The sequence below is a fragment of the Reyranella sp. genome, from assembly GCF_004297265.1.
Classification (GTDB): domain Bacteria; phylum Pseudomonadota; class Alphaproteobacteria; order Reyranellales; family Reyranellaceae; genus Reyranella.
Map to the genome: position 1 here is coordinate 1 of NZ_SCUT01000051.1, position 103,834 is coordinate 103,834.

Annotated in this window: 79 protein-coding genes and 1 pseudogene; 19 read left to right on the forward strand and 61 right to left on the reverse strand. The window is 66.2% G+C overall.

The window, feature by feature from the left end:
- Positions 1-325: 325 nt before the first annotated feature.
- Positions 326-1,309 (reverse strand): TerC family protein, encoded by a 984-nt coding sequence (locus EPO41_RS23200; protein ID WP_296330445.1) that lies wholly within the window; start codon positions 1,307-1,309, stop codon positions 326-328.
- Between the two features lie 134 nt (positions 1,310-1,443).
- On the opposite strand from EPO41_RS23200, the gene EPO41_RS23205 reads away from it, so the two are divergent.
- The gene (locus EPO41_RS23205; protein ID WP_296330448.1) at positions 1,444-2,358 is read left to right on the forward strand and encodes a hydrogen peroxide-inducible genes activator; all 915 of its coding nucleotides are present in this window, start codon (positions 1,444-1,446) and stop codon (positions 2,356-2,358) included.
- A 12-nt stretch (positions 2,359-2,370) separates the two neighbouring features.
- On the opposite strand, the gene EPO41_RS23210 is transcribed toward EPO41_RS23205, so the two are convergent.
- Both EPO41_RS23210 and EPO41_RS23215 read right to left on the reverse strand, forming a co-directional pair.
- Positions 2,371-3,144 (reverse strand): ion channel, encoded by a 774-nt coding sequence (locus EPO41_RS23210; RefSeq protein WP_296330449.1) that lies wholly within the window; start codon positions 3,142-3,144, stop codon positions 2,371-2,373.
- Positions 3,145-3,201: 57 nt separating this feature from the next.
- On the reverse strand, positions 3,202-3,531 hold the full coding sequence (locus EPO41_RS23215) for a hypothetical protein (RefSeq protein WP_296330451.1): 330 nt from the start codon (positions 3,529-3,531) through the stop codon (positions 3,202-3,204).
- Between the two features lie 218 nt (positions 3,532-3,749).
- On the opposite strand from EPO41_RS23215, the gene EPO41_RS23220 reads away from it, so the two are divergent.
- Positions 3,750-5,306 (forward strand): phospholipase D-like domain-containing protein, encoded by a 1,557-nt coding sequence (locus tag EPO41_RS23220; RefSeq protein ID WP_296330453.1) that lies wholly within the window; start codon positions 3,750-3,752, stop codon positions 5,304-5,306.
- Positions 5,307-5,308: 2 nt separating this feature from the next.
- Here EPO41_RS23220 and EPO41_RS23225 read toward each other — a convergent pair whose 3' ends face one another.
- The 7 genes from EPO41_RS23225 to EPO41_RS23255 all read right to left on the reverse strand — a co-directional run bounded on the left by EPO41_RS23225 (position 5,309) and on the right by EPO41_RS23255 (position 15,113).
- On the reverse strand, positions 5,309-5,482 hold the full coding sequence (locus EPO41_RS23225; protein ID WP_296330456.1) for a hypothetical protein: 174 nt from the start codon (positions 5,480-5,482) through the stop codon (positions 5,309-5,311).
- A complete protein-coding gene (locus EPO41_RS23230; RefSeq protein ID WP_296330459.1) occupies positions 5,479-6,645 on the reverse strand; it encodes a PepSY-associated TM helix domain-containing protein in 1,167 nt (388 codons plus the stop codon). Before EPO41_RS23230 ends, EPO41_RS23225 begins: the two co-directional genes overlap by 4 nt.
- 9 nt (positions 6,646-6,654) lie before the next feature.
- Entirely contained in the window at positions 6,655-9,072 is a 2,418-nt protein-coding gene (locus tag EPO41_RS23235; RefSeq protein ID WP_296330462.1) for a TonB-dependent receptor, read from the reverse strand.
- A 116-nt stretch (positions 9,073-9,188) separates the two neighbouring features.
- A complete protein-coding gene (locus EPO41_RS23240; RefSeq protein WP_296330467.1) occupies positions 9,189-10,175 on the reverse strand; it encodes a FecR domain-containing protein in 987 nt (328 codons plus the stop codon).
- Between the two features lie 87 nt (positions 10,176-10,262).
- Positions 10,263-10,784 carry an RNA polymerase sigma factor gene (locus EPO41_RS23245; RefSeq protein WP_296330470.1) on the reverse strand — a complete coding sequence of 174 codons (522 nt, stop codon included), beginning with the start codon at positions 10,782-10,784 and terminating at the stop codon, positions 10,263-10,265.
- Positions 10,785-10,843: 59 nt separating this feature from the next.
- Positions 10,844-14,002 (reverse strand): efflux RND transporter permease subunit, encoded by a 3,159-nt coding sequence (locus EPO41_RS23250; protein WP_296330472.1) that lies wholly within the window; start codon positions 14,000-14,002, stop codon positions 10,844-10,846.
- 4 nt (positions 14,003-14,006) lie between these two features.
- Positions 14,007-15,113, reverse strand: coding sequence for an efflux RND transporter periplasmic adaptor subunit (locus EPO41_RS23255; protein ID WP_296330474.1), 1,107 nt, complete (start codon positions 15,111-15,113; stop codon positions 14,007-14,009).
- A 273-nt stretch (positions 15,114-15,386) separates the two neighbouring features.
- Between EPO41_RS23255 and EPO41_RS23260 the strand changes: the two genes are divergently transcribed.
- The 4 genes from EPO41_RS23260 (at position 15,387) to EPO41_RS23275 (ending at position 19,582) form a co-directional block, all read left to right on the forward strand.
- Positions 15,387-16,619, forward strand: coding sequence for a cation:proton antiporter (locus EPO41_RS23260; protein WP_296330478.1), 1,233 nt, complete (start codon positions 15,387-15,389; stop codon positions 16,617-16,619).
- Positions 16,620-16,691: 72 nt separating this feature from the next.
- The gene (locus tag EPO41_RS23265; protein ID WP_296330480.1) at positions 16,692-17,204 is read left to right on the forward strand and encodes a hypothetical protein; all 513 of its coding nucleotides are present in this window, start codon (positions 16,692-16,694) and stop codon (positions 17,202-17,204) included.
- A 72-nt stretch (positions 17,205-17,276) separates the two neighbouring features.
- On the forward strand, positions 17,277-18,221 hold the full coding sequence (locus EPO41_RS23270; protein WP_296330482.1) for a hypothetical protein: 945 nt from the start codon (positions 17,277-17,279) through the stop codon (positions 18,219-18,221).
- A gap of 89 nt (positions 18,222-18,310) precedes the next feature.
- Complete coding sequence (locus EPO41_RS23275) at positions 18,311-19,582, forward strand: MFS transporter (RefSeq protein WP_296330484.1); 1,272 nt, start codon at positions 18,311-18,313, stop codon at positions 19,580-19,582.
- A gap of 109 nt (positions 19,583-19,691) precedes the next feature.
- Here EPO41_RS23275 and EPO41_RS23280 read toward each other — a convergent pair whose 3' ends face one another.
- Positions 19,692-20,495: an SDR family NAD(P)-dependent oxidoreductase gene (locus tag EPO41_RS23280; protein WP_296330489.1), complete on the reverse strand. Its 804-nt coding sequence runs from the start codon at positions 20,493-20,495 to the stop codon at positions 19,692-19,694.
- Positions 20,492-21,634 (reverse strand): SRPBCC family protein, encoded by a 1,143-nt coding sequence (locus tag EPO41_RS23285; protein WP_296330491.1) that lies wholly within the window; start codon positions 21,632-21,634, stop codon positions 20,492-20,494. Before EPO41_RS23285 ends, EPO41_RS23280 begins: the two co-directional genes overlap by 4 nt.
- Positions 21,635-21,773: 139 nt before the next feature.
- Between EPO41_RS23285 and EPO41_RS23290 the strand changes: the two genes are divergently transcribed.
- Both EPO41_RS23290 and EPO41_RS23295 read left to right on the forward strand, forming a co-directional pair.
- A complete protein-coding gene (locus EPO41_RS23290) occupies positions 21,774-22,541 on the forward strand; it encodes a hypothetical protein (protein ID WP_296330494.1) in 768 nt (255 codons plus the stop codon).
- A gap of 441 nt (positions 22,542-22,982) precedes the next feature.
- Positions 22,983-23,231, forward strand: coding sequence for a DUF6496 domain-containing protein (locus EPO41_RS23295; protein WP_296330497.1), 249 nt, complete (start codon positions 22,983-22,985; stop codon positions 23,229-23,231).
- Between the two features lie 170 nt (positions 23,232-23,401).
- Here the strand turns inward: EPO41_RS23295 and EPO41_RS23300 are convergent, their stop codons facing one another.
- Genes EPO41_RS23300 through EPO41_RS23310 form a run of 3 tightly spaced genes read right to left on the reverse strand, consistent with a single transcriptional unit; the run spans position 23,402 to position 26,548 of the window.
- Positions 23,402-23,635, reverse strand: coding sequence for a hypothetical protein (locus EPO41_RS23300; protein WP_296330500.1), 234 nt, complete (start codon positions 23,633-23,635; stop codon positions 23,402-23,404).
- Position 23,636: 1 nt separating this feature from the next.
- Complete coding sequence (locus EPO41_RS23305; protein ID WP_296330502.1) at positions 23,637-24,326, reverse strand: endonuclease/exonuclease/phosphatase family protein; 690 nt, start codon at positions 24,324-24,326, stop codon at positions 23,637-23,639.
- Positions 24,323-26,548: a VTT domain-containing protein gene (locus EPO41_RS23310; RefSeq protein WP_296330503.1), complete on the reverse strand. Its 2,226-nt coding sequence runs from the start codon at positions 26,546-26,548 to the stop codon at positions 24,323-24,325. The genes EPO41_RS23305 and EPO41_RS23310 overlap by 4 nt, the downstream gene beginning before the upstream one ends.
- Before the next feature lie 228 nt (positions 26,549-26,776).
- Here EPO41_RS23310 and EPO41_RS23315 point away from each other — a divergent pair, with 228 nt between their 5' ends.
- The 3 genes from EPO41_RS23315 to EPO41_RS23325 all read left to right on the forward strand — a co-directional run bounded on the left by EPO41_RS23315 (position 26,777) and on the right by EPO41_RS23325 (position 30,356).
- A complete protein-coding gene (locus tag EPO41_RS23315) occupies positions 26,777-27,565 on the forward strand; it encodes a YggS family pyridoxal phosphate-dependent enzyme (RefSeq protein WP_296330505.1) in 789 nt (262 codons plus the stop codon).
- A 101-nt stretch (positions 27,566-27,666) separates the two neighbouring features.
- The gene (locus tag EPO41_RS23320) at positions 27,667-29,031 is read left to right on the forward strand and encodes an LLM class flavin-dependent oxidoreductase (RefSeq protein WP_296330507.1); all 1,365 of its coding nucleotides are present in this window, start codon (positions 27,667-27,669) and stop codon (positions 29,029-29,031) included.
- Positions 29,028-30,356, forward strand: coding sequence for an LLM class flavin-dependent oxidoreductase (locus tag EPO41_RS23325; RefSeq protein ID WP_296330510.1), 1,329 nt, complete (start codon positions 29,028-29,030; stop codon positions 30,354-30,356). Before EPO41_RS23320 ends, EPO41_RS23325 begins: the two co-directional genes overlap by 4 nt.
- Before the next feature lie 7 nt (positions 30,357-30,363).
- Here EPO41_RS23325 and EPO41_RS23330 read toward each other — a convergent pair whose 3' ends face one another.
- A complete protein-coding gene (locus tag EPO41_RS23330; RefSeq protein ID WP_296330513.1) occupies positions 30,364-31,968 on the reverse strand; it encodes an ABC transporter substrate-binding protein in 1,605 nt (534 codons plus the stop codon).
- Between the two features lie 158 nt (positions 31,969-32,126).
- On the opposite strand from EPO41_RS23330, the gene EPO41_RS23335 reads away from it, so the two are divergent.
- The gene (locus tag EPO41_RS23335; protein ID WP_296330516.1) at positions 32,127-34,997 is read left to right on the forward strand and encodes a winged helix-turn-helix domain-containing protein; all 2,871 of its coding nucleotides are present in this window, start codon (positions 32,127-32,129) and stop codon (positions 34,995-34,997) included.
- On the opposite strand, the gene EPO41_RS23340 is transcribed toward EPO41_RS23335, so the two are convergent.
- The 6 genes from EPO41_RS23340 to EPO41_RS23365 form a co-directional block, all read right to left on the reverse strand.
- Positions 34,984-36,039 carry an NAD(P)-dependent alcohol dehydrogenase gene (locus EPO41_RS23340; protein ID WP_296330519.1) on the reverse strand — a complete coding sequence of 352 codons (1,056 nt, stop codon included), beginning with the start codon at positions 36,037-36,039 and terminating at the stop codon, positions 34,984-34,986. The two genes, EPO41_RS23335 and EPO41_RS23340, sit on opposite strands and share 14 nt — an antisense overlap.
- Positions 36,040-36,089: 50 nt before the next feature.
- Positions 36,090-37,463 (reverse strand): NAD-dependent succinate-semialdehyde dehydrogenase, encoded by a 1,374-nt coding sequence (locus EPO41_RS23345; RefSeq protein ID WP_296330522.1) that lies wholly within the window; start codon positions 37,461-37,463, stop codon positions 36,090-36,092.
- Positions 37,464-37,529: 66 nt separating this feature from the next.
- Entirely contained in the window at positions 37,530-37,943 is a 414-nt protein-coding gene (locus EPO41_RS23350; protein WP_296330525.1) for a GFA family protein, read from the reverse strand.
- Positions 37,940-38,629 carry a type 1 glutamine amidotransferase domain-containing protein gene (locus EPO41_RS23355; RefSeq protein WP_296330528.1) on the reverse strand — a complete coding sequence of 230 codons (690 nt, stop codon included), beginning with the start codon at positions 38,627-38,629 and terminating at the stop codon, positions 37,940-37,942. The genes EPO41_RS23350 and EPO41_RS23355 overlap by 4 nt, the downstream gene beginning before the upstream one ends.
- Before the next feature lie 91 nt (positions 38,630-38,720).
- Positions 38,721-39,143 (reverse strand): heme-binding protein, encoded by a 423-nt coding sequence (locus EPO41_RS23360; RefSeq protein WP_296330531.1) that lies wholly within the window; start codon positions 39,141-39,143, stop codon positions 38,721-38,723.
- Positions 39,144-39,241: 98 nt separating this feature from the next.
- Positions 39,242-40,051 carry a glycoside hydrolase family 25 protein gene (locus tag EPO41_RS23365; protein WP_296330533.1) on the reverse strand — a complete coding sequence of 270 codons (810 nt, stop codon included), beginning with the start codon at positions 40,049-40,051 and terminating at the stop codon, positions 39,242-39,244.
- A gap of 125 nt (positions 40,052-40,176) precedes the next feature.
- Between EPO41_RS23365 and EPO41_RS23370 the strand changes: the two genes are divergently transcribed.
- On the forward strand, positions 40,177-41,169 hold the full coding sequence (locus EPO41_RS23370) for a Gfo/Idh/MocA family oxidoreductase (RefSeq protein WP_296330536.1): 993 nt from the start codon (positions 40,177-40,179) through the stop codon (positions 41,167-41,169).
- Here EPO41_RS23370 and EPO41_RS23375 read toward each other — a convergent pair.
- Positions 41,157-41,579, reverse strand: coding sequence for an SET domain-containing protein (locus EPO41_RS23375; RefSeq protein WP_296330539.1), 423 nt, complete (start codon positions 41,577-41,579; stop codon positions 41,157-41,159). The two genes, EPO41_RS23370 and EPO41_RS23375, sit on opposite strands and share 13 nt — an antisense overlap.
- A 221-nt stretch (positions 41,580-41,800) precedes the next feature.
- On the opposite strand from EPO41_RS23375, the gene EPO41_RS23380 reads away from it, so the two are divergent.
- Together EPO41_RS23380 and EPO41_RS23385 are read left to right on the forward strand one after the other, a co-directional pair.
- Positions 41,801-43,714, forward strand: coding sequence for a diguanylate cyclase (locus tag EPO41_RS23380; RefSeq protein ID WP_296330542.1), 1,914 nt, complete (start codon positions 41,801-41,803; stop codon positions 43,712-43,714).
- 18 nt (positions 43,715-43,732) lie between these two features.
- Positions 43,733-44,878 carry a GGDEF domain-containing protein gene (locus EPO41_RS23385; protein WP_296330544.1) on the forward strand — a complete coding sequence of 382 codons (1,146 nt, stop codon included), beginning with the start codon at positions 43,733-43,735 and terminating at the stop codon, positions 44,876-44,878.
- Between the two features lie 30 nt (positions 44,879-44,908).
- Here the strand turns inward: EPO41_RS23385 and EPO41_RS23390 are convergent, their stop codons facing one another.
- The 9 genes from EPO41_RS23390 to EPO41_RS23430 form a co-directional block, all read right to left on the reverse strand.
- On the reverse strand, positions 44,909-46,099 hold the full coding sequence (locus EPO41_RS23390; RefSeq protein WP_296330547.1) for an EAL domain-containing protein: 1,191 nt from the start codon (positions 46,097-46,099) through the stop codon (positions 44,909-44,911).
- A 132-nt stretch (positions 46,100-46,231) separates the two neighbouring features.
- Entirely contained in the window at positions 46,232-47,293 is a 1,062-nt protein-coding gene (locus tag EPO41_RS23395; RefSeq protein ID WP_296330550.1) for a glycosyl hydrolase family 8, read from the reverse strand.
- A gap of 2 nt (positions 47,294-47,295) precedes the next feature.
- Complete coding sequence (locus tag EPO41_RS23400) at positions 47,296-47,694, reverse strand: hypothetical protein (RefSeq protein ID WP_296330553.1); 399 nt, start codon at positions 47,692-47,694, stop codon at positions 47,296-47,298.
- A 112-nt stretch (positions 47,695-47,806) separates the two neighbouring features.
- The gene (locus tag EPO41_RS23405) at positions 47,807-51,889 is read right to left on the reverse strand and encodes a cellulose biosynthesis protein BcsC (protein WP_296330556.1); all 4,083 of its coding nucleotides are present in this window, start codon (positions 51,887-51,889) and stop codon (positions 47,807-47,809) included.
- A 16-nt stretch (positions 51,890-51,905) separates the two neighbouring features.
- Positions 51,906-54,152, reverse strand: coding sequence for a cellulose biosynthesis cyclic di-GMP-binding regulatory protein BcsB (locus EPO41_RS23410; protein ID WP_296330559.1), 2,247 nt, complete (start codon positions 54,150-54,152; stop codon positions 51,906-51,908).
- 506 nt (positions 54,153-54,658) lie between these two features.
- Complete coding sequence (gene bcsA / locus EPO41_RS23415; RefSeq protein ID WP_296330561.1) at positions 54,659-56,824, reverse strand: UDP-forming cellulose synthase catalytic subunit; 2,166 nt, start codon at positions 56,822-56,824, stop codon at positions 54,659-54,661.
- Positions 56,821-57,597, reverse strand: coding sequence for a cellulose synthase operon protein YhjQ/BcsQ (locus EPO41_RS23420; RefSeq protein WP_296330565.1), 777 nt, complete (start codon positions 57,595-57,597; stop codon positions 56,821-56,823). Before EPO41_RS23420 ends, bcsA begins: the two co-directional genes overlap by 4 nt.
- A complete protein-coding gene (locus tag EPO41_RS23425; RefSeq protein WP_296330567.1) occupies positions 57,597-58,037 on the reverse strand; it encodes a hypothetical protein in 441 nt (146 codons plus the stop codon). Before EPO41_RS23425 ends, EPO41_RS23420 begins: the two co-directional genes overlap by 1 nt.
- 282 nt (positions 58,038-58,319) lie before the next feature.
- Positions 58,320-59,642 carry an aspartate aminotransferase family protein gene (locus tag EPO41_RS23430; RefSeq protein WP_296330570.1) on the reverse strand — a complete coding sequence of 441 codons (1,323 nt, stop codon included), beginning with the start codon at positions 59,640-59,642 and terminating at the stop codon, positions 58,320-58,322.
- Positions 59,643-59,783: 141 nt separating this feature from the next.
- Between EPO41_RS23430 and EPO41_RS23435 the strand changes: the two genes are divergently transcribed.
- A complete protein-coding gene (locus tag EPO41_RS23435) occupies positions 59,784-60,332 on the forward strand; it encodes a cupin domain-containing protein (RefSeq protein ID WP_296330573.1) in 549 nt (182 codons plus the stop codon).
- Between the two features lie 239 nt (positions 60,333-60,571).
- Here the strand turns inward: EPO41_RS23435 and treY are convergent, their stop codons facing one another.
- The 13 genes from treY to EPO41_RS23500 form a co-directional block, all read right to left on the reverse strand.
- Positions 60,572-63,073, reverse strand: a complete 2,502-nt coding sequence (gene treY / locus EPO41_RS23440; protein ID WP_296330576.1) for a malto-oligosyltrehalose synthase — start codon at positions 63,071-63,073, stop codon at positions 60,572-60,574.
- On the reverse strand, positions 63,070-65,124 hold the full coding sequence (gene malQ / locus EPO41_RS23445; protein ID WP_296330579.1) for a 4-alpha-glucanotransferase: 2,055 nt from the start codon (positions 65,122-65,124) through the stop codon (positions 63,070-63,072). Before malQ ends, treY begins: the two co-directional genes overlap by 4 nt.
- The gene (gene treZ / locus EPO41_RS23450; protein WP_296330582.1) at positions 65,121-66,893 is read right to left on the reverse strand and encodes a malto-oligosyltrehalose trehalohydrolase; all 1,773 of its coding nucleotides are present in this window, start codon (positions 66,891-66,893) and stop codon (positions 65,121-65,123) included. The genes malQ and treZ overlap by 4 nt, the downstream gene beginning before the upstream one ends.
- Complete coding sequence (gene glgX, locus EPO41_RS23455; RefSeq protein ID WP_296330586.1) at positions 66,890-68,998, reverse strand: glycogen debranching protein GlgX; 2,109 nt, start codon at positions 68,996-68,998, stop codon at positions 66,890-66,892. The genes treZ and glgX overlap by 4 nt, the downstream gene beginning before the upstream one ends.
- A 1-nt stretch (position 68,999) precedes the next feature.
- The gene (gene glgB, locus EPO41_RS23460; protein ID WP_296330589.1) at positions 69,000-71,207 is read right to left on the reverse strand and encodes a 1,4-alpha-glucan branching protein GlgB; all 2,208 of its coding nucleotides are present in this window, start codon (positions 71,205-71,207) and stop codon (positions 69,000-69,002) included.
- Positions 71,204-74,509, reverse strand: a complete 3,306-nt coding sequence (treS, locus tag EPO41_RS23465) for a maltose alpha-D-glucosyltransferase (protein WP_296330592.1) — start codon at positions 74,507-74,509, stop codon at positions 71,204-71,206. Before treS ends, glgB begins: the two co-directional genes overlap by 4 nt.
- Positions 74,506-77,361 carry an alpha-1,4-glucan--maltose-1-phosphate maltosyltransferase gene (locus EPO41_RS23470; protein WP_296330595.1) on the reverse strand — a complete coding sequence of 952 codons (2,856 nt, stop codon included), beginning with the start codon at positions 77,359-77,361 and terminating at the stop codon, positions 74,506-74,508. The genes treS and EPO41_RS23470 overlap by 4 nt, the downstream gene beginning before the upstream one ends.
- A gap of 384 nt (positions 77,362-77,745) precedes the next feature.
- Complete coding sequence (locus tag EPO41_RS23475) at positions 77,746-79,164, reverse strand: amidase family protein (protein WP_296330597.1); 1,419 nt, start codon at positions 79,162-79,164, stop codon at positions 77,746-77,748.
- A 24-nt stretch (positions 79,165-79,188) separates the two neighbouring features.
- Positions 79,189-80,256, reverse strand: a complete 1,068-nt coding sequence (ugpC, locus tag EPO41_RS23480; protein ID WP_296330599.1) for a sn-glycerol-3-phosphate ABC transporter ATP-binding protein UgpC — start codon at positions 80,254-80,256, stop codon at positions 79,189-79,191.
- A gap of 11 nt (positions 80,257-80,267) precedes the next feature.
- Positions 80,268-81,191: an ABC transporter permease subunit gene (locus EPO41_RS23485; protein WP_296330602.1), complete on the reverse strand. Its 924-nt coding sequence runs from the start codon at positions 81,189-81,191 to the stop codon at positions 80,268-80,270.
- Entirely contained in the window at positions 81,188-82,081 is an 894-nt protein-coding gene (gene ugpA, locus EPO41_RS23490) for a sn-glycerol-3-phosphate ABC transporter permease UgpA (RefSeq protein WP_296330605.1), read from the reverse strand. Before ugpA ends, EPO41_RS23485 begins: the two co-directional genes overlap by 4 nt.
- Before the next feature lie 27 nt (positions 82,082-82,108).
- Positions 82,109-83,416, reverse strand: coding sequence for a sn-glycerol-3-phosphate ABC transporter substrate-binding protein UgpB (gene ugpB / locus EPO41_RS23495; RefSeq protein WP_296330608.1), 1,308 nt, complete (start codon positions 83,414-83,416; stop codon positions 82,109-82,111).
- A gap of 19 nt (positions 83,417-83,435) precedes the next feature.
- Complete coding sequence (locus EPO41_RS23500) at positions 83,436-84,971, reverse strand: alkaline phosphatase family protein (RefSeq protein WP_296330611.1); 1,536 nt, start codon at positions 84,969-84,971, stop codon at positions 83,436-83,438.
- Between the two features lie 96 nt (positions 84,972-85,067).
- Between EPO41_RS23500 and EPO41_RS23505 the strand changes: the two genes are divergently transcribed.
- On the forward strand, positions 85,068-85,964 hold the full coding sequence (locus EPO41_RS23505) for a LysR substrate-binding domain-containing protein (protein ID WP_296330613.1): 897 nt from the start codon (positions 85,068-85,070) through the stop codon (positions 85,962-85,964).
- Between the two features lie 4 nt (positions 85,965-85,968).
- On the opposite strand, the gene EPO41_RS23510 is transcribed toward EPO41_RS23505, so the two are convergent.
- The 11 genes from EPO41_RS23510 to EPO41_RS23560 all read right to left on the reverse strand — a co-directional run bounded on the left by EPO41_RS23510 (position 85,969) and on the right by EPO41_RS23560 (position 94,013).
- The gene (locus tag EPO41_RS23510) at positions 85,969-86,370 is read right to left on the reverse strand and encodes a Fur family transcriptional regulator (protein ID WP_296330616.1); all 402 of its coding nucleotides are present in this window, start codon (positions 86,368-86,370) and stop codon (positions 85,969-85,971) included.
- 4 nt (positions 86,371-86,374) lie between these two features.
- Positions 86,375-87,118: a TonB family protein gene (locus EPO41_RS23515; protein ID WP_296330619.1), complete on the reverse strand. Its 744-nt coding sequence runs from the start codon at positions 87,116-87,118 to the stop codon at positions 86,375-86,377.
- Positions 87,115-87,528, reverse strand: coding sequence for a TonB system transport protein ExbD (gene exbD, locus EPO41_RS23520; protein ID WP_296330622.1), 414 nt, complete (start codon positions 87,526-87,528; stop codon positions 87,115-87,117). The genes EPO41_RS23515 and exbD overlap by 4 nt, the downstream gene beginning before the upstream one ends.
- Before the next feature lie 4 nt (positions 87,529-87,532).
- The gene (gene exbB / locus EPO41_RS23525) at positions 87,533-88,381 is read right to left on the reverse strand and encodes a tonB-system energizer ExbB (RefSeq protein WP_296330625.1); all 849 of its coding nucleotides are present in this window, start codon (positions 88,379-88,381) and stop codon (positions 87,533-87,535) included.
- Positions 88,381-88,701 (reverse strand): DUF3325 domain-containing protein, encoded by a 321-nt coding sequence (locus tag EPO41_RS23530; protein ID WP_296330629.1) that lies wholly within the window; start codon positions 88,699-88,701, stop codon positions 88,381-88,383. The genes exbB and EPO41_RS23530 overlap by 1 nt, the downstream gene beginning before the upstream one ends.
- 2 nt (positions 88,702-88,703) lie before the next feature.
- Entirely contained in the window at positions 88,704-88,994 is a 291-nt protein-coding gene (locus tag EPO41_RS23535; RefSeq protein WP_296330630.1) for a hypothetical protein, read from the reverse strand.
- Positions 88,995-89,172: 178 nt separating this feature from the next.
- Positions 89,173-90,342 (reverse strand): Rieske 2Fe-2S domain-containing protein, encoded by a 1,170-nt coding sequence (locus EPO41_RS23540; RefSeq protein WP_296330632.1) that lies wholly within the window; start codon positions 90,340-90,342, stop codon positions 89,173-89,175.
- Between the two features lie 145 nt (positions 90,343-90,487).
- Complete coding sequence (locus tag EPO41_RS23545) at positions 90,488-90,760, reverse strand: hypothetical protein (protein ID WP_296330634.1); 273 nt, start codon at positions 90,758-90,760, stop codon at positions 90,488-90,490.
- A 74-nt stretch (positions 90,761-90,834) separates the two neighbouring features.
- Positions 90,835-91,284, reverse strand: a complete 450-nt coding sequence (locus EPO41_RS23550) for a hypothetical protein (protein ID WP_296330639.1) — start codon at positions 91,282-91,284, stop codon at positions 90,835-90,837.
- A 1,326-nt stretch (positions 91,285-92,610) separates the two neighbouring features.
- Entirely contained in the window at positions 92,611-92,988 is a 378-nt protein-coding gene (locus EPO41_RS23555) for a hypothetical protein (protein ID WP_296330640.1), read from the reverse strand.
- A gap of 2 nt (positions 92,989-92,990) precedes the next feature.
- Positions 92,991-94,013 (reverse strand): S1/P1 nuclease, encoded by a 1,023-nt coding sequence (locus tag EPO41_RS23560; protein ID WP_296330642.1) that lies wholly within the window; start codon positions 94,011-94,013, stop codon positions 92,991-92,993.
- A 305-nt stretch (positions 94,014-94,318) separates the two neighbouring features.
- On the opposite strand from EPO41_RS23560, the gene EPO41_RS23565 reads away from it, so the two are divergent.
- A complete protein-coding gene (locus EPO41_RS23565) occupies positions 94,319-94,645 on the forward strand; it encodes a hypothetical protein (RefSeq protein WP_296330644.1) in 327 nt (108 codons plus the stop codon).
- Between the two features lie 131 nt (positions 94,646-94,776).
- Positions 94,777-95,643 (forward strand): hypothetical protein, encoded by an 867-nt coding sequence (locus tag EPO41_RS23570; protein ID WP_296330647.1) that lies wholly within the window; start codon positions 94,777-94,779, stop codon positions 95,641-95,643.
- 68 nt (positions 95,644-95,711) lie between these two features.
- Here the strand turns inward: EPO41_RS23570 and EPO41_RS23575 are convergent, their stop codons facing one another.
- The 5 genes and pseudogenes from EPO41_RS23575 to EPO41_RS23595 form a co-directional block, all read right to left on the reverse strand.
- Complete coding sequence (locus EPO41_RS23575; protein WP_296330650.1) at positions 95,712-96,101, reverse strand: Rap1a/Tai family immunity protein; 390 nt, start codon at positions 96,099-96,101, stop codon at positions 95,712-95,714.
- 31 nt (positions 96,102-96,132) lie between these two features.
- Positions 96,133-98,631 carry a hypothetical protein gene (locus EPO41_RS23580; protein ID WP_296330652.1) on the reverse strand — a complete coding sequence of 833 codons (2,499 nt, stop codon included), beginning with the start codon at positions 98,629-98,631 and terminating at the stop codon, positions 96,133-96,135.
- The gene (locus EPO41_RS23585; protein ID WP_296330654.1) at positions 98,631-100,493 is read right to left on the reverse strand and encodes a hypothetical protein; all 1,863 of its coding nucleotides are present in this window, start codon (positions 100,491-100,493) and stop codon (positions 98,631-98,633) included. The genes EPO41_RS23580 and EPO41_RS23585 overlap by 1 nt, the downstream gene beginning before the upstream one ends.
- 1 nt (position 100,494) lies before the next feature.
- Positions 100,495-103,530: a phage tail tip lysozyme gene (locus EPO41_RS23590; RefSeq protein WP_296330656.1), complete on the reverse strand. Its 3,036-nt coding sequence runs from the start codon at positions 103,528-103,530 to the stop codon at positions 100,495-100,497.
- A 3-nt stretch (positions 103,531-103,533) separates the two neighbouring features.
- Positions 103,534-103,834: pseudogene (locus tag EPO41_RS23595) on the reverse strand (hypothetical protein); the annotation flags it as partial.

Genomic DNA, 103,834 nt, shown 5'->3' on the forward strand with positions numbered 1-103,834 from the left:
ACCCAACCCTACCCGGGATCACCGCGCTGGCCGCTGACCGGCCCGCCATCGCCTGACTCGTGGCGGTCGCTCAGGCGGGCCGATCATCGGCCTCCTACACCACCACCGGGGACACGACCGACCCGAAGCGCACGATGCTGATTCACCCCCCTCCACCCTGCTCAAATGATCCCATCATCCAGAACGTGCAGCACTAGCCCGCAATGCTTGCAATGAACGGCGTCGTGAAGGCGAAGCGCGCACGCGGTGCATTCGGACGGTCGGCGATGCGGCGGGTGCGGCTGACGTGGATGGTTAGCCGGACCAACACTTTGAGGTCCACCCCTCACCTGTGCATCGCCCCCTCCCGCGTCTTCCACAGGGACCAGGCGATGCCGGTGGCGATCAGGCCGAAGGTGACGGCGAGGCTGGCGACGGGCGGGAACTTCGCGTCGCCCAGGAGGAAGTCCGAGACGAAGATCTTGGAGCCGATGAAGACCAACACCGCGGCGAGCGCGTGCTTCAGGTAGTGGAAGCGGTCGATCATGGCCGAGAGGGCGAAGTAGAGGGCGCGCAAGCCCAGCACCGCCATGATGTTCGAGGTGTAGACCACGAACGTGTCGGTGGTGATGGCGAAGATCGCCGGCACCGAGTCGACCGCGAACACCAGGTCCGCGAGGTTGATCACCACCAGGGCGAGGAACAGCGGCGTCGCGGCCAGCGCCCTGCGGCCGGTGCGCTCGTCGGCGCGGAAGACGAAGAAGCGGTCGCCGTGCAGCTCCTTGGTCACCCGCATGCGCTTCGAGATCCAGCGGATGGCGGCGTTGTTCGCGAGGTCCGGCTCCTGGTCGTTGGTGAAGAACATCTTCACGCCGGTCACGATCAGGAAGGCGGCGAACAGGTAGAGCACCCAGTGGGCCTCGCTCACCAGCGCCGCACCGGCCGCGATCATCAGGCCGCGCAGCACGATGACGCCGATGATGCCCCACAGCAGCGCGCGGTACTGGTACTTCGCCGGGATGGCGAAGAAGGTGAAGATCAGGCTGATGACGAAGATGTTGTCGATCGACAGCGCCTTCTCGATGAAGAAGCCGGTGAAGTACTGCATGCCGAGTTCGGCGCCCTTCTCGACCCAGACCCAGGCGCCGAAGGCCAGCGCGATCGAGATGTAGAAGGCCGAGAGCTTCAGCGATTCGGCAATGCCCATCACCCGGTCCTCCTTGTGCAGGAGGCCGAGGTCGAAGGCGGTCAGCGCCACCACCAGCGTGATGAAGGTGAGCCAGAACCACACCGGCGTGCCGAGGAACGGCTGGACCAGGAGCTCGGTCATTCGGGGGCCTGGCTTGTGTGGCGGCGCATGCTCGTTCGTCCTCTGTGGTCGAGAGGGCGAAGATGGGTTGCCGCAGGCGATTGCCGAAATAGAAAGAGTGGGCCACAGTTGATAGTCATTGACTATCACCCCGCATGACCACGCTGCGCCAGCTCTCCTATCTCGTAGCCCTCGCCGACAGCCGCAGTTTCCGGCGGGCCGCGGATGCCGTGCACATCGCCCAGCCGACCCTGAGCCAACAGCTCAGGGCGCTGGAGGCGCGGTTGGGCGTCACCCTGGTCGAGCGCAACGAGAGCCCGGTCCAACTCACGCCGATCGGCCGGGACCTGGTGACACGCGCCCGCCGCATCCTGCTCGACGTGAAGGATGCAGAGGAGATGGTGCGGCGCTCGCGGGCCGGCATCGCCGGCACGATCCGCTTCGGCGTCACGCCGACCCTCGGCCCCTACCTGATGCCGCGCATCGTGGCCTCGCTGCACCGCCGCTTCCCCGACCTGCGGCTCTACATCCGCGAGGGCATCCCCGACGAGCAGGCGCGCGAGCTGGCGCGCGGCGAGCTCGACATGGTGCTGTCGCCCCTGCCCGTCTCCGGCAGCGACCTGCATATCGAGCCTCTGTTCAGGGAGCCGCTGCACATCGTCTGCCCGCCCGAGCATCCGCTGGGCCGGGCTGCGAAGGTGCGCCGCGGCGACCTGGCGGGGATCGGGTTCCTCAGCCTCGACCGCCGCCACCATGCCCACCGCCAGGCCCGCAAGATCTGCGAGGACCTCAAGGCGACGCTGCTCGAGGATTACGAGGGCACCAGTCTCGACAGCCTGCGCCAGATGTGCGGCTCGGGCCTGGGCTTCGCGATCCTGCCGGAACTCTATCTGCGGTCGGAGGTCGGCGGCACCGACATGGTCACCCGCCTCCCGATGGCCGGCTGGACCGCCAGCCGCTCCCTCGCCGCGGTCTGGCGCGACGGCTCGGCCTATTCAGACAGCTACGCCACCATCGCCGAGACGATCGCGGCGGAGGCGCGGAGCATCCTCGCGGGGCCGGCGCTCTAGCAAGCCGTCGCGCTAAATTCCCTCGTTCGGGATCTGCAGGACGATGCCGCAATGCTTGCAGTGGACCGCGTCGATGTCGTGCACCAGCAGCGCGCAGGACGGGCATTCGAAGCGCACCTTGTTGGGCCGGAAGATGGCCTGCAGCAGGCGCAGGAAGAGGCTGACGCCCACGATCATGATGATCACGGCGAGCAGCCGGCCGCCGGGGCCGCTCAGGGTGATGTCGCCGAAGCCCGTGGTCGTGAGGGTCGTGATGGTGAAGTAGAGCGCGTCGATGTAGGTCGCGATATGAGGGTTGATGTTGTGCTGGGTGACGTAGACCACCGACGTCACGATAAAGATGAAGACGCCGAGATTGACCGTGCGCTGGATGATGTCCTCGTTGCGCCGGAACCACTCGGAATCGCGCCGCAGGTCGCGCAGCAGGTGGTAGGAGCGCAGCAGGCGCAGCGCCCGGGCGATGCGCAGGAACGCCAGGTTGTCGATGAAGACCGGCAGCAGCAGCGACAGGATCACGACCAGGTCCGCCGCCGAGGACAGGCTGAAGAGATGCCGCAGCGGCCGGCGTTGCACCCAGAGTCGCACCGCGAACTCGGCCGACAGCAGGATGCCGAGCGCGAGGTCGAGGGCGATCATCCAGGTCTGGTGCCCGCCGAACGGCGCGACGAAGAAGAGCCCGATGGTGGCCAGGTCGAAGCCGACCAGCCCGTAGCGGAACCGCCGGGCCCGCCGGTCGTCGCCGAAATAGAGCCCCTGGAACTTTTCCCGCAATTCGGCCGCTGTCATGCTTCCAGATACCACGGCTGAAGCTCTGGGACATTGAGAGCAGTCTTCAGCATTGCCTCAGAGCTGGTAGTACAGCCCGCCGCACAGGCCGATGACCGCGAGGCCCAGGCCGAAGAGCTTGAAGAAGCGCGCCGACTGGTTCGCGAGCGATTGCTCGTGGCGTGCGGCGAGGCGCTGCTCCTCCGGGAGATCCCGCCCGCCCTGCAGTCGTGTCGCGAGGAAGCTCGTGTCCTCGTCGAGCTCGAACCGGGTGCTGACATAGCAGATGGCGAGGCCGATCACGGCGATGCCGAAGAAGGTCGTATAGGAAACGATGAGGAAGACCACGGCCGAGGCGAGCAGCCAGGCCGAAAGCCCGATCGTGACGAGGATGGTTCTCGCGGACACGCGACACCTCCCGGTGGAGCGGCAAGCGCTGAAATGTATCGGCCACATCCCCGCCCCGCAATCGGCTCCTGCGCTGAGCAGGCGATGCGCAGGCAGGTCATGTTCTCGATGAAGACGGGCAGCAGGGACGTCCGGGAACTTTTCGCACAATCCCGTCGTTGCCATGCCTCCAGATACCACGGCCCCGGCGTCGGGGCCCCCGGGAGAGCCCCGTCAACATGTCCCCGCCGGCACCGCAGGCCCGTCGTCATCCCAACGACCGCCAGATGCGCTACCGTGGCTCCATGCCGGACACCGAAAGCACCAACACCGCGCTGTTCTGGCGGCGCGAGAAAGCGACCCGGGCGGGCCTGATCGTCGATGCGAAGGCCTATTTCGAGGTCGGCCGCAGGGCGATGCTGAAGGCCCGCAAGCGCATCATGCTGATCGGCTGGGACTTCGATGCCCGCATCGAGCTTTCCGAGGAGCGGCTGCCGGGCGAGCCGCGCACCCTGGGCGAATTCGTACTGTGGCTGGTGAAGCGCAATCCCGAGCTCGAGGTGTTCCTGCTGCGCTGGAACATCGGCGCGGTGCGCACCCTATTCCGTGGGACCACGATCTTCACCCTGATGCGCTGGATGGCGCACCGGCGCATCCACACGCGTCTCGACAGTGCGGCGACGCTGGGCGCCTCGCATCATCACAAGATCGTCGTGATCGACGACTGCGTGGCCTTCTGCGGCGGTATCGACATGACCAGCAACCGCTGGGACACGCCGGAGCATCGCGACCACGACCCGCGCCGCATTGGCCCGGACGGCAGCCCCTACGCGCCCTGGCACGACGCGACCACCATCCTCGAAGGCCCGGTGGCGGCGGCGCTGGGCGAACTCGCGCGGCAGCGCTGGCAGGCGGCCGGCGGCGCGGTGCTGGCCCCCGTCGAAGGCGCCTGCGACTGCTGGCCCGATGGGCTCGACGCGCAGTTCCGCGACATCGCGGTGGCGATCTGCAGGTCGCGACCGGAGGGCGACGGCGCGGCGCCGGTGCGCGAGATCGAAGCGACGTATCTCGCGCTGATCGCACGGGCCCGCCGCTACATCTACGCCGAGAGCCAGTACTTCGCATCGCGCCGCATCGCCGAGGCGATCGCGCACCGGCTGGAGGAGCCGGACGGGCCGGAGATCGTCCTGGTCAATCCCTTCAAGTCGCAGGGCTGGCTGGAGCCGGTCGCGATGGACACGGCGCGCGCCCGCCTTTACGAGGCGCTGCACCATCTCGACAGCCACGGGCGCCTGCGGATCTATCATCCGTTCACCGCGCAGGGCGAGCCGATCTACGTGCACGCCAAGATGACGATCGTCGACGACGAGGTGCTGCATGTCGGCTCGTCCAACATGAACAACCGCTCGATGCGCCTCGATACCGAGTGCGACGTCACCATCGATGCGGCGCATCCCGGCAACGAAGGCGCCGCGGACGAGATCCGCGCCCTGCGCGACAGCCTGCTCGCCGAGCATCTGGGCGTCCCCGCCGACAAGGTCGCCGCGGCGATCGAGGCGAAGGGCTCGCTGATCGAAGCCGTCGAGGCGCTGCGCGGCGAGGGACGATCGCTACGTCCCTATGAAGTGCCCGACCTCGAGGAGGTCGAGAAGTGGCTGGCCGACAACCAAGTACTCGACCCCGAAGGGCCCGACGACGTGTTCGAGGCGATGTCGAACGGCGGCCTGCTGCGCGGCCTGCGCCGCCGCCTGCGCGAGCGCACCGGCCGGATCAGGGGCCGTCTGTTGCCGGGCTGAGCTCAGCCCGGACGTCTGAACAAGGACCGGACGACGGCCAGCGCGATGACCAGAAGCGGCACCGAAAGCGCCAGCCACGAGACGAACCAGAACGGGCCTCCTTCTCCCAGCAAGGCCGAGACGAGGCCGATGAAGGTCAGCACCGCCAGCACGAGCGGCCAGTGCCAGCGCGTCAACGCGCGGCCTCCTGTGTCGCCGCCTCTTCCCTGAGACGCAGCTCGATGGGTGAACGGCGCCGGGAAAGCCAGAGATAGAGGCCGCTGCCGAGAACGACGATGGTCACGAGGTCGAGCAGCGCCCAGATGATCTTGAGGGGCAGGCCGCCATAGTCGCCGAAATGCAGCGGCCGCGAGACCTGCAGGGTGCGCAGGTACCACGGCATCTCGACGACGGCCGTGAGCTTGCCGCTCACCACGTCGACCAGCACGGGCGTGAACAGGCGTGCCGTGAGCGCGGCATTGCCCCTGGTCCAGATCAGGTAGTGATGCGGACTGCCGATCCGGCCATTGGGGAACACCACGCTGGTCGGATGGCGATCCGGCAGGGTCCTGGCCGCGAGGTCGAATGCCGCCTGCACGGACGAGAAGGACGCGGCCTCGGGCATCGACTGTCCGCGATAGGGCTTCAGCATTTCCTGCACGTCGGTGCGCTGCCAGACGGCGAAGAGCGGCTGCGACAGCTCGTTCATCACACCGGTCGCGCCAACCACCAATGCCCAGGCGATGGTCACCACGCCCAGCATATTGTGCAGGTCGAGCCACCACAGGCGGCGTGAGACCCCGCGCAGCGCGCCGAACCCTTGTCGTCGGGCGAAGGGCGCGTAGAGCACGCCGCCGGAGACGACGGCCACCACGAATACCAGCCCCATGAAACCCAGGAACAGTTCGCCCGGTAGCCCGGCGAACAGATCGCGATGCAGGCGCAACATCAGGTCGACGAAGGTCAGCGGCCGCACGTCATAAGGTTCGATCTCGTTCAGCAGCTCGCCCGTGCGGGCGTCGAACCGCAGGCGACGCGCCGTCCTGGGATCCGCCGTCGGCGACGGCAGCATGCCGACCAGGACCTTGGGCTCGTCATCGTCGACGAAAGCGAACCAGACGACGTGGTCGGGCCGCTTCTGCTTCGCCGTCGCGACGATGCGATCGAGGTTGGCGAGCGGCGTGTCCGCCGGCAGGTCGGCGAAAGCCGGCTCGTCGCTCAGCAGCTCGCGCAACTCGTCGCCGAAGATCAGCGGCAGGCCGGTGAGGCAGAACAGCAGCAGGAACGCCGTGCAGACGAGGCTGGTCCATTTGTGGACCAGCGCCCAGCGCCGCAGCCTCGTGACGTCGTCGCGCGCCATGCTCTGCCGTCAGAAGTCGGTCGTCAGCGACAGCAGGAAGGTGCGCGGCGCACCCATCGACAGCCCGAAGGTGCTGGTCGCCGAGGCCCAGTAGTTGGCGTCGAACAGGTTCTCGACGTTGAGGCGCAGCGCCACCGGCTTGCCGCCCGGCCGCTCGAAGGCGTAGCGCACGCCCGCGTCGAAGCGCGTCCAGCCGGGAATGCTCTGGTAGTTGGTCGGGTCGAGATACTGTGCGCTGGTGTAGATGGCGCGCCCCGAGAAGGTCAGCCCCTTGAGGAAGGTCGCATCCCACTCCGCTCCGAGATTGAGCTGGACGTTGGGAACGCCCGGCGCGGTCTTGCCCTGCGTGAGGGGCGTAGCGGTGCTGAGAAGCTTGCCGTTCATCAAGGTGATGCCGCCCAGCGGCCGGAAGCCTTCCCACGGCTCGCCGAAGACCATCAGCTCGATACCCTGGTTCCGCTGTATGCCGTCGACCCCGAATACGGCCGTCGACGGATTGGTGAAACCCGAGGGCTGTTCGATCTGGAACAGGCTGAGCGTCGTCGCGAACTTGCCGAAATCGACCTTGGCGCCGACCTCGTACTGCTTGGTCTTCATCGGTGCGAACATCTGGCCGGCGTTGACCGTGCCGGCGGGCGCCGTCGGCCCCTGCTGCAGACCCTCGATCCAGTTGCCATAGATCGACACGTTGTCCCACGGCTTCACGATGAAGCCGAGCGCCGGCGAGAAGGCGCTCTGATCGTAGGATGCCGTGATCGCACCGGTCACGTTGCTGAAGTTGGTGACCTGGACGCGCTGCAGGCGGCCGCCGAAGACGAACTGGATTCGCTCGTCGAACACCGACGCCACGTCGGCCACGGCAAGGCTCGTGAGCTGCGTGCCGGCGATCTTCGGCGGATTGAGGAACGGCACGACGGGTTTCGCGACGAAGGTGGGATTGTAGAGATTCGACGGGATGGAAATGAGGACCGGCGAGAGCGAGCCGTTCTCGAGGTACACCCTCGTGCCGGTGACGGACAGGGCGTGGCTCACCGGACCGGTGTTCGCTCGCCCGCGCACACCCGCCGTCTGGGTATCCGCGTTCGACCAACCCGGGAAATTGAACGGCGCGTCGGTCAGGTTACCGTTGGCATTGGTGATCGTGGCGAAACCCGACAGGCTGGAATATTTCTGACGGCGGCCGCCGACGGCCGCGAAGGCCGTCCAGTCGGGCGTGATGTCGAACTCGCCCTGGACCGCCCCGAACAGATCGTCCGTCTGCATGTAGGTCCAGGGCTGGAACCAGTTGGCCCGACCGCCCGGCGCCGCCGGCACCGCGACTCCCGCGGCGACGTAGGTGGGACGCAGCGGGGAGTTCACGGTCTGCGTCTGGTAACCCAGATCGAACGAGAGGCGGGCCCGGTCGCCCTTGAAGTCCATGCCGAAGACCGTGGCGCCCAGCTCCTGTGTCTGGCGGTCGACCGCCGTCGGGCCGTTGCGGTAGGTGCCATTGAAGCGCACGCCGTATTCCTTGTCATCGCCGAAGCGGCGGCCGAAATCGACGGCGCCCCCGACCTGTGCCCCCGTGGCATAGGTCGCGGTGACGCGGTTGAGTGGGTCGTTGCCGGCGCGCTTCGGGACCAGATTGATGCTGCCGCTGACGCTGCCGAAGGGCGGCATGCCATTCAGCATGGCATTCGGCCCCTTCAGGATTTCGACGCGCTCGAGATAGTCGGGCAGGACCTGGACCGGCGGCGCGACGCCGTAGAGACCGTTGAAGGCCCAGTCGTTGTTGTTGAAGTTGAAGCCGCGGATCATCAAAGGCGTCGTGTAACTCGACGCCGACCAGGAATTGCGAACCGACGGATCGTTGGCGACGACGTCGGCGAGGGTGCGCGCATTCTGGTTGCGCATGAGTTCGGACGTATAGCTCGTCTGGTTGAAGGGCGTGTTCATGAAGGTGCGTTCGCCGAGGATGCCGACCTGTCCCCCGGTCGCCACCTGCCCGCCCGCGTAAGGAGGCGGCAGGTTGTCGATCATCGCCTGGGGCGGGACCAGGTTGCCCTGCACCTGAACCGGATCGAGCTGCATCGCACCGGTTGCGGCGGGCGGATCGAGCGACACGGTGTTCGCACCGGTGAACCGGAACGTGACGCCCGTGCCGGACAGAAGCTGGGTCAGGGCCTGCTGCGGCGTGAAGGTGCCGGCGATCGCATTGCTCCGCAGGCCGCGCACGCGTTGCACGTCGAAGAAGATCTGCAGGCCCGCGCGGCTGGCGAAAGTGAGCAGCGCGGTGTTCAGGTCCTGGGCCGGAATATCGTAGGCCGCGACGGCTTGGGCGAGTTCGGGCGCAGTGCCCTGCGCGTGCACGGAGGACGCCGTGGTCGCAAGCGTTGCAACACATGTCGCCGCAATAAGGGCCTTCCGCACCGTTGCCCGCTTCGCCATAACCGCACTCCCCCTTACGCTTTGCAGTGCCTGGCGTTCGGCTCGGCTCTCCCTGATTGAGACGAAGTGAAGACAAGAGTCGGTAAAGAGTTGGCGGATTTTTTCCGCCGCTCGCGTCAGTAGAGCACGGTCACCAGCGGCGCCGATGCCGTGCGCACGCCGAGTTCGCGGGCAATGGTGGCGAGGACGGTATCGGGGTCGGCGGCGTCGAACACGCCCGACACGCGGCGGTTCGCGAGGCTGGCGTTGCCGATCAAGATGCGGCCGCGGCGGTAGCGGTTGAGCTCGTCGACGACCTGGCCGAGCGTCACGCGGTCGAAGACGAGACGATCGCGGCGCCAGGCCAGCGCCTGGTCGAGATCGACCGGGTGCAGGCGTCCAAGTCCCGCCTCCGCATAGCGCACCGACTGACCGGGCGAGAGCACGATCTCCGCCGCACGCCCGCCGGCAGTGTCGACCGAGACCGCGACCTCGTGCTCGACGACGACGACCTCGACGGAGTCCGGCAGGCGATTGACCGAGAACTGCGTGCCCAGCGCGCGCGCGTTCCCCGCCGCGGCCTGCACGACGAAGGGCCGCTGCTCTCCATCCTTGCGTGGCGCGGCCGTGAAATAGGCGAGCCCCCTCAGCAGTTCGACCCGCCGCTCGACCGCATCGAAGTGAAGGGCGATCGCGCTGGCCGGTCCCAGCTCGATCGTGCTGCCGTCGGACAGATGCACCGTGCGCCGCTCGCCGGGTACCGTGCGATGGTCGGCCGCGACCATCACCATCGGATCGCCGTTCCACAGGATCGCGCCGGCCACCAGCACCAGCAGACTCGCGGCCAGGGCTGCAAAGCTGCGCCAACGCCCGGCAGCGCGGCGCGGCTGTGGCGCGTCTCCGCTCTGTACGTCGTGCAACAATGCGCCCGGCGCCTTCGCCACCGCTCCCATGAGGCTCCAGGCTTCCTGCGCCTCACGGAACGCAACCGAATGGCGTGAATCCTCGGCCAGCCAGTGCTCGAGCGCGCGATGCTCGGCCGGCGCCAGCGGTCCGCCACCCAGCTTCGCCAGCCACAGCGACGCCTGCTCGTCGATTTCGTCCTGCTCGCTGGGCTCAGTCACTTCGGGCTGTACCTTTTCGTCCAAACAGGGGGATCACCACGCCAGTAAGACGAGTCCCGCCGCCAATCCGGTAAGTCCTCACGAAGTTTATTCGAGCGAGCCGGCCTGACGCCCGCGCAGCCGCTGCATGACGTGCTTCACCGCCCTGGCGAGATGTTTCTGCACCGAACTGTCGGAGATCTGCAGCCGTCGCGCCACATCGCCATATGTCAGGCCATCGATGCGGGTCAGGACAAAGACCTGGCGGGTACGTTCGGGCAGTTCCAGCAGCGCGTCGCGCGCCGCCGCCACATCGCTCAGCCCGCCGGCCACGCGCTCGGGCGACGGCCGTTCGTCGGCGACTCCCTCCATGTCGTCGACCGGGACCGGGTCGGTTCGTTCCCGGCGCTGGCGGCGGACATGATCGACAGCGAGATTATGCGCCGTCCGATAGAGATAGGATCGCGGATGGACGACCGCCGCCGCGCCGGGACCCTGCTGGGCGTAGCGCAGGAATGCTTCCTGCGTCAGCTCCGCGGCCGTCTCGCCGTCGCGCACCTTGCGCGTGAGATAGGCCTGCAATTCCCGCCGATGGGCCAGGAACAGGGCCCGGATGTCCTTGTCCGCCACCCTGTCCCTCTAAAGCCAATGCGAATCATTTTCAATCCGCTGCCTGCAGGAGGAAGGTGTCAGCCTTGCCCCTTCTCCGGACGCTTCAGACCGCGAAAGGGCTTGCGCAGCAGCTCCGGCACCGCCCGGCGCATCTTCTCGAAGGCGACATAGAGGCCCGGGATCACGAAGATGCCGATGCAGGCGGCCGCCAGCATGCCGCCGAACACGGCGGTGCCGACCGCGCGCTGGGTCGCGGCGCCCGCGCCCGAGGCGATCACCAGCGGCACGAGGCCGAGGATGAAGGCAAAGGAGGTCATCATCACGGCGCGGAAGCGCTGGCCGGCGGCCGAGGTGGCCGCCGTCGCCGGGTCGCTGCCGCCCGCCCGCTCGTGCATGGCCACCTCGATCACCAGGATGGCGTTCTTGGCCGCCAGCGCGATCAGCACGACGATGCCGATCTGGGCGTAGATGTTGTTGGCGAGACCGGTCAGCCACAGCGCGGCCAGCGCGCCGAACAGGCCGACGATCACCGACAAGAGCGCCGCCACCGGCAGCGCCAGGCTCTCGTAGAGGCCGACCAGGAACAGGTAGGCGAACAGCACCGCGAGGGCCAGCACGAAGCCGGTCTGGCTGCCCGCCTCCTTCTCCTGCTTCGCCATGCCGGCCCACTGGAAACCGTAGCCCGGTGGCAGGCTTGCACGCGCCACCCGCTCCATCGCCGCGATCGCCTCACCCGAGGAATAACCCGCGGCCGGTGCGCCGTTCAGCGTGACCGAGCGCAGGTTGTTGTAGCGGTTGATGGTGGCGGGCGCCGTGGTGAGCTCCAGCGTCGCCATTGCCTGCAGCGGCACCAGCGTGCCGCTCGCCGAGCGCACGCGCACGCGGTTCACGTCCTCGACGGTGCGGCGGTCGGCGGCGTCGGCCTGCACGCGCACCGTCCAGGTGCGGCCGAACATGTTGAAGTTGTTGACGTTGCGGCTGCCCATCGCGGTCTGCAGCGCGGCGAAGATGTCGGGGATGGCGACGCCCAGGGTCTCGGCGCGGTCGCGGTCTAGCTCGAGCCGGATCTGCGGCGTCGAGGCGCTGAAGGTGGTGAAGACGCCGGCCAGTTCGGGCGCGCTCTGCGCCGCGTTGATGACGCCGCGCGCCACCGCCACGATCTCCTCCGGCGGTGCGCCGGTGAGGCTCTGCACCTCGAACTCGAAGCCGGACGAGTTGCCCAGCCCCGCGATCGGCGGCGGGTTGAAGGCATATATGTTGGCCGCGGCCACGCGCTGGAACGCCTTGTTGAGCCGCTCCAGCACCGCGAAGGCCGACATCTCGTGGCCGGGTCGCTCGGCATAGGGCTTCAGCGACACGATCATCATGGCGCGGTTGGGCAGGTTCAGTCCGTCGAGCAGGCTGTTGCCGCTGACGGTGAAGAAGTTCTGCAGCCAAGGCTGGCCCTGCAGCATCTCCTCGACCTGCGTCACCGCCTCCAGCGTGCGGCTGGTCGAGGCGGCGTCGGGCAGCTGGATCTCGGCCATGAAGGAAGACTGGTCCTCCTCGGGCAGGAAGCCGGTGGGCACGATACGCAGCAGCCCGCCGGTCGCCAGCGAGAACAGGGCGACCAGCCCGACCGCAAGCACGCTTCGGCGGATCAGCGGCGCCGCAAGCCTGAGATAGCCGTTGCGGGTGGCGTCGAGGCCGCGCTGGAGGCGGGCCATCAGGCCGCGCGGCGCGCCGCGTCGGGTGAGCAGCAGCGCGCACAGGGCGGGCGACAGCGACAGGGCGTTGATCGCCGAGATCACCATGGCAACCGAGATGGTGAGCGCAAACTGCTGGTAGAGCTTGCCGGCGATGCCCGGCATGAAGGCCGTCGGGATGAAGACCGAGAGCAGCACCAGGGTGATGGCGATGATCGGTCCCGTGACCTCGGCCATCGCCTTCTCGGTGGCCTCGGCGGGCGTGAGGTGCGGCTCCTTCTCCAACGTGTGTTCGACCGCCTCGACCACGACAATGGCGTCGTCGACCACGATGCCGATGGCCAGCACCAGGGCCAGCAGCGATACGGTGTTGAGCGAGAAGCCCATCATCTGCATCACCGCGAAGGTGCCGATCAGGGCCACCGGCACGGCGATGATCGGGATCAGGGTCGCCCGGACGCTGCCCAGGAACAGGAAGACCACGACGGCCACCAGCACGAAGGCCTCGATGAGCGTCTTCACCACGCTGTGGATCGTCGCCTCGACGAACACGGTCGTGTCGTACATGACCTCGAAGGCGACGTCCTCGGGCAGCCGGTCCTCGAGGTCCTTCAGCACCTGGCGAACGCCCTCGGCGGTGGCCAGCGCGTTGGCGCCGGCCAGCTGGTAGACGTTGATGCCGGCCGCCGGCTTGCCGTTGTAGCGCGTGGTGACGTCGGCATTGGCCGAACCCAGCTCGACCCTGCCGATGTCGCGGATGCGCAGCAGCGCGCCGTCCGGATTGGCGCGCACGGTGATGTTGCCGAATTCCTCCGCCGAGGTCAGGCGGCCCTTGGCCGTGATGTTGAGCTGGAAGTCGACGCCGTCGAGCAGCGGCGCGGCGCCGACCCGGCCGACGGCGGCCTGCATGTTCTTGGCCTCGATCGCCTTCACCACGTCCTGCGAGGTGACACCGAGGCTCGACATGCGGTCGAGGTCGAGCCACACGCGCATGGCATAGTCGAGCCCACCGAACAGGCCGGCCGAGCCGACGCCGGGCACGCGCTGCATGGCGTCGAGCACGTTGATGGTGGCGAAGTTTGACAGGAACAGCGCATCGCGCGTGCCCTTGGGCGAATAGACGGCGACCACCTGCAGCAGCGCCGAGGACTGCTTCTTCACCAGCACGCCGTTGCGCTGCACCTCGTCGGGCAGCTGCGGCATGGCGCGGTTGATGCGGTTGTTGACGTTGACCGTATGGTCCTGCGGGTTCGAACCGACCTTGAAGGAGACGCTCAGGCTGTAGCTGCCGTCGCTGCCCGAGGTCGACTTCATCGAGATCGAGTTCTCGACGCCGTTGACGTTGCGCTCAATGATCTGCGCCACGCTCTCCTCGACCACCTGGGCCGAGGCGCCGGGATAGCTGGTCGTGACGGTGACTTCCGGCGGCACGATGTTGGGAAACTGCGCGATCGGCAGGCTGCCCAGCGCCAGCAGGCCCGCAATGACCATGATCGCGGAGACGACGAAGGCGAGCCGCGGGCGGCGGATGAAAACGGAGGCGATGCCCATGGGATCAGCGCTTCGGCTGGCCGGCGGCGGCCGGCGCGGCCTGCGCCTCAACCACCATGCCGGCGCGCACCCGCTGCTGACCCTGCACGATGACCCGGTCGCCCTCCTTGAGCCCCGCCGTCACGGCGATCATGCCGTCGCGCACGAAGTCGACGGTGATGCGACGCTGCTCGACGACGCCTTTGCCGTCGACCACGTAGACGTAGCGACCGGTCTGGTCGATCGCCATGGCGGCCTGCGGCACCACCATCACCTTGGCCGGTTCGTTGCCCTCGACGATCACCCTCACCGTCTGCCCGTCGGTCAGCAGCTCGTCGGCATTCTCGAACACCGCGCGCGCCATCTGGCCGTCGGTGGTGGGATCGACCGCCACGTCGATGAAGTCGACCTTGCCCTTCTCGGGGTAGAGTTTGCCGTCGGCCAGGCGCAGCCGCACGGCCAGCGCCTCGCCCGTGCGCAGGTCGCGGCGCACGTTCAGCAGGTCCGCCTGGGGGACCGAGAACAGGGCGCGGATCTGGCGCTCGTTCACGATGGTGGCGAGCACGCCCGACTCAGGCCCGACGAGGTTGCCGGGGGCCACACTGGCGCGGCCGATCAGGCCGGCGATCGGCGCCGTGATCTGCGTGTAGGAAAGCTGCAGTTCGGCATCGTCGAGTTGCGCCTGGGCATCGTCGAGCGTGGCCTTGGCCTGCAGCTGCTCGGCCAGCCGCTGGTCATAGGAGACCTGCGAGACGTTGTTGGTGCGCAGCAGCTCGGCCGCCCGCTTGAGCTGGGCGTCGGCATTGATCAGCGCCGCCTGCGCCCCGTCGCGCAGCGCCCGCTTCTGGTTCACGGCGATGCGGTAGGGCGTGGGATCGATGGTGAACAGGAGCTGGCCCTCCGTCACCTTGGTGCCGTCGGCGAATTCCCGCTTGCCCAGCACGCCCTTTACCCGGGCGCGCAGTTCGACCTTGTCGAACACGGCGAGCCGGCCGACATATTCCGACTGCGGCGCCAGCGTGCGTACCTCGACGGGCCGCACCAGCACGACAGGCGGCGCATTCTCGGCGGATTTGGTCTGGGCGCCGGCCGGCAGGACGAAGGAGAGGCCGAGAAGAAGACCGGGAAGCAATCCGACAAGCCGTCGACCGAGAGCAAGGGAAAGCTGCCCAAAACCGCGCGCCCCGTATCTCATCTCTCAACTCCAAGTCCTTGCCGAAGCCTACGATGAACGGGCCTCTGAGCGTCACGAAGCATACTTCCACGCCAGACAGGCTGCATGACCTATTCAATAATTTATTGCAACGAAGGAGACGGGATTGGACGTAGTCAGAGGCGCTCGACGAGGAACGGTGCGCGCGCACGAGCGTTGACGCCCGCCGGATACCGGCCCCAGGCGAGGATCATGGACCCCTATATCGTGATGCTCGCCGGCTTCGGCGCCATCGTGCTCCTGACGGCGTGGCTTCCCATGCTGCTGAAGGAGCTGCCGCTTTCGCTGCCGATTTTCTGCGTCGCCGCTGGCGCCCTGCTGGCCGGGGCCTTCGATTATGCCCAGGCTCCCGCGCCACAGGCCAATCTCAAGCTGACGGAGCGGCTGACCGAAGCCGTGGTCATCGTGGCGCTGATGGGCGCCGGGCTGAAGCTGGACCGGCCGCTTGCCTGGGCGACCGCCGGCCTCACCTGGCGGCTGCTGGGCCTCGCCATGCCCTTGACCATCCTCGCCATCGCCCTGCTGGCCCACGGACTCCTGGGCGTCGGGCTGGCGGCGGCGCTGCTGATTGGCGCGGCGCTCTCTCCCACCGATCCCGTGCTCGCCAGCGATGTCCAGGTCGGCCCGCCGGGGCAAGGCGGTGAAGACGAGGTTCGCTTCACCCTGACCGCCGAGGCCGGCCTGAACGACGGGCTTGCCTTCCCCTTTGTCCATCTCGCGATCCTCCTCGCGGTGGCGAGCACGACTGGCGAGGGATGGTGGCTGAATTGGCTGACGATGGACCTCGGCTGGCGGCTGGCGGCGGGGATCGCCGTCGGGGTCGCCGTCGGCCGCGGCCTTGGCTGGCTGACGTTCCGCCTGCCCAATCGCTCCAAGCTTTCGAGGACAGGCGACGGGTTCGTCGCATTGGGAATCACCGCGATCGCCTACAGCCTCGCCGAGATGGCGCACGGCTACGGGTTCCTGGCGGTCTTCGTCTCCGCGGTCGCTTTCCGGAGCTTCGAGCGACGGCATCGCTACCATGAGACGCTGCACGATTTCGCCGAACAGATCGAACGTCTGCTCATGATGATGCTTCTCGTGCTGTTTGGCGGCGCGCTGGCGGAGGGCGGCCTGCTAAGGGACACGAGCTGGGCCGTTATCGGCTTCGCGGTACTCACGCTTCTGGTCGTCCGGCCGCTCGTTGCGTGGATCAGCCTGATCGGCCGCAAGGAGCCCACACCCGAGAGGGCGATCATCGCCTTCTTCGGCATTCGCGGCATCGGTTCGGTCTATTATATCGCCTTCGCCCTCGGCCGCGCGCCCTTCGAAGAGCCAGACCTCCTCTGGAACGCGGTCTCCCTCGTGATCGTCATCTCGATCGCGCTTCATGGAACGACCGTGACCCCGATCATGCGATTCATCGACAAGCGCCGGGGACGGTGACTCCCCGGCCTTCAACGCGACGGAACGCGACCGACGGCGCGGCGTTACAGGCTCGACCGTGGAGAGAATGACATGAATTACAGGATTTTGGCGGTTTGCGCCGCGTCCCTCTCGCTGTCTGCGGTTACGCCGGTCCTTGCCCAGGGCTCGTTTGGCGCGCTCTCCATCGAAAGCTGCCCGGATTACGTGGCAAAGACGACAAGCCAGGTGCAGATGGCGACCGGCTGCAGCTTTGCGGGTGGGCGCTGGAGCATGGACCCGGCCGAACACATGGCGTGGTGCAAAGGCGCGTCGCCACGCGAGCGTGGACGTGAGGACGACGAACGTCGCAAGGCCCTGACCACGTGCCGGGGGGATTTCGGGGCGGTTCCGATCAAGAACTGCAAGGAGTACGCGGCCAGGTCGCGATCGCAGGTCGAGCTTGCCCAGTCGCTGGAGCCGGATTGCGTCTTCGAAGGGATGCGGTGGAGTTCGAATCTGGTTCAGCACGTGCACTGGTGCAATCGGACGCCCGCAAACCGGCACGAACTGGAAGACGCCGCGCGCCGGAGGGAACTGGCGGCGTGCAAGCCGAAGCCCAGGTAGCGGCCCCGGCGGCACGGGCTCATCGTCCGCTTTGCATCGGACTGCGCGAACCATTACGTGTTCGTCGGCCACATGACAGAGATTGCCGCCCCGACTTTCGACGACCTGCCAACAACGCTGCCGCTGGGGTCCACCTTCTTCGAACCGGCGATCGAGCAGGTCCGGAAGTTCGCCTATGCCGTCGAAGACGAGACAGGCTGGCTGGTGGGTGATCCCGCCGACGCGCTCGTGCATCCGCTGTTCCTGTCGACCTACATGTGGTTTCCCTCGGGGTTCTACCTGCGCGCGCCCGGGGAGATCGGACATTTCGGCCTGTTCCGGCAACACCATGGCCATCTGGTCGGCACGCCGTTCCTGCACGGCAAGTCGTCGGCGCGCTTCCTGCGCCCGTTCCGCCTCGGCCGCCCGATCCGGGCCGACGTGGCGGTGACAGATAAATATCGCCGGCGCGGGCGCGACTACATCGTCATGCGCGCGTCGTTCTTCGACGCCGACGGCGCAGCGCTCGCCGTCTACGACCATGGCTGCGCGATCCGCAGCGACGAGATGCAGCGCCCGGCGACTCCCTCTGCCGCACCTGATGCGGCATCCCCAAGCGAGCTTCCGCCCCGCCGCATCGAGATGTCGCTGGAGAAGTCGCGCCTGTTCAGCCTGCCGGCCGAGAATTACCACACCCATGACCGGCTGGCGCAGGCGATCGGCGCCCGCGTCGCGATTCCGGCGGCGATGATGTCCTTCGCCTACCTGTCGCGCTTCGCGGAGGACGTCTTCGGCGCAGACTGGATCTCGCGCGGCCGTCTCGACGCGACCTTCACCCGCATGCTCCAGCGCGACGACGTGCTGAGCGTCGAAGGCCGCCGGGTGGAGGGCGTCGCCGATGCTCTGACTCTCAGCATACATAATGTGCGCCGAGAGCCTGTTGCCGTGGCGGCGGCGCGATTGTCCAGCCCGATCGACCATCCGGCGGGCGGAACTCTTCAACGCGCACCGATTGCAGCGCCCTCTCGCTGTCGATAGCACTTACATCAACGAACTAACGCGCCGCCGGCTTTGCCGGTCGAGAAAGCGGAAATGGACAGAGGAAGCGCTTCGTGACTTCGCCCGGCATGAGCAGGAGCATCCGGCGGCAGGCCGTCATCATCGTGGCGACGCTGGCGACCGCCTATGTCGCCAGCCATTTCTTCCGTGCCGCCAACGTCACGATCGGGCTCGACCTCATGCGCGACCTCGGCATCGGGGCGGAGGCGCTGGGCGCGCTGACGGGCGCGTTCTTCTTCGGCTTCTCGGCCATGCAGATTCCCTGTGGGTTCCTGTTCGATCGCTACGGGCCGCGGCGCACCGTGACCGGCATGCTGGTCGTCGCCGTGATCGGCGCCGCCCTGTTCACGCTCGCGGCGGGGTGGCCGCAGCTGCTGGCGGGCCGGGCGCTGATGGGTGCCGGCTTCGGCGTCATGCTGATCGGGAGCATGGTGGTGATCTCACGCTGGTTCCCGCCCGACCGGTTCGCGACGCTCGCGGGAATCGTCCTGTCCGTGGGCCTGCTCGGCAACCTGCTCGCCACCACGCCGCTCGCCTGGGGAACCGAGCTGCTCGGCTGGCGTGGCGTGTTCGCGATCATGGTGGCCTTCACCGCCCTGGCGGCCCTGGGTGTCTGGGTGATCGTGCGCGACGCGCCGCCCGGCCACCCCTTCCTCGAGCGCAAGCCCGAGACCGCAGCCGAGATGATGCAGGGGTTGGGCGAGGTCCTGAAGAACCCGCAGCTCAAGTTCATCATCGCGCTCAATTTCTGCAACTACGCCTGCACCTTCACCGTACAGGGCCTGTGGGGCGGTCCGTTCCTGCGCGAGGTCCACGGGCTGACGCCCGTCGAGTCCGGCAACGTGCTGCTGGCTGCGGTGGTCGCCTACCAGATCGGCATGCTGACCATCAGCCCGCTCGACCGCGTGTTCGACACGCGCAAGCGCATCGCCATGGCCGGCACCCTGTCGGTCGCCGTCATCCTGGCCGTGCTCGCTCTGTGGGCCCGGGCGCCGCTGTGGGCCGCCGTCGCGGCGATCGTCGGGATCGGGTTCCTCAGCCCCTGCAGCACCATGGTCATGACGCACGGCCGCGGTATCTTCCCCGACCGGCTGATCGGCCGCGGCATCGCCACCATGAACACCAGCGTGATGCTGGGCGTCGCCTGCATGCAGACCCTGTCGGGCATCATCATCGGCGCCTTCCCTCCGCTGCCCGACGGCGCCCGCTCCGAGGAAGCCTATCGCACGCTGTTCGGCTTCATGGTCGCCGTGCTGCTGGTGGCGATGGCCACTTACAGCCGGTCGAAGGACATCCGCCCCAGCGACGAGCTGCGCGCCCGACAGGCGGCGCTGAAATAGGTGATGTCGCAAGGGAGCGCGCAACTCCAGTTGCGCTCATGCCCTGCCGATCAACATAGTTTGAGCGCAACTGGAGTTGCGCGCTCCAAAGAGCTGCGCGGTGCTCGCTCTACGCCAGGCCCAGCCCCATGCCGCCGTCGACGCGCAGGATCTCGCCGGTGATGAACTGGGCCTCGTCGGAGGCCAGGAACAGCGCGGCATAGGCGGTGTCGTGGCCGGTGCCCATCTTGCCCCGCAGCGGCACCATGGCATTGCGCTCGGCGCGGACCTCTTCCGTCGGGCGCCCGGTCGCCTGGGCGATGCCGGTGATGGCCATCGGCGTGTCCATGAAGCCCATCATGATGGCGTTGGCGCGGACGCCGTAGCGCGCGTTGGATTGCGCCACATGGGTCGTCAGGCGATTCACCGCCGCCTTCGATACTTCATAGGCCATCTGCGTCGCGCCGCTGGTGGCGGCGAGCGAGGAGATGTTGACGATCGAGCCGGACTTCTGCGCCCGCATCACCGGGATGGCCGCCTTGATCGTGTGCCACATGCCCTTGAGATTGACGTCCATGATGCGGTCCAGCACCCGCTCCTCGATCCGGTGGGCGGGCGCATCGCCTCCGCCGCCGATGCCGACATTGTTGATCAGGATGTCGACGCGGCCGTAGCGCGTCATCGCCAGCTTGATGATGCGATCGCAATCGTCGGCGACCGTGATATCGGCCTCCATCGACGAAACCACTGCCCCGGTGGACGAGATTTCCTTCGCCGTCTTCTCCGCGCGTTCACCGCTGCGGTCGACGCACAGCACCGTCGCACCCTCGCGCGCGAGCAGCTGGGCGATGGCCACGCCATTGCCGATCGTCTCGCCCGGGGTCTGGCCGGCGCCGACGACGATGGCGATCTTTCCCTCAACGCGCTTTGTCATGACTTCTTCCTCTGCGACAGCATCTCGACATGTTCCGTCAGGTGCCGGTGAAAGTGCCCGATCGCCTGCTCGTAGTGGCCGAAGGTGAAGTGGGTGTTGGCGCCCGACGCCAGCCCCGCCTGGATCTCGCGGGCAGCGTGACGGTCTTCGAGGATGCCGCTCTCCTGCACGAAGTTGGCGTCCTTACGTGCCTGTTCGATGTCGAGCGGTTTGCCGTTCTTGAGGCGCGGAGCCAGCTGGTAGACGACCCAGTGTGTCTCCGACGGCGAGACCGGCTCGAGGATGATCAGGATCGCGTGGCTCGACAGCACGCTGACATGGGTGTTGGGGAAGAGCTGGTGCACGTCGGTGATGCGCCCTTGCGTGCTCCACTCCTCGCGCGGCAGCGTGCGCAGCTTCTCGATGCGGCGGAACGGGAAGACGATGCGCGAATTGCGGCCGTGCAGCTCGACCACGTTCAGATTGTCGTAGCCGTAGGGATAGAAGGACTGATTGTGCAGCGCCTTGATGTGGTAGCCCTCCATCGAGGTCTCGCCCAGCACCTTCCAGTTCGCCCTGTCGTCGAACTCGATCTTGTTGAACAGCACGTAATCGTCGGTCAGCACCTCGGGCAGGTCGCCGAGCGGACCGTCCGACAATGGCTCGTCCTGCGTCACGAAGACGATGCCGTTCCGCTCCTGCACCGCGGCCACCGGCACGAGCCCGTGCGCACCCTTGTCGAGGCCGGGGAAGCCGTCCTCGCCCGGAATATGCCGCAGCGACCCGTCGAGACCATAGGTCCAGGCGTGATAGGGGCACGCGAAGGCGCGCTTGCAGCCTTCGCCCTCTTCCAGCTTCATGCCGCGATGGCGGCAGGCGTTGCGGAAGCCGCGCACCACGCCGTCGGTGCCGCGCACCACCAACAGCGGCGTGCCGACCGTCGTGCGCGCGATGTAGGAGCCGGGCTCGGGCAGCGCCGCCGACGGGCAGAAGGCCATCGGCACGCGGCGCAGCACCTCGATCTCAGCTGCGAACCGGTCGGCCGAATGATAGTTCTCGACCGGCTCTCGCCACACCACCGTGCCCTTGTCCGTGGTCTTTCCGTCGATATGCGAGAGAATGCGATCGATCAGATCGGTTTCGTTCAGCAGTGCGGCCATTCTTCGTCCTCTGCAGGCGGGCGGGGCGATACTATGTCCCGCCACTTCGACGACGCAACAAACCGAGCCGCTCAGCGAGATCGCAGAAGACGGACGCCGCGGAACGGGCGCCGGACCTTCCGACCTGCTATCAGGCAGGATGGATCGTTCCTACCTGATCATCTGCGCGTCCGCCCTCGTCGCCATGTTCGGTGGCGGACTGATCGGGCTCTACGTCGCGCGCGCCCTGCCCCAGCATCACCTCACCAAGGAATCCGGCGCGGTGGTCAAGCTGGCGGCCGCCATCGTGGCGTCGCTGACCTCGCTGGTGCTGGCCCTCATGCTGTCGGCGGCCAACGGTGCCTACTCGATCAACGCCGGCATCGTGACCAAGCTCGGTGCCGACATCGTCCAGCTCGACCATTTGCTGCGCTCCTACGGACCGGAGGCGACGGGTGCGCGTGCCAGCCTGCTTGCCTATGCCGGGCACAAGAAAGAGGAGCTGTTTCCCACCATACCGCCGCCGCGTCTGGATGCGCGGATCAGCGCCGATCTTCTCGACAAGCTGCTCGACTCCATCCTCTCGCTCGGGCTTTCCGACCGACGGCACACGGCGCTGGCCGCCCAGGCGCTCAACCTCACCAACCAGATCTACGCCGAGCGCTGGCTGCTGTGGGAGAATCCCGGCACGACGGTACCCACCCCCTTCCTCTTCGTCCTCATCTTCTGGCTGTTCCTGGTGTTCCTCAGCTTTGGCGTATTCGCGCCACAAAACCTGACGGTGGTCGCCAGCCTGTTCCTCTCCTCACTGGCGGTGACCGGCGCGATCTTCCTGATCCTGCAGCTCGGCGACCCGATGCGTCACAGCTGGCTGCAGATCTCCGGCGAGCCACTGCAGCGCGCGCTGTCGGAGATCGGCCGTCCGTGACGGCCGATCACCAGCGCTCGCGCGTCGGCTTGCCCGGAAGGGTCGAGGCGTCGGCCCAGGGAAGCTTCCCTTCCACACCGTAATTGTGGATGGGGGTCACACGCGTGGGTTCGTCGAGGCTGCCGGCACAGAGCGCGATGTCGTCGCGGCCGTCATAGGCCAGAGCGAGCGACGTGCCGCAGCTTGCGCAGTGGCTGCTAAACCAGTTGCCGGCGACGGCAACCGATCGGCCGCGCGCGCATTGGTCGAAGGCAGGGGAGCCACACGTTTCGTTGGCGATGGTCGAACGCTTCGTCCCTGGCGTCTCCGGCGGAAAGCCCGCACCCTTCGTTCATCCGGAAATGTGCAAAGGGGGTCGCGGGCTTTCTTCCGTGCTTCTCCCGGGAACAGGCAGCCAATGCGCGACGGTTGCGTTAGGCGCTGAACCGTCGAGGAGGAACCATGGCAAAATATTCCCGAAGCGCCAGCAAGGATGTCGAGAGCGCGATGGAGCGCCGCAAGAAGGGCACGCTGAAGAGTGGTCCCGGCGGCAAGGGCGGCACGGTGAAGAGTCGCAAGCAGGCCATCGCCATCGGCCTGTCCGAGGCGCGCGCGAAGGGCAAGAAGGTGCCGGCGAAAAAGAAGACCGCCGCCAAGAAGAAGACGAGCGCGAAACGGAAGACCACGGCGAGGCGCAAGAAGAAGGTCTGAGCGGGCGGGAGACTCAGCCACCTGCGCGCATCGCCGATGCGCGTCGTCTTTGGGGAGAGACGCAGCGCTTCGCTCGGGCCGAGTGTCGCGAAGAAGCGTTCGAGCGCCGCGCGGCGAGCGGACAGGGGTTCCCCTCGCCGGTCCCGCCCCTTCTCGTCCTTCAGCGATCATCAGCGACGGTGTCTCTTCGGCGAGGCGCCGAATGCGGCTGCCGGATGCAGGCGCATCTGCAGTGCCTCGAAGGACAGGCTCTTGCCGGACCGGCCCAGCAGATCGATCTCCTCTCCGTCCCGGCACGCCAGACAGCGGAACCCGTCCCACTTGGGCTCGTATTGCCAGCCTTTGCCGTCGGGCAGGCCGTCGACCTGCCGGGCTTCCATCGCCACGGGGCCCGTGCGCGCCACGCTAGACCGCGATGTCGGCGATCACCGGCAGGTGATCCGAAAGCTCGCGCGCGCGGTGGTCGGTGCAGCTGGCGATCAGGGCCGACGCGGGGAACAGATAGATGCGGTCCAGCTCGAAGAGCGGCAGCCGTGCGGGAAAGGTGCGATGGCGGCTGAAGCCCGGCAGGGCGCGGGCGAGGCCGCGACGCACCGAGCCTGCCCAGAGCCAGTCGTTGAAGTCGCCCAGCGCGACGGTCGGGCGGTCGAGCCGGCCCAGCATGCTCAGGAGCGCGATGGCCTGGCTTCGCCGTTCACGCAGGGTGAGACCGAGATGGGTGGCGATCACGCGCAGCGGCCCGAAGGGTGTCGCAACATCGGTACAGATGGCGCGGCGTGGTTCGCGCTCGGGATAGGACAGATCGTGGATCTGCGTGTTTTCGAGCGGCCACCGGCTGATCAGCGCCTGGCCGTACTCGCCGTCGGCCGTCACCACGGTCTTGGCGCCGATCCCGTGCGAGCCGAGTGCCGCCTGCAGCACGTCGAAGGGATTGCCGGCCTGGGCCTCGCGGACGCGCCGCGAATCGATCTCCTGGAGGGCCACGATGTCGGGCGCGTGGCTCTTGACCAGCGCGATCACGCGATCGAGGTCGAAGCGCGGATTGCGACCGAAGGCGCCGTGGATGTTCCAGGTCATCAGACGGACGGAGTTCAAGAAGCCCGTTCCCCGAACCGTGACACGATGGCCTGTGCCCCGAAGGAGAGCCCGATCCAGCCGGCGACGCACAGCGCCAGCACGCCGATCTGGCTGGCGCTGGGGTCGGCCAGCACCTTGGCGATGCGGTCGCCCATCAGCGCGATCGCGACCAGCCCCGGTCCCATGCCGATCAGCGTGCCGAGCCCGAAGTCGACGAAGCGGATGGAGCCGGCACCCGCCGCGAGATTGATCAGCGAGAACGGCGCAACCGGTATCACGCGCAGCGCGACCACGGCGAGCAGGCCGCGCCGCTGCAGGCGGTCACGCAGTCTGTCCCAGCGCTGGCCAAGGAGGCGCCTGGGCACCTCTTGCCCGAAACGGGCACCCGCCGCGAACATGATCCCGGCGCTCGCCGCGACCCCCGCGGCGGAATAGAGCATGCCCCACCATGGGCCGAACACCGCCGCCGTTGCCAGGATCAGGATGGTGACGGGAAACGCCACCGCGCCCCCCACCACAAACAGCGCGAGCACGAGTCCCAGGGCCCACGGTTCGCCCTCGGCGCCCTCGAGCAGCTCGCGAATATGGTCGGGCTGGGCCAGCTCCTTCAGTCCGGTGAACTGCCAGGCGAGAGTCAGCAGGACGATCAGTGCAAGAGCACCGCCCACGACGAGGCCGGCGCGCCCCAGCAGGCGCTGCTCGCTTTCGCCGCCCTTTGCCGGCTTTGGCGGAGATCCGACATGTGTTTGTCCGGCGGCCTGCCGGTCCTCGCGCCTGGCCAGGCGCCGCCCAACGGTGCGGCTGCCATGGAACAGCAGGCGCGGCAGGAGGCGGCCGGCCAGGCGACCCAGCCGCAGCGGCCGCGCCGGGTCGGCAACCCGCTCGGCCAGCCGCGCGAACAGCGTGCGGTCGGGCTGGCCGTCGTCGATGGGCACGAGGCAGTGGCCGTTGCCACAGAGCTGGTCGGCCACGCGCACGAGCGAACCCTGCTGCGCCATGGCCGCCTCGACCTCTTCCGCCGGCACGCCGCAATGCTCGCCGAGAAGGCGATTGCGCAGGCTTGTGATGGCGACGCGCTCCCGATCCGTCGCGGCCTCGATCGCGAGGTCGCACTCGGTGTCGGCGCCCATGGACCGGTTGTTGAGGTTGGCGGAACCCACCCGCAGGAACCAGTCGTCCACCACCATGATCTTGGAATGGATCATGGTGTAGGTGGACCGGCCGTTCTGCTCTATCGACGGAAACAGCAGGCGCACGCGATCACCGCCCGCCGCCTTTACGGTGCGCCAGAAGCGGATGCGGCCGTTGCGCATCGTGCGGCGCTCGACGAAGGAATCATGGCTGCGCGGGGCCACCATCACGATCTCCAGTTCCGGCCGCTCGCGCAGCCGGTGGGCGAGCGCGGCGGCGACCAGGCCGGAGGTCATGAACTGGTTCTCGATGTAGATGGTGCGCTCGGCGCGCGCGATGCTCTCGACAAACAGCGCCTCGACCTCGCGCACTTCCTCCTCGCGATGGTAGCGTGGCTGGGTGCGCGCGATTGCCACCCCGACGTCGGTGAAATCGGGTTCGAAGCTTTCCGGCCAGGGCTGCCCTTCGGGCCGCACTTCCGGTTCGCCGCCACTGGCACGGCACCAGCGGGCCCGCGCGAGCAGCGCCAGCGCCCTCGCCGCCTCGCCGTCGACTATCATCTGCACGTCGTGGAACGGCCGATAGGGCTCGCCGCCCGGGTCGACCCGCCGGGCATTGTCGGGCTCGTGGCGGCTGGTGTCCCAGCGCCGGATCGTGAGGTCGAGGCCGCCCGAGAAGGCCAGGGCATCGTCCACCACCACCAGCTTCTGGTGTTGGGATGAGCCGAAAGGCACCGTCGAATCGAGGCAGAAGGTGACCTGCGGCGGCATCTGCCAGTTCAGGAAAAGCCGCGGCAGCGGCTCGCGCTCATGGGCATAGACGAGTGAATAATCCCAAAGCAGCAGGTGGATCTGCAACTCGGGCCGCCGGCGGGTGAGTTCGGTGAGGAAGGCCGCGAGGTTGGTCGGAAATCCGTCGGTCGGCGGGCGATCCCCTACCAGTTCGGTGCGACTGTCGATATCCCAGCCGACTATGAATATGGTGCGTCGCGCCTGCAGAAAGGCCTCGCGCACGGCCGCGAAGAAGGCGGCACCGTCGACCAGCAGCGCCGCCCGGCGCGCCCGCTCGACCGTCCAAACCGTGCGTCCAGGCTGAAAAAGCGGCGACATGGAGCCTATAACGCCGATGACCCTGTCGCGATCCGCCGTGCTCGCACGAAAGCGGGAACAAGGCGACGCCGCGCTCGTTCAGAATTCATGTTGGATTTTCTGAGCGGTCTCCTCTGGCCGGTCGTCATCGTGGTATCGACCGTGTCGATCGCCGTCGGCGTCGGTGTGTTCATAGCGACGCGCAAGCTCGACTAGGGTATCTCTGCCGGACCAACCATCCGGTCACGAATGAACACGCCCATCCATACGCCAAGTCTCACGGCCGAAGACATCAAGCGCTTCGGCCCTGACCCCTTTTCCATGTTCAGCCGCAACCTCGCTTCCGTCGAGACGCGAATCGCGCAGGCCTGTGCGCGTGCGGGACGGGCGCGCGAGACGGTGCGGCTGCTGCCGATCACAAAGACGGTGCCGGCGCACATCCTGCGCTTCGCCTACGAGGCTGGCATCCGCGACTTCGGCGAGAACAAGATCCAGGAAGCCGTGGCCAAGCGGGCCGAACTGCAGGACCTGCCCATCGACTGGTGCATCGTCGGGCACCTGCAGACCAACAAGGTCAAATACCTCACCCGCTTCGCGCGGGAATTCCATGCATTGGATAGCGTGCGCCTCGCCGAGACGCTCAATGCCCGCCTCGACCGGGAGGATCGCTCGCTCGACGTCTACGTGCAGGTGAATACGTCGGCCGAGGAGAGCAAGTACGGCCTGCAGCCCGGCGAGTTGCTCCCCTATCTCGACGAGCTCGGGCGCTTTCCGCGGCTGAAGCCGCGCGGGCTGATGACCCTGGCCGTTTTCAGCACGGATCTCGACAAGGTGCGTCCCTGCTTCGAACGCCTGCGGGAGCTGCGCGACACGGCCGTCCGGCACGATCCCGCCATCAGGGAACTGTCGATGGGCATGTCGAACGATTTCGAGGAGGCGATCGTCCAGGGCGCCGACGTGGTGCGCGTCGGCGAGGCGATCTTCGGCAAGCGCTCGACACCGGACGGACATTACTGGCCGGTTGCGGCGAACCCATAGGCGGTCCCCTACGGCCCGGTTCTTGCGACGGCTCGTGGCGAGGCTGGCGGTCGTGCCACACTGGCCGGCGACCGCGAGTGCCCGAACGAGGAGCCGATGCCATGATGCATCTCGCCTGCATTCCCAATCTCGTCGGCGGCCATCTGGGGGGCTGGCGCCACAAGGATGCCTTTGACAGACCGGTGATGAATCTCGAGGCTTTCATCGAGATGTCGCAGATCGCCGAGCGCGGAAAGTTCGACTGCGTGTTCCTGGCCGATGGCAACGGCGTGCGCGACATGGATCGCCCGGCGCTGTTCGCCGCCAATCATCCCTCGGCGCGACCGTCCTTCTTCGAGCCGACGACGCTGCTCTCGGCCGTCGCGATGGTGACGAAGAGGGTCGGCATCGTCGCCACGGCGACCAGCACCTACGACGAGCCCTGGATGGTGGCCCGCCGCTTCGCCTCGATGGACCATATCAGCAAGGGGCGCGCCGGCTGGAACCTGGTCACGGCCTCCAATGCCGGCGACGCGCTCAACTTTGGCCGCAGCGAACATATGGGCCGCGAGGACCGCTATGCGCGGGCGCAGGAATTCTACGAGGTCGTCGCAGCCCTGTGGGACAGCTGGGCCGACGACGCTTTCCCGCAGGACAAGGCGAGCGGTCAGTATCTCGACCCGACGCGCGTGCGGCCCATCGACCATAGCGGCCCGCATTTCACGGTGAAGGGCCCGTTGAACATCTCGCGCACGCCGCAGGGTCGGCCGATCGTCTTCATGGCCGGCCAGTCCGCGCCCGGCATGGAACTGGCGGCGCGCTATGCCGACGCGCTGTTCGGCGCGGGCACCACCAAGCAGGATTGCATCGACGCCTATGCCGACATCAAGGGCCGCATGGCGCGCTACGGCCGCTCGCCCGACACGCTGAAGATCCTGCCGGGCGTCAGCGTCTTCACCGGCCGCACCGCCGCCGAAGCGGAGGACCTCTATCTGGAACTCCAGTCGTTGATCTCGCCGGCGCTGGGCGTGCACTATCTCTCCAAGATGCTGGTGCACGATCTCGAGAACCTGCCGCTCGACGGCCCGCTGCCTCTCGACGACCTCGCCGAGGAGACGCTGGGTGGCAGCAGCCTGCGCCGCTACATCATCGACATGGCCCGGCGCGACAAGCTCACCCTCCGCGAGACCTACCAGCGCACGCTGCCGGCGCTGGGCGGCCCGGTGTTCAAGGGCAGCCCGACGCAGGTCGCCGACGAGATGGAGGATTGGTGGCGGAGCAAGGCCGGTGACGGCTTCACCATCATGGCGCCGGTCCAGCCAAGCGGCCTCCGCGACTTCGTCGACCTGGTCGTGCCCGAGCTGCAGCGCCGCGGCATCTTCCGGAAGGAATACGAGACCACCACCCTGCGCGGGCATCTCGGGCTCCCGGACGCGCCGAGCCGGTGGCATGCAGCGCCGAAGAAAGCCGAGCGCGGCGCGGCATGATGGTGCTGGGCTTCACCGGCGGCGCCCTGGGCGGCCATCTCGGCGGCTGGCGTCATCGCGATTCCTTTCCGACGACCACCATGCAGCTGCAGTGCATGGTCGAAATGGCGCAGATCGCCGAACGCGGCCAGTTCGACATGATGTTCCTGGCCGACGGCAATGGCGTGCGGCAGATGGACAAGCCCGCCCTCTTCGCCGCCAACAGCCCGTCCGATCGTCCGGCGGTGTTCGAGCCGGTGACTTTGTTCGCCGCACTTGCGCAACACACGAGCAAGATCGGTCTGGTCGCCACCGCGACGACGACCTACGAGGAGCCTTTCAGCATCGCCCGCAAGTTCGCCTCGCTGGATCATCTGAGCGGCGGCCGGGCAGGCTGGAACCTGGTCACGACCCAGTATGTCGAGGATGCGAAGAACTTCGGCCGCGACGAGCATATGGGCCGCGTCGAACGCTACGAGCGGGCGCAGGAAAGCCTCGATGTCGTGCGCGCCCTCTGGGATTCCTGGGCGACCGATGCCTTCCTGCAGGACAAGGCGACGGGGCGGTATCTCGACCCGGCGCGGGTGCGCCTGACCAATCACCGCGGTGCGCATTTCGCGGTCAAGGGACCGCTCAATGTCGCCCGAACACCGCAGGGCCAGCCCGTGGTCTTCATGGCCGGCCAGTCGGAGGCCGGCAAGGAGCTGGCGGCCTATGGCGGCGAGGGCCTGTTCGGCACGGCCAGCAGCAAGGCGCAGGCCCAGAGGGAATATGCCGACATCAAGGACCGGATGCCGAAATATGGCCGTCCACCCGAAGCGCTGAAGATCCTGCCCGCGCTCAGCGTGTTCGTCGGCCGAACCAGTGCCGAGGCCGACGACCTCTACGAAGAGCTGCAGGCCCTGATCGCGCCGTCGCTTGCCGTCAGCTACCTGTCGAAGCTGGTGGGTTTCGACCTGAGCGAGGTCCCTCTCGACGGCCCGATGCCGGCAGGCCCGGGCGAAAGCGTCGGCGGTACCGCGATCGGCCGCTCGGTCCTCGAGATGGCGGCGCGCGAGGGCCTGAGCGTGCGCGGCACCTACGAGCGTGTCCTGCCATCGATGGGCGGCAACATGGTGAAGGGCGATCCGGTGCAGGTCGCCGACATGATGGAGGATTGGTACACCGGCAAGGCGTGCGACGGGTTCATGCTGTCCATGCCCGTCCAGCCGCGCAGCCTGCGCGACTTCGTCGAGCTGGTCGTGCCGGAACTCCAGCGCCGCGGCCTGCGTCCAGCGGACTACAGAGGCGCGACCCTGCGCGAGAATATGGGGTTGCCGTTTCCGGCAGACCCTTTCCTGCCGTAAATCGCGGCTACTGCGTCTTCTCTGCGTTCCAGAACAGCATGGCAGTCATCGGCGGCATCCAGCCCTTCGTGCTGGTGCGGTAGGCGAACTGGCCGTACCACTCGCCCAGCGGATAGTGCGTGCCGAGCGTCACGGCGCGGATCTGGATCTCGTCGGCGATCGCCTTCTTCTTTGCGGCGTCGCTTTCCAGGGCGAACTGGTCGCGCAGCTCCTCGATCCGCTTGTCGCACGGCCAGCCGGGCGTCGCCTTCTCGCACGAGGCGTTGAGGTTCTGCGACACGATGGGATCGGACGAATCGAGGGCGCCCCAGCTCGTCAGGAAGACGCTCCAGCCGCCCTTGTCCGGCGCGTCCCGCTTGTTGGTGCGGGCCACGGTCGTCTGCCAGTCCATCGACTGCATGTCGACCTTGAAGCCGGCGCGTTCGAGCTGTGACTTCGCCACCGGTGCCAGGTTCATGAGCGCCGGCAGGTCGGTCGTGTGCATGACCACGAGCGGCGTGCCGTCGTAGCCCGCTTCCTTCAGGAGCTCGCGCGCCTTGGCGACATTGCCTTCGAGGCGTCCGTCCATTGCGGTATTGCTGGCCAACGGCGTGCTGCAGATGAAGTAGGCCTTGCAGAGCTGGAAGAACTTCTCGTTGCCGATCTGGGCCTCGAGATAGGGGCGCTGGTCGATCGCATAGCCGATCGCCTCGCGGATCTTCGGATTGTTAAGCGGCGGGTGCAGCCAGTTCAGGCGGAGCGTGTACTGGCCGGGATAATTGCCGCGCATGAAGGCGATCGACTTGTTCTTTTCGACCATGGGCACCAGGTCCAGCGGCAGCGCCTCGATGGCGTCGATCTCACCGGTCATCAGCGCGTTGGCCGCCGTCTGGATGTCGGGCATTGCCAGCCATTCGATGCGATCGAACTTCGCGACCTTGCCGCCGGCCAGGCCCGAAGGCGGCTCGGCGCGCGGCTTGTAGTTGGGATTCTTGACGTAGACGACCTTCTCGCCGGGTTTCCACTCGTCGGCCTTGAAGATCCACGGCCCCGACCCGGTGGCCTCCTTGATCTGCTGCGTGCCCGGCGTGTCGGCGACCCGCTTGGGCATCATGAAGGGCACGGTGCTGCCGGGTTTGGCGAGCGACGCGATGACGAAGCCGTAGGGATTCTTCAACGTGAGCTTGAAGGTCCTGTCGTCGACGACGTCGAAGGATTGCGTGTGCTGCATCAGGCGCTGGCCCACGCCGTCGCGCTCGGCCCAGCGCTTGACCGACTGGATGCAGTCCTCGGCCTTTACCGGCGCACCGTCGTGCCACGCGAGGCCGTCGCGCAGCTTGAAGGTATAGACCAGCCCGTCCGGACTGACCGTGTAGCTGTCGACCATCTGCGGCTGCGGCTTCAGGTCGGCATCGAGCGAAAACAGCGTGTCGTAGACGAGATAGGCATGCGTGCGCCCGATCTGCGCCGACACCCAGATCGGATCGATCACCTTGAGGTCGGAGTGCATCACGACCTTCAGGGTCGAGGGCGAATTCTGCGCCGAAGCGGCACCCGGCAAGGCGGCCAGCAGCGCCGCAGCCGCGCCGCCCACCAGATAACCGAGGATCCTGCGCCTTGCGTATGCCAGCATACCCAATCCCTCCAGGCGATCCGCGCCATGGCCAAACATGAAGCAAAATGCGTGCTGCGTCACAGCTCGAAAGCAATGCCCGGATCGCGAAGCGGCCTACTCTCGAAGTCCCCTCCGGCGTTTGGCAGCGGCGACGCAGGCAGGTTAAAATCATTCCAATGGCAGAGCCCTCGATCAGCGGAAGCGAAAGGGTCTATCAGTTTGGCCCATTTCGCCTGTTCCCCCACCGCCAGCTGCTCATGCAGGGGGATCGTCGCGTTCAACTGGGGGCTCGCGCCTTCGAACTGCTGAACCTGATGGTTCAGCGCAGCGGCGAAATCGTCGGCCGGGATGAACTGGTGGCCGCCGCCTGGCCCAACGTCTTCGTTCACGACAGCAATCTCAAGGTCAACATGTGGAGCCTGCGGCGATCCCTGGGCGACACGCAGAAGGAGCCGACCTATATCGCGACGGTCGCGGGACGGGGCTATCGGTTCGTGTCGGCGGTGCATGCCAGTACCGCGGGCATCATCGACGAAAGCCCCACAATCGAGACCGCAAGGCTGCGCGGACTTCCGCCGCAGCCTCACATCGTCGGCCGGGAAAGCGAAATTGCCGAGGTCCTCGCGGCGCTGCGCATCAGGCGCCACGTCACGGTGGTTGGAACCGGCGGAGTCGGCAAGACGACCGTCGCCATCGCAGCCGCGCGGGCGTTCGCTGACGAATGTCCGGACGGCATCTGCTTCGTCGATCTCTCGACCTGCGAGGACCCGGCCCTCGTCCCCACCGCGCTGGCTGCGGCTCTCGGGTTGCGCGGCGATCCCGCCGACGCACTCACCGCCATCTTCGGATTCCTCGAACGGCGCCACCTGCTCGTCCTCCTCGACAATTGCGAGCATGTGCTGCCGGGCGTAACCGCGTTCACCCGCGCTTTCGCGGCCCGCGGGGGGAAATCGACGCTGCTTGCCACGAGCCGCGAGGCTCTGGACACACCTGACGAACATGTCGTGTGGCTGGGCCCCCTCGCCTGTCCCGACTCCGGCCATGCCCTCACCGTGAACGAGGTCAAGCGGTTCCCGGCGGTGGATCTGTTCGCGCGCCGGGCGTCGGAATGGGCGGACTACGAACTCGTCGACGCCGACTGCACGGCCGTCGTGCAGATATGCCGGGCCCTCGACGGATTGCCGCTGGCGATCGAGCTGGCTGCGTCCAAGGCGGAAGGTCACGCAATGCCGGATATTCTGGCCACGCTCGACAGGCATCTGAGCGCCCCAAGCGCGCATTCCCCGAAGACGGCACCGCGCCAGGAGACATTGCTGGCGACGATCGACTGGAGCTACAGGCTGTTGTCGCCGAACGAAGCCACGCTCTTCGCCCTGGTGTCGGTGTTCGCCGATGCCTTCGAACTCGAAGATGTCGTTGCCGTTGCGACGACGGCGGGATTGAGGCCGACCCACGTCACCACCGGCCTGGGGGGCCTCGTCGCCAAGTCATTGCTGGCCGCTCAGGTGAGCGGCGCCGGTCTGCACTATCGTCTTCTCGACAGCACACGCCGCTATGCCACGAGGCGACGGCTCAAGACCGAACTGGATGCGCCGGCGCGACGTTCCCACGCCGAACGCATCCTCGCTCTGTTCGAACAGTCAGAGGCGGAATGGGGCTGGCGCGACGGCGACGACTGGACCCGGCGATATCTCGGCCGCATCGCCGACGTGCGGGCGGCTCTGACCTGGGCCTTCGGCGATGGCGGCGACGCGGCCCTCGGTGTCCGACTGACCGTCGCGACTATTCCGCTGTGGTTCGAACGGTCACTGATCTCGGAGACGCAGACCCGGGTCGAGGTTGCATTGGAGCACGCCGAGAAGATTGGGAGCAACGATCTCCTCAAGGCGAAGCTCGCGATCTCCCGCGGCTGGTGCATGAATTACGCGCGAATGTTCGTGCCCGAGATCGAGGACATCTGGCTCACCGCCCTCGCCCTCGCAAGGCGCGCCGCAAATCTCGCCTTCGAGCTACAATCGCTGGCAGGGCTTGCGATCTATCTGGGAAGGGTAGGACGCATCAGGCACACCATCGAGCGGCTGGAAGAATTTCGTGCGATTTGCGCCCGACATCAGGATTGGTCGCTGGCGCCGGAAGGCGAGCGCCTGCTTGCCTGGGCGAAGGCGCATACGGGAGACCTGACCGCCTCCCTGACAACGCTGGAAAGGTTGGCCGCAGCACATTCGCGGATCAGCAGGGGATCGCGAATGGCGGGCTTTCAGGTCGACCGCTACATCGGAATCCGTTGCTATATTCCGGTGCTCGCATGGGTGAGCGGCCGTCCCGACTATGGCGCGACCGTCGCTCGGGCTGCGATCGACGCCGCCGAGAGCACCGGCCATCTTGTCTCCCAGTCGAACGTACTCGCGCTCGCCGGCTGCCCCGTCTCGCTGCTGAACGGCGATGTCGAATTCCTCGAACGCTGCACGACCCGACTGCGATCGATCCTCGAGATCGAGTTACTCGCAAACTGGATTCCGGTACAGCGATTCTACACGGCGGCCCTCGACGACCTGCGCGGGCATACGGGCGCCGGGGTCCGCATGAGCTCCGCAATCGACGAATTGATCGAGACGCGGTTCGTCAGGGGAATCGCCAACTTCATAAGCGTCCTGGCCGAGATACTGGCACGCGAGGGCCGTCTGGACGAAGCCGGCGATGCGATTGCAGAAGCGATGCGCTACGAGGCGCAGCAGGGTTTGAGATTGCGCCGGCCCGAGTTGATGCGGGTCGAGGCGCGACTCGTGCTACGAGCGGGATCGCCTGCGCGGGCGGAAAGCCTTCTCCTGAGTGCACTCGACGAAGCGCATGCCTTGGACGCCCTGTCCTACGAACTGCGGATCGCCACCGATCTGGCGGCCCACTATCTGGAGACCGGTCGATCCGACGAGGCGACCGGTCTCCTCCTTCCCATCTACCGTCGCTTCAGCGAAGGCTTCGCGACGCGCGACCTGAAGGCCGCCGACCAGCTCCTACAACGCGCGCGCGGTTCGTTCACCATTTCATGACGGCACGACCGATGATGTCTCCAGCCCTCATCAGGTCGAGATACTCATTGATCTGCTCGAACTTGAAGAGCTTGCTCGTGTGATGAACCTTGTCCTGGGCAGCCAGCGACAGGACTTCCGCGAGATCGACATTGTTGCCCCAGTAAGAGCCGTGGAACGTCTGCTCACGGTTCACGCGCGGCAGCAGCGGCACGCTGATACGTTCGCCGACGAGCCCGACATTGGCATAGTGTCCGCTGATCCCGAGGAGACTGAAGGCGAGCTCCATCATCTCCGTGGCGCCGGCGCAGTCGATGATGGCGTCGAGGTCCTTCTGGCCCACCGCTTTCTCGAGTTCGGTCGCAATCGCCTCGGAGGTCTTGTTCTTGATCGCGATCACATGGTCGGCCCCGTTCTCCTTCGCGACCGCCAGCTTGTCCGCGTTGCGCGCGAAGGCGACGACCTTGGCGCCGCCGCCCAGCAGCCTCGCATATTGAACGGCGTACGCGCCGAGGCCGCCGATGCCGAAGACCCCGATGACCCTGTCCGGTCCCAGCGCGCCGGCATCACGCAACTTCTTGATGCCACGATACGGCGTCAGTCCGGCATCCGTAAGGGGCGCGATCTGTTCGAACTTCAGGCGCTTGTCCGCCTTGACGAGATAGCGCGCCGGCACCGGGATATACTCGGCGAACCCGCCATAGGGGCCAAAGCCCGGCCAACGGACATTCGCGCAGATATGGGTGTTGCCCACGAGGCAGTGACGGCACACGCCATCGCCCCAACCCGGCGCCACGCCGACGGCATCGCCCTCCGCCAAGCCTGCCTTCTTCGGGACGTCCTTGCCGATCTTCGACACCACGCCCGAGATTTCGTGCCCGATCGTGATCGGCGTCGGGATGTCGGCAAAGGGGCGGAAGTAGCCGTCGATCAGCTGCGCGTCCGACCGGCACATGCCACACGCCTTCACCTGGACGAGGATCTCATCCGGCTGGATGTCCGGCACCGGAATGTCCTCGAGGACGACGGGCTTACCATATTCATGGATGCGAGCGGCCTTCATCTGCGTACCCTTCCTGCGTTGTTGAACCGAATGCAGTGCCCGCCGAGCAGTCAGCTCCTGGCAACCACCACCATCTTCTGGTTGACGAATTCCTTGATGCCGAACTGGGAGAGTTCGCGCCCGTAGCCGGATCGCTTCACGCCGCCGAACGGCAGCTCCGGCGCCGTGGCGGAGCGGGTGTTGATCCAGACGGAGCCGGTCTCCATACGCGATGCGAGTGCCTCCGCCCTGCCGATGTCGGCCGTGAAAACCGCCCCCGACAGGCCGAAGTTCGAATCGTTGGCAAGCTCGACGGCTTCGTCGTCGTCGCGCACGACGTAGACCTGCGCGACCGGTCCGAAGAACTCCTCGAAGTAGGCGGGATTGTCGCGCGTGATGCCGGTCAGGATCGTCGGCTGGTAGAAGGCGCCTGGTCCCTCGATCACTGCACCTCCATGGTGGAGCGTCGCGCCCGCCTTCACCGCCCGGTCGACCTGGGCCGCGATATCGTCGCGCGAGGCGCGGGAACAGAGCGGCCCCATCCCCACCGTCTCGTCCATCGGATCGCCGACCTTCGTGGCTGCAAACCTCTCGGTGAACTTCTCCAGGAATCGATCCGCGACCTTTGCGTGGACCAGGAAGCGCTTCGCGGCATTACACGCCTGGCCCGCCACGTTGAGCCGCGCATTGGCGCCGATCTCCACCGCCCGGTCGAGGTCGGCGTCGTCCAGCACCACGAAGACGTCGGCGCCGCCGAGTTCCATCACCGACTTCTTGAGATGCTTGCCGGCCTGGGAAGCCACCGCGCTGCCGGCCTTCTCGGAACCGGTCAGCGCCACCCCCTGGACCCTGCCGTCCTCGATCAGGGACGCGATCTGCTGGCCCGAGGCGAAGAGGTTCGTCCAGGCGCCCGCCGGCGCGCCCGCTTCCGTCACGAGTCCCTCGAACGCGACGGCCGCCTGCGGGACGATGCTCGCATGCTTGGCCAGCACCGGATTGCCGATTGCGATGTTTGGCGCTGCGACTCGCACCAGCTGGTAATAGGGAAAGTTCCACGGCTCTACCGCCACGATGACGCCGATCGGATGATATTCGACCCAGGCCTCACCCTGGGATGTCAGGAGCTTCTCGGGGGCCAGGAAGGTTGCGGCATTCGTCGCGTAGTAGCGCGCGATCGAGGCGGTGACGCCGACTTCCCAACGGGCTTCCGAAATCCGCTTGCCCATCTCCTTCACCAGGGCGGCCGCAAGCTCTTCCGCGCGCGCGTCGATGAGGTCGGCCAGGCGCTCCAGCACCTTCAGGCGCGGCTCGATCGCCCCCTTCGACCAGCTCGATTTATAGAGAGCGTTTGCGGCGGCGAGCGCCGACTGGATCTCGGCATCCGTATGATTGGCGAATGTCCTGATTGTCTCGCCCGTCGCCGGGTTCACGCTCGCATAAGCCATTCCCGTCTCCCTACCCGGAGGTGTCTCGAACAAAGCAAGTGAATGCGGGGAGCGTGTCCCGCCGGTTCAGCCCGGCATGCTGTCGAACTGTGGCATGTCGAGCGGCTTGACCCAGGCGAGGCGGCGCTTGGTGAACATTTCGAGTTTCGGCGTGATCAGAGCCGGCTCGTCGAGGCTGCCCAGCATCACGAACACGAGACCGGGAAAGCTCTCGAGATTGCTGGTGAACAGCCGCGAGCCGCAGTTGGGACAGAAGTTGCGATCGAGGCCCTTCCCGGAATCGGCAACGTAGTGATGCGGCTTCGGCGTGCCGCTGAGCAGGGTGAAGTCGTCCTCGGGCACGCCGAAGAAGGTGGCCGCCTCGCCGCCGGACGCTCGCTTGCAATCGAGGCAGTGGCAGTTGGCGATGAAATCCGGATCCTTGTCGAATGCGAACTTCACGGCCCCGCAGGCGCATTTGCCCGTATACTTCTTGCTCATGGCGTTTTCTTCTCCAGCGCCTGGAGCAAGGTGCCGGCCGTCTTCTTCGACGAGGCCGGGTTCTGGCCGGTGATCAGCAAGCCGTCCTGGACGACATGGACGCCCCAGAGCCCGGTCGACGTGAATTTCGCGCCCTGCTCCTTCAGTACGTCTTCCAGCAGGTACGGAACGACGTCGACGAGCTTCATCGCCTCTTCCTCGGCATCGGTGAATCCCGTGACGGACCGGCCCCTGGCGATCGGATCGCCGTTGGGCGCCTTGACCTTCGTCAGGATGCCCGGCGCGTGGCAGACGAGCGCGACCGGCTTCTTGGCCGCCAGCATGCCTTCTATGAGCGACAGCGCGTTGCGGTCGTTGGTCAGGTCCCACAGCGGCCCGTGGCCACCCGGAAAGAACACGCCATCGAAATCGGCAAGATTGATCTCGCCAAGCACCCTGGTGGTGGCGAGCGACTGCATTGCCGCAGCGTCCTTCTCGAAGCGCCGCGTCTCGTCGGTCTGGAACGCCACCTCGTTGCTCTTGGGATCGAGCGGCGGCTGCCCGCCTTTCGGTGAAGCGAGCGTCACGTTCGCTCCAGCGTCACGGAAGACGAAGTACGGCGCCGCGAGCTCCTCGAGCCAGAAGCCCGTCTTCTTGCCGGTATTTCCCAACTGATCGTGCGAGGTGAGAACCATGAGGATGTTCATGTCGGCCGCCTCCTTCGAATGTTCCCGCTTGTATCGCAGAGAGCCTGAAGTGCCTGGTTAAATGAGGTAAAATCGGAACCGGCTCGGCCAGTCATGGCCGCGTGATTGCGCCGACCGCAGCCTGTGCGACCGCGATGTCCTGCTCGATAGTGCCCGCACTGGCACCCACTGCGCCGATGACATTTCCATGAACGATGACGGGAATACCGCCGCCGAAGATGACGACCTTGCCCGCGTTGCTCTGTTCGATGCCGTGGAGCGGTTGCCCCGGTGCGGCCAGCTCTCCGAGATAGTCCGTCGATTTGTCGAAGAGCCGCGCCGTCATCGCCTTGCCGATTGCGAGATCGATGCTGCCGATCAGCGCGCCGTCCTGACGCGAGAAAGCGAGAAGATGGCCGCCATCGTCGACGACCGCGATATTGTAGGGAACTCCGAAACTCACGGCCTTTGACTCCGCCGCCGCCAGCATCCGCTTCGCGTCGTCGAGCGTGAGACTCTCATGCGATCTGGGCATCTCGTCCTCACCTGGGCCGGAGACCCGTCGAGAGCTATCACTCCCGACCGACCGACGCAGGTTAAACGACGTAAAATCTGCCGGGCGCAAATGCCGGCTTAGCCGGCGCCCCAGAAGCTCTGCAGCTCGCCCGCGTCGCCGTTGAACAGGTTGCGGTCGCAGTGGCTGACGCCCTGGACGATGTTGGTCTGGCCGTACGCCGGCTTGGCCACGCTTTCATCGCCGGCATATTGCCAGAGGCGCCAGCCGGTCGTTTCCCAGCCGATCGGCACTTCAGGCGAATCGTGATAGTCGGCGATCCACAGGCCGCAGCGGGCGACGGGCGAGTCCGGTGTGATCCGTGCCCCGAGACTCAAACCCGAGTTCGGCAGCGGATCGCCGTTGGCCCAGGTCGGATGCACGTAGACGATCGGCAGCCGGCCCGTTGCCGCGGCCACAGCCTGCACGAACTCCTCGGCCTGGTCGAGCCGCATCGAATTGCCGGGATTGTTCTCATTGGCCTCCAGATCGAGCGCGAGCAGGGTGCGCGGGCCGGGCCGGGCGACAGAGAGGAAGTACGCGGCCTGCCGCGCCCCGGAGGTCTGGCCCGTGCCGAAGTGGTAGGCACCCCACAGCAGGCCCGCCGCCTCGGCTTGCGGCCACCGACCGGCATAGGCCGTGTCGAGATAGTCGCCGCCTTCGGTCGCCTTGTGGATGACGCCCAGTATGCCGCTTCGCCGCACCGCGCGGAAATCCGCGACCGTCACGCTGCGGCTGAGATCGATCACCGCATCGAGCCCCATCGTCGCCCGGTCGGGCGGCGGCGGCGCGATCGGATAGGTCATGGCGGTGGAAACGGGCTGTCGGGGGGTGCATCCGGCCGCCGTCATCGCAGCGAGGCCGGAGAGGATCGTTCTGCGCGGGATCATGGCGCAAGAGTACGGCGTTCCGCGCGCCCGGCAAGCCGGCCACCCGCCAGATCCTCGCTACCCCCTGCCGTCGTCCCGGGATTCGTGCAACGTCTGTCGGGACATCGACGGAGCGAGTGAACGGAATGAAGAACGGTAGCGTGGCGATCGGCATCATCGGCGCCGGCATCATGGGTGAGCGGTTGCTCGGCGCGATCCTCCAGCAGGATCCAGCCCTGATCCGCGTGTGCGGCATCTGGGATCCCTCCCCCGACGCGATGCGGCGCATGGAGCGGACCTTTCCCGGCGTGCCGCGGCTCGCCGACGCCGGAGCGGTGATTGCGGCGAGCGACTGCGTCTACGTCGCCTCGCCGCCGGCCTCCCATCTCGGTCACGCCCGCGCGGCCCTCGCGGCGGGCAAGAGTTTCTTCGGCGAGAAGCCGCTTGCGGTCGACGTCGCCGACGCGCGCGCCTTCGTGGCCGCGGCCGGCAGCCGGGGCGCCGTGAATTTCCCTTTCGCTTCCTCCTTGGCGGTGGCAACCCTCCGTGACTGGATCGACAAGGGCGAGATCGGCGCGCCGCAGCGGATCCACGTCGAAGTGGGCTTCAGGATCTGGCCGCGCCCCTGGCAGGCCGACGCCGTGGCATGGCTGGACGGCCCCGCGCAGGGAGGGTTCACACGCGAGGTCGTCTCGCATTTCCTCTTCCTGGCACGCCGCATCGCCGGGCCGCTCCACGGCCTCGACGGCGAGGCCTGGTTTCCAGAGGCCGGCAAGTCGGAACGGCGCATCTCGGCCTCCCTGCACGCCGGCGACCTGCCGGTGACGCTCGGCGGCAGCGTCGGCGAGACGGCGAAGGACGATCACAACGTTTGGGTCCTGGAGGGCGACCGCGGCGCCGTTCGCCTGTGTGACTGGTCGATCGCGGAGCGCCGCCTGCCGAACGGCAGCTGGCAGCCCGCGCCCGACGCCATGCCCAACGAGCGCGCCCGTCCCCTGGCCCTGAAGCGCCAGCTCGAGGGCGTGACCCGGCTGGCACGCGGCGAGGCCCATCACCTCGCGACGCTCGAGGAAGCGTTGAACGTCCAGGAAATCGTCGAGGCGATCCTCGCCGGGTCATCAACCCCTCAACGCGGATAGAAAGTTGATCCGTAGTCGAAGGTGATCTCCTCTCCCTTCGCAATGCCTTCGATCCCGGCCACGATCCAGATCCGGCCCTCGTCGCGAAGGATGAAGGCGTTGGGGTTCCGGCGGCGGTGATTGGCGTAGCGAGCTTCGTTGCCCCCGGAGGAGCCGTCGATGTTCGCGTTCATTCCCAGTTCGAAGATGCTGTCGGCGCCCTCCGCGATCCGCGCCAGGGCCTTGTCGTCGGGAATCCGCTCACCCTTGTACTCGATGATCTTCGTGCCCCATGGAATCTCCTCGGCGGCAAACAGGCCGTCGCCGTGAATTCCCGACTTTCTGACGACTATTTTCGCCACGTGGCTCTCACTGTTCACCAATGGGACCGCCTTAGCATCCAGACGACATGGCGAAAACACGATCATCATCCGTTGCCCTGACGACGCGCCGGGCAATGAACTCGGAAATTGCCCTGCCGCTGCGACTATTCGAGTTTGTTTGCCTGCGGCGATGGCCTATGCTCGCTCTGTGTGGGGCTACTCTATTTTTCGTCGTACGATTGGGAAATTAGGATGGATCCGACCGCACGCCTCGGTGCGCCGCCATCTGGAAACGCTTTCCTGGACATGCGTTCTCGCGGGCTCGTGAAATGAGCGCGAGTCTCCGCAATGCCAGCCTTCGCCAATTGGCCTTCCTGGCTGGGGGCCTCGTCGCCTTGATCTGCATGGCGCTCCTCACCCTCAGTTCCCTGCGCGAATGGGGACTGCGGCACGAAGCGCTGAAAGCCGCCGAAGTCGACGTCGCAAACATCGCCCAATCGCTCGTCCAGCATGCCGACGATTCGTTCGAACTGGCAGACAGCCTGGTCATTGGCCTCGTGCACCGTCTGGAGACGGACGGCATCGGGCCTGGCGCCATCCAAAGGTTGAGAGACGACATCGACCTCCGGAAGGGTACGATGGGGCGCGTCCGGGCTTTGTTCGTCTATGACGCAGCCGGCCGCTGGCTGGCGACAACTGAGTCCGTCAATCCGGCATTGTTCAACAACAGCGACCGCGAATACTTCAAGCAACATCGCGCATCGCTGGACAAGGGTCTGCTGATCGGCAGCCCCATCAGGAGCCGCTCCGGCGGACAGTGGGTCATCACGGCGTCGCGCCGCTTCGATCACCCGGACGGGTCCTTTGCCGGCGTCGTGCTGGCCACCATCGACGCGAGCTACTTTGCCGACTTCTACAAGCGCTTCGACCTCGGCACCACGGGGACCATCACCTTGATCGAAAAGAGCGGTATCATCCTCGCGCGGAGCGTCGACAATGAAACATCGGTCGGCCGCGATGTCTCGAGCACGCCGCTCATCCGGGAGATGGACGCCCGCCGACCGGCGGGTCTCTACTATTTCAGGTCGCCTTTCGACCAGACACTGCGCCTGAGCTTCTACAGGCTGAGCGACCGTTTTCCGCTGCTCATCCTGGCGACGGAGGCAAAGGACGAAGTCCTCGCACCGTGGCGCCAGGAAGCAATGATCCGCATGGCCCTCGTCCTCGGCCTGGTGACGTTGATCGCCGGCACAGGCATCTACCTCGTGCGCCAGTTGCTGAAGGGGCAACGCATTGCCGCGGTGCTGGCCGCCAACGAGGCCGACTTCCGGCTGCTGGCCGAGGAATCGAGCGACATGGTCATGCGCATCGGCCTCGACGAGAGAATCATCTACGTGTCGCCCTCGTGCATTCGCCTCTTGGGGTGGAGCGCGGCTCAGCTTCGCGAGACGCACGCGCTGGCGGGCGTCAACGGCGAGGATCTGCCGCGCGTGCGCCAAACCGTACGGGCCCTCAAACAGGGTGAGGTCGAGGAGACCAGGCTCGTTTACCGGACCCGACAACGGGAGGGTGGCGAGATCTGGCTCGAGACTGCCCTGCGCGCGACCCGCGATCCGGAGACCGGCAAGGTCAACGGAGTCGTCGCGATCTCGCGGGACATGACCGCGCACAAGGACCTTGAACAAAAGCTGGCGACCCTGGCGATCAAGGATGGCTTGACGGGACTCGCCAACCGGCGTCACTTCGACGACATGCTGCAGCAGGAGTGGCGCCGGGCCGGGCGCGACGGCACCTCCGTCTCGCTGTTGATGATGGACGTCGACAATTTCAAGAAGTTCAACGACCAGTACGGGCATCAGGCTGGCGATTCGTGCCTCAAGACCGTCGCCAAGGCGATTGCGGCGGAAGCGCGCCGCCCGGGCGATCTTGCCGCCCGCTACGGCGGCGAGGAATTCGTGCTGCTGCTTCCCAACGCCGACGAGGTGGGCTGTGCGCTGGTAGCGGAACGGATCCGCCAGTCACTGGAGACCCTCAACTTGGCGCACGCCCTGAACCTGCCGACGAAGCGGGTGACGCTGAGCATCGGTGGCGCGACGACCTGGCCAAATGCCGAAACCCAGGGCAACCATCCCTTGCTGATCGCAGCGGCGGACCGGGCACTGTATGTTGCCAAGCATGCGGGGCGTGACCGATTCGTCATGTCAGGCCAGGTCGTCGCCTGGCGGGGCGCCGAAAGCGCCTGACCGGAGTATCGCGCAAACATGTCGATGTCGGTCGACGTCCTGACGCTCTATCTGCTGAATTTCGTTGTCGCGTTCGTGATGGCCGGGATCTACTTTTTTTCCTGGTCCCATCATCGCGATGTCCCCGGTGTGCGCGGCTGGGCCATTGCCCTTGCACTGGGCGCGCTGGGCTCCCTGGAGTTAAGCCTGCGGACCAGCAGCTCCCCCCTTCCGCTGGTCATCATGGCCAATTCGCTGGTCGTCGCGGCATACGCAACCGTGTGGATGAGCGTGCGGCGGTTCAATACCGGCGAGCGCATCCTCAACTATGCCGTCATTCCCACGGTCCTGTTCTTCGTCATCTTTACGATCGCCCTGGTGAGCGGCACGGATCTCAATGTTCGCGTCGCGCTCTGCTCGCTCGCGATCGCCATCCTGTCCCTGCTCGCCGGCTGGGAAGTCCTCAGGGCCAGGATCAGCGAGCCGCTGATCAGCCGGATTCCGACAGCGCTCGCACTTTTCGTCATGTGCATTGCCATGGTGGTGCGCATCGTCTTCTCCCTGCTCGAAGAGCCGCCGCAGGAGCCGACGACGCCTTTCTACGATCCGACCCAGGGCATAACGCTGCTCATCAATACGATCTGCGTGGTGGCCATGACGCTCGGGTTCCTGATGATGACCCACGAACGCTTGAGGCATCATTTCGAGAGCCTGGCGAAAACCGATGAGCTGACGGCCCTGCCGAATCGCCGCTTCCTCCTCGACGAAGGGAAGCGGCTGAGGGCCCCGGCCTGCGTGCTGATGATCGATCTGGACTATTTTTCCGAGGTCAACAGGACGTACGGCCATACCGGCGGCGACCGGGCGCTCGTCGCCTTCGCGAACCTGGCCCGCAGCGAGCTGCGCCCCAGCGACCTGGTCGCCCGCTACGGCGGCGAAGAATTCTGCGCCCTGCTGCGCGACGTCGACGAGCCGGAAGCGCGACGCATCGCGGAACGGCTACGCGCGCGCATTGCCGAACTGTCGATCGACGTCGACGGCCGCCCCCTTCGCATCACCGCCAGCATCGGGTTGGCGAGGCTCGATGGAGACGTGGAGACGACGATACGCAAGGCCGATTCGGCGCTCTATCGTGCCAAGGCCCTCGGCCGAAACCAGGTCCAGAGCGCAGAAGCTCATTCATAGGCTCCGCCCCCATGGCTCGGCGGCGGGCGGTCAACCGATCCGCGGTGGCCTGTAGCGGCCCGCTTTGGCCATCTGCTCGATCCAGCCCTTCACCTGGGCGGCCGGCATCGGTCGGGCGATGAGAAAGCCTTGGGCGAAGTTGCAGCCGAGCCCCTCCAGCATATCCCACTGCTCGCGCGTCTCGATGCCTTCGGCCGTCAGACTCACGCCCTCGCGGGCCGCGAGGGACACCAGCGTCGAAACAATGTCCCTGGCTTCCCGGTCATCGGGCAGCCGCGCCACCAAGCCACGATCCATCTTCAGATCGCTGAAGGGATAATATTGCAACCGCCCGAAGTCGGAATAGCCGACCCCGTAATCGTCCATCGATACGCCGACGCCCGCCTCTCGCAAACGGGCCAGCAGACCACGCGCGACGGCCGGATCCGGTGCCCGTACGGTTTCCGTGATCTCGAGGATGAGCGTGCGCGGATCCGCACCCCGCTCCTCCAGCAAGCCGAGGATCTCATCCGCTATCCTCATTGACGTGAGCACGAGCGCCGACACGTTGACGGAAACAGCAAGGGACAGGCCTTGCTTGTTCCACACCGTCTGCTGATCGACCGCCCTTGCCATCACATCCCAAGTCAGCGGGATGATGGCACCCGTACGCTCGGCCAGGCCGATGAAGCCCTCGGGCTGGATCAGGCCATATTCGGGGTGCCGCCAGCGCACCAGCGCTTCGGTCCGGCGAACGACACGGTCCCGCATGGAAACGATCGGTTGGTAGTGCAGCTCGATCTCGTTGCCGGGTATCGGATCGAGGCCGCGCGCAGCGAGGTCGGCATTGGGTTCGTGCTCTTGGCGCGCCTCGAGCGCAGCCAGCCGCGCCATCAGGGCCGGAAAGGACAGAGGCTTCGCGAGAATGCCGACGACATCAAGGCCGGCACGAACGGCACTTCGCCGAATGCTCTCCAGCTCCGCCGCATCGATGGTTCCGACCAGGACGGTTCGCGGGCGCCAACCGGCGCTGAGCGCGGCAATGATCTGCAGGCACTGCGCCTGTCCCAGTTCGACATCGAGGAAGAGCCAATCGAAATGCCGTCCCTGTAGATACTTCGGCAGTTCCTCCGGCGAGCGGATGGTTCGGATGGAAAAATTGAGAGTGAGCGCCCTTTCGACCAGCTCGGCCCTGAATTCATCGTCACCGCTGGCCACGAGCGAGCGGAATTTGTGCGGCATCAAACGGGTCCGACCAGAACTGCCCGGGCGATATCCTCGAGGCAACGGACGTCAACGTATCGAACCCGGCGGGTCATGTCATGGTTCATCGAGGCTTGATGAGTTATGCACGATAGTGCCGGGAGCGGCTCCCTAGTTGCGCTTCGCACGGGGCCCTTCCTGGGCCGCCAGATTCGACAGCAGCTTGAGGCTGGCGGAGTAGTAGTCGTCGTCATCACCGATGGTTGCAATGGGCGCGTTTCCCCTGGCGCCGTCCGCCACGAATTGCGTGACCGCCGCGACCGCAGCGTAACCGCCGCTGGAGGGATACGATGCTACGGAGCCGTCGTCGAGGTTGATCCAGGCCGGGGGCCGTCCTCCGAACCTCGGCGTCCGCCAGGCCGTCACGAACCGGCCGAGGCGGGCGGCCTGGTTGTGCCACGCGAGATACAGCGGAATGCGTATGGCATCGAATCCGAAATACGGCTTCCAGTCGTCGGCGACCCGGAACGCCTGCTGGCCGAACAGCAGCCAGTCCGGCGGCAGCTTGTAGTCGCCGAAGGCCGCATTGTCGCAAAGCCACAGCCCATCGGCCTCGAGCCGCCGCCATTTTCCCCGGTCCCCCGCACCCTCGGCAAAATCGTGAATCGCAGGCCACACATAGTAGGAAAGATTGACCACATAACGATTGCCGCGGGCAAACCCCTGAAGGCCCGGCAACAGGATCAGCCGCCCCTGGAAGTCGACCGCAAGCCGCTCCAGGACCGCGGACTGGATGCGCCGCGACGGCTGCAGCCAACGCGGCTCGTTCCACCCTGCCGCGGCACGCATGAGCGCCCAGGCGATCAGGATGTCACCGTCGGCCGCGTTGTTCTTGTCGGGAACGGGATCGGCCGTATTGGGCGACCAGCGCCAGGAGAAGAGCCCGTCGCCTCGCTGCAGGGATCTCGAGGTCCAATCCCAGATCCTTGCGAATGTCTCCTTGTCGTCGAAACTCTGGGCGAAGAGGAGCCCCCAGCCCTGGCTCTCGGAATGGCTGACGTTGTTGTTGCCGCTGTCGATCACGCGCCGGTCGTCGACGACGAAGCGGCGCTTGAAGGTCTGCCAGTTCTGATCCGCCCGGGCGGCCGAGGGACTGAACGAAAGCGCCGCAAGGCCGATGCCTGCCTTGAGGAGCTGCCGGCGCGAACCATCGGTCACCCGACGCGGGTCCATGGCTAAAGACCGGACCGTTCGTAGCGGAAAACCAGCGGCGGGTAAGATCCGCTGCCACGTTCGGCGAGGCGCATCGCGAGTCCCGGGCGCGCCGCCTGCTGGGTCAGCCAGCCTTCCAGAAGCGCTTCGAGGATGGCGGCGAAGGCCGTCTGCGCCTCGACGCCGTCGAAGTACGGATAGCCGACGACGACGAACTCGAGCGCCTTCTCGGCCTCATAGATGTCGACCTGCCCCCAATCGAGGGACTGCAATCCCTCATTCATCGCCGCCTTGAGTTCGGCGAGCGAATTGGAGGCCGGGATGGCGTGTTCCCTGGCGATGGCCGAACCGGCACCGGCCAGGATGCGCAGCGCCTGTTCGTCTCCGGCGACCTGGGAAAGCGCGGCCGCCAGCCCCTCCATCAGAATCCGCAGGGGGGCTGGACAGGAACGGCGCGCAGCTACGCCCAGGGTCAGGGGATCGTATGAATTGTTTGCGGGGCGGACAGCCATCGAAAGTCCGTTCTGAACCAGGCTAGTTAAACGAGCTTCTCAGGAATAGCAGAATTGTGCCCTGATCGTACTGATAGGCGTTGTCGAAGTTGGCCTTGGCGCCGATCGACGTCCGCTCGGTTGCCGCATATTCGAAGCCCAGGCGCAGACCGAAGGCAATGCCGGTGTTGCTCTGCGCCGGGAAGATCGGCGCAAACGCCGCTGCTCCGCTCGTGGCCAGGATGTTCGCCGCGTTCTGGAAATAGTAGTTGGTGGGGAAGAACAGCGACGAACTCTGCTGGATGCTCTGGACGCCGAGCGTGGCACCCGCGCTGTACGTGAACTTGCCCGAGGTCTCTGTCCAGTCGATGGGAAACGTCAGGCTGTAGAAGCTCTGTGGGCTGAAGTAGCCGCCCTGGCCATAGGTGAAGTAGCTGAGATTCTGGTTGAAGCTCAGGTAGGTCGCCGAGATGCCGACCTTGAGTTCCTGGTTCTCGTCCTTGATGGGCCGGAAGTAAGCGCCCGCCGTGAATTCATAGGACTGGTTGCTCGCGACGTTCGTGCCCATGTAGTAGCCGTAGGCGAACTTCCCGTAGATACCCAGCGTTTGATCGTCGTAGCTGATGATCGCTTCGCCACCATTGCGCGTGACGCCACCCCACGTCAGGCTGGTGATCGGATCGGTCACGCCCGCGTAGGACAGGACTGAGTCGGTGACCGACCGGCGCGACGCCTCGAGCTTTATGTTCATCTTGTCGCCGAGAGGCTGATTCCAGACGAGACCGCCCACGATGGTGGTGAGCGGGAAGCCGAGCGGCGTGCTGCCGACGTCGAGCGTGAGATGCCCCCATTCGAGCCCCATGCCGAAGGCGATGCCCGTGGCCTGTGCATTGTTTGGCTGCAGCGTGCCGGCCAGCCCCGCAAGCGCGTTCGCGCCATAGCGCGACAGGGTCGACGGGTCTCCCCCGATGGTACCAGCGTTGATCGTCACCGGCATGATGGTCGGAACGAGGGCAGCGTTGCCGATGGGAATGCGGGCCTTGATCGGTACGCTGATCTCGTTGATGCGGCCGAGACCCGATTCGCCGGATCGGCCGCGGAAACCGATGCCGCCGTCCACGATGATCGCCGTGGACTTTTTCAGCGAGGTGAGTTCGCGTTCGATCTCGCGGCTGAGCGGATCGGTGTCGCTCATCGAACCCGACGGAGCGCCCGGCGTGCCCGGCAACGGCGGCGGCGTCATCGCCGTCACCGAGGTGCTCGCGCTGCTTTCGCCGCCCGGCCGACGCAGGGGGACCAGCGGATTCTGCGCCACCTGGACGGGCGGCGCGGCGCGCACCGGTCCCGCCTGGGCCGTCAGGACGGCTGGGGTCGCCAGGGACGGCCGATCCAGCGACATTACGTCGGCCCGGCTCGGCGTACCATCCGTACGGGTGACCGAAGCGTTCTTCGCGGCAACCCGCCGTTCGAATTCGGCCATGAACTCGGCCTCCGCGCTCCCGCCGGGAGGCCGCAGCGACGACCGTTCCGTCGCTACCCCGCCGGCGTTGCCGGGCGACACGGCCGCCGCTCGCTGAATGGGGGCCACGTCGACCGATGCGGGAGACGGCGCCGGAACCAGCTCGGTCTGCCCCAGGCCGCGGTTGAGCTGCTGGGCGGTCTCGAGGGCGCGCTTGGCGCCCGTCGTATCCCCCTGCGCGCGCAGCAGGCGTGCCTGGACCATGTAGAGGCGCGGATTCTGCGGCTGCAGACGCAGCGCCTCGGCGAGCCACACGTCGGCCCGCTCGTACCGCCGGAGATCGATGGCGATGTTCACCGCCTGCTGGAGCGTGTCGGGATCGGCCGGGGACGACACCATGATGCCGTCGAGAACCTGGATCGCCTGTTCGCCGAAGTTCGAATCCTTGTAGACCCTGGCCAGCGCCAGACGCGCGCCGACGCTGGGCGACGGACCGGAGACATAGGGCAGCAGCACGTCATAGGCAGCCGTCAGGTTCTTCTGCGTGCGCAGCCGGTCGGCCTGCTGGATGGCCAGCGACTCCTGGAGGTTGGCCACGTCGCGGCCGCCTGTGTTCTTGGAGATGCGCGCCAGCAGCGTGCTGGCCTCGGCGTCCTGGCCTGCCTCCGATGCTGCGTAGAACATGGTACGCAGCGTATCGGCGCTGAGGTCGTTGCGAGCCGAGAGACGACGGACGACGGCCATCGCCTGGGCGCGGTCGCCGACCTTGGCGAGTGCCAGCGCCGCATTGGCCTGCTGCGACGGTGTCGCGTTCGGGGCATTGGCGCGCGCCGCCAGAGTCGCCCGCGCGCCAGCATCGCCCGCCTTCGCCGCGGCGATCAACTGGTCGGTGTCGCCGGCATTGCGGAGGTCGTTGCGCAGGGTGTTCATGCGCGCCGAACGCTGGTTGACGGGGATCCGGTCGAGCAGAGCAACGGCCTCACCGGTTCGCGATTGCTCGGAATAGTAGACGGCTGCCGCGTAGATGCTCTCCGGCCGGCCGCTGGCCACCAGCTCGTCGATCAACGGCTGCGCTTCGGCGACCTTGCCCCGCCTCGCCAGGAACTTTGCGAGGTCGTAACGGATCCACGGGCTGGACGGGTCCATGCGCATGGCTTCGCGATAAAGTTGTTCGGCCCGCTCGGGCTGCGAACGCTCGAGGCCGGCGGCCTGGACCCGCAGGCTCTGCGCCGCCTGCTGGGCACCGTCCGACTGGATGCGCGTCCGGACGGACGGGTCGAGATTGGCCAGAAGCGGCTCGCTGCGCGTGTCGCGCCCCTGGGCGGTCAGCACCTGGTAGAGGCCGGCCTGTGCTTCCTTGTTGCCCGGATCGCGGCTCAGGGCATCGCGGTAGTATCCCTCCGCCTCGCGCTGCTTGCCCTGGCGGCGCAGCAGGTCGCCCATCAGAGCCTGGGCCGTGCCACGCTCCTTGGGCGTACCCGTATGGTCGGCCAGCGGCCGGACGATCTTCTCCGCCTGGGTGACGTCGCCGCGATCCCGCAGGGCGACGGCCTCCCGGTAGGACAGCCAGAAGTTCGCCGCCTCGAGCGCCGGCGCCCAGTCGGCTGCCCGGCTCGGGGCCATCTTGATGGCCTTGTCGAGTTGGTCGCGCGCGTCCGCGAACCGCTCCTGCCGCAGGCGCACGATGCCGATCCCCGCGACCGCGTCAGCATTGTTGGGGTCTGCCTGCAGGACCCCTTCGAAGCGCGAAACCGCCTGATCGTTCAGACCCTGATCGGACAGCCGATACGCTTCGGCGAGCGCGGCGCCCAGCGGGTCCTGTCGCACGGGCCGTTGCGCGTCGACGAGCTTGTCGCGAACGACCGTGTCGCCGGGAAAGCGCTGGAGATAGGATTCGAAGAACGGCTTGTCCTGCGGCCCGACCGTGAGCCACAGCATCCCTTGCCGCATCGCCTCGAACGAGGCCTGCGCGACGGCTGGATCACTGGCCAATTCCGCCAGCAGAACAATGCCTTCGCGCCGCGTCTGCTCATTGTAGGTGAGGATGCGGGCATAGGCGAACTTGGTTCGGGACGTCGCATAGCTGCGCTCGGCCAGTGCCTTGAGCCGGATCCGCGCTTCCTCCCAGCCCGCGCCCGTTCCCGCCAGCGTCTCGTAATATTCCACGGCGAGGTCGAACGGCGGCGGGCCGCCCCGAAAGGCCCGTTGATACATCGCGATCGCGCGATCATAAGCGCCCGCGGCGGCAAGCCGGCGGGCTTCGGCCAGCGCCACCTCGTCGGTCTGGCCCAGTGCCATCGCGCGCTCGAGTTCCGCCGCGCGCGCATCGTTCGGATCGATCTGACGCAGGCGCGCGATCGTCGCGCGGACCTGGTCGAAGCGCTGGTTCTGCAGCTCGATCGAGCCCAGCTGGAACAGCGCCTCCGTATTGTCGGGCTGGCTTTCCAGGATCTTTCGCAGCGATTGCGCGGCGAGGTCGGGACGATTGCGCTCCCGCCACATGGTCGCCTGCTCGAACAGGAGGCCATAGATCGACGACGACGAGGGGTCGGCGGCCGTCGTCGGCGGCGCCGCCCATCCGGGGTTCGGAACGGACAGCGCAACGACCGCGCTGGCGAGAACGCTCTTGATGGTCCCGCTACGCTCCGAACGCTCCGTCCTTCCCATTAGACCCCAAACTCAGTCAGCTTCCGTCCGACAACGTCCGGGTAAGAAGCCGGTTAGCCCTGTGTGCCGAAAACCGTTCGATCATCACCGCGAAGATTAATATAACACAAATCACGCAAATGAAGGCAGCAAGTTCAAAAGATCCGGCAAGCCATTGAATTCGCCACCAGATTGGTAGTCCGCCAACGAATTTCCTAACACCGGACGTGTAGAATTCCCCCTTACTGCCTGTCAGATAATAAAAATCGCCCTGTACGTTGGTCGACACTTCGGGGTCGCCGAGATGTCCGCTCATCGCCACCAGGGCCGCCGGCTGCGTGCTGCCGACCATGACCACCAGCCGGTTCTCGTTGAGCGGCGACCAGAAGCTGGAAAGGTATGCGTAGGGCTTGCCGATATTGGCCTTTGCAAGTTCCGGGGCGGCCCCGCGATAGTAGGGCGCGCGCGGATCGGTCGGTTGAAACTGGCGCTGCAGGAAACTGAGGCCGGGCGCTGCCGTAACGCTGGTCGGCGTGATGTGGACCGAGTTGTGGGACTCCCATTGCTTGAGCAACGGCTGGTTCGAGGTGAGCCCGATGACGATCAGGTCGCGGTCGGCCACCTGGTCGACCTTTGCGGCGTCGACGACCTCATGGCGGGTTGGCGGCACGCCCGTGGCGTCGGCCATCATTCCCAGCAGGTTCAGGAGAGCCTGCACCTCTTCAGGCGACGACGTTTCGGGCATCACGAACGCCGTGGTCGCGAGATCGGCATAGCGGGTGAACGGAAATCCGGCATTCGCGAACAGCGCCAGGTTCGGGAAGGCGGCGAAATGGGCGACACGACTGAGGTCGATCGTCGAGTCGGGATCGATGCCCGTGCGGTCGCTCCAGTCGAGCATTTCACACTCGGCGTCCGCCTTGGCCCGCAGCTCGAACCGGAAATCGAGGTGGTTCTGGCTGGCAAGCTGGAAGCCCGGGAGCAGCACCTGGCTAACGCGATCCTCGGCCTTCCCCGGGATCAGCCATTCCTTCAGGCGCGACAGCACCTTCAGCTTTGGTTCGAGCGGGATCTCCCCGACCGTGCGCTGGTTGAGGTCGACGAAGACGCGTGAATTGCCGGCATCGACCCAGCTGTCGTCGGCGCGACGGATGTGCACGTACATCTTGCCGCCGGACAGCGCGCCGAAGAACAGATCGGGCGCCGTACGGAAAGTGACCCCCGGCGAATCGAGGAGACGGCGGCCGTTGATGCCTCCGCCGTCCGGGATTTCGCCGAGACGCACCGGCCGATTGCTCGGAATCCATTTCGGCGCATCGTAGGCCCGGCGAGGCGCCGGGAGCGGCTCGCTGGCGGCCGACCAGCCGCCGCTCAGGCGCGAAGGCGAGGTCGCGAGGGTCCCCGCGGCCGCCTGAAGCTGCTCGGTGGTGTCGCCGATGACCAGCAGGAGCTTGCTGTCGACCTGGGAAGGATTGGCGACCACCGCGACGCGCGGTCCATCGCCCGGAATGGCCGCAACACCGGGCGGATAGTTGCCGCCGACGACCAGGACGACGGCGTTGCCAGCCGGCAGGCCGGTATATTGCACGGGGAACGTCGCGCCCTTGTTGCCGGCGACCAGGCCGAAATAGCCGGCCACCATGCCGGCCGCCTGCAGCAGCCCGGGCTCGGGATCGGGCGGCAGCACGAAGGGCAGGTTGAGCGGCAGCGGGTCCTTGGGATCGGCAAAGGGGCGCGGCAGCGACGCCAGGTCGTCGGCAACCGGCAGCCGCGTCGTGCTGAGATAGATGAAGGTCGCGGGTTCGATGTTCACCCAGATCGCCCTGTCGCGATCGAGCGTGCAGGCTCTCGCTCCCTGGCCCTTGAGAGTGAAGCGGAACTGCAGGCGGTTGTCGGTCGAGAGCAGGGCCGGCGTGAAGGTGAACTCGGCGCGCGCCTTCGGTCCGCTCGCCTTGCCCAGCGCGACAGAGCCGATCGGCTCGTTGTTGAGGAACACCTGGAGGACGCCGTCATCGCGGGCGACGGCATTCGAATAACTGAAGAGGAGACTGATGCGCGCGGCGACGAAGGCATCGTCCTGGCGGGTCGTGAAGGCAATGCCGGTCTCGGAAGCGGCGCCTTCGAGATGGAGGGCTTTGCTCCGCAGGTCGCGCAGGCGGATCAGCTGGCTGCGGCCATCCGCGGTCCCGGTGAACATCGGATAGTTCGCCATGGGGAGCTGCGAGGGAATCGGCATTATGTCGGGCCGGTTCGAACCGGTCGGCGGGACGGGCGTTGCCGTCACGGCGGGAGCCGAGGGCGGAAGGCTCGCCGGGGGCGGCGCCACTGCCGGGGCCGGGGCCGGGGCCGGGGGCGGAGCCGCAGGCACCGGAAGAGGAGCCGGCGCGGACGCGACTGGGGGGGCCGTCGGCGGCGTGGACGGCCGCTGGGCCCCCGCTGGTAGTGGAGCAGCCTGGGGAATCGTCGGCGGCACGATGGGCGTTGCGACATTCGCCGGGGGCATCGGCGTGGTCGTAGGCAATGGCGCCTGCTGTCGCTGGCCCTGCGAATCCGGCGGTGGAATGACGGCAACGCCCGACGGGATGGACGGCAGGCTGGACGGCAATTCGAACTTCGGCGTGAGCTGGGTGGGTTGCGTGAGCTGGACAGCCGGGCTGTTTGCCTGCGGCGGAAAGAACGTCATGGGCAGCGAGCCCGCCCCGGACCGCGGGCCGAGGTCCTGTTGCGCCGCGGCGGGCGCGACGATCGTGAGTGCCAGAACCATCGCGGCGCGACGGATCGCTGCCGACCTCACGTCGGCCTCGGCGCCGCCGGTAGCGGTTGCTGGACGGGCTCCCGGGACCGGCGGACATTGCGCGCCGCCATGCCGACCAGGCCGCGAATGGCACCCGAGAGATCGATCAGTGACTTGCCGACGGTGTCCGGCGGCCGGTCATCCCAGTTGAGCCAGGCGTCGGCGCGGCCGAACACGGCACTGACGATCGTCCGCTCTTCCTCGAGATTCGTCGGCATGAACTCGAGACGCACTTCGCGACCCTTGACGGCAACGACCCGGGCCGGAACGGCGGAGATGTCCTCGATCTGCTCGAAGTTGATCACGACCTCTTCGTTCACCGTCACGTCGGTCGCGAGATCGTCCATCCGCAGCAGGCCGCCGCCGAGGGAAATATCCTCGGTCCTTCCCATCAGCGAGCGCCTGCCGTCGAAATAGAGTGCGATCGGTTGCCGGACACGGACGCGCGGCTGGGCCCTCACCTGCCGCCTCTCGCGACCGACCGCGAGGGCCGCGACAACGGTGAAGGCGCTGTAGAAACACCAGAACAGGTTCATCCAGAGCACCGGCGCATCGCCCGGAAACAGCTCGGTGAAAAGAAGACGATAGAAGCCGACGCCGATCGCCGCCATCAGCACCACCGCGAGGATCATCAGCGGCCGCATGATGGGCGTATCGTAGAGTTCCTGCTCCAGCACGCCGCCCTTGCTGGTGACGTTGAAGCTGCCGGCCTTGGGATTGATGAGAGCCAGGAGCGTCGGCCCCATGATGTGGAACAGCAGGACGTTGTCGTAGATCTCGCCCCAGAAGGAATAGCGGTACCGCCCGTCGAGCCGCGATTGCGTGGCCAGGGTATGGAACAAGTGCGGCCCGGCATAGGCCATGACCATCAATGCGCTCGCCACGATGATATTCTGGGATGTCACCAGATAGGCCACCGGCGCCGTCAGGAAGACGAAGCGCGGCACCGGGAACAGGAAGTACATCATCGCATTGAGGTAGCAGATGCGCTGACCGAAGCTCAGGCCGCGCCCGAGCAGCGGATTGTCGGTGCGGAAGATCTGGATCATGCCGCGCGCCCAGCGCATGCGCTGGCCGATATGGATCGAAAGCCGCTCGGTCGCCAGGCCGGCGGCCAGCGGCCAGCGCAAATAGGCCGTGTTCCAGCCCTTGCGGTGCATGCGCAGGGAAGTATGGGCGTCCTCGGTCACCGTCTCGACGGCGATGCCGCCCACCTCGTCAAGCGCTTCGCGGCTCAGCACCGCGCACGAGCCGCAGAAGAAGGTCGCGTTCCAGAAGTCGTTGCCCGGCTGGATCAGGCCGTAGAAGAGCTGGCCTTCGTTGGGCACCCGGCCGAAGGTGCCGAGGTTTCGCTCGAACGGGTCGGGCGAATAGAAATGATGTGGCGTCTGCAGCATGCCGAGCTTGCGGTCGCGCAGGAACCAGCCGACGGTCATCTGCAGGAACGCCCGCGTCGGAATGTGGTCGCAGTCGAAGATGGCGATCAGCTTGCCCTTGGTGATCGTCAGCGCATGGTTGATGTTGCCGGCCTTGGCGTGCTCGTTGCTGGGCCGGATCAGATAGCCGCAGCCCGCCTCCTCCGCGAAACGCTTGAACTCCGGCCGGCGCCCGTCGTCGAGGATGTAAACCTTGAACTTGTCGGCCGGGTAATCCATGACCATCGCCGCCAGCACAGTCGGCTTAACGACGTCGAGACTCTCGTTGTAGGTGGGGATGTAGACGTCGACCGTCGGCCATTCCTGGACGTCGGCGGGCAGCGGCGCCGGCTGGCGCTCGAGGGGCCACAGGACCTGGAAGTAGCCGATCATCAGCACGATCCAGGCGTAGACCTCGGCCGCAAAGAGGCCGTAGCCGAACATCATGTCGAACGGATCGACGAAGCCCAGCGTCTCGGTCGTTCTCCACCACAGGTAACGGGTCGACACGAGGGCCGACAGCACGACGATAATCAAGGTGGCCATGCGGCTCTTGAAGCGGTTCACGATCAGGAAGATGAAGGCCGTGAAGACCGCGAAGATTGCCTGCGTCTGCAGATCGAAAGGCGTGATGATGACGAAGGCCGCCGGCCCGAGCGCCACGATCGCGACGAACAGGTAGAAGAGCCTCGTGGCGAGCGGAACGCGCCGGTTCTGGGTCGGCTCGACAATGCTGGATGAGGTCATGGCCGTCCGGGTTCCATGCCGTCGAGGAGCAGCCCTTGCACCGACGCGGCCAGGCCGCGCACATCGGCCGCCGCCTTGCTCGTCGGCGCGCGATCGACCACGAGCTGCTGGTGCGCCACGGCTTCGCCGAAGCTGTCGTCGTAGTTCACGATGCCGAGCATTGCCTGCCCCAGCCGGCGCCGCAGCAGGGCGACTACGTCACGCGTCAGCTTGCGTCGCATATCGACGAGGTTGAAGACGTATCGCACCTGGCGCTGCACGCCCTCAGGCGCACGCCCCAGGAAATTCTGCGATTCGACCGTCGAAAGCAGCGATACCGAGGTGGCGTCGGCCTGCAGGACGACGATGTCGAGGGTCGAGACCGGACGCGTCTGATCGAGGAAGACCGAGGGGCCCGGCGGCGTATCGACGACCACGACGAAGCCGCGCTCGATGAAGGGGGCAATCGTGTTCGCGAACCAGTTCTCGTTGCGCGCCAGGTAATCCGATACGGCATGAAGCTGCGCCGCGGTGACCTGCCCGAACGGCAGGACGAGGAGATTGGCGCCGCCCGGCAGCACACCCTCGCGAACCGAACGCCCATAGACCAGGCAGTGCGCCCAGCCACGATCGTCGGCAAGCTGGATCCCAGCATGCAGGCGCATCGAATTCTGGACGTCGAGATCGACCACGAGCACCCGCAGGCCGGAGCGGGCCAGCACGCCCGCGACGTTGATGCTGAGAGAGGTCTTGCCTACACCGCCCTTGGGCGAACAAAAGCAGACGACCGACATTAACGTGCCAGTCGGTCGAAGAGTCCATTCAGGCCACCGGGCGCAGGCGGCGGTGCCGCCTGGCCGACCGGCTGGCTGATGATGCGACGAATGTCGGCCAATGTCCTGTGCCCTCCGCTTGCGGCCGGCAGAGGGGACCGCCCCGCTCCCGCGGCATGCTGGAAGGCTTCGTCCCGCCATGCGCTGCGGTCGGCGACCCTCGGCTCCCCGAAGCCCGGCGAGCGGTCGAAGACGTCAGCCAGCAAATCGTTGCCCGATGTCGCCCCGACCGCGAGTGGAATTTCCTCCCGCCCGGACGAGGGCGGATCCTTGCCGAAAATGGCATCTATCAAGGGTGCCGACATTTGATCCGTCGTGCTGTCGAACTCGCGATAGGGCGTGCCAGTACGGCCCGTTGCACTCAGGAGATGGGCGACATCGTCGTTGTTCTTGATGGCCATATCCGTACTCCACCCACCAGTTTGATACACTATCGGTCGCGGCCCGTCATCTCTACACGCACCATATAGGCGATCAATCTGTCGGGGTTGGCGCCCGCTTTTCATCCGCCGTAGTCGTCATCGGCCGGCAACTCTTGAATTGCCGGAAGAAGCGTCGGGTATCTGACATTCGGAAGAACCGATCACGGGCCTGCAGGCCGCGTCGGCGCTGTCGCGCGGGCATGAAAAAGCCGGCAACCAGGAATGGCCGCCGGCTTCTTTCAGGAATGGTTAACAGAAACTCTAGGCGACGGCCTTGATGGTCTTGGCGGTGATCTCGACGATCTCGTCGATCTGCGCCTTCTCGATGACCAGCGGCGGCGACATGGCGATGGCGTCGCCGGACTGGCGAACCATGAGCCCCAGATCGAACGCCTTGACGAAGGCCTTGTAGCCGCGCGTGCCGACCGCGCCCTCCGGCGCCAGATCGATGCCGCAGGCCATGCCGAGATTGCGGATGTCGGTGACGTTGGGCAGCCCCTTCAGCGAGTGGATGCCCTCCTCCCAGTAAGGCGACAGTTCGGCCGCCCGCGCGAACAGCTCCTCGTCGCGATAGATGTCCAGCACCGCCGACGCCGCCGCACAGGCGAGCGGGTGCGCCGAATAGGTGTAGCCATGGAACAGGTCGATGGCGTTCTCCGGGCCGTTCATCAGCCCGTCGAACACGTGCTTGCGCACGAACACGCCACCCATCGGCACTGTGGCATTGGAGATGCCCTTGGCCACCGTCATCAGGTCGGGGATCACGCCGAACTTCTCGGCGGCGAAGCTGGTGCCGAGGCGGCCGAAGCCGGTGATCACCTCGTCGAAGATCAGCAGGATGCCGTGCTTGTCGCAGATTTCGCGCAGGCGCTTCAGGTAGCCCTTCGGTGGCGGCAGGAAGCCCGTCGAGCCGGCGCACGGCTCGACGATCACAGCCGCGATGTTGGACGCATCATGCAGGCCCACGATGCCCTCGAGGGCATCGGCCAGGTGTGCGCCGTTTTCCGGCTCGCCTTTCGAGAAGGCGTTCTCCGGCAGGTGCGTGTGCGGCAGGTGATCGACCCCCGGCAGCATCGCGCCGAACCACTTGCGATTGTTCACCATGCCGCCGACCGAGATGCCACCAAAGCCGACGCCGTGATAGCCGCGCTCGCGGCCGATGAAGCGGGTGCGCGTGCCCTGGCCGTTGGCGCGGTGATAGGCCAGCGCGATCTTCAGCGCGCTGTCGACCGCCTCGGAGCCGGAGTTGCAGTAGAAGGCATGGTTCAGGTCGCCCGGCAGCAGGGCGGCGTGCCGCGCGGCCAGCTCGAACGCCTTGGGATGGCCCATCTGGAACGACGGCGCATAATCCATTTCGTCGAGCTGCTTGGCGATCGCCGCCTTGATCTCCTCACGGCCGTGGCCGGCATTGACGCACCACAGGCCGGCGGTGCCGTCGATGACCTTGCGGCCTTCCGGAGTCCAGTAGTGAACCCCCTTCGCCCGGGCCAGCATGCGCGGGTTCTGCTTGAACTGCCGGTTCGCGGTGAACGGCATGAAGAACGCTTCAAGGTTGTTCGCGGCAGGCGCGCTGTTCGACGACATCCCCATACTCCTCTGAAATCTGGAGCCCTATACTGGACCGCTTTCTATCCAGAACAAGATGATATCTGCCGACGGCGCATTTTACGGTAATTTGCGCACAAACGACCCTTTCCGTTCACTATACTGAACACAGTAAGCACCATGGACATCACCACCGGCGAGAGACTGAAGATCGCACGCCAGCGGGCCGGGCTCTCCCAGCGCGCTCTGGCCAAGAAGGCCGGTGTCGGCAACGCCACCGTGTCCCTGATCGAGAGCGACCGGATCAACCCGTCGGTCAGCGCGCTCAAGCGGATCCTGGACGCGATCGCCATGCCGCTCTCCGACTTCTTCGCGATCGACGAGAAAGCGAGCGAGGAGAAGGTCTTCAAGGCCGGCAGCCTCACGGAGATCGGCCGGGGCGGCATATCGTTCCGGCAGATCGGCAAGGACCTGTCCGGTCGCGCCCTTCAACTTCTTTACGAAACCTATCAGCCGGGCGCCGACACGGGAAAGATCATGCTGCGCCACGAGGGCGAGGAAGCCGGCTTCGTGATCTCGGGCCGCATCGAGCTCACGATCGGCTCGACGCTTCACATCCTCAACGCGGGCGACGCCTACTACTTCAAGAGCGCCGAGCCCCATCGCTTCAGGAATGCGACGGCCAGGCCGGCGGTGATCGTGAGCGCCTGCACGCCGCCGACATTCTAGCAGAACGAAGAAAGATCTCGCGGGCCGGGCGCCACTCCGGCTGACCATGTTGGGCTACCTACGCACCGTGAGGTCATGGTCGCTGCTGTCGGATATCCGCTTTGGGCGTGCCCCCGCTCAAGGTGGCCCCTCCCCGGCTCCCGTGCGTCGAGCTGCGTGTCTGCGTTCCACGCCGCCGCGAGTGTCATCGCCCTTACACGCGTTGGGATGCGCTCACCAGACGGGTTATCAACAGACGTCTATCCTGGCGAAACGGACGAGAGGAGCGCTACCGGGCTCTCGTTCCAAAGAACGCCGAGACCGGGTTGCGGCGACAGCTCCATGCTGCGACCGCGAAGTATATCATGCACTTGTTTGGGGAAGTCGCCCGCGAGCCTGAGTGAGGTGCCCGACCACGCATCCGGTCGAAAGGCGAGATTACCCTCCTCCGGCATCATCGGCGCGACGACCCGCGGGACGGCGACCAACAGCCACTCTTCGCCAGTCTGCCGCAGGAAGGCGACGACCGAATCGCGCGACGGCCCCTCGACTTCGACCGCACGGTAGCGGCCCTCCGCGAACAGGCGAGGTGCGCGCCGGCGCAGGGAAAGGGTGCGCCGGATCAGCGCCTGCTTGATACGGCCGTCGCGCCAGTGCGTCATCAGCTCGGGCAAGGGCGCGTCCTGCATCGTGGCACGCGCGGCGAAATCGACCGGCCGGCGGTTGTCGGGATCGACGAGGCTGAAGTCCCAGAGGTCGGCGCCCTGGTACAGGTCCGGTACGCCCGGCACCGTGAGCTTGAGCAGGCATTGCGCCAGGCCGTTCACGGCGCCGGCAGGCGCGATGCGGCGCACGAACGCCAGAAGATCGTCCAGGAGGTCGGGCATGGCGGCTTCTGCCACGAGTCGCATCGTGAAGGTCCGAGCAGCCTCTTCATAGGGTTCGTTGACCGCCGCCCAGTCGCTCTCCAGCTTGGCCTCACGCAACGCCTTCTGCTGCCAGCCGCACAGACGCTCGGCGAACGCTCTACGACCCGCCTCGTCGCCCCGGTCGAGATCGAGAGGCCAGGCGCCAACGATCATTTGCAGCAGCATTGCCTGGTCGCCCGGGGACACGAGCGACGACGTTGGATCGATCCAGTGCGACACGAGACCCGCCCACTCGGCCGCCAGCTCACTCACCACCGCGAGCCGCGCTCGAACATCCTCCCCGCGCTTGTGATCGTGGGTGGCGGTCGCCAGCATCGTATGCGGATAGTCGGCCCGGCGCCGTTCCATGCGTGCATGGAAAGCATCGGCGTCGAGCGCAAAAGTCTCGATGTCGAAGCCGACATCGTTGCGCGAGAGAAGCCGTCCATACCGATAGAAGCCGGTATCCTCGACCGACTTGGCGGCGACCGGCGCGCTGAGCTGCTGGAAACGCGCCATGGCGCGCGGCCACGAGCCTCGCTTGGAGTCCGGCGTCAGCATCGCCTCGAGCAGGGGCTCGACCGCCCAACGGTCGGTGGCGAGGCAGCTCTTCGCGACCTTCCCTGCCACCTCGCGCAAGATCTCCGAATCGTGGTCGGAGAGCAGCTTGCCAGCTCCGTATGTACGATAGACCGGCACGTGGGCGAGGAACTCGGTCAGCAACCGCCGCAGGGTGGGCCGCGGAATGAGGTCTGCCACGATCGCTTGCCAGGACGTCCCGCAGGCTTCGAGCTGCGCAGAGAAGCTCCGCGCAACGATCTCGCGTCGCGCCATGAGCTCTTCGTCCGCAAATCCTGCGGGGCGGCGACTGACGCGCGTCCAGCTTTTCGTGAGAGTCGCCTCTCCGGCCGGATCGTGCTGGAGCGCGCTTACCTCATCCATGAAGTCGTAGCCCGTCGTGCCGTCGCAGCCCCAGTCCTTCGGCAGCGTCTCGCCCTTCAACAGGATCTTCTCGACGACAAGCCAGGCGCGGGGTCGCCCATGCTCCCTCGCCAGCAGATCGAGCCGTTCGCGCAGTTGGCGGCAATAGCCGGCCGGATCCGTAAGCCCGTCGACATGGTCGATGCGGAGGCCGTCCACCACGCCCTCGGCATAGAGCCGCAGCGGCAGCGCGTGGACGGCCTCGAATGCTTCCGGCTGCTCCATGCGCAGGCAGACCAGTTCGTTGATGTCGAAGAAGCGCCGCCAGTTGATGCGGTCTCCCGCCACCCGCCAGGAAGCCAGCCGATAGTGCTGACGGGCAAGAAGGTTTGCGAGACTGCCACGCCCTTCCGCACCGCCGTCGCAAAGCGGGAAGGCGTTTTCGAAGTAGCGCAGCTCCGGCCGACCTCGGTCGTCGCGCACGACAGACAGCTCGCCGGCCTCGATGACCTCCGAGAGAGGACGCCCGAGAACCGGCAGGAGGATTTTTGCCGGCCCTTCCGTCGTCTCCCAATCAATATCGAACCATTCGGCATGCCGGCTCGCGCGGCCCCGGCGCAGAACGTCGCGCCACCACCGGTTGCGGGTATCGGCCGCCATGTGGTTAGGCACGACGTCGAGGATCAGGCCGACACCGACGGCGCGCAGGGCCCTGGTGAGCGAGAGCAGCCCCTCCTCCCCACCAAGCTCCGGGTTGACCGCCGTCGGATCGAGCACGTCGTAGCCGTGCAGTGAACCCGGCCGCGCGACGGCGATCGGGGAAGCGTAGACATGGCTGATGCCCAATCTGGCGAAGTAGTCGGCATGGGCCGCACCTTCGGCGAAGCCGAAGCCGCGGTGGAACTGCAGCCGCAACGTGGCGCGCGGGATCATGGGCGGCGCGCGACGATGGTCGCAGCGCGACGGGCGACAGCGGGATCGTCGAAAAGCTTCGCGGCCGGCGGATCGAGCCGTCGTCGCCAGTTGGGATGCTGATCGATCGTACCGGGCAGGTTGGGCTGGTCGGTGAGTCCCAGAAGATCCTCCAACGGCGCGATCATGAGCGGTGCCGGCGAACTGGCGACGAATCCCAGCGCCGCGTCGACGGCGGGCGCAGGATCGTCCGGCGCCGGCGGCGGACCTTGGGCGGTTCCAGCAGCCGTGAATGCCTGCCACAGGCGACGCCGGTCGCTCTGCCGCTCCTTGGCCTCGCCGGGGGCTGACAGGCCGAGCGCACCCCTGACTTCGATGTCGCTGCCGCGCCACCAACCGGCAACGGTCGGAAGGTCGTGAGTGGTCGTCATCGACACCGCGTGACGCCGCCAGCGGCCAGGCGTTCGGAAACTCCCGCGGTTTCGCTCGAACCACATCACGTCCATACCGGCGATGCCCGCCTCGGCGAGGCGGCGGCGGAAGCCACGCGGAACCGTGCCGAGATCTTCTCCGATCACCACCGCGCCGTGCCGGTGTGACTCGAGAGCGAGCAGGCGCAGGAAATCATCCAACGGGTAATCGAGATAGGCGCCGTCAGCAGGCGACGCACCCTCCGGCACCAGCCACAGTCGCCGCAGCCCCATGATGTGATCGATGCGGACGCCGCCAGCGTATCGCATGGCAGCCCGCAGCGTCGAAAGGAACGGATCGAAGCCCGTTGCGACGAGTGCCCGTGGCGAGAAACTCGACAGGCCCCAGTCCTGTCCCGCGCGATTGAACTCGTCGGGCGGGGCGCCGATGTTCAGCCCCAGCAGCAGATCGCTTTGCCGGGACCAGGCATGGCTGCCGGCGCGATCCATGCCTATGGCGAGGTCGCTGATCAGGCCGATCTTCATGCCCACGCCAACGGCCGCCTCTTGCGCCGCTTCGAACGAACGCGCCGCGAGCCACTGAAGGAACAGGTGAAAACGGATCGTGGAAGCCTCGGCCGCCCGGAAGGCGCCCATTTCAGGATCATCGGGCCGCGTGAGGCCGTGGCGGAAGGCAGTCGGCCAATCCCGCCAGAAACCGAGCGCGGGCTCGCTCCCCGACCACTTGCCGTGCAGCGCCTCGAAGAGCGCGTGGCCCTGCAGCAGCTCGCCGCCCTCGCGCACGAACCCGTCGAAAGCCTTCGATAACTCGGTGCCTCTCGCCAGGTCCCGAGCCTCGAAGTCATCGAGGAGTCGACGCATCAAGGCAAGCTTAGCCTGGGCCGCCGGTCGCCAGTCGATCAGGGCTACGTGTTCCAGTCCCTCGCCATCGCGACGATGCTGGGCCACCCGCTCCGGTCCGAAAACGATCTCGGGGTCGGCGAACAGCGGATTGAAGAAGAGGCGGCTCGAGGGCGAATAGGGTCCGTAGCGGCCGGGATCGGCGGCGAAGAGGCTGTGCACCGGACTGAGCGCGACGGCATCCGCGCCATGACGCGCCGCGCCCTCGACGAGGTGGCGCACGGCGGTCGCATCGCCAATGCCACCATCGCCGGGCCGGCGCAGGCTGTAGATCTGGGCCGCAACACCCCAGAGATGCTTGCCTTGAGCGCGATCTTCTATCGTCAGACAACGCGGCGGAGCGACCGCAACCGTCACATGACGTTCGCCGAACTCCAGTCGGTGATAGCCGACCCTGTTGAGTGTCGGGCCCAGGAGCTTTTCGCCGCGCATCGAAAATCTGAGCGTCGCGACGCTGCCATCCTCATAGGTGATCTGACCACGGGCAGCGCCGCCGGCGCGGGCCGGAAGCGTGAGCCGGCTGCCGGCCTTCATCGTGACAATCGGTGGCAAGGTGTTGGCGGGACCGAGTTTCTGCCAACTCTCCTCGATGTCCCCGGAGGTGGCAGTAGAAAGGCCAAGGGCATCCAGGATCCGGCGGAGGGAATCGATCGATACCTGTTGAGGGATGCCCAGCGCATCCGTCCAGGTCTCGGCGAGGCCGGCTGCGCGGGCGAGCCCGCGGATCTCCTCGTTGCTCACGAAGCCGGTACCATCAGCGCGACCGTCGTGGCACCGGAAATCCGGCCGCCGCGCGCCGCATCTGCTGCTCCGGGACGCGACTCGTACAGGAGGTCGCCGTTCACGCGCTCGATTTGCGCCAGCTCGCGCCCGAGATTGCTGGCCAGAACCAGCGTCGCACCGTCGCCCAGTCGCCAGCGAGCCACGACGGTCGACGGCTCGACGGACGATGCGCCCAGTGATCCGGCGCCTTCGAGCCTGGGCACGAGCCACTCGCGGCGAATGCCCAGGAGTTCGCGGTAGAGACGATGCCGCCCGGTCCCACGTTCGGCGTCCGGTACGAGCCGGCTTCGTTCGAACGTCGCCGGTTCATTGGGATCGGGAATACTCGAAGTTCCCTCTCCTGGCGCGAAGCCTTTGAAGCCCGCGAACTCGCGGCGGCGTCCCTCGCGGACCGCTTCTGCGAGATCGCCCGCGTGATCGGTGAAGTAGAGAAATGGTGAGGTGGCCGCGTCCTCCTCGCCCATGAAGATCATCGGCACGTGCGGGCAGAGGAGCTGCAGCGCGATCGCTGCCTCCAGTAGATCCGGTTCGACACGCTCCGTTAGGCGGTCACCGAACGGCCGGTTACCAATCTGATCGTGGTTCTGAAGGAAAAGGACGAAGGATGTGGGGGGAAGATCGCTGCTGGGCGTCCCACGCGTCTCGCCGTTGCGATACGCAGAGGGATCGCCCTGGTAGACGAATCCCTCGGCGAGCGCGCGCGCGAGACGCCCGGCCGGCTTGTCGGCGTAGTCGGCATAGTAGCCGTCTTTCTCGCCGGTCAGCAGCGCATGCAGGACATGGTGCGCGTCGTCGTTCCACTGCGCATCGAAGTCGCGGCGCAGGTGATCGGCCACGTTGCCATCGTGCTCCAGGACGAGATGCACGTGGCGACCGGGCTCCACCGATCGGCGCACTTCGGCCGCCATCTCGTCCAGCCAGTCGGCCTCCGAGATGGCATGCACGGCATCGAAGCGCAGTCCGTCGAAACGGTATTCGTTCAGCCAGTAGAGCGCGTTCTCGGTGAAGTACCGGCGCACCTCGGGGCGGCGGAAGTCGATCGCCGCGCCCCACGGGGTCGCGATATCGTCGCGGAAGAACTGCGGCGCATAGGCGGAGAGATAGTTCCCGTCGGGACCGAAGTGGTTGTAGACGACATCGAGGAACATCATCAGCCCCAGTCCGTGGGCTGAATCGATCAGCGCCTTCAGCTCGTCGGGCGTGCCATAACGGGAGTCGGGTGCATATGGAAGCACACCGTCGTAGCCCCAGTTTCGCATCCCCGGAAAATCATGGATCGGCATCAGCTCGACGGCCGTGACGCCAAGGTCAGCCAGGATCGGCAGAGCAGCCTGGACACCGGCAAAGCCACCGAACGCCCCGACGTGCAGCTCGTAGAGTACCGTTTCGTGCCACGGCCGTCCGGCCCATCCGGCGTGGCGCCAGTCGTACGTGTGCGGATCGATCACGAGGCTCGGCCCGTGCACATCGTCCGCTTGCGCGCGCGAAGCAGGATCGGGTACCGCCAGACCGTTGCCCAGACGGTAGAAATACTGCGCTCCTGGCCCGCAGGAAACCTCGGCCTCGAACCATCCATCGCCGATCGCCCGCATGGGTACCGGAGCAACACCTTCGACTTCGACGCTTACATGGGTCTGCGCCGGCGCCCAGAACCGGAAACGCGCCGCACCCGAGAGCAGGGGCGACGCGCCGTACGACAGATCCTGCATGAACTGCTGCTTCTTCATTCCTTCGTCCTCGTGGCCAGCGCCAGCACGACGCTGCGCGGTGCGACCACGATTTCCACTCCTTCAAGATCACGCTCCGGCCCATCAGGCGCGGCGCTGTCCAGCACAATGCGCGTGCGCCAGTGCGGTTCCGGCAAAAGAAAGTGGCAGTCGGACGTTCCCGAATTGAAGAAGGCGGTCAACATGGTGACCGAGCCGTCGTCATTGGGCCCAACCCGCCGCAGGGCGAGGCAGCGATCCTCGGCATTGTTCCAGGACTCGGCCGAGATGATTTCGCCCGAAGCGTCGAACCATGAGATGTCGGGCACGCCTTCGGCCGGAAATTCCCTGCCGTGGAGGAAGTACGGTGATCGAAGCACGGGATGACGATGGCGCAATGCCGCAACGCGTGCGACGAAGGCTGCGAGGCTCTTGCCCTCCGGCTTCTCGAGCAGGTTCCAGTCGATCCACGACGTCTCGTTGTCCTGGCAATAGGCGTTGTTGTTGCCGTGCTGGGTGCGACCGAATTCGTCGCCGCCCAGCAGCATCGGTGTCCCCTGGGCGAGGAACAGCGTTGCGAGCATGGCCCGCTGCAGTCGTTGCCGCGTGTCGAGGATGGCGGGATCCGCGGTCGGCCCCTCCTCCCCCCAGTTGGCCGAATAGTTTTCGCCGTGCCCGTCCTTGTTGTCCTCGCCGTTCGCCTCGTTATGACGCTCGGCATAGCTCACCGTGTCCAGCAAGGTGAAACCGTCGTGCGAGGCTGCATAGTTGATCGAGGCCCAGGGACGCCGATGGCGCCGGTCGAAGAGGTCGCTGGATCCCGCGAGGCGAGCGGCGAAATCCGCCCGCTGGCCCGGATCGCCGCGCCAGTAGCGCCTGAGGCCGTCGCGGAACCGGTCGTTCCACTCCGAGAAGCCCGGCGGATGATTGCCGAGCTGGTAGCCGCCCGGCCCGATGTCCCAGGGCTCGGAGATCAGCTTGACCTTCTGCAGCACCGGATCCTGGCGGATTGCGTCGAAGAACCCCGAGCCCGGATCGAAGCCGTGCGCCTCGCGGCCGAGGGTCACGCCGAGATCGAAGCGGAAGCCGTCGACATGGAACGCTGTCACCCAGTAGCGCAGCGAGTCCATGACCATCTGCAGCACGCGCGGTGTCGACAGGTTGAGCGTATTGCCCGTGCCGGTGTCGTTGATGCAGTGCCGCGGATTGTCCGGAAGCAGCCGGTAGTAGCTGGCATTGTCAAGGCCGCGGAAGGACAGGGTCGGCCCCAACTCGCTGCCTTCCGCCGTGTGGTTGTAGACGACGTCGAGGATCAGCTCGAGGCCCGCCGCATGCAGACGCCGCACCGCGATGCGCAACTCGTCGAGCGTGCCGTCGGACAGGTATCGCGGCTCGGGGGCGAAGAAACCGATGCTGTTGTAGCCCCAGTAGTTGCGCAGCCCCTTCTCGAGCAGGGAGCGGTCCTGAACGAAGGCGTGGATCGGTAGCAACTCGACCGTCGTCACACCCAGCCGGCGCAGGTGATCGATGAACACCGGATCGCCCAAGGCCGCGAAAGTCCCCCGCTCGTTGGGCCGCAGGTCGTGCCGCAGCATGCTCAGTCCACGAACGTGCACTTCGTAGATCACCGTGTCGGACCACGGGACCGAGGGTGGCCGGTCGTCGGCCCAGTTGAAGCTCTCGTCTGCAACCACCGCCTTCATGACGCCCGGCGCGCTGTCCCGACGGTCGAACGACAGGTCGGCGCGCGGCGAGTTGATTCGATAGCCGTAGAGCGCATCGGCGTTCCGCATCTCGCCGGTCAGCCGCCGCGCATAGGGATCGAGCAAGAGCTTGTGCGGATTGAATCGGTGCCCCGCCTGCGGCTCGTAGGGACCGTGGGCGCGATAGCCGTAGACGAGGCCCGCACGCGCGTTCGGCAGGTAACCGTGCCAGACCTCATCCGTGCATTCCGGCAGGTCGAAGCGTGCGATCTGACGTCGACCGGAGGGATCGAACAGGCACAGCTCGATCCGGGTTGCATGTGCCGAAAAGACCGCGAAGTTGGTCCCCAATCCATCCCAGGTCGCACCGAGCGGATAGGACGAGCCCGCCAGCAGCCGATCCGGCCAGGGAGACGTCGCCATCCTAGTCCTCGCTGCGCAGGATCACCGTCGCAAGGGGCGGCAGGGTGAGCTGAACCGAATAGGACTGCCCATGGGACGGGCGGTCCACGGCCTGGACGGCACCGTCATTCCCCAGATCGCTGCCGCCATAGAAACGCGAATCCGTGTTCGCCACCTCGCGCCAGCGACCGGGCCTCGACACGCCGATGCGATAGCCGTGCCGTGGGACCGGCGTCATGTTGCAGACGACCAGGAGGGGCGCACCCGACCTGGACGTGCGGAAGAAGGCAAAGACCGAGTTAGCGCGGTCGTCGCCCACGATCCAGGCAAAGCCCGACGGATCGCTGTCGGATGCATGCAGCGAAGGCTCCGCCGCATAGAGACGGTTGAGATCGCGCACGAGCCGCTGGATGCCGGCGTGGGCCCCGTCATCGAGCAGGTGCCAGTCGATCTCATCGTCATGGTTCCATTCGCGCACCTGCGCGATCTCGCTGCCCATGAACAGGAGCTTCTTGCCGGGATGCGTCCACATGAAACCGAAATAGGCGCGGAGGTTGGCAAAGCGCTGCCAGCGGTCGCCGGGCATCTTGCCCAGCAGCGAACCCTTCCCGTGCACGACTTCGTCGTGGGAGATCGGAAGCACGAACCGTTCCGAGAAAGCATAGACCAGCCCGAACGTGAGTTGGTCGTGATGATAGGCGCGATAAATGGGCTCGTGCTCGATGTACTGCAGCGTGTCATGCATCCAGCCCATGTTCCATTTGAACGAGAAGCCGAGCCCGTCCGGCAATGGCGCCGAAACGCCCGGCCAGGCAGTCGACTCCTCAGCGACCATGATCGCGCCGGGGCAACGCTCGGCGACCACGGCGTTGAGGTGACGCAGGAACCCGATCGCCTCGAGATTCTCGCGGCCTCCATGGATATTGGGGATCCATGCGTCGGCCGGCCGGCTGTAGTCGCGGTAGAGCATCGAAGCCACGGCATCGACCCTCAGTCCGTCGACGTGGAAGCGCTCCAGCCAGTGCAGAGCGCTCGCGATCAGGAAGCCCTGAACCTCGCGCCGTCCGAAATTGTAGATGTAGGTATTCCAGTCGTGATGGTAGCCCTCGCGCGGATCGAGATGCTCGTAAAGCGCAGTGCCATCGAAGCGTGCCAACCCATGGCTATCGGTCGGGAAATGAGCCGGCACCCAGTCCAGCAACACGCCGACGCCGGCGCGATGCGCGGCATCGACGAAGCGGGCGAAGGAGTCCGGCGGCCCATATATTGCCGCGGGCGCGAACAGCCCGAGCGGCTGATACCCCCAGGAGCCGCCGAACGGATGCTCCGTCACCGGCAGCAGCTCGACATGGGTGAAGCCCATTTCCTTCACGTAGGGAATCAGGCGCTCCGCCAGGAAGTCCCACAGCGGACGCTCCCCTGCCCCCGCGCCGGCTTTCTGGCGCATCCACGAGCCGGCATGGACTTCGTAGATGGAGATTGCGGCCGTCGCCGACTGGCGCTCGGCGCGGCCGGCCATCCAGGCCGCATCGCTCCAGTGCAGGCCGGCGGCCGGCGCGGCAACGACGGACGCCGTGGCCGGCGCCAGCTCCGCCTGCTGTGCGACGGGGTCGGCCTTCTCGGGCAGGCGCACGCCGCCTGGTCCCACGATGTCGAACTTGTAGCGCGTTCCGGCGCCGAGGCGCGGGATGAAGATCTCCCACACCCCCGCCGAGGGACGCAGGCGCATCGGATGGCGGCGCCTGTCCCAGGAATTGAAATCGCCGATCACCGCGACTCGCTGGGCATTCGGCGCCCAGACCGCGAAGCGGACGCCGTCGACGCCCTCCATCGAGGCGACATTGGCGCCCAGCGCCTCGGCCAATTCGAAGTGACGGCCCTCGTTGAAAAGGTGGAGGTCCAGATCGCCCAGGACCGGCCCGAAGGCGTAGGCATCCTCCGTTTCCTGCACGGCGCCCGGCCAACGGATTCGCAAGAGATATGCACCGGATCGCTCGATCGGTCCTTCGAACAGGCCAGCCCCGGTACCCGGCGTCAGCGTGCCCCAGGACGTGCCATTGTCCCGGCCGATCACCTCGACGGCCTCCGCACCCGGGACGAAGACACGGACGATCCGGCCCGCCTTGTCCTCATGCGGACCCAGAATGGCGAACGGATCCAGCGGACGGCATGACTCCAGTGCTTCCGCCGTGGCGCGGTCGAGCCTGCCTCCTCGGGTCACCGCGTTCATGCGTTCTCCTGCGGCGTCGTCTCCCGCAGCAGCCGCGCGGCCAGGCGAGACAGGCCGGACAGCGGGATCGGCACCCAGGCCGGCCGGTTCGCCGCCTCGTAGCAGATCTCGTAGGCCGCCTTCTCAGCCAGGAAGAAATCGAGCAGCTCGCCGCGGTCCATCCCCGGCAGCCCGACCGCCACTTCGCGATAGCTCGCGAGGAAGGCACGCTGTGCCCCCCTGCGCAGGCGGGTTACCAGCGTGAGCCGGCGCGCTGGCGGGACACGATTGACGATCAGGTTCTTCGGATCGAGGGTCGCCGCGGCCGCGTAGTCGAGCGACCGCAGGAGGCCCGCGACATCGCGCATGGGACTCGCCTTGCGCCGCCGCTCTTGCATGGGCCGCGCCGGCTCGCCCTCGAAGTCGATGATGTAGGCGTCGGCGCTGGCAATCAGCACCTGGCCCAGGTGGAAGTCGCCATGGATGCGCGACACGATCGAGTCGAGGCCGCTTTGCGCGAGCTGCTGCAGCAGGGCCGTCAATGCCTCGCGCCGGCCGATCAATCGTTCCGCATCTGCCGCCGCCGCCTCATTGTCCCAGCTCTTGATGCTTGCAACCGCATCAATCGCCCGCGCAAGCAGACCTGTCGCCCGTTCGGTCCAGGCGGCGACGTCGTCCGCGTTCGCCAGACGTGGCGAGAAGGCTTCGTCGGAGGTCGGTCGCGCCAGCACCTGGTGCATCGCTCCGAGCTGGCGGCCAATCGTGCCGGCGAAGGCATGGTAGTCCTCCATATCGTCGTCGCGCGACTCGGCCGTGGCCTCGCGGCTCGCAAGATTGTCGAGCGCGCGGTTGAACTGGTTCAGCGTCCAGGTCCAGGCATCACCCTGGTTGCGAACAAAGGCCTGCGCCACCGCCAGCGCATGCCGTTCGCCATCGGGCGAAACGCGGGTGACTTCGCCCAGCAGCGCCGGCGCATTGGCGAAGCTTTGGCTGGTCAGATAACGGCTCATCTCGGCCTCGGGATGCTCCCCCGGCTGGATGCGGCGGAATATCTTCAGCATCACCGCTTCGTCGACGATCAGCGAGCTGTTGGATTGCTCGGCCGTCAACCAGACGACCTGCGCATCGGCCGGACGCTGCAGCAGCTCCACCTTGTCCGGTATGGCCTCGAAGACGATCCGGCCTTCCGGCGCCTGCAGCGTGACGCCCGACGCCATCGCAGCCAGCACCTCGCGTGCAAACTCCGGTACGGCGAAGGCGTCGGTGAGCAAGCCGATCCGGCGGCCGCGGCGCACGCGCGCGAGTGCGAGCTGCGAGGGCAAGGCCGCCGCCTGCTCGTCTTCCCAACTCACGGAGAGCGGCAGCAGCCAGCGGCTCGTCTCGTCGCCCGCTACTACCTCGACCTCGCTCAGCAGCAGATCGCGAGCACCGCCAGCGGGCAGCCGCGCCAGATAGGCGAAGCGGGACGATTTGAACGCCTTGTCCTTGGCGCCGAACCAGCGACGCTTGGCGAGATACGGCGGCAGCGACTCGCGCTCCAGCATCGCCGCCGAGGCGCCCACCCCGTCGGCGAGGGAATCACGCAGCACGACGGTGATGTAGTCCGGCAAGGGTTCGGGGGCGGGCGTGTGCCACGACGGCGCATCGGTCTCGCTGGCCAGGATGAACCAATAGAATCCGTAAGGAGGCAATGTCAGGAGATACGTCAGTTGACCGACGGGCGGGAATAGCGAGCCACCGTTGAGCTCGACGGGCACCCGCCCCGCGAATTCGGAAAGATCGAGTTCCACCGCCTGGGGCGTGCGCGAGACGTTGGCGACGCAGAGAATCACCTCGCCGTCGAGTTCGCGCAGATAGGCCAGCACCTTGCGGTTCTTCGGATAGAGGAACCGCAAGGTGCCCCGGCCGAACGCGGCATGGGTACGCCGTACGGCGATCATCTTCCGCATCCAGTGCAGGATCGAATGAACATCGCGCGTCTGTGCCTCGACGTTGACCGTCTCGTAGCCGTAGAGCGCGTCCATGATGGCCGGCAGCGCGAGCGCGGCCGGATCGGCGCGCGAGAAGCCGCCATTGCGGTCGGGCGACCACTGCATCGGCGTGCGCACACCGTCGCGATCGCCGAGACGGATGTTGTCGCCCATGCCGATCTCGTCGCCATAGTAGATGACCGGCGCGCCGGGCATCGACAGCAGCAGGCAGTTCATCAGCTCGATGCGCCGGCGGTCGCGCTCCAGCAGCGGTGCGAGGCGACGGCGAATGCCGAGGTTCAGCCGCGCCCGGCGATCCGTCGCATAGGTCTCCCACAGATAGTCGCGTTCCGAGTCCGTCACCATCTCGAGCGTCAGCTCGTCGTGATTGCGCAGGAAGATCGCCCACTGGCAGTTGTCGGGAATCTGCGGCGTCTGGCGCATGATGTCGGTGATCGGGAAACGGTCCTCGCGAGCAAGCGCCATGTACATGCGCGGCATCAGCGGGAAGTGGAACGCCATATGGCATTCGTCGCCCTGGCCGAAATACTCCTTGGTGTCCTCGGGCCATTGATTGGCCTCGGCGAGCAGCATGCGTCCGGGATAGGCCCTGTCGATCTCGGCGCGGATCCGCTTCAGCACCCGATGTGTCTCGGGCAGGTTCTCGTTGTTCGTGCCCTCGCGCTCGACCAGGTAGGGCACCGCATCGAGCCGCAGACCATCGATGCCCATGTCGAGCCAGAATTGCATCACCCCCAGCACCGCCTCGAGCACCGCCGGATTGTCGAAGTTGAGATCGGGCTGGTGCGCGTAGAAGCGATGCCAGTAATAGGCCTTGGCTTCCGGATCCCAGGTCCAGTTCGAGCGAAGCGAGTCGATGAAGATGACGCGGGTACCCGCGTACTTCTGGTCGCTGTCGGACCACACATAGAAGTCGCGCTCGGGCGAGCCCGGTGGCGCGAGGCGCGCGCGCTGGAACCAGGCATGCTGGTCGGAAGTGTGGTTGATGACCAGCTCGGTGATGACGCGGATGCCTAGCTTATGCGCCTCTTCGATCAGCCGCTTGACGTCGTCGAGCGTACCGTACTCGGGATGCACCGCCGTGTACTCGGCAATATCATAGCCGTCGTCGCGGCGCGGCGACGGATAGAACGGCAGCAGCCAGATCGTGTTGACGCCCAGATCGGCGATGTACGAAAGCCGCGAGATGAGGCCGGGAAAATCACCGATGCCGTCGTTGTTCGAATCGAAGAACGACTTCACATGCAGCTGGTAGATGATCGCGTCCTTGTACCATTGCGGATCGGTCGCGACCGGCAGTGTTGCGGGAGTATCGGCGACGGGGGCGTTCATGCGGCGCTCCGGGGCGACAGGCGCCAGATGGCAAAGGGCACGACGGATGGATCGAGGCGGAGATGCTGGTTTTTGCCGTGCCAGGCGAAGCGGTCGCCGCGTACGAGATCCTCGACCTCGATGGCGCCGTCGTCCGGCAGCTTCCATTCCCACAGCGGGATCTCGAAACCTGTCTCCTGGGCATGATGGGGATCCAGGCTGATTGCGACGAGGACCATGTCTTCGGCGCCCGGCGCACGCTTGCCGTAGACCAGCATCTGGTCGTTGCCGGCATTGTAGAAGGTGACGCCGAGATGGCTTTGCAGCGCAGGGTGCGACCGGCGCAGCCGGTTCAGCATCGTGATCTCCGCCACGATGTTGCCAGGCGCCGCGAAGTCACGCGGCCGGATCTCGTACTTCTCCGAATCGAGGTATTCCTCGCGGCCCGGCAGAGCTGCCGCTTCACAGAGTTCGAAGCCGGAATAGACGCCCCACAGTCCCGAGAGCGTGGCTGCCAGCGCGGCACGGATCAGGAAACCGGCACGGCCGGAATTCTGCAGGAAGATCGGGTTGATGTCGGGCGTATTGACGAAGAAGTGCGGCCGGAAATAGTCGGCGACCTCGGTCGTCGTCAGCTCGCGCAGGTAGTCGATGATCTCCTGCTTGCCGTTGCGCCAGGTGAAGTAGGTGTAGGACTGGGAGAAACCGACCTTGGCCAGGCGATACATCATCTTCGGCCGGGTGAAGGCCTCCGACAGGAACATCACGTCGGGATGCCGGCCGCGGATGTCGTCGATCATCCACTGCCAGAACGGCAAAGGCTTGGTGTGCGGGTTGTCGACCCGGAAGATGCGGACCCCTTCGTCCACCCAGTGCCGGACGACGTCGCGCAGCGCCAGCCAGAGCGACGGCACCGCGCCGTCGGCGTAGAAGTCGACATTGACGATGTCTTCGTACTTCTTCGGCGGATTCTCGGCGTACTTGATGGTGCCGTCCGGCCGCCGCCGGAACCACTCCGGATGCTCGCGCAGCCACGGATGGTCGAGCGAGCACTGGATGGCGAAGTCGAGGGCGATCTCGAGGCCTTGGTCCCGGGCCGCCGCCACCAGCCGACGGAAGTCTTCGGGCGTGCCGAGCTGGCGATGGATGGCGTCGTGCCCGCCACCCTCGCCGCCGATCGCGTAGGGGCTGCCGACGTCATCCGGCCCCGGCGTCAGGGTATTGTTGCGCCCCTTGCGGTTGACCTTGCCGATCGGATGGATGGGCGGGAAATAGAGCACGTCGAAGCCCATCGCGCGCACGCGCGGCAGAGCGTCGATCACATCGTCGAACGTGCCGTGCCGCTTCGGATCGTCCGTCAGCGATCGCGGGAACAACTCGTACCAGGAGGCAAAACCGGCCTGCGGCCGCTCGACATCCACCGGGAAGGGGCCCGCGTCGAGGCGGAATCGGCGTTCGGCGGCAGCCGCGACGACTGCGCGAGAGGCTGCCGACGTGAGAAGGGCGACAGCAGTGGCCGGTTCCGCCGCCTTGGCCTCGGCCAGCAGCGCCTTGATTCCCGGCTCCTTGACCAGTCCCTCGAGAAAGAGAGCAACCTCGCTAAGCTCGACGGCAACATCGATGCCGGCGCGATGCTTCACCTCGAGGCCGTGCGACAGGCTGCCATACTCGTCACGCCAGGCCTCGACCGAAAAGTAATGCCGTCCGATCCGGTTCGGCGTCACCGTGGCGCGCCAGCGATCGTTGGCGATATGGGTCAGCTGGACGGCCTTGCGCTGGTCGTCGTCGGCCGACCACCACAGGACTTCGGCGCCCAGCAGGTCGTGTCCGTCGGCGAAAATATCGGCCTCGATCACCAGCGGCTTTCCGACGATGTGCTTGGCGGGGAACACACCGCCATTCACCGTGGGAGTCACCCGCTCGATGACGACGGGCGACTGCGCTGCCGCGACATTCACTTCGCGTTTGCCCGGCTTCTTGCCACTGCGCACGGGCCGGGTCGGTGTTACGTCGAGCACGCGAATCTCTCCCGGTTCCAGGCTGGCGCGCGAATCGGGTTCTGCCACACGCAGCGCACCCCCTGCTGCCGGGGGCAGGATCGCGATATCGAAGGGCAGCGCGCGTGCACGCAACAGATCGTTGTTCATGGCGATGGCTGCACCTCGGCGCGCACTGCGAGCGTCCGCCGCGTCCGTCCTCAACAGGACAGACACGGGCTCCGCAGGACTGGTGAGCGACCGCAGGCCGCCGGAAAGGCCCTTCGAGACGATGGTCTCCGCCAACGCGGCGGCTTGTTGCAGCGCCTCGCAATGGCCCATCCCCTCCGGCACCAAAAGGCCATCGGCTGTGGCGGCTGCCAGCATCAGCGACCGGGCGGTTGCGGCGTGCGGCTCCGTATCGAACGGCACGCCGGCGACGCCCAGCACGGGCGCGATCCGTCGCAGCGATTCGTATTCCTCGACGAACCAGGCGGCCCGACCGTCCCACCAGGAGGTCGAGGCGAACACGGCGGAGAGGTCCGCTCCGACGAGTTCGACATGCCGGGGCCAGGGCAATCCCGGCGTCCATCCCCAGAAAGCACACGCCGTTGTCGTCCGGACGCGATGAAGGATACGGCCCAGCGCATGCGGCGGCAGACCGTCGAGACCAAGAAGACGAAACCCCTGGGCGCCTGCGGTCACCAATTCGGACAAAAGCTCCGCCCACCAGTCGGCCGCAGCTTCCTCAGCGCCACTGCGCAGCATGGCGGATGTCGCGATGCGACGATCGAGCCGGGGATCGAGCGGATTGAGGCCAGGCAAGCCGTCATAGAGGCCGGCCAGCGCCTTTGCCGACGCCCCCCCCAGGGCGACGCGGTCGAGGACTATGTCCACGAACAGTGCAAGACCAGCCTTTTCGCAGATCTGACGCAAGCCCTTGATCAGAACTGACGGCGCGCCAGCGGAGTTCAGGTTCGCAATCGAGCGGCCGTGATCGGAGACAAGGAGAGGATCTCCCCCCGGTCCGAGATCGAAAACGGGACCGACACAGATGTGATTGAAACCCGAAGTGACGGCGCTGCTTACAGGGATTTCAAAGGCATGGAGGTCGCTGAGACGCCGCAAGTCTACATGCAGCACCTTTATCGCGCGCCCCTTCACGGTAGCAGGCACGATCGCCCCCGAGCTCGAACTCTCCCTCATAGGAAGGAAACTCCGCGGCCGGAACTTGGTTCCACCCCATCGGAGAGCGCGAAACGGTGGCGAGGCTTCGGATCGTCAGGTGCCGGCGTAGACGGCGGGCGCGCGTTGCCGCCAATTGAAGTGCCTCTCCCAGGCGACGCAGAATTGCAGCACATGCTCCTCGGCGAAGCGCCGCCCGATGACCTGCAGGCCGACCGGCAGGCCCGATGGTGACCAGCCGCACGGCACCGACGCAGCGGGTTGGCCCGTGATGTTGAAGGGATAGGAAAAAGGCGTCCAGCGTGCCCATGGTACGGGATGCGTCCCATCCATGTCCTTCGGCCCGTCATCTTCCGCGGCGAAGGGCTCGACCGGCACCATGGGCATGACGAGCAGGTCGAACTGTTCGAACGACTCGGCCACCGAACGATTGAAGGCGGCGCGCGCCTGCAGGGTCCGGAAATGATCCTCGAGCCTGATCGAGGGCGCGCGCGCCACCATGCGCGCGAATCCCGGGTCGATACGCACGATGTCTTCCGGCTTCAAGCCGGCATAGAGCGCCCCGCGCGCCACCCAGAGCGCATCGAAGATATCGATCGGATCGGGCCAATCGATCTTCGCCTCGACGATCTCGACCGGGAGGTGCGCCTTGATCTCGTCGAAGGTCCTGCCGATCACGCCGGCAATACCCGGCGCCACGGCCGCGCCGAACAGGGTCGGCGCCAGCACGCAGCGCAGCTTCGGCAGATCGCCCAGCGTCTCGAGATAAGAGAGCGAGGCTGCCGGCAATGCCTGCGGATCGCGCGCATCCGGCCCCTGCAGCACGTCGAGTGCCAGCGCGTAGTCGTGGACGCTGTTGGTCATCGGGCCGGCGTGCGAGAGATGCTCGGTGGGGCTCAGCGGATAGGTCGGCACGCGCCCGAGCGTCGCCTTCAGCGAGAAGATGCCGCAGAACGAGGCCGGCACCCTCATCGAGCCGCCGCCGTCCGAGCCCAGCGTCAACGGCACCGTGCCGTCGGCAACGGCGACGGCCGAACCCGAGCTCGACCCGCCGGCGGTCCTGGAGACGTCCCAGGGATTGCGCGTCACGCCGTAGAGCGGCGAATTGGACGTCGCCTTCCAGCCCAGCTCGGGCGTCGTGGTCTTGCCGACCATGACCGCGCCCGCCGCGAGGAGACGCTCGACCGACGGCGCCGTCTCGCTCGCCACCGAATCGACGTAGAGCTTCGAACCGCGCTGCGTCCTGTAACCCTCGACCAGGAAGAGATCCTTTATGCCGACCGGCACCCCGTGGAAGGGACCGCGAAACGATTTGGCCCGCGCCTCCTTCTCCAGCGTCACCGCCCGCGCCTTCGCATCCTCGGCAAAGACGGCGCTGTAGGCGTTGACGCGGGCCTCGGTTTCCTCGATCGCATCCAGCGACGCCTGGACCAGTTCCACGGGCGAGACCTCGCCCTCTCGTACCAGGCGCGCCATCTCGACCGCGCTCAGGGCTGCGTACTGACGCAGTTCCATCGTCTTCCTCCTGATCCCGCTCTGCTAGAGGCGCTCGCCCGATTTGGCGTCGAACACGTGAACGTCTCTGCCCCGCACGATCGCGCCGCGTTGTGTGGCATCCCCCAGCTCCGTGTCGGGCGGCACCGCCACTACGAATCCGCCCCGGCCGTCGTCGAGATGCACGAGCTTCACGCTGCCCAGATCCTCGACCAGCTCGACCCGCCCGTCGAGGCCGCCGGCTTGCGGCGGCGCCAAGGTGAGTGCATCGGGTCGGACACCGACGACGACCTGCTGCCCCGGCAGGCCGATCCGCTCGGCGCCGGCCACGATCGAAGCGCCGCCCGCAAGAACGATCGCCCGCCCGTCACCGGTCACAGTTCCCTCGAAGAAATTCATGGGCAGCGAGCCGATGAAGCCCGCCACGAACAGGGTCGCGGGCCGCGCATAGACCTCGCCGGGCGAGCCCACCTGCTCGACCCGGCCGGCGTTCATCACGATCAGGCGGTTGGCGAGCGACATCGCCTCGACCTGGTCATGCGTCACCAGGATCGAGGTGGCGTCGAGCCGCAGATGCAGGCGCTTCAGCTCGGTTCGCATCTGGTGGCGCAGCTTGGCGTCCAGGTTCGACAATGGCTCGTCGAACAGGAAGACCTTGGGCTCGCGGATGATGGCGCGGCCCATGGCGACCCGCTGGCGCTGGCCGCCGCTCAGCTGCGTGGGCTTGCGACCGAGGAAGTCGCCGATGCCCAGGATGCCCGCGACGCCTGCCACCTTGTCGCGGATGGTCGCCTTGGGAGCGTGGGCGATCCTGAGCGAATAGGACATGTTCTCGGCGACGCTCATGTGCGGATAGAGCGCGTAATTCTGGAATACCATGGCGATGTCGCGCTCGCGCGGCTCCAGCCGGTTGACCACCCGGCCGTCGATGGCGATCTCTCCGCCGGTGATCTCCTCCAGGCCCGCGATCATGCGCAGGAGCGTGGATTTCCCGCAGCCGCTCGGCCCCAGGATGACGGCGAACTCGCCGTGACGGATATCGAGGTCGACCCCATGCAGGACCTTCGCGGGCCCGTAGGACTTCTCGACTTTGCGTATGTCGACGGTGGCCAAGGAATGCTCCGCTATTTTTCCGAGTCGACGAGGCCTTTGACGAACCAGCGCTGCAGCACGATCACCACCAGCACCGGCGGCAGCGTGATCAGCAGCGCCGAGGCCATCAGCGTGTTCCACTTCGGCACGGCTTCCGGCGCGGCCGAGATCTGCTTGGACAGGCCGATCACCGCCGTCGTCATGCTGGCCTCCGTCGTGATCAGCAGCGGCCAGAGATACTGGTTCCAGCCGAACACGAAGAGGATGACGGTGAGCGCCACCACGTTGGTGCGCGACATCGGCCACAGCACGTCGATCAGGAAGCGCATCGGCGACGCGCCGTCGATCTTGGCCGCTTCCAGCAGCTCCTCCGGGATGGTGAGGAAGAGCTGGCGGAACAGGAAGGTCGCGGTGGCCGAGGCCATCAGCGGCAGGATCAGACCGGCATAGCTGTCGAGCAGGTTCCACTTCACGACCGCCTCGACGTTCCAGCCGGTCAGGCTCTCCAGCGGACCGCGCAGGCCCGTCTCGTCGAGCAGCCAACCCAGCCCCTGCAGCGGATGGGCGGCCACGGCGTAGGTCGGCACGATGCGCACCTCGATCGGCAGCATCAGCGTGGCGAAGATCAGCCAGAAGGCGGTCATCCGGAAGGGAAAGCGGAAATAGGTGATGGCGAAGGCGGAGAGGATCGACACGGCGATCTTGCCCACCGTGACGCCAACCGAGACGATCAGTGAATTGAGGAGCTGGCGGCCGAGGTCGCCACGCTCGACGGCAGCCTTCAGGTTGACCAGCAGCTCCTTGCCTGGCGTGAGCGGCATCGGCACCTGCAGCACGTCGGGCAGCGTATGGGTGGCGGCGATCAGCGCGTAGTAGAGCGGCAGGCAGACGGCGATCACGCCCGCGATCAGGAGCAGGTGACAGAAGAGGTCGAGTTTCGGGGTCCGTTCGATCATTGGGCGTACTTCACCCGCCGCTCGAGGAAGCGGAACTGGACCGCCGTCAGCCCTATCACCAGGATCATCAGGATCACCGACTGCGCTGCCGACAGGCCGAGATCGAGGCCGAGGAAGCCGTCGGCATAGACCTTGTAGACCAGGATGTCGGTGGCGCCGCCGGGCCCGCCCTGGGTCAGGGCATGGATGATTCCGAACGTGTCAAAGAAGGCGTAGACGACGTTGATCACCAGCAGGAAGAACGTGGTGGGCGAGATCAGCGGAAAGACGATGCTGACGAACCGCCGGATCGGCCCCGCCCCGTCGATCGCCGCCGCCTCGATCAGCGAGCGCGGAATCGCCTGCAGTGCGGCGAGGAAAAAGACGAAATTGTAGCTCACCTGCTTCCACGCGGCGGCCACGATGACCAGCAGCATGGCGTCGCTGCCGTCGAGCAGCGGGTTCCAGGGGATGCCGAAGCCCTGCTTCAGCATCAGCGCGATGGCGCCGTATATCGGATGGAACAGGAACAGCCAGAGCACGCCGGCCAGCACCGGCGCCACGGCATAAGGCCAGATGATCATCAGCCGGTAAACGGACTTGGCCCGCACGACCCGGTCGACCAGCACCGCGAAGGCGAGACCGGCCAGCACGGCCGAGACGGTCGTGCCGGTGCTGAAGATGGCGGTACGGTAGATCGAGTTGAAATACTCCGGACTGGTCAGCACGTCGCGGAAATTGTCGAACCAGACGAAGGTCGAGTGCTGGCCGAACGGATCGGTGACGGTGAAGGCCTGATAGAGCGCCTGGGCCGCAGGCCAGAACACGAAGATGGTCAGTACGAGCATCTGCGGCGCGAGCAGCAGGAAGGCCAGCGGCTTGTGCCGCTGGAAGTTCACCCGCTTGATCATGGCATCAGCCCGTCGCGCCGCCGCCGCTCAGTTGCCGCGCTGCCGCTCGAAACGGCGCAGGATCTCGTTGCCGCGCCGCACCGCATCGTCCATCGCCTGCTGCGCCGTCTTCTTGTTCGCCCAGACCGCCTCCATCTCCTCCTCGAGGGCAGCGACGTACTGGTTGGCGTTGCCCAGCCGCACGGTCATCGTGTTGAGCGTCGGCGTGCCGCGCTGGACCTGGGTGATGGCGACTTCCTGCTGCGGATACTTGTCGTAGTAGCCCTCGGCCTTGACCTTCTCGTAGGCGGCCTTGGTGATCGGCATGTAGCCGGTGTCCTTGTGCCACTTGGCCTGCTGATCGGGGCTGGCGAGATGCGCCAGGAACGCCGCGACGCCCTTGTACTCCTCGGGCTTGTGGCCCTTCAGCACCCAGAGCGCGCCGCCGCCGATCAGGCTGTTGTGCGGCGTCGTGCCGGCCTCGTAAGGCAGGGGCGCTGCCTCGAAGGCGAACTTGGCGCTGGCCTGCAGCGACGAGAAGACCGCCGAGGAATGGGTCATCATCGCACAGCGGCCCGAGGCGAAGGCCGGCGTCGCGCTGCTGCCCTGGCGGCCCGAATAGGTGTAGCGCCCATCGGCGACCCACGACTGCAGCCGCGCAATGTTCTTCACCACATCGGTCTTGTTGTAGGTGAAGACGGCGTTCAGACCATCGAGCCCGTTATGCAGGGTGGCGATCGGGAGGTCGTGGATCGTCGAATAGTTGTCGACATGCACCCACTGCTGCCAACCCGAGGTGTAGCCGCACTCGAAGCCCGCGGCGCGAAGCTTGGTCAGGTACTCGCCCATCTCGTCCCAGGTCGCGGGCGGCCGCGTGAGACCCGCCTTGGCGAAGCCGTCCTTGTTGTACCAGAGGATCGGCGTCGAGACGCTGAACGGCAGCGACAGGAGCTTCATGTCCTTGGTGCGATAGTAGTTCAGCACCGGCTGGATGTAGTTGTCCCAGTCGATCTTGTGGCCCTCGGCCGCCAGCAGGTCCTGCACCGGGTAGACAGCGCCCGACAGCAGCATGCTTTGCGTGCCCTGGCCGATCACGACCAGCAGGTGCGGGCTCTTGTTCGCGCGGAAGCCCGCGATCGCGGCGTTGAAGGTCTCGTCGTAGGTGCCGCGGCCGGAGGCCACGACCTTGTAGGCGGTCTGGGCGTTGTTGAAGCTGTCGATCTGCTGCTTCAGCGCATCGTCGATCGGTCCCAGCGTCGGGTGCCAGAACTGGATCTCGATCGGCGCGGCCGCGGCGACCGAGGCGGCGAAGGCGGAGACTATTCCGGCGAAGGCGCCGAGCAACCTGTTCCTCATGATGGATTCCTTCTCCTGATCAGGGGCGAACGTGGAGGCCCTTGGACGAAACATGCATGCCGGTGAGGTCGCGGGCGTTCGAAACGATGCGCCACGACAGCATCTTCTGGGCGTAGGCGAGCATGGCCGGAGCCGCGGCAGGGTCACTGGACAGGTCGTTGAAGCAGTGCGGGTCGGCTGCGAGATCGAAGAACAGCGGCGGCAGCGCGGCGAAATGGACATACTTGAAGCGTTCGTCGCGAATTACCGCCAGCGAGCAGGCGTCCATCGGCACACCCAGCGCCGTCTCCGAATCGGCGGCGCCAAGCCCGCGGAAATCGAATTCCCAGTGCACCGCGCGGCGCCAGTCCTCGGGTACCCTTCCGTGCAGCAGAGGCAGCAGCGACCGCCCATCGCACTGGCGCGGAATGTCGAGGCCGAGCCAATCGAGGACAGTCGGCATGACGTCGACTGCCTCGGTGAAGCGCTCGATCCTGGCGCCGCGCGACGCATCGGCGGCGGCGCGCGGATCGCGCACGATCAGCGGCACGTTGTAGGCCTCATCGAAATAGCCCTGCTTGCCGAGCATCCAATGGTCGCCCAGCAGCTCGCCGTGATCGGCAGTGACGACGATCAGCGTGTCGTCGTAGAGGCCCCACTCCTTCAGCCTGTCGATCAAGCGACCGACCTGATCGTCGACCTCCTGCACCATGCCGTAATAGGTCGCCCGCAGCTGTGCGACATCTCCGGCGCTGAGATCCGCAACCAGCCCCTGCCCGGTGACGAAGTAACTCGCCTGGTTCTGCGACTTGAGATAGCTCACCAGGAGGGGATGCTGTGCGGCTTCCGCCTCCACCGTCGCGGCGCGACGGGGCGGCGGCATGTCGGCCGGATCGTAGAGCGTGTTGTAGGGCTCGGGCGCGATGAAGGGCGGATGCGGGCGGATGTAAGCCGCGTGCGCGAACCACGATCCGTCGCGACGCACCGAGATGTAGTCGAGCAGGCGATCGGTCAGGAAGGCGGTGATGCTGTCCTCGGCCTTGAAGCGTGCCGCCGGAAAGGTCGGTCCACGGTCGCCCGGCGGGCTGGCCGGCCGGTAGATCTCCGTGACGTCGTCGGCGAAGGGATATCCCTTGGCCTTGAGATCGGCCATCCACGGATAGGGCAATTCCGGCAGGTGCAGCTCCGGCGCGAATCCAGGCATGACCGATTCGTAGGTCCGCAGCGCCGGGTCGTCGGGTGGCAGCCCGGTCGGATCGGCCGTCGTGTCGGTGTAGCCGAACAGCGCCGGATCGTAGCCTGCCTTGCGGCACTCCAGGGCGATGTTGGTGAAGCGGCGCGCCAGCGGCGTGCCGTTCCGCATGACGCCGTTATTGTGCTGGTAGGTGCCGGTCAGCAGCGCCGCACGCGACGGACCGCAGGGAGCCGCCTGCACGAAATGGCGGCGGCAGAGCACGCCGTCGGCGGCCAACCGGTCGAGATTCGGGGTCTTCAGGACGGGATTGCCTGCACACCCAAGTGCATCGGCCCGCCACTGATCGATGACGATGAAGAGGATGTTCCTCCGCGCGACCATCAATTGCCCCCTTCCCCTCCCATGATCATCGGGCGCGCGGACTGATAGGACAATTTAATATTACTTCTGTAACTTAAAAATTATTAATATAACGGCATGCTGCATACACAGATCCGCGCCTTCGACGCCGTCGCCCATCACGGCAGCTTTTCACGGGCCGCCGAAGCCCTGGGGCTGACCCAGCCCGCCGTCACCATCCAAGTGAAGGCGCTGGAGGAACGCTATGGCGTGAAGCTGCTCGAACGGTCTCGCCGGGCGGTGCGCCTCACGGAGATGGGCGAACGCCTGTTCCGGATGTCGCGCCGCTATTCGAGCCTCGAAGAACAGATGCGTGAGATCCTGACCGAATCCGCGGAGCTGGAAAGCGGACAGCTCAGCCTCACCGCCGACGGGCCGCACATCGCCATGGGTGTGTTCGCCCGCTTCCTGGCGCGCTATCCCAATATCGAGCTGTCGGTCGCCATGGGCAACACGCGCTTCGTCCGCGAGCAGTTGATGGAGCGGCGCACCGACCTCGCCATCCTGCCCGGCGTCGAGCGCCATCCGCAGATCCACGCCATGCCGCTGTGGAAGCACACGGCCGTGCTGATCGTAGGCAACGACCATCCCTGGGCCGGCCGCGAGAACGTGCGGCTGGCCGAGCTTCAGGACCAGCCCATGATCTCGCGCGAGGAAGGGTCGAACACGAGACGCGTCACCCATGCCGCGATGGCGAAGGCCGGCGTCCGGCCCCGCACGGTGCTGGAACTCGGCAGCCGCGAGGCCGTCTGCGAAGCGGTCGGCGCCGGCCTGGGCTTCAGCATCATCTGGGACCTGGAAGCGAGCGCCTCGACGCGCTTTCGGACCCTGCACTTCCGCGATGCCAGGATCACCAGCAGCGATTACGTCGCCTGCCTGAAGAGCGAGAGCATGCGCCGCAGCATCAAGGCCTTCTTCATGGTGGCGGCAACCCTGTCGAACCAGCGCGAGGCGGCGCGGCGCAGCCTGCCGTGAGACGTCAGTTCTTCTCGCCGAACAGCTTCAACCTGTACTCGACGAGGTGGAAACCCATGCGGCGGGCTTCCTCCTCGATCATGCGGGCAAGGCCACCCTCGTCGTCGAGTTCGACCACCTCGCCGGTGGCAACGTCGATCAGGTGCGGATGGACTGCCCGGCCTGCACGCTCGTAGCGCGCCTTGCCATCGCGGAAGACGTGGCGCGTGACGATGCCCGCCGTCGCGAGACTGTTCAACGCCCGATAGACCGTGGCCACACCGATCCGGCGTCCTGCCGAGGCGCGGCGGTGGATTTCGAAGGTGCAGGGATGATCGGTCGCGGCCTCCAGCACCTCCAGCACGATGCGCCGCTGCTCCGTCAGCCGGACGCCGCGCTCGCGACAGAGATCCTCCAGCCGATCCATCCGCTCACCTCTTGAGAAAGAACTGAATGGGGACGACGATCTCGAGGCTCTCGCCGGGCTGGTCCTGGGGCAGCGGCGGCAGCGGCTGGGCGCGCTGCAGCAGTTCGAGCCCTTCCTGGTCGAGCGCGGCATGTCCCGAGGCCCGTTCGATGCGGGCGGCGAGGATGCGGCCGTCGCGGCTCATCGTGAACCGCACATAGGTCACGCCCTCGTGCCGCGACCGCTGCGCCTCCGACGGGTAGCGCTTGTGCCGCTCGAGATGGCGCAGCAGCAGCCCCTTCCAGGTCGGCAGGGTCGCCGACGGCGGCTCGGCAGAGGCGCCCGGCATCGGCGCCGCCGCCGTCTGCGCCTGCTCCGGCGCCGCCTGCGGCGCGGAAACCTTGGGTTGCGGCGGCTTCTTCTCGACCTTCTTCTCGACCGGCTTCGGCGGCGGTGGCGGCTTCAGGTCCAGCGGCGGTGGCGGCTCGGGCTCCGGCAAGATCACCTCCGCCAGCACCGGCGGCGGCATCTCCACCGGCGGCGGCTCCTCGGGCTCGGGGATCACCTCGCTCAGCTCCGGTCCCGGCGGCGCCTCGTTGGGCAGGGCTTCCGGCGCCGCCGGCAGCGGCGCCAGTTCCAGCATGATCGCCGCCGGCGGCGGCGAATACGGCACCTCGGCGGTGGCCCAGCCCAAGGCGATCCGGATCGCGCCCGCGTGCAGCGCCAGCACGAAGACGAACGCGCCGACCCAGCGGGCCGTCTCCCTCATTGCTCCAGCCCGACCAGCGCCACCTTCAAGTAGCCCGCCGTCCGCAGCACGTTCATCGCCTGCATCAGCTCGCCATAGGGCACCGACTTGTCGGCGCGCAGGAAGATGCGCTCGTCCTTCTTGCCCCCTGTCGCCTCGTCCAGCGCCTTCGCCAGCGCCTCCCGGCTCACCGGCGTGTCCTTCAGCACGAACGACAGGTCGCCCTTCAAGGTCAGGAACAGCGGCACGTCCGGCTTGGGCTGCCGCTCCGCCGTCGACACCGGCAGGTCGACCGGCACGTCCACCGTCGCCAGGGGCGCCGCCACCATGAAGATGATCAGCAGCACCAGCATCACGTCGATGAACGGCGTCACGTTGATCTCGTGGTTCTCCGCCAGCTCGTCGTCGCCATGGTCGAGCTTCACCGACATCGGGCTACCTCCGTCCCAAGTCGCGCGACACCAGCCGCAATACGGCCGCCGACGTGTCGCCGACCAGCGCCCGGTAGGCCGACACGCGCCGCGAGAAGTGGTTGTAGATCACCACCGCAGGGATGGCGGCCGCCAGCCCCAGCGCCGTCGCCAGCAGCGCCTCGGCGATGCCCGGCGCCACCACCGCGAGATTGGTCGTCTGCGAGCGCGAGATTCCGATGAAGGAGTTCATGATCCCCCACACCGTGCCGAACAGGCCCACGAACGGCGCCGTCGAGCCGATCGTCGCCAGCACACCCGTGCCCTTCAGCATGCGCCGGCCCGTCGCCGCCTCCAGCCGCTCCAGCCGCGAGGCCACGCGTTCCTTCACGCCGTCGCGATCGTCGACCGTGTCGGCGCTCAGCCTCTGCTCGGCCTGTGCCGCCGTCACCAGGTCGCTGGCCGGCGCCTTGTCGAGCGAGGGCGCGGAGTCCAACGCGACCAGCAGCCGCCGCTGCCGCCGCACCGCCATCGCCAGTTCCAGGGTCTTGGCCACGAACACCGTCCAGGTCAGCACCGAGGCCACCACCAGCCCGATCATCACCCCCTGCACCACCCAGTCCGCTGCCAAGAACATCCCCCACACCGACAGGTCCTTCGGCAGCACCGCCTGCGACGGCGCCGCAGCTGCCGGCGGGGCGGGAGGCGGCGCGGCGTCGGTGGAGGCGGCGGCATCGGGCGCCGACGTTGACGCCGGAAGAGTCGCGGGGGCGGTCGACTCAGCCGGCGGCGCAGGCTCCGTCGCGGCCGGCGCTTGCGCCCATGCCAGCGAGGGAAACATCAGAAGCGGAATCAGCAGACGACGAAGCAGCATTACGCGATACCCTGAAGAGTGCGAACGACAGGGCGCAGCCAGTTGGCGCGCCAGGTGAGAGTGCAGGTCACGGCGATCGCGCCGACGCTGAGCATGGTCGCCCAGACGAGCGATCCGAAGCTCGGGCCGTCGCGCCACAAAGCGAGCGCAAGGGAGGCCAGCAGGAAAGCGTAACCCGCGATCCGCAGGGGCAGCACCAGCCGCGCCGGGCAGTCACGCCCTCCGCCGGCACGCTCCCAATGGCGATCCTGGCTCAGCGCCAGAAGGGCAAAGCCGAAATAGCAGGCGAGCGCCAGGGCCAGCAGGAGAATCGGCACCATCTTCAGCCGCCTGCGGTCAGACGCAGGAGACCCCAGGCGCAACCCCACGAGGCGATCCCTGCAGTGGCCATGACGACGCAGAGACGCGCGAGGCGTCGGTCCGCGAAGGCCCAGATCAGCAGCGCCAGATAAACGAGGAAGGCCAGCATCGAGGCAAGCACCACGGCCTCGCTGCGTGCCATCAAGCCGCCGGCCGGCAGGGCGACGGCCGCCAGCGCGGCCAGACCAGCGGCCACGGCGTAACCGCCACCGATGGCCGCGATGAGGCGGACAAGGACGGAAAAACCGGTCATGACGGAACCACGCTGCGATTACCTCTCATTCATAAGACGAATGAGAGGCGCCGATTTCTCCCTCCCGAGGCACACGGGAGACATTTATTTATGGGTACGGGCTCGAGGCTCACTATCGATCGAAAATGTCGCCCTGCAGAACCACATAAGGTGGGTAATCCGCTTGCCCTTCAGTTCGTCACGAGGAGGCGTTCTGTCTCTTGTCCCGAAGAAAGACTTCTCCTTCCGCAACGAGCTGCCGATAGGACTGCTCGAACCAACCGATCCGTTCCTCGAGGACGGCGAGGTAGGGCGGCCTCTCGATCTGGTGCGCGACCGTCTGCACGCCCTCGCAGATCCGGTTGTCCTCGCGCATGACACGGCGGGAATAGTGCAGCACGAAACGACCGCGGACCGGATCGCTGAGGCGGCGCCACAGGCGCGCACTCCACGGGCCTTCGGCCGGAACGGGCGCAGGATAGAGCCAGGCGCGAAACAGCGTCCGGTCGGGCGCCACGGGAGCGAACTGCTGTATGCAGCAACTGAAATTGTCGCCATCCGTCCTGAACAAGGCCAGCACGAAATGGGGCAGGATCTGCAGGATGCAATAGCAGGTCGGACGGAAGGAACCGTCGGCGCAGGCCACCGACATCTCCTCGAAGACCTGAGGCCGGTTGCTGTTGATCAGCGCGCTGTGGGCGCCGAAGCGGGCGTAGGTGAGCTTTTCCCGGTCCAGGTACCCGGATTTCCCGAAGGTCGTCGGATGGACGGCGACCGTGTGATAGTCGTCGAAGCTGATCTGCAGGCCGAGCTTCCAGTTGGCCTCGAGCGCGTGCGACAGCGCGAGCGGCTTGCGGTCGGGCCGTGACAGGAATTCGAGGATCGGAAAGCCGGGCCCGAGGAAGTCTTCGAGCGGCTCGCGCCTCCCCGGTGCGGTGAACCGACCAAAGACCAGCGTACCACAGGTCGCAATTTCGATCGGGGTGAGATGCGCACCCAGCGCGCGCGACACCGTGCCGAAATTTTCCTGGCACTTCGGAATACCGATCGCGGAACCGTCCTTGTCGTATCGCCAGTGATGGAAGTTGCAGACAATGGGCCCATTGCCCCTGTCACCGGTGCGCAGGGGATAGAAGCGATGGGCGCAGACATTCTCGAAGCCCTTCAACTCCGATCCGAACCGCTGGACGAAGACCGACCGGGTCGCCAGCGAGGCGCGAAACCAGTCCCCGTCCTTCGCAACGTCCCCGGTGAAGCCGAGGAACGTCCACGCGTAGCCGAGACAACGCTGCTCATGGGCGAAAGCCTGCGGATCGGTCAGGGTCCGCGCCCAGTCCACGTTGAAGGCAACATCACCTCGAAGGGACATGTCTTGGTCTCACAGGCGGGATGGCAAGCCAATGTCGCGTCGAAATCCTGTCACCTCCCCGCTGTTTCGTCCATCTGCGGTCCTATGGGTGCTTGCCCAGCACCGCCCAATCCACCACCCCCGATACCTGAGTGAAGCCGAAGAGTTAGGCTTGGTGGATCATCTTCAGTTTGTCGGTCGATTCCTGCAGCTCGACTGCCAGTGCGGCACGTTCGGCTTTCAGTTCATTGAGCCGACGGCTCAGGTGCCTTCTGCGCCGTCGCATGTCGCCGGCCTCCACTTCCTCGGCGCCGTCCAGTTTGGACTTCAGTTCGAGGTCTTCGGCTTGAAGGCGGCCCAGCTCGGCCTTCACTTCGACGAGCCGGTCGATGCAGAAGTGGCGCGAATGGAGGAGACGACGCGCTTCTTCGTCGGACATTTGTTTCCCTCCCAATGGACCGTGAGGATGATCGCTGGAGAGCTGTCGGGCTCTGCCGGCATCATCCGACCGACTCAACACCCGAGGCTATCGCTCACCGCTGTCTCAAACGGGAGCCGGAAAAGCTCGTTGGAAAGGCCCATGGTCGGGCCCTCGAAGGAAAGCCACTCTCTTGCATCTGGCTCGTCAGTGAAGATGCGCAATCGGCGGCGGTCCCCTATCCGGTGCTTCAGGAGAATCGCCATCTCCACCAACAGGGGTGGCGGGGTCCTGCCCACGACGATCGCGATGGGCCCCGCGGTCGTGGCGCTGGTGAAGCGGATACTGGCAACCATGGCCCGGAGATCGTCGCTGCTGAGCTGAATGTCGGCGCGGCTCAAATCGAACAATTTACAATAGCCGACTGGGCCCTCTGCCCGCACGGTCTTCCGGAACGACGTGATGAATGAAAGATTGAACACACCCGCGCCGCGAACAATGACCAGGCCTTCCGGCCGGTAGATTGTCCAACCCAATGTGCCCATGACGCTTGTTCCCCTCTGAATATGCTCCTGTCGCCGGTCGTCCCTCCCCCAGGGAACATCTTGCAGTCAGCCCCGCGGCAGAGTCATCAAATTTCTTCAGAAGGGATGAATTGAGAACAATAGTGAATTCTCCTCGTGGATCCGCGGCACATCCTTTCTGCTGTTACGTCGGACGGCCGATACAACCGACTATGGACCTGCGAGAGGGGGCGGTAGCGCGTAAAATGACAAGGTTAGCATGGCGGACTTCACGGAACCCGGAAGCCTCGGGCGAGATCACCCCGGGGGTCCACCGTGCTCCAATGCGCCGCACGACAGCCTCGGATGCGATCAGGCATGCCAATAGCCGCCCATCTTGGGCGGATTGGGTTCGTATACTTGCTGATGTCAGAAGGAAGAATGGTGCCCAGGGGCGGAGTCGAACCACCGACACTGCGATTTTCAGGCGGGCGGTCCGGCCAGCAAGATCAATGACTTGGCGGCTTGACGCTATGTCTAAAACCCTGTGGAAAATTGCCGAATTGTCTAAACCTTCCGTCGCTCCTTTTCGGCCTTGCATTGTCTCAGTCCGGTTCATGAAGGTCCCACAGATGGCCGCCCATTGAGGGCGCCTCCAGCGAAGGAGCCTGGCATGATCGCGATTACCCTGATGGTCCGCAGCCTTTACTTCCGCTTTCAGGCCGGCCCCGAGGCCTTGGTGGCGATCCTGATCCTCGCGCGCCTCGCTCAACATTTCCTGTAGGGCCTCAGTCTGCAGCCATGACCGCCGACCATGCTCTAGTCATCAGGGCGGACCGCGCTATCGCCTTTCCCAGTGGGTCCCGTTGTCCACGACTGGATCCAAGCGTTTGCAGTCTGCGGAGGCTCTTAGGAACATCCCGTTCCCGCCCCACGACGGGGCGTAGATGATTCGCGGCTTCACTGAAATTGCCGATGCGGGAGGGCTCCCCGCTTTCTCATTTGTCAAAAGATAGCCGCCATCAAGTTTTGAGATCGTTGGGATCCTTTCCTCTCGACCACAATTGGGACCGACGCATTTCCATTTCCCGTCCAGCTTGCAGTCGGCGCTAAGAAGGTCATATCCCCATGCATACCAGCTGGTGACGACGTTCTCGATATCGGCCGGCAAAAGCTGAACAAGACTGGCCTTGATACCGACCAGGATTGCTAGCACCGCTGCAACACCCGCCAAGAATCGCCGCACTCTCCGCACAGTCCTCTCCACCGTTTGCGAGGCCTCCGTATGCGACCGCGCTGTCATTTGATGTGCCGTCGGGGTTACGACCTCCTCCGAGCACCGCAATCTTACAAGAAGAGGATCCGTCGTTAGACGACCGCGCCACCGGCCCGCTGGATCCTCTCTAGCTCGGTTACGACGTCTTCGACCGAGGCTGTCACCCCGATTGCGTCGCCGCCGACACCGATCTGGGCCCTGATGCCGTCGTCTCGCGCCGGTGTAGGGGGGCTGACCCACGAAACCGCGGACACCCTCACCCAGACCGGCACCTTGGGCTCCTTCTCGAACCTGGCGAACTGGTCGGGGTCGTCGAGCCGGGCGGTGACTTCGTCGAAGGGCTCTGCCACTCCGATAATTGCCCGGCCAATACCGCCGACGGTGGAGCCCTTTCCCTTGAGCGCGACCAACGTCACCCGGTTGGGGAAGAACCAGCGATCCTCCCCATTCAACAGCGTCAGCTTTTCCATACTCACTCCGGCCAAATTTGTTGCAGCAATTCGGCGAGGCGGGCGCCTGCCTTCGCCACTTGCGCCTTCTGGATCTCGTCGACCTTTGTCTTGTAGGCGCCGGGATCGCTCGCCGAGATGCGCCACTTGTGATCGTCGCCCTTGTCGCTGAACTCCAGCCCATCGAATGCGCGTCGAGAAAGTTTGACGCTTTCGCTCGCCCACAGCGCCGCAAGCATGTCGACCTGGGCTTGCGTTGGCGGCACCGCCTTCGCCCGGGCGACAAAAGGTGCGAGTTTGTCGTGGTTCCAGCTGATGCTGTCCCAAACACCATGAAGCTTCTGGCCGCTGCTGAAGACAAGCGAGTTACCACCTCGCGTGTGATAGTCGCGGTTTATCTTCGAGAGCGCCCACGCCTGCTTCGGCAAGGCGTCTGGATCGACCAGTTCCCCCTTCTCGTTCAGATAAACCGAGCCGACGTGAAGTGGCTGGTGGATGTCGCCCACGAAATGGGCGATCAGCAGGATCGCCTCCTTCCGGTCCTTGATCGAGATTCGTTCCAAGGGCGGCTTACCCTGGAGAACCAGGACCGCACTGTTGATCGCAACGACGATGTCCGTCGGCCCCGTTCCAATGAACTGCCGGCTGTAACCGTCGCGACGGATGTCGACGTCTGCAAAGTGATACTCGGTGTGGCACCCACCCGGCGGGCGGGAAGCACAGTTGGACCAGTTGCGCTCGACGTAGTTTTCCATTCGATCCTGCTCGGCTGGGGGGGCAAACTGCTTGCACTCCCCGCTGGGCGCATGGTCGAGCTCGAAGTCGTCTTCCTTCTTGATGGAGCGGATGCAATCCGCCCACTTCGCGGCTTCCGAGAGGTTGTAGCCCAGGATGGTGCGGACCTGTCTTCCGGCCTCGGTGTTGACCAGAAGCTCGTCGGCGATCGCCCCAACCATCTCGTGCCCTTCACTGCCCCAAGCGCATGCCTGCGAAAGTGGCGCGAGACCGGCCAACACAACAGCCCATATTTTTAATGTGAATTTCATCGCATTGCCCCCAACTACGACGCAGACAAGGCTACCCGTGTCGGTACTCCGATGCATCAGAAAAGCGCGCGTACCGCGTGCTCCCGGCCGTTGTAGCAGTCATGGGCCATTCGCTGCGCGGCAGACCAACCGATGAGATCGCACAAGCGATAGTACGGCTTGCACCGCAAGCGGCGGACGCAATGCACGAAGGGCGTAAAGGCATGTGCAAACGACCGTCGCCCTCTCCTGCCACCGGCACTAGGAATCCGCCGAGACAGAACCGGGCGGCGGGGCGTGGGGCCGCGCCCAACCGGAGAACGACCATGGCCCGTCCAAAGCGCAGCTGGAACAGTCACCAGATCCGCATGCGCGAACTTCCCCACATCGCCCGCCTGCATCGGACGGAGCCCTTCCGCTCGGCCGACGCCGCGGAGATGAAAGCGGCCGCCGATCGCATCGCTGGGCCTGCCGGGTGGTACGCCGTGGCTGGCTGGTTGCCCGCGGACGTCGACTTCAAGCTGATCCACTTCGCCACGCCGGCCGAGGCTGAGGCCATGCAGCGCTGGATCGCGGAGTCCGGGATCGAGACGCGGCCGGCACCAGAGCCGTATCGGGGGCCGCAGCTCACGGTCGGCGGCACGACGCGCTGATTGTCGGCCCCTAGCCTCATCGACACCTGGCATGGACGTCGCTAACGACCCCGCAGCACACTACCGGCCGACTTCTTGCAATGGTACTGACTATCCTTATACAACCCCGCCTTGGTGGCCGATATAAAGAAATGACAGTCGAAGAAGGCATACTCCTTCTGATCACAATCGGCGTTCCCACAACCATCGCAGGTTTTGTGGACTTCATGATGACTAGAACGGAGAAGAAGCGACTTCGTGAGCGGCAAGCTGGATGGTGGCTGCAGCTCAGCGAGCTCAAATGGCGCTCTCTCGGAGTCGTCGAAGCAAAAGCCGCACTGTCGTTGATGGACAGTTTTGTCGGAAGCCGGCTGCTTTCCTTGCGCCGCATGTTGGCGGCTTTCGCCATTGCCTCTTTGAGTTTTCTCTTTTCCGACTATCCGCGCAGCCTCCTACTGATAGACTTCGACCCCTCAGGGATCTTGGATGCCGACTTTGTCATAGTAAGCTTCCTGATTCTCTTCGTTTTCATTGCTCTATCCCTCTCAGTGACAAGGAGCGTTTCCTTGGCCACCACTCGCTCGCCCCCCTCTTTACTTGGTGTCGCCTTCATCGCGCTGTTGGCAGTCAATGTACTGCTATTCATGGTTTGGAAGCCTATTGCTAACAGCCTCTACTCCGGACTCAGCACATTCTACTTTACGGCGACGCCTGGTATGTGGATTTGGGATTGGTCGGAGCTGGTCTTCGTCTTTTTGATGGGGGCTCGCGACGGTCCAATATCCGGCGTATCTGTCCGTGTGTGGCCGCAGGAGGTCGCGGACTTGCTAACCAATGGAATCAGAATTGCCTTCTCAGCACTATTTTTCCTTTCCTTTCTATCTCTGTGGATTCGCAACTTTGTTTTCAGATTGTGGGCTCAGGTAATTGATTCCGATAAGCCCTTTTTCACAATTATTGTTGGCGGAGCAACGACGGCAATAACTACAATCCATGCGATCCTAACTAAGCTAGGCTAAACGCTTGCAATGAAGGTGTTTGCGAATTACCTACTCGCGCACTTTACTGACATCCAGGATATTCGCGGCTAGAATCTTTTGTCGACGCGTGGCCGCGCCTGCGGCATCGAACAAGAAAATGCTTCAGCCATCGCGCGCATGAACAGAAGCGGCGATCCAAGGTGCCGAGTTTGAGGGTTGGCCTTCAGATACCCGATGAACACGTCGCGCTTCTGATTGGACGTCGATGAGTCAGGCGAGCAATCGATCTCGCGAACCTGCCCGTGCACCTGCAGAGTGTTGAGCATGTGGTCCAAGCCCCGAATGTAGAGACCACAGGCGGTGCGGCTCACGGGGTCATCCAGACTACAGATCGCCAGCAGCCCATTCCCGGTGACCGGGTCTCTCGGATCGAAGTCCTGCGCATAGGCGGGGGCGCTCGCCACCAGGGCGGCCAGGGTCAGCAGACGCTTCATCATCCTCCATCTGTCCCCGCGCCGCTCTTGTACCTCACTGCAGCGCGCGACTGAAGTCCGGAGCCCGTGGACTCGTGCTGCCGGGCCGCCAGTAGAATGATGTCCCCTGCTCCTTGCGCGCCCGCTCCTGCATGCGCGCGAAGGCGCCGGCCGCGTCCGGATCGACCATCTTCTGCAGCGTGTCCCAGACGAGCCGGTCGGTCGCGAGCCGGGTATAGAACACCTCCGGCAGATACTTCCGCAGCAGGTTCACCGCCTCCCGGCCGGTGTTGCTCTGCTCGCCCGCGAGCGACTGGCTGACATTGCCCCCGAAGAAGGCCCCAAGATCGAGCGCGAGCGCGGCCGTCGGCGAGAGAAGTCGCGCCGCGTCACCCGTGCTCTTGGTCGCGAACATGGCCTTGACCTGGTCGCCGATGATGCCGCCGGCACCGCCCTGAGCCGCCGCCTTGGCCCAGAAGAACGGGTTCTTGTCGGAGAACATCGGCTCGGGGTCCCGCCCTCCGGCGATGTTCTTGAGCTGCAGGGCAACCGCCCCCAGCACTGTGGCCTGGATCACGAGAGCGGCCATGTACTGGCCCCGGAACATCTGGCCTTCGCGGTCCATCAGGCTCTCGACCATCCGCCAGCCGTGCATCAGGCCGGCCGACATTGCGAAACCCTTGTATTGCAGCGCCGAGCGCATGAATTCGCCGGTCACGGTGCCGGGCCTCGTCTGCCCCATCCAGAAGGCCCGCGTAACGACGTTCGCCTCGGGGACCGCGATTCGCTGCTCGATGGCGATCGCGCCCAGCATCTTCAGGGCGGCCTCGCGTTCGGCTGCCGTGCCTTCCGTGGCGAGCCGTGCCGGGTCGATGAAGCCGCGCGCATCCTTCGCGCCGGTCCGCAGCAGGTCCCATTCCTCGGCCGTGACGCCGTAGCGCTTCAGTGTCCGGCGATCGAGGCCCGACAGCTCGCCCATGCTCTTGCCGGCCTGGTCGAACCAATGCCCCTGGAATTCCATGCCGACGGCGTCGCGCAGGATCTGGGTGTGGTGCGCCAGCCCCTGAGCCCGCATGACAACCTCGGCCGCCCGTCCGGCGATTCGCGCCGCACCCGACAGGCCGGTTTCGAGTGAGGCACCCGTGCCCTTGCGGGACAGCGTGTCGGAGATCGCGTCGCGCGCCGCATCGTGCAAGCCGCGCAACCCGTTCTCCAGGATGAGCCCTCGCCGCATCGCCGTCAGCCGGTCCGCCTTGTTGGCCGGGTTCAGCCCCTCGACGTAGCGCGACATGATCTTGGTCATGCTGAGACCGTTCCAGGCAGCCGTCGCCTGGGTGAAGGCGAAGTCGGTCGGCGCCGACAGGACCGCGCCCCCGAGCTGGGCCGAGGCGAGGCCGGAGCGGATGCCCTGCCCCGCCAGCGCCAGGGCATTGCTGACCGGTGTCGCGGCCTTCCCCGAGCTGTGGAAATAGATGTCCTGCAGGTTGCCCAGCCGGCGGTCGGACAGGCCGGCCTTCCGTGCCATCTGCATCAGCGTGCGCGCCGCGGCATCGGGATCGGGCCCGAGCGTCTGGGAGAGCGCCAGATCCCGTGCCATGTGGTCGAGGTGCCGGACCATCAGCTCGCCGACCGCATCATCGCCGACGCCCAGCTCGCGGTTGAACTCCAGCCACGCCTCATCGGAGGTCCACTCAAAGGCGCGGCGGCGGCCGTAGCGATCGGCCATGGTCGCTGATCGGACCGCGCCCGGCTCGATGCTGTCGGCACCGTTGGTCGTGATGTTGCGATAGGCGCCGCTCAGGATGTCGCGCACCCTGTCGTCGTCGACGCCGGGCCGCAGCATGGCCTCGCCGTCCTGGCTCCAATCGCGCAGCGCCAGCTTGCCCTCGCGCCACCAGCCTTCCATGCGGTCGACGAAGCCGGCCTCGTCCAGCGCCTTCACCGCCAGCGGGTCGAAGTGTTGCGGCAGCCGCCAGTCCTCCAGCCGCCCAATGGGCACGCCGGCCTCGCGCATACGGGCGACCCACCATTCCATGGTCTTCGTCCACGCCTTTGCCGCATCGGTAGCAGCCTTATCGCCAACGTCGCGCCCATAGAGCGCGCGGACGGTATGCCGCGGCAGGATCGGGTTTTGTTTCAACCCGAAGCTCGTCGAGCGGACGCCCTCCAGGAAGTCCGACAGCTGGCTCTGCATCGTGGCCAGCAGCGCCATGCGGCGGCCCTCGATCGAGGCCCCTGTGCCGCCGCCTCGGATGTTCTGTCCGAACACGGTTTCGAGCCCACGAAAGAGCCCATTGCCGTGGCCGTTCGCGTCAGACCACGCGCGGTCGATAGCAAGGATGGTCTGCTGTATCTGAGCCCGGGTTGAGGTCGCCCGCTTCTCCATGGCCTTGGCGGCTTCGGTGGTGGCGAAGATGTAGGCCGCCGGGCCCGCCATGCCCCGTTCCGCCGCCAGCGCTTCGGCATCCTTCATCCGCTGCTTGTACTCGGCCGAGCCCTGTTCGGAGAGCCGGCCGGCCTTCACGGCGGCGTTCAGACAGTCGTCGATCGCCATCAGAGGCTCCCCATCGCGCAACCCAGCGCGGCCTGTGCGTCCTTCGCCATACGGTCTGCATCGGCCAGCGCATCGGTTGCCGACATCGTCCGGCCGTTGATCTCGACCCGCAGGTCAGGGCTGGTCTCGACCAGGCGGGCGACTTCGGTATCGAGCGCCTTCTGTGCCTCGGGTGTGATTTCCTTCGGCGGCTCGGCAATCTGCTCAGCCGGTGGCGTGCGAGGCGGCTCGGGCGCGACCTCGCGGAGCATGCGGACCTGACGCGCGAACTCGGCCCGCTGAATGGCCGTGTCTAGATCCGCCGGTACCGTGAAGCCGAGGTCCTTGGCAATGCGCGGCCCGGTCCACGGCTGATCCGGCTTGCCCGCCCATTCGAAGCCCGGCGCAAAGGCATAGCGGTCGAGCTTGCGACGCAGGTCCGCGACCGCCTTCTCGGCCTTGGGCGCCAGCTCGTCCCGCTTCTCCTCCAGCTTGGCGATCTGCTTTTCGAGGGCGGCGGCTTCTGCGCGCTGCGCCTTCTCCGCCTGCTTCGGCAGCCGGTCGCGGGGATCGACCGAGGCCATGATCATCTCGCGCTCGTCCTCCAGCGCCTGACGCTCCCGGCGGCTCAGCGCCGGCGCCGACAGGTCGCTCTCGATCTCGCGCAGGCGCATCGCCGTGTCGGGGTCGAGCAGGTCTGCGGCGCTGGGCGTACGGGTGTTCAGTTCGTCGAGCTGCGCGCGGACCTGGGCGATCTCGGCCTGCACGCCGTCGAGCCGTTCGAACGGGCGCGGCGCGATCTCGCGGGCGAAGGTCTCCAGCTCACGGTCCGGCAGCGCCCGGACGCGGTCCATGGCCGTTCCCAGCCCTTCGAGGCCACGGAGGCCCACCTCGTCCGGCAGGGTGCGCAGGACCGTTCCCAGCGCCGTGAAGGGCGTGTCAATCGACCGGGCGAGCCCAGAGAAGTCCGGTGCGCGGCCGCGCAGGATCGGGTCCATCGACTGCTCGACGAAGCGCTCGTGCAACAGGGCGTCGATCCCGAGCCGGTTCTTCCCGCTGTAGAGCACGTCTCCCTCGATCGCGCGGAAGGCGTCCTTCACCTCGAGCGGCGCGTCGGCGCGGACCTTCTCCGGCAGGCCCAGCCATTTGAGGTGCAGGGCACGAAGCCCGGCGCCGAGCCCGCCGCCGATCACCGCGGCGCCCGCGATGTTGGTCGCGATCTCCTCCCCGGTCTGGGCGCTGCCGGTCTGGCTGCGGCTGAGGAAGTCGAGTCCTTCGGCGCCAGCCTGAAGCGCGGCATTGGCCCCGGCCTGGAAGGCACCCTCTTTCAGGACATTGCCTAGAAAGGATCGCGCCACCCCGGCGGCACCGGCAACGCGCGTTGCCGGCACGAACAGGCCGACCAGGCCATGCGGCGTCGCCGTCTCCAGTCCGGCCGCCGCCAGGAAGTTCAGGAAGCCGTTGCCGGTGCCTTCGAGATCTCGCGCGCGCCCCCGTCGCCGGTCCGATTCCTCGCCGATGTGGCGATCGATGTTCTCGGGGTCGAACAGATCGTCGTTGCCTTGGGCGCGGGCCATGCGGCTGGCCTCGATGATCCTGTTGCGCCGTTCGGCCTGCACGGCCGGCTCGTTCCCGAGGCGCTGTATCTCCTCCGTCGTGACCGGCATGTAGGGATTCGGCAGGGCCTCGCCCGTCACCTTCTGTAGTTCGTCGGCCGCCCTCTGCCACATATCCCGGCGGCTGCCCTGGATCATGAAGTAGCGGTCGGGCGCGAAGGTCTCGTCGGCTGTGGCCGAGACACGCTCGCCGAGCGTGCTGGGTAGCGCCTGCAGCGGAGCGTCAGTCGTGCCCGCGGTCTTCGAGTAGAGGTCAAGCAAGCCCATGCTACGGCACCAACCCTTCGGTCGGGCTCGCCGGCGCCCGGCCACGCGCACGCGTGACGGCATCGGGCAGCGGCGCCAGGCCCTCGGGGAATCGCGCCGCACGCTCGATCAGCGGGCGCAGGTCGATCTGGTACAGGGAACCATCAGCATTCACGACGGGCCGCGCATCACCACCGGCGCGGGGATCGGGAATGCGCACGAAATACCAGCCCTCGCCGTTGCGGCCGTTGGTCAGGATGCCCCGGCGCTGGATCACGTCGGCCGTGATCGGTGTGCCCTCGAGCGTTCGTAAACCGTCGAGATCGCCGTCGCTCAGCGAGCGCAGCGCCTTGTCGATGTCGTAGGAGGTCATTCCGCGCACGGGCGGCAGGATGGCCTGGCCGTTGCGCACCACCGGCTCGCCGACCACCGCCTTGATCGCCGCATTCAGGACGTCGGTATCGGTCTTGTCTCCTTGCTTGCCGGCGCGGTTCATCTGGTAGACGTAGACCGAGGCCACGGCATCGGCGATCACACCCATCTGGCGCGGATCCGCATCGCGTAGCAGGTTGCCGATGCGCTCTTGCAAGGCCGTTTGCCAGGCATCCGACGTCACCGCCGGCTTGCGGCTGCCATCGCCGCCGTCCTTGATGATCTTCGCGCCCTGCAGGATCTGATTGCCGATCTCGCGCGAGGCCGGGTCCTTGTCGGCATAGAAGCTGAGCGCTGCAGCATAAGAGCGGCTGAGCTGGTCGCCAGCACCCTTGCCCGCCAGGGCCGTGGCGATGCCGGGAATGTGCTCTGCCGGAATCTGGGCCAGCGCCAGCATGGTCTTGGCCTGCTGTTCCGGCGGCGCATTCTCCAGCGTCGTCCTGATCTGGGCGATTTCCGGTTCCGTGAACGGCAGCACCTGCATGCCACCCTGCCGGCGGCTCACCTGCTCGGCATAGGCAACGCGGCCCGCGAAATCTGTTGCGGGCGGCAGCGGGCCGAGGTCGCGGCTGTAGATCGTCGAGCCCGCCTCAAGCGCGTCCTTCTCCAACGCGGCCGCCTGCTGGCGCTTCACCTTCTCCAGGGCGTCGAGCTGCTGTATCGCCGCATTGCTCTGCTCGCCGCTCTCGATGCGGTTTTTCATCTCGGCCGCCGCTTGCGAGAGCTGGGCGGCGGGAGCCTGGCCGACCGACTGCGCGCCTACCTGCGCATTGAACCAATCCTGCACCTCGCGTGCTTTGGCGAAGTCGCCCGCCGCCGCGTAAGTGTCGACCACGCCCTTTGCCTTGTCTGTCAGCGTCTCAAGCCGCACGCCGTTGCTGCCGGCAGTCATGAGAGCGGCGAAATCCTCGCCGGCCTGTTTCGTGGCTTCGGCCCGGTCCTTCCGGCCGCCCGCGATCAGACTGTCCGCCAGTGCCTTGCTCTTTCCGGGCAGGATGGACGCGGCGACGTTCCGCATGATCTCGTCCTGCGCGCCCTTGGGAGCCGTCGCAAAGGACAGGATCGTATCCTCCATGGAGGCCTGCAGGCGTGTCGCCACAGCCTTCGACCGCTCGCCGGCCGCCTCGTATCCGTCCGCGAGTGTCGCCAGCGTACCCTTCTTGTAGGTACCGGGCGAGGCGATCATGGCGATGGAGGTCGCCTCCAGCATGTCGTCGAGACCCTTGATCGTCGCCGAGCGGGTCGCCTCCAGCGATGAACTCTCCTTGTTGATCTTCGTGGCGATCGAAGCCTTTACGGCCGGTGGCAGGTTGGGATCGTTGAGCGCCGCATTGACGAGCGCCGACGCATTTGCCTTGTCGGAACCCACACCCCTGTCGTTGAGAGCGGCCTGCGCGAGATCGAGCCTGCCCGTCTGCTTCGCGGGACGCAGGTAGCTGAAGGCCGCACTGTTGGCCTCCTCCAGGGTCTTCGCGCTCCGCAGCTTGGCGCCGGCCGCAGACTCCGTGGTCTCCAGCTCGCGCGCCGCAAATTCCCGCTGAGTCTTGCGTTCGTAAGGATCGAGGTTGTTTTCCTTCGCGAACTGGAACAGCGCCTTCGATCGCGCGCCGTTCCACTGGAAGATGCCGACGCTGTCCGATCCGTCGCGGCCGTCCTTCGGATTGACCGCCTTCGGGTTGAAGCCACTCTCGGCCTCCTCATGGCCGGCCATCACAGACGCCGCTTCGGGCGAATAGCCATTGGCTTCCCAGAATTGCCGGGCCTCGCGCCGGCCCTCGTTCGGCCGGTTCCGGGCGATCCAGTCGTCCGCGTCGACCTCGACCCGCGCCGACTTCAACGCCGGGGCCAGTCGCATGCTGTCCTTTTCGTCCAGTCTGTCGGCAACCCTGTCATGCAGCGCCAAGGCCGACCGGACCTGACCGTTCTGCAGGCGCTGCACGATCACGGTGGCATAGACGTCGGACCGGGCTTTGGCGACCATCGCCTTTTCGGCATCGGTATCGGTCAGCCCGGCGATCTTTGCTTGCGCCTTGGCGGTGTCCTCCGCCGCCAGGGCCAGCCCGTCGATCTTCTCGACGTCGTTCCAGTCTAGGGCCGCCTGGTTGCGGATCAGCGCCTGCTTCCCCTCGGCAACGCCCTTCTGCCATTCGACGGCCTGCTGCGAGACATGCCGCGAGATTCCGCCCGTCGCCTGCTCGATCTGACCGCTCAGAATCTTGTCGAGCCGCCTCCGCTGCGTGTCGTTGGCGGCAAGACCCAGCGCTTCCTTTTTCAGCTCGAGCAGCTTGTCTGTCGCCGCCTGCGCGCCGTTGATCGCGTCCTGCCCGCGCTTGCGATAGAAGGCGTCCTTGTCGGTATAGAGCGTGAACTGCGTGCCTGACATGAAGCCGTTGGCCAGCTCCTGCACCCGGGCTTCGTTGGCCTCCTCCATCATGGACAGGGCCATGTTCCCCGTCGTATCGGCGGCGCGCTCCAGGTAGGCGCCGGCGACACGCGCCGCCTGCGCGTTGCCCTCGGTCTGTGCCGCGTTGCCGAAGGCGCCCACCGGGGCATTGGCCGGCACGACGGCGGCCGGCGCCGAGCGCGCCTCGACGGTCGGCTGATTGTAGGAGCGGATGATGGCCATGGGTTACCCGAACGTGTTGCCGTCGATGGTGCCGATGCCGCCTTTGCCGCCGAAACTGGCGTCGGGTACGTTCTGCTGAAAGCGCCGCCACTTGTCGGCCAGCGTCGAGGCGCCTGACAGCAGCGACGCGCCGGCACCCAGATAGTTCGAAGTGTAGGTCGAGTTCGCGGCACGGGTGCTTTCGAGGATCGCGGTATTGCCGTAGCCCTGCCCCTGGATCTGATAGCCGTAGGCTTCACGCGCGGCATTGGCGCGGATCGTGCGGGCGTCCAGCTCGCCGGCTGCGGCGGTGTCGCCCAGGATG

What these genes read in the sequence shown, in the direction of transcription:
- EPO41_RS23355 (WP_296330528.1), bottom strand. Translation starts at nt 38,629, where the DNA reads ATGAACATCCTCATGGTTCTCACCTCGCACGATCAGTTGGGAAATACC.
- ugpA (WP_296330605.1), bottom strand. Translation starts at nt 82,081, where the DNA reads ATGATCAAGCGGGTGAACTTCCAGCGGCACAAGCCGCTGGCCTTCCTG.
- EPO41_RS23400 (WP_296330553.1), bottom strand. Translation starts at nt 47,694, where the DNA reads ATGGAGGGGCTGGCGGCCGCGCTTTCCCAGGTCGCCGGAGACGAACAG.
- EPO41_RS23230 (WP_296330459.1), bottom strand. Translation starts at nt 6,645, where the DNA reads ATGGCGCGCGACGACGTCACGAGGCTGCGGCGCTGGGCGCTGGTCCAC.
- EPO41_RS23295 (WP_296330497.1), top strand. Translation starts at nt 22,983, where the DNA reads ATGGCAAAATATTCCCGAAGCGCCAGCAAGGATGTCGAGAGCGCGATG.
- bcsA (WP_296330561.1), bottom strand. Translation starts at nt 56,824, where the DNA reads ATGACCTCATCCAGCATTGTCGAGCCGACCCAGAACCGGCGCGTTCCG.
- EPO41_RS23335 (WP_296330516.1), top strand. Translation starts at nt 32,127, where the DNA reads ATGGCAGAGCCCTCGATCAGCGGAAGCGAAAGGGTCTATCAGTTTGGC.
- EPO41_RS23430 (WP_296330570.1), bottom strand. Translation starts at nt 59,642, where the DNA reads ATGTCGTCGAACAGCGCGCCTGCCGCGAACAACCTTGAAGCGTTCTTC.
- treZ (WP_296330582.1), bottom strand. Translation starts at nt 66,893, where the DNA reads ATGAAGAAGCAGCAGTTCATGCAGGATCTGTCGTACGGCGCGTCGCCC.
- EPO41_RS23260 (WP_296330478.1), top strand. Translation starts at nt 15,387, where the DNA reads ATGGACCCCTATATCGTGATGCTCGCCGGCTTCGGCGCCATCGTGCTC.
- EPO41_RS23275 (WP_296330484.1), top strand. Translation starts at nt 18,311, where the DNA reads ATGAGCAGGAGCATCCGGCGGCAGGCCGTCATCATCGTGGCGACGCTG.
- EPO41_RS23570 (WP_296330647.1), top strand. Translation starts at nt 94,777, where the DNA reads ATGACAGTCGAAGAAGGCATACTCCTTCTGATCACAATCGGCGTTCCC.
- EPO41_RS23560 (WP_296330642.1), bottom strand. Translation starts at nt 94,013, where the DNA reads ATGAAATTCACATTAAAAATATGGGCTGTTGTGTTGGCCGGTCTCGCG.
- EPO41_RS23405 (WP_296330556.1), bottom strand. Translation starts at nt 51,889, where the DNA reads ATGGGAAGGACGGAGCGTTCGGAGCGTAGCGGGACCATCAAGAGCGTT.
- EPO41_RS23575 (WP_296330650.1), bottom strand. Translation starts at nt 96,101, where the DNA reads ATGATGAAGCGTCTGCTGACCCTGGCCGCCCTGGTGGCGAGCGCCCCC.
- EPO41_RS23535 (WP_296330630.1), bottom strand. Translation starts at nt 88,994, where the DNA reads ATGACCGGTTTTTCCGTCCTTGTCCGCCTCATCGCGGCCATCGGTGGC.
- EPO41_RS23555 (WP_296330640.1), bottom strand. Translation starts at nt 92,988, where the DNA reads ATGGAAAAGCTGACGCTGTTGAATGGGGAGGATCGCTGGTTCTTCCCC.
- EPO41_RS23205 (WP_296330448.1), top strand. Translation starts at nt 1,444, where the DNA reads ATGACCACGCTGCGCCAGCTCTCCTATCTCGTAGCCCTCGCCGACAGC.
- EPO41_RS23325 (WP_296330510.1), top strand. Translation starts at nt 29,028, where the DNA reads ATGATGGTGCTGGGCTTCACCGGCGGCGCCCTGGGCGGCCATCTCGGC.
- EPO41_RS23505 (WP_296330613.1), top strand. Translation starts at nt 85,068, where the DNA reads ATGCTGCATACACAGATCCGCGCCTTCGACGCCGTCGCCCATCACGGC.
- exbD (WP_296330622.1), bottom strand. Translation starts at nt 87,528, where the DNA reads ATGTCGGTGAAGCTCGACCATGGCGACGACGAGCTGGCGGAGAACCAC.
- exbB (WP_296330625.1), bottom strand. Translation starts at nt 88,381, where the DNA reads ATGCTGCTTCGTCGTCTGCTGATTCCGCTTCTGATGTTTCCCTCGCTG.
- EPO41_RS23475 (WP_296330597.1), bottom strand. Translation starts at nt 79,164, where the DNA reads ATGGAACTGCGTCAGTACGCAGCCCTGAGCGCGGTCGAGATGGCGCGC.
- EPO41_RS23565 (WP_296330644.1), top strand. Translation starts at nt 94,319, where the DNA reads ATGGCCCGTCCAAAGCGCAGCTGGAACAGTCACCAGATCCGCATGCGC.
- EPO41_RS23375 (WP_296330539.1), bottom strand. Translation starts at nt 41,579, where the DNA reads ATGATGATCGTGTTTTCGCCATGTCGTCTGGATGCTAAGGCGGTCCCA.
- EPO41_RS23320 (WP_296330507.1), top strand. Translation starts at nt 27,667, where the DNA reads ATGATGCATCTCGCCTGCATTCCCAATCTCGTCGGCGGCCATCTGGGG.
- EPO41_RS23435 (WP_296330573.1), top strand. Translation starts at nt 59,784, where the DNA reads ATGGACATCACCACCGGCGAGAGACTGAAGATCGCACGCCAGCGGGCC.
- EPO41_RS23540 (WP_296330632.1), bottom strand. Translation starts at nt 90,342, where the DNA reads ATGTCCCTTCGAGGTGATGTTGCCTTCAACGTGGACTGGGCGCGGACC.
- EPO41_RS23220 (WP_296330453.1), top strand. Translation starts at nt 3,750, where the DNA reads ATGTCCCCGCCGGCACCGCAGGCCCGTCGTCATCCCAACGACCGCCAG.
- EPO41_RS23545 (WP_296330634.1), bottom strand. Translation starts at nt 90,760, where the DNA reads ATGTCCGACGAAGAAGCGCGTCGTCTCCTCCATTCGCGCCACTTCTGC.
- treS (WP_296330592.1), bottom strand. Translation starts at nt 74,509, where the DNA reads ATGAACGCCCCCGTCGCCGATACTCCCGCAACACTGCCGGTCGCGACC.
- EPO41_RS23425 (WP_296330567.1), bottom strand. Translation starts at nt 58,037, where the DNA reads ATGGCCATCAAGAACAACGACGATGTCGCCCATCTCCTGAGTGCAACG.
- EPO41_RS23200 (WP_296330445.1), bottom strand. Translation starts at nt 1,309, where the DNA reads ATGACCGAGCTCCTGGTCCAGCCGTTCCTCGGCACGCCGGTGTGGTTC.
- EPO41_RS23360 (WP_296330531.1), bottom strand. Translation starts at nt 39,143, where the DNA reads ATGCCCAGATCGCATGAGAGTCTCACGCTCGACGACGCGAAGCGGATG.
- treY (WP_296330576.1), bottom strand. Translation starts at nt 63,073, where the DNA reads ATGATCCCGCGCGCCACGTTGCGGCTGCAGTTCCACCGCGGCTTCGGC.
- EPO41_RS23485 (WP_296330602.1), bottom strand. Translation starts at nt 81,191, where the DNA reads ATGATCGAACGGACCCCGAAACTCGACCTCTTCTGTCACCTGCTCCTG.
- EPO41_RS23550 (WP_296330639.1), bottom strand. Translation starts at nt 91,284, where the DNA reads ATGGGCACATTGGGTTGGACAATCTACCGGCCGGAAGGCCTGGTCATT.
- EPO41_RS23250 (WP_296330472.1), bottom strand. Translation starts at nt 14,002, where the DNA reads ATGGGCATCGCCTCCGTTTTCATCCGCCGCCCGCGGCTCGCCTTCGTC.
- EPO41_RS23420 (WP_296330565.1), bottom strand. Translation starts at nt 57,597, where the DNA reads ATGTCGGTCGTCTGCTTTTGTTCGCCCAAGGGCGGTGTAGGCAAGACC.
- ugpB (WP_296330608.1), bottom strand. Translation starts at nt 83,416, where the DNA reads ATGAGGAACAGGTTGCTCGGCGCCTTCGCCGGAATAGTCTCCGCCTTC.
- EPO41_RS23315 (WP_296330505.1), top strand. Translation starts at nt 26,777, where the DNA reads ATGAACACGCCCATCCATACGCCAAGTCTCACGGCCGAAGACATCAAG.
- EPO41_RS23590 (WP_296330656.1), bottom strand. Translation starts at nt 103,530, where the DNA reads ATGGCCATCATCCGCTCCTACAATCAGCCGACCGTCGAGGCGCGCTCG.
- EPO41_RS23290 (WP_296330494.1), top strand. Translation starts at nt 21,774, where the DNA reads ATGGATCGTTCCTACCTGATCATCTGCGCGTCCGCCCTCGTCGCCATG.
- glgX (WP_296330586.1), bottom strand. Translation starts at nt 68,998, where the DNA reads ATGGCGACGTCTCCCTGGCCGGATCGGCTGCTGGCGGGCTCGTCCTAT.
- EPO41_RS23270 (WP_296330482.1), top strand. Translation starts at nt 17,277, where the DNA reads ATGACAGAGATTGCCGCCCCGACTTTCGACGACCTGCCAACAACGCTG.
- EPO41_RS23310 (WP_296330503.1), bottom strand. Translation starts at nt 26,548, where the DNA reads ATGTCGCCGCTTTTTCAGCCTGGACGCACGGTTTGGACGGTCGAGCGG.
- EPO41_RS23390 (WP_296330547.1), bottom strand. Translation starts at nt 46,099, where the DNA reads ATGCCGCACAAATTCCGCTCGCTCGTGGCCAGCGGTGACGATGAATTC.
- EPO41_RS23395 (WP_296330550.1), bottom strand. Translation starts at nt 47,293, where the DNA reads ATGGACCCGCGTCGGGTGACCGATGGTTCGCGCCGGCAGCTCCTCAAG.
- EPO41_RS23370 (WP_296330536.1), top strand. Translation starts at nt 40,177, where the DNA reads ATGAAGAACGGTAGCGTGGCGATCGGCATCATCGGCGCCGGCATCATG.
- EPO41_RS23580 (WP_296330652.1), bottom strand. Translation starts at nt 98,631, where the DNA reads ATGGCGATCGACGACTGTCTGAACGCCGCCGTGAAGGCCGGCCGGCTC.
- EPO41_RS23345 (WP_296330522.1), bottom strand. Translation starts at nt 37,463, where the DNA reads ATGGCTTATGCGAGCGTGAACCCGGCGACGGGCGAGACAATCAGGACA.
- EPO41_RS23530 (WP_296330629.1), bottom strand. Translation starts at nt 88,701, where the DNA reads ATGGTGCCGATTCTCCTGCTGGCCCTGGCGCTCGCCTGCTATTTCGGC.
- EPO41_RS23350 (WP_296330525.1), bottom strand. Translation starts at nt 37,943, where the DNA reads ATGAGCAAGAAGTATACGGGCAAATGCGCCTGCGGGGCCGTGAAGTTC.
- EPO41_RS23380 (WP_296330542.1), top strand. Translation starts at nt 41,801, where the DNA reads ATGAGCGCGAGTCTCCGCAATGCCAGCCTTCGCCAATTGGCCTTCCTG.
- EPO41_RS23365 (WP_296330533.1), bottom strand. Translation starts at nt 40,051, where the DNA reads ATGATCCCGCGCAGAACGATCCTCTCCGGCCTCGCTGCGATGACGGCG.
- EPO41_RS23340 (WP_296330519.1), bottom strand. Translation starts at nt 36,039, where the DNA reads ATGAAGGCCGCTCGCATCCATGAATATGGTAAGCCCGTCGTCCTCGAG.
- EPO41_RS23510 (WP_296330616.1), bottom strand. Translation starts at nt 86,370, where the DNA reads ATGGATCGGCTGGAGGATCTCTGTCGCGAGCGCGGCGTCCGGCTGACG.
- EPO41_RS23280 (WP_296330489.1), bottom strand. Translation starts at nt 20,495, where the DNA reads ATGACAAAGCGCGTTGAGGGAAAGATCGCCATCGTCGTCGGCGCCGGC.
- EPO41_RS23235 (WP_296330462.1), bottom strand. Translation starts at nt 9,072, where the DNA reads ATGGCGAAGCGGGCAACGGTGCGGAAGGCCCTTATTGCGGCGACATGT.
- glgB (WP_296330589.1), bottom strand. Translation starts at nt 71,207, where the DNA reads ATGAACGCGGTGACCCGAGGAGGCAGGCTCGACCGCGCCACGGCGGAA.
- EPO41_RS23285 (WP_296330491.1), bottom strand. Translation starts at nt 21,634, where the DNA reads ATGGCCGCACTGCTGAACGAAACCGATCTGATCGATCGCATTCTCTCG.
- EPO41_RS23500 (WP_296330611.1), bottom strand. Translation starts at nt 84,971, where the DNA reads ATGGTCGCGCGGAGGAACATCCTCTTCATCGTCATCGATCAGTGGCGG.
- EPO41_RS23515 (WP_296330619.1), bottom strand. Translation starts at nt 87,118, where the DNA reads ATGAGGGAGACGGCCCGCTGGGTCGGCGCGTTCGTCTTCGTGCTGGCG.
- EPO41_RS23210 (WP_296330449.1), bottom strand. Translation starts at nt 3,144, where the DNA reads ATGACAGCGGCCGAATTGCGGGAAAAGTTCCAGGGGCTCTATTTCGGC.
- EPO41_RS23330 (WP_296330513.1), bottom strand. Translation starts at nt 31,968, where the DNA reads ATGCTGGCATACGCAAGGCGCAGGATCCTCGGTTATCTGGTGGGCGGC.
- EPO41_RS23585 (WP_296330654.1), bottom strand. Translation starts at nt 100,493, where the DNA reads ATGGGCTTGCTTGACCTCTACTCGAAGACCGCGGGCACGACTGACGCT.
- EPO41_RS23385 (WP_296330544.1), top strand. Translation starts at nt 43,733, where the DNA reads ATGTCGATGTCGGTCGACGTCCTGACGCTCTATCTGCTGAATTTCGTT.
- EPO41_RS23265 (WP_296330480.1), top strand. Translation starts at nt 16,692, where the DNA reads ATGAATTACAGGATTTTGGCGGTTTGCGCCGCGTCCCTCTCGCTGTCT.